This is a genomic window from Faecalicatena sp. (genome assembly GCF_058819085.1).
On sequence record NZ_JBZUUL010000002.1, the window covers coordinates 230,685 to 346,027 of the forward strand.

The 115,343-nt window shown below is 44.5% G+C and carries 98 protein-coding genes (2 of these 98 cut by a window edge); 22 read left to right on the forward strand and 76 right to left on the reverse strand.

Annotation, left to right across the window (positions count from 1 at the left end; all coding sequences use genetic code 11):
- The 4 genes from AC4OGX_RS01145 to AC4OGX_RS01160 form a co-directional block, all read right to left on the reverse strand.
- Positions 1–937 carry the start of an ATP-binding protein gene (locus AC4OGX_RS01145; protein WP_493327956.1) on the reverse strand. It extends 1,934 nt beyond the left edge of the window, so 937 of the gene's 2,871 nt are visible here — the first part of the coding sequence; the start codon lies at positions 935–937; its stop codon lies beyond the left edge, outside the window.
- A 197-nt stretch (positions 938–1,134) separates the two neighbouring features.
- Entirely contained in the window at positions 1,135–2,274 is a 1,140-nt protein-coding gene (locus AC4OGX_RS01150) for a DUF4179 domain-containing protein (RefSeq protein WP_493327957.1), read from the reverse strand.
- 11 nt (positions 2,275–2,285) lie between these two features.
- Positions 2,286–2,849, reverse strand: a complete 564-nt coding sequence (locus tag AC4OGX_RS01155; protein ID WP_493327958.1) for a sigma-70 family RNA polymerase sigma factor — start codon at positions 2,847–2,849, stop codon at positions 2,286–2,288.
- A gap of 219 nt (positions 2,850–3,068) precedes the next feature.
- The gene (locus AC4OGX_RS01160; RefSeq protein WP_493327959.1) at positions 3,069–3,281 is read right to left on the reverse strand and encodes a helix-turn-helix transcriptional regulator; all 213 of its coding nucleotides are present in this window, start codon (positions 3,279–3,281) and stop codon (positions 3,069–3,071) included.
- Between the two features lie 269 nt (positions 3,282–3,550).
- Between AC4OGX_RS01160 and ade the strand changes: the two genes are divergently transcribed.
- The 3 genes from ade to AC4OGX_RS01175 all read left to right on the forward strand — a co-directional run bounded on the left by ade (position 3,551) and on the right by AC4OGX_RS01175 (position 6,919).
- On the forward strand, positions 3,551–5,281 hold the full coding sequence (gene ade, locus AC4OGX_RS01165; protein ID WP_493328098.1) for an adenine deaminase: 1,731 nt from the start codon (positions 3,551–3,553) through the stop codon (positions 5,279–5,281).
- 231 nt (positions 5,282–5,512) lie between these two features.
- Complete coding sequence (locus AC4OGX_RS01170) at positions 5,513–6,070, forward strand: TetR/AcrR family transcriptional regulator (RefSeq protein ID WP_493327960.1); 558 nt, start codon at positions 5,513–5,515, stop codon at positions 6,068–6,070.
- Between the two features lie 183 nt (positions 6,071–6,253).
- Positions 6,254–6,919 (forward strand): hypothetical protein, encoded by a 666-nt coding sequence (locus AC4OGX_RS01175; RefSeq protein WP_493327961.1) that lies wholly within the window; start codon positions 6,254–6,256, stop codon positions 6,917–6,919.
- A gap of 82 nt (positions 6,920–7,001) precedes the next feature.
- Here the strand turns inward: AC4OGX_RS01175 and AC4OGX_RS01180 are convergent, their stop codons facing one another.
- The 7 genes from AC4OGX_RS01180 to AC4OGX_RS01210 form a co-directional block, all read right to left on the reverse strand.
- Positions 7,002–8,291: a diguanylate cyclase domain-containing protein gene (locus AC4OGX_RS01180; protein ID WP_493327962.1), complete on the reverse strand. Its 1,290-nt coding sequence runs from the start codon at positions 8,289–8,291 to the stop codon at positions 7,002–7,004.
- A 9-nt stretch (positions 8,292–8,300) separates the two neighbouring features.
- The gene (locus tag AC4OGX_RS01185; protein ID WP_493327963.1) at positions 8,301–8,837 is read right to left on the reverse strand and encodes a V4R domain-containing protein; all 537 of its coding nucleotides are present in this window, start codon (positions 8,835–8,837) and stop codon (positions 8,301–8,303) included.
- A gap of 414 nt (positions 8,838–9,251) precedes the next feature.
- Positions 9,252–10,745: an IMP dehydrogenase gene (locus AC4OGX_RS01190; RefSeq protein ID WP_493327964.1), complete on the reverse strand. Its 1,494-nt coding sequence runs from the start codon at positions 10,743–10,745 to the stop codon at positions 9,252–9,254.
- Between the two features lie 85 nt (positions 10,746–10,830).
- The gene (locus AC4OGX_RS01195) at positions 10,831–12,060 is read right to left on the reverse strand and encodes a dicarboxylate/amino acid:cation symporter (protein ID WP_493327965.1); all 1,230 of its coding nucleotides are present in this window, start codon (positions 12,058–12,060) and stop codon (positions 10,831–10,833) included.
- A 259-nt stretch (positions 12,061–12,319) separates the two neighbouring features.
- Entirely contained in the window at positions 12,320–14,062 is a 1,743-nt protein-coding gene (locus tag AC4OGX_RS01200; RefSeq protein WP_493327966.1) for an EAL domain-containing protein, read from the reverse strand.
- Positions 14,041–15,099, reverse strand: coding sequence for a cobalamin B12-binding domain-containing protein (locus AC4OGX_RS01205; protein WP_493327967.1), 1,059 nt, complete (start codon positions 15,097–15,099; stop codon positions 14,041–14,043). The genes AC4OGX_RS01200 and AC4OGX_RS01205 overlap by 22 nt, the downstream gene beginning before the upstream one ends.
- Before the next feature lie 85 nt (positions 15,100–15,184).
- Positions 15,185–16,156 (reverse strand): alpha-helical endospore appendage domain-containing protein, encoded by a 972-nt coding sequence (locus AC4OGX_RS01210; RefSeq protein WP_493327968.1) that lies wholly within the window; start codon positions 16,154–16,156, stop codon positions 15,185–15,187.
- A gap of 231 nt (positions 16,157–16,387) precedes the next feature.
- Between AC4OGX_RS01210 and AC4OGX_RS01215 the strand changes: the two genes are divergently transcribed.
- Together AC4OGX_RS01215 and AC4OGX_RS01220 are read left to right on the forward strand one after the other, a co-directional pair.
- Entirely contained in the window at positions 16,388–16,690 is a 303-nt protein-coding gene (locus AC4OGX_RS01215) for an alpha-helical endospore appendage domain-containing protein (RefSeq protein ID WP_493327969.1), read from the forward strand.
- A 3-nt stretch (positions 16,691–16,693) separates the two neighbouring features.
- On the forward strand, positions 16,694–18,781 hold the full coding sequence (locus AC4OGX_RS01220) for an alpha-helical endospore appendage domain-containing protein (RefSeq protein WP_493327970.1): 2,088 nt from the start codon (positions 16,694–16,696) through the stop codon (positions 18,779–18,781).
- 79 nt (positions 18,782–18,860) lie between these two features.
- Here the strand turns inward: AC4OGX_RS01220 and AC4OGX_RS01225 are convergent, their stop codons facing one another.
- On the reverse strand, positions 18,861–19,241 hold the full coding sequence (locus tag AC4OGX_RS01225; RefSeq protein ID WP_493327971.1) for an MmcQ/YjbR family DNA-binding protein: 381 nt from the start codon (positions 19,239–19,241) through the stop codon (positions 18,861–18,863).
- A 7-nt stretch (positions 19,242–19,248) separates the two neighbouring features.
- On the reverse strand, positions 19,249–19,506 hold the full coding sequence (locus AC4OGX_RS01230) for a TfoX/Sxy family protein (protein WP_493327972.1): 258 nt from the start codon (positions 19,504–19,506) through the stop codon (positions 19,249–19,251).
- A 585-nt stretch (positions 19,507–20,091) separates the two neighbouring features.
- Here AC4OGX_RS01230 and AC4OGX_RS01235 point away from each other — a divergent pair.
- Positions 20,092–22,002 (forward strand): sensor domain-containing diguanylate cyclase, encoded by a 1,911-nt coding sequence (locus tag AC4OGX_RS01235; protein ID WP_493327973.1) that lies wholly within the window; start codon positions 20,092–20,094, stop codon positions 22,000–22,002.
- On the opposite strand, the gene AC4OGX_RS01240 is transcribed toward AC4OGX_RS01235, so the two are convergent.
- The 14 genes from AC4OGX_RS01240 to AC4OGX_RS01305 all read right to left on the reverse strand — a co-directional run bounded on the left by AC4OGX_RS01240 (position 21,995) and on the right by AC4OGX_RS01305 (position 38,178).
- Positions 21,995–22,612, reverse strand: coding sequence for a flavodoxin family protein (locus AC4OGX_RS01240; RefSeq protein WP_493327974.1), 618 nt, complete (start codon positions 22,610–22,612; stop codon positions 21,995–21,997). The genes AC4OGX_RS01235 and AC4OGX_RS01240 overlap by 8 nt on opposite strands.
- Before the next feature lie 210 nt (positions 22,613–22,822).
- The gene (locus tag AC4OGX_RS01245) at positions 22,823–23,641 is read right to left on the reverse strand and encodes a MerR family transcriptional regulator (protein WP_493327975.1); all 819 of its coding nucleotides are present in this window, start codon (positions 23,639–23,641) and stop codon (positions 22,823–22,825) included.
- A gap of 80 nt (positions 23,642–23,721) precedes the next feature.
- A complete protein-coding gene (locus tag AC4OGX_RS01250) occupies positions 23,722–23,898 on the reverse strand; it encodes a hypothetical protein (RefSeq protein WP_493327976.1) in 177 nt (58 codons plus the stop codon).
- A 70-nt stretch (positions 23,899–23,968) separates the two neighbouring features.
- Positions 23,969–25,324: an ABC transporter substrate-binding protein gene (locus AC4OGX_RS01255; RefSeq protein WP_493327977.1), complete on the reverse strand. Its 1,356-nt coding sequence runs from the start codon at positions 25,322–25,324 to the stop codon at positions 23,969–23,971.
- On the reverse strand, positions 25,314–27,923 hold the full coding sequence (locus AC4OGX_RS01260; protein ID WP_493327978.1) for an ATP-binding protein: 2,610 nt from the start codon (positions 27,921–27,923) through the stop codon (positions 25,314–25,316). The genes AC4OGX_RS01255 and AC4OGX_RS01260 overlap by 11 nt, the downstream gene beginning before the upstream one ends.
- Positions 27,924–28,290: 367 nt before the next feature.
- Positions 28,291–28,650, reverse strand: coding sequence for a molecular chaperone Hsp90 (locus tag AC4OGX_RS01265; RefSeq protein WP_493327979.1), 360 nt, complete (start codon positions 28,648–28,650; stop codon positions 28,291–28,293).
- A 95-nt stretch (positions 28,651–28,745) separates the two neighbouring features.
- Complete coding sequence (locus tag AC4OGX_RS01270) at positions 28,746–30,281, reverse strand: amidase family protein (protein WP_493327980.1); 1,536 nt, start codon at positions 30,279–30,281, stop codon at positions 28,746–28,748.
- Positions 30,282–30,435: 154 nt separating this feature from the next.
- Entirely contained in the window at positions 30,436–31,671 is a 1,236-nt protein-coding gene (locus AC4OGX_RS01275; RefSeq protein ID WP_493327981.1) for an agmatine deiminase family protein, read from the reverse strand.
- Between the two features lie 224 nt (positions 31,672–31,895).
- Positions 31,896–32,069 carry a hypothetical protein gene (locus tag AC4OGX_RS01280; protein ID WP_493327982.1) on the reverse strand — a complete coding sequence of 58 codons (174 nt, stop codon included), beginning with the start codon at positions 32,067–32,069 and terminating at the stop codon, positions 31,896–31,898.
- A gap of 92 nt (positions 32,070–32,161) precedes the next feature.
- Positions 32,162–34,024 (reverse strand): glucose PTS transporter subunit IIA, encoded by a 1,863-nt coding sequence (locus tag AC4OGX_RS01285; protein WP_493327983.1) that lies wholly within the window; start codon positions 34,022–34,024, stop codon positions 32,162–32,164.
- A 32-nt stretch (positions 34,025–34,056) separates the two neighbouring features.
- Positions 34,057–35,586: a glycoside hydrolase family 1 protein gene (locus tag AC4OGX_RS01290; protein ID WP_493327984.1), complete on the reverse strand. Its 1,530-nt coding sequence runs from the start codon at positions 35,584–35,586 to the stop codon at positions 34,057–34,059.
- A 13-nt stretch (positions 35,587–35,599) separates the two neighbouring features.
- Positions 35,600–36,241: a dihydroxyacetone kinase family protein gene (locus AC4OGX_RS01295; RefSeq protein ID WP_493327985.1), complete on the reverse strand. Its 642-nt coding sequence runs from the start codon at positions 36,239–36,241 to the stop codon at positions 35,600–35,602.
- An 18-nt stretch (positions 36,242–36,259) separates the two neighbouring features.
- A complete protein-coding gene (locus AC4OGX_RS01300) occupies positions 36,260–37,252 on the reverse strand; it encodes a dihydroxyacetone kinase subunit DhaK (RefSeq protein WP_493327986.1) in 993 nt (330 codons plus the stop codon).
- 17 nt (positions 37,253–37,269) lie between these two features.
- A complete protein-coding gene (locus tag AC4OGX_RS01305) occupies positions 37,270–38,178 on the reverse strand; it encodes a dihydrodipicolinate synthase family protein (RefSeq protein WP_493327987.1) in 909 nt (302 codons plus the stop codon).
- Positions 38,179–38,402: 224 nt separating this feature from the next.
- Here AC4OGX_RS01305 and AC4OGX_RS01310 point away from each other — a divergent pair, with 224 nt between their 5' ends.
- Positions 38,403–40,358 (forward strand): PfkB family carbohydrate kinase, encoded by a 1,956-nt coding sequence (locus AC4OGX_RS01310; RefSeq protein ID WP_493327988.1) that lies wholly within the window; start codon positions 38,403–38,405, stop codon positions 40,356–40,358.
- Between the two features lie 158 nt (positions 40,359–40,516).
- On the opposite strand, the gene AC4OGX_RS01315 is transcribed toward AC4OGX_RS01310, so the two are convergent.
- The 9 genes from AC4OGX_RS01315 to AC4OGX_RS01355 all read right to left on the reverse strand — a co-directional run bounded on the left by AC4OGX_RS01315 (position 40,517) and on the right by AC4OGX_RS01355 (position 46,993).
- A complete protein-coding gene (locus AC4OGX_RS01315) occupies positions 40,517–41,644 on the reverse strand; it encodes a zinc-dependent alcohol dehydrogenase (RefSeq protein ID WP_493327989.1) in 1,128 nt (375 codons plus the stop codon).
- 81 nt (positions 41,645–41,725) lie between these two features.
- Positions 41,726–42,280 (reverse strand): DUF3795 domain-containing protein, encoded by a 555-nt coding sequence (locus tag AC4OGX_RS01320; protein WP_493327990.1) that lies wholly within the window; start codon positions 42,278–42,280, stop codon positions 41,726–41,728.
- A gap of 118 nt (positions 42,281–42,398) precedes the next feature.
- On the reverse strand, positions 42,399–43,790 hold the full coding sequence (gene ltrA, locus AC4OGX_RS01325; protein WP_493327991.1) for a group II intron reverse transcriptase/maturase: 1,392 nt from the start codon (positions 43,788–43,790) through the stop codon (positions 42,399–42,401).
- Entirely contained in the window at positions 43,771–43,968 is a 198-nt protein-coding gene (locus tag AC4OGX_RS01330; protein WP_493327992.1) for a hypothetical protein, read from the reverse strand. The genes ltrA and AC4OGX_RS01330 overlap by 20 nt, the downstream gene beginning before the upstream one ends.
- Before the next feature lie 189 nt (positions 43,969–44,157).
- Positions 44,158–44,316: a hypothetical protein gene (locus tag AC4OGX_RS01335; RefSeq protein ID WP_493327993.1), complete on the reverse strand. Its 159-nt coding sequence runs from the start codon at positions 44,314–44,316 to the stop codon at positions 44,158–44,160.
- Positions 44,300–45,061, reverse strand: coding sequence for an alpha/beta fold hydrolase (locus AC4OGX_RS01340; protein WP_493327994.1), 762 nt, complete (start codon positions 45,059–45,061; stop codon positions 44,300–44,302). Before AC4OGX_RS01340 ends, AC4OGX_RS01335 begins: the two co-directional genes overlap by 17 nt.
- Positions 45,062–45,345: 284 nt before the next feature.
- On the reverse strand, positions 45,346–45,801 hold the full coding sequence (locus AC4OGX_RS01345; RefSeq protein ID WP_493327995.1) for a GNAT family N-acetyltransferase: 456 nt from the start codon (positions 45,799–45,801) through the stop codon (positions 45,346–45,348).
- Positions 45,802–45,857: 56 nt separating this feature from the next.
- A complete protein-coding gene (locus tag AC4OGX_RS01350; protein WP_493327996.1) occupies positions 45,858–46,283 on the reverse strand; it encodes an iron chaperone in 426 nt (141 codons plus the stop codon).
- Positions 46,284–46,354: 71 nt separating this feature from the next.
- Entirely contained in the window at positions 46,355–46,993 is a 639-nt protein-coding gene (locus tag AC4OGX_RS01355; RefSeq protein ID WP_493327997.1) for a type 1 glutamine amidotransferase family protein, read from the reverse strand.
- A gap of 105 nt (positions 46,994–47,098) precedes the next feature.
- Here AC4OGX_RS01355 and AC4OGX_RS01360 point away from each other — a divergent pair, with 105 nt between their 5' ends.
- A complete protein-coding gene (locus AC4OGX_RS01360) occupies positions 47,099–48,031 on the forward strand; it encodes a helix-turn-helix transcriptional regulator (protein WP_493327998.1) in 933 nt (310 codons plus the stop codon).
- A 137-nt stretch (positions 48,032–48,168) separates the two neighbouring features.
- Here AC4OGX_RS01360 and AC4OGX_RS01365 read toward each other — a convergent pair whose 3' ends face one another.
- From AC4OGX_RS01365 to AC4OGX_RS01445, 17 genes are all read right to left on the reverse strand, one after another.
- Complete coding sequence (locus AC4OGX_RS01365; RefSeq protein ID WP_493327999.1) at positions 48,169–48,768, reverse strand: flavodoxin family protein; 600 nt, start codon at positions 48,766–48,768, stop codon at positions 48,169–48,171.
- Between the two features lie 53 nt (positions 48,769–48,821).
- The gene (locus AC4OGX_RS01370; RefSeq protein WP_493328000.1) at positions 48,822–49,298 is read right to left on the reverse strand and encodes a GNAT family N-acetyltransferase; all 477 of its coding nucleotides are present in this window, start codon (positions 49,296–49,298) and stop codon (positions 48,822–48,824) included.
- A gap of 103 nt (positions 49,299–49,401) precedes the next feature.
- A complete protein-coding gene (locus AC4OGX_RS01375; protein ID WP_493328001.1) occupies positions 49,402–50,397 on the reverse strand; it encodes a virulence RhuM family protein in 996 nt (331 codons plus the stop codon).
- 953 nt (positions 50,398–51,350) lie between these two features.
- Positions 51,351–52,121 carry a DUF5677 domain-containing protein gene (locus tag AC4OGX_RS01380; RefSeq protein WP_493328002.1) on the reverse strand — a complete coding sequence of 257 codons (771 nt, stop codon included), beginning with the start codon at positions 52,119–52,121 and terminating at the stop codon, positions 51,351–51,353.
- 192 nt (positions 52,122–52,313) lie between these two features.
- Entirely contained in the window at positions 52,314–52,958 is a 645-nt protein-coding gene (locus tag AC4OGX_RS01385) for a hypothetical protein (protein ID WP_493328003.1), read from the reverse strand.
- The gene (locus AC4OGX_RS01390) at positions 52,948–55,293 is read right to left on the reverse strand and encodes a hypothetical protein (RefSeq protein ID WP_493328004.1); all 2,346 of its coding nucleotides are present in this window, start codon (positions 55,291–55,293) and stop codon (positions 52,948–52,950) included. The genes AC4OGX_RS01385 and AC4OGX_RS01390 overlap by 11 nt, the downstream gene beginning before the upstream one ends.
- Positions 55,294–55,306: 13 nt before the next feature.
- Complete coding sequence (locus tag AC4OGX_RS01395) at positions 55,307–56,311, reverse strand: endonuclease/exonuclease/phosphatase family protein (RefSeq protein WP_493328005.1); 1,005 nt, start codon at positions 56,309–56,311, stop codon at positions 55,307–55,309.
- Between the two features lie 647 nt (positions 56,312–56,958).
- Positions 56,959–57,354 (reverse strand): HI0074 family nucleotidyltransferase substrate-binding subunit, encoded by a 396-nt coding sequence (locus AC4OGX_RS01400; RefSeq protein WP_493328006.1) that lies wholly within the window; start codon positions 57,352–57,354, stop codon positions 56,959–56,961.
- On the reverse strand, positions 57,341–59,035 hold the full coding sequence (rlmD, locus tag AC4OGX_RS01405; RefSeq protein ID WP_493328007.1) for a 23S rRNA (uracil(1939)-C(5))-methyltransferase RlmD: 1,695 nt from the start codon (positions 59,033–59,035) through the stop codon (positions 57,341–57,343). The genes AC4OGX_RS01400 and rlmD overlap by 14 nt, the downstream gene beginning before the upstream one ends.
- 172 nt (positions 59,036–59,207) lie before the next feature.
- Positions 59,208–59,447 (reverse strand): hypothetical protein, encoded by a 240-nt coding sequence (locus AC4OGX_RS01410; protein WP_216242767.1) that lies wholly within the window; start codon positions 59,445–59,447, stop codon positions 59,208–59,210.
- Positions 59,448–59,614: 167 nt separating this feature from the next.
- Positions 59,615–61,840, reverse strand: a complete 2,226-nt coding sequence (gene pcrA, locus AC4OGX_RS01415; protein ID WP_493328008.1) for a DNA helicase PcrA — start codon at positions 61,838–61,840, stop codon at positions 59,615–59,617.
- 184 nt (positions 61,841–62,024) lie between these two features.
- Positions 62,025–63,317 (reverse strand): ABC transporter substrate-binding protein, encoded by a 1,293-nt coding sequence (locus AC4OGX_RS01420; RefSeq protein ID WP_493328009.1) that lies wholly within the window; start codon positions 63,315–63,317, stop codon positions 62,025–62,027.
- On the reverse strand, positions 63,307–65,136 hold the full coding sequence (locus tag AC4OGX_RS01425) for a sensor histidine kinase (RefSeq protein ID WP_493328010.1): 1,830 nt from the start codon (positions 65,134–65,136) through the stop codon (positions 63,307–63,309). The genes AC4OGX_RS01420 and AC4OGX_RS01425 overlap by 11 nt, the downstream gene beginning before the upstream one ends.
- The gene (locus AC4OGX_RS01430; RefSeq protein WP_493328011.1) at positions 65,133–66,728 is read right to left on the reverse strand and encodes a response regulator transcription factor; all 1,596 of its coding nucleotides are present in this window, start codon (positions 66,726–66,728) and stop codon (positions 65,133–65,135) included. Before AC4OGX_RS01430 ends, AC4OGX_RS01425 begins: the two co-directional genes overlap by 4 nt.
- A gap of 159 nt (positions 66,729–66,887) precedes the next feature.
- The gene (locus tag AC4OGX_RS01435; RefSeq protein ID WP_493328012.1) at positions 66,888–68,258 is read right to left on the reverse strand and encodes a uracil-xanthine permease family protein; all 1,371 of its coding nucleotides are present in this window, start codon (positions 68,256–68,258) and stop codon (positions 66,888–66,890) included.
- A 26-nt stretch (positions 68,259–68,284) separates the two neighbouring features.
- The gene (locus AC4OGX_RS01440) at positions 68,285–68,584 is read right to left on the reverse strand and encodes a hypothetical protein (RefSeq protein ID WP_493328013.1); all 300 of its coding nucleotides are present in this window, start codon (positions 68,582–68,584) and stop codon (positions 68,285–68,287) included.
- A 117-nt stretch (positions 68,585–68,701) separates the two neighbouring features.
- Positions 68,702–69,334, reverse strand: coding sequence for a carbohydrate-binding family 9-like protein (locus AC4OGX_RS01445; protein WP_493328014.1), 633 nt, complete (start codon positions 69,332–69,334; stop codon positions 68,702–68,704).
- Positions 69,335–69,730: 396 nt separating this feature from the next.
- Here AC4OGX_RS01445 and AC4OGX_RS01450 point away from each other — a divergent pair, with 396 nt between their 5' ends.
- The 5 genes from AC4OGX_RS01450 (at position 69,731) to AC4OGX_RS01470 (ending at position 74,408) form a co-directional block, all read left to right on the forward strand.
- The gene (locus AC4OGX_RS01450) at positions 69,731–70,081 is read left to right on the forward strand and encodes an ArsR/SmtB family transcription factor (protein WP_493328015.1); all 351 of its coding nucleotides are present in this window, start codon (positions 69,731–69,733) and stop codon (positions 70,079–70,081) included.
- A 22-nt stretch (positions 70,082–70,103) separates the two neighbouring features.
- Positions 70,104–70,862 carry an EFR1 family ferrodoxin gene (locus AC4OGX_RS01455; RefSeq protein WP_493328016.1) on the forward strand — a complete coding sequence of 253 codons (759 nt, stop codon included), beginning with the start codon at positions 70,104–70,106 and terminating at the stop codon, positions 70,860–70,862.
- Positions 70,863–70,972: 110 nt separating this feature from the next.
- Positions 70,973–72,238, forward strand: a complete 1,266-nt coding sequence (locus AC4OGX_RS01460; RefSeq protein ID WP_493328017.1) for an ATP-binding protein — start codon at positions 70,973–70,975, stop codon at positions 72,236–72,238.
- Positions 72,239–72,241: 3 nt separating this feature from the next.
- Positions 72,242–73,150 (forward strand): DNA-binding domain-containing protein, encoded by a 909-nt coding sequence (locus AC4OGX_RS01465; RefSeq protein ID WP_493328018.1) that lies wholly within the window; start codon positions 72,242–72,244, stop codon positions 73,148–73,150.
- Between the two features lie 226 nt (positions 73,151–73,376).
- The gene (locus tag AC4OGX_RS01470) at positions 73,377–74,408 is read left to right on the forward strand and encodes a PTS sugar transporter subunit IIC (RefSeq protein WP_493328099.1); all 1,032 of its coding nucleotides are present in this window, start codon (positions 73,377–73,379) and stop codon (positions 74,406–74,408) included.
- A gap of 336 nt (positions 74,409–74,744) precedes the next feature.
- On the opposite strand, the gene AC4OGX_RS01475 is transcribed toward AC4OGX_RS01470, so the two are convergent.
- On the reverse strand, positions 74,745–76,124 hold the full coding sequence (locus AC4OGX_RS01475) for an MFS transporter (protein WP_493328019.1): 1,380 nt from the start codon (positions 76,122–76,124) through the stop codon (positions 74,745–74,747).
- Positions 76,125–76,352: 228 nt separating this feature from the next.
- On the opposite strand from AC4OGX_RS01475, the gene AC4OGX_RS01480 reads away from it, so the two are divergent.
- Together AC4OGX_RS01480 and AC4OGX_RS01485 are read left to right on the forward strand one after the other, a co-directional pair.
- Positions 76,353–77,567 carry an AraC family transcriptional regulator gene (locus tag AC4OGX_RS01480; protein ID WP_493328020.1) on the forward strand — a complete coding sequence of 405 codons (1,215 nt, stop codon included), beginning with the start codon at positions 76,353–76,355 and terminating at the stop codon, positions 77,565–77,567.
- Positions 77,568–77,791: 224 nt separating this feature from the next.
- A complete protein-coding gene (locus AC4OGX_RS01485) occupies positions 77,792–80,011 on the forward strand; it encodes a glycoside hydrolase family 2 protein (protein WP_493328021.1) in 2,220 nt (739 codons plus the stop codon).
- 97 nt (positions 80,012–80,108) lie between these two features.
- Here AC4OGX_RS01485 and AC4OGX_RS01490 read toward each other — a convergent pair whose 3' ends face one another.
- The 4 genes from AC4OGX_RS01490 to AC4OGX_RS01505 all read right to left on the reverse strand — a co-directional run bounded on the left by AC4OGX_RS01490 (position 80,109) and on the right by AC4OGX_RS01505 (position 86,014).
- Positions 80,109–82,259 carry an ATP-dependent helicase gene (locus AC4OGX_RS01490; protein WP_493328022.1) on the reverse strand — a complete coding sequence of 717 codons (2,151 nt, stop codon included), beginning with the start codon at positions 82,257–82,259 and terminating at the stop codon, positions 80,109–80,111.
- A 64-nt stretch (positions 82,260–82,323) separates the two neighbouring features.
- The gene (locus tag AC4OGX_RS01495) at positions 82,324–84,987 is read right to left on the reverse strand and encodes a DEAD/DEAH box helicase (RefSeq protein ID WP_493328023.1); all 2,664 of its coding nucleotides are present in this window, start codon (positions 84,985–84,987) and stop codon (positions 82,324–82,326) included.
- 209 nt (positions 84,988–85,196) lie between these two features.
- Positions 85,197–85,439 (reverse strand): hypothetical protein, encoded by a 243-nt coding sequence (locus tag AC4OGX_RS01500; protein WP_493328024.1) that lies wholly within the window; start codon positions 85,437–85,439, stop codon positions 85,197–85,199.
- Positions 85,440–85,603: 164 nt separating this feature from the next.
- Positions 85,604–86,014: an AAA family ATPase gene (locus AC4OGX_RS01505; RefSeq protein WP_493328025.1), complete on the reverse strand. Its 411-nt coding sequence runs from the start codon at positions 86,012–86,014 to the stop codon at positions 85,604–85,606.
- 23 nt (positions 86,015–86,037) lie between these two features.
- On the opposite strand from AC4OGX_RS01505, the gene AC4OGX_RS01510 reads away from it, so the two are divergent.
- Positions 86,038–86,502 (forward strand): 8-oxo-dGTP diphosphatase, encoded by a 465-nt coding sequence (locus AC4OGX_RS01510; RefSeq protein WP_493328026.1) that lies wholly within the window; start codon positions 86,038–86,040, stop codon positions 86,500–86,502.
- 202 nt (positions 86,503–86,704) lie between these two features.
- Here AC4OGX_RS01510 and AC4OGX_RS01515 read toward each other — a convergent pair whose 3' ends face one another.
- The 4 genes from AC4OGX_RS01515 to AC4OGX_RS01530 form a co-directional block, all read right to left on the reverse strand.
- Positions 86,705–87,448 carry an ABC transporter permease gene (locus tag AC4OGX_RS01515; protein ID WP_493328027.1) on the reverse strand — a complete coding sequence of 248 codons (744 nt, stop codon included), beginning with the start codon at positions 87,446–87,448 and terminating at the stop codon, positions 86,705–86,707.
- A gap of 2 nt (positions 87,449–87,450) precedes the next feature.
- On the reverse strand, positions 87,451–88,170 hold the full coding sequence (locus AC4OGX_RS01520; RefSeq protein WP_493328028.1) for an ABC transporter ATP-binding protein: 720 nt from the start codon (positions 88,168–88,170) through the stop codon (positions 87,451–87,453).
- A gap of 112 nt (positions 88,171–88,282) precedes the next feature.
- A complete protein-coding gene (locus AC4OGX_RS01525; protein ID WP_493328029.1) occupies positions 88,283–89,026 on the reverse strand; it encodes a MerR family transcriptional regulator in 744 nt (247 codons plus the stop codon).
- A gap of 101 nt (positions 89,027–89,127) precedes the next feature.
- Positions 89,128–90,939: a family 43 glycosylhydrolase gene (locus AC4OGX_RS01530; RefSeq protein ID WP_493328030.1), complete on the reverse strand. Its 1,812-nt coding sequence runs from the start codon at positions 90,937–90,939 to the stop codon at positions 89,128–89,130.
- Between the two features lie 198 nt (positions 90,940–91,137).
- On the opposite strand from AC4OGX_RS01530, the gene AC4OGX_RS01535 reads away from it, so the two are divergent.
- Complete coding sequence (locus AC4OGX_RS01535; RefSeq protein ID WP_493328031.1) at positions 91,138–91,404, forward strand: helix-turn-helix domain-containing protein; 267 nt, start codon at positions 91,138–91,140, stop codon at positions 91,402–91,404.
- Positions 91,405–91,414: 10 nt separating this feature from the next.
- On the opposite strand, the gene AC4OGX_RS01540 is transcribed toward AC4OGX_RS01535, so the two are convergent.
- The 7 genes from AC4OGX_RS01540 to AC4OGX_RS01570 form a co-directional block, all read right to left on the reverse strand.
- The gene (locus tag AC4OGX_RS01540; RefSeq protein ID WP_493328032.1) at positions 91,415–91,714 is read right to left on the reverse strand and encodes a hypothetical protein; all 300 of its coding nucleotides are present in this window, start codon (positions 91,712–91,714) and stop codon (positions 91,415–91,417) included.
- A gap of 105 nt (positions 91,715–91,819) precedes the next feature.
- Positions 91,820–92,854, reverse strand: coding sequence for an alpha/beta hydrolase (locus tag AC4OGX_RS01545; RefSeq protein WP_493328033.1), 1,035 nt, complete (start codon positions 92,852–92,854; stop codon positions 91,820–91,822).
- A gap of 59 nt (positions 92,855–92,913) precedes the next feature.
- Positions 92,914–94,515 (reverse strand): GH35 family beta-galactosidase, encoded by a 1,602-nt coding sequence (locus AC4OGX_RS01550; protein WP_493328034.1) that lies wholly within the window; start codon positions 94,513–94,515, stop codon positions 92,914–92,916.
- Between the two features lie 80 nt (positions 94,516–94,595).
- The gene (locus AC4OGX_RS01555) at positions 94,596–97,388 is read right to left on the reverse strand and encodes an alpha-L-rhamnosidase (protein ID WP_493328035.1); all 2,793 of its coding nucleotides are present in this window, start codon (positions 97,386–97,388) and stop codon (positions 94,596–94,598) included.
- 75 nt (positions 97,389–97,463) lie between these two features.
- Complete coding sequence (locus AC4OGX_RS01560; protein ID WP_493328036.1) at positions 97,464–100,199, reverse strand: beta-glucosidase; 2,736 nt, start codon at positions 100,197–100,199, stop codon at positions 97,464–97,466.
- 276 nt (positions 100,200–100,475) lie between these two features.
- Positions 100,476–101,864 carry an MFS transporter gene (locus tag AC4OGX_RS01565; RefSeq protein WP_493328037.1) on the reverse strand — a complete coding sequence of 463 codons (1,389 nt, stop codon included), beginning with the start codon at positions 101,862–101,864 and terminating at the stop codon, positions 100,476–100,478.
- 88 nt (positions 101,865–101,952) lie between these two features.
- Positions 101,953–104,307, reverse strand: a complete 2,355-nt coding sequence (locus tag AC4OGX_RS01570) for a glycoside hydrolase family 2 TIM barrel-domain containing protein (protein WP_493328038.1) — start codon at positions 104,305–104,307, stop codon at positions 101,953–101,955.
- Between the two features lie 211 nt (positions 104,308–104,518).
- Here AC4OGX_RS01570 and AC4OGX_RS01575 point away from each other — a divergent pair, with 211 nt between their 5' ends.
- On the forward strand, positions 104,519–105,595 hold the full coding sequence (locus AC4OGX_RS01575) for an AraC family transcriptional regulator (RefSeq protein ID WP_493328039.1): 1,077 nt from the start codon (positions 104,519–104,521) through the stop codon (positions 105,593–105,595).
- A 36-nt stretch (positions 105,596–105,631) separates the two neighbouring features.
- Here AC4OGX_RS01575 and AC4OGX_RS01580 read toward each other — a convergent pair whose 3' ends face one another.
- Positions 105,632–106,624 (reverse strand): alpha/beta hydrolase, encoded by a 993-nt coding sequence (locus AC4OGX_RS01580; protein WP_493328040.1) that lies wholly within the window; start codon positions 106,622–106,624, stop codon positions 105,632–105,634.
- Positions 106,625–107,000: 376 nt separating this feature from the next.
- Between AC4OGX_RS01580 and AC4OGX_RS01585 the strand changes: the two genes are divergently transcribed.
- Entirely contained in the window at positions 107,001–107,303 is a 303-nt protein-coding gene (locus AC4OGX_RS01585; RefSeq protein WP_493328041.1) for a hypothetical protein, read from the forward strand.
- A 37-nt stretch (positions 107,304–107,340) separates the two neighbouring features.
- On the opposite strand, the gene AC4OGX_RS01590 is transcribed toward AC4OGX_RS01585, so the two are convergent.
- Complete coding sequence (locus tag AC4OGX_RS01590; RefSeq protein WP_493328042.1) at positions 107,341–107,571, reverse strand: hypothetical protein; 231 nt, start codon at positions 107,569–107,571, stop codon at positions 107,341–107,343.
- Positions 107,572–108,039: 468 nt separating this feature from the next.
- On the opposite strand from AC4OGX_RS01590, the gene AC4OGX_RS01595 reads away from it, so the two are divergent.
- Entirely contained in the window at positions 108,040–108,651 is a 612-nt protein-coding gene (locus AC4OGX_RS01595; protein WP_493328043.1) for a DUF1836 domain-containing protein, read from the forward strand.
- A 32-nt stretch (positions 108,652–108,683) separates the two neighbouring features.
- Here the strand turns inward: AC4OGX_RS01595 and AC4OGX_RS01600 are convergent, their stop codons facing one another.
- Together AC4OGX_RS01600 and AC4OGX_RS01605 are read right to left on the reverse strand one after the other, a co-directional pair.
- Entirely contained in the window at positions 108,684–108,989 is a 306-nt protein-coding gene (locus AC4OGX_RS01600) for a YerC/YecD family TrpR-related protein (protein WP_493328044.1), read from the reverse strand.
- Between the two features lie 95 nt (positions 108,990–109,084).
- The gene (locus AC4OGX_RS01605; RefSeq protein WP_493328045.1) at positions 109,085–109,813 is read right to left on the reverse strand and encodes a phosphatase; all 729 of its coding nucleotides are present in this window, start codon (positions 109,811–109,813) and stop codon (positions 109,085–109,087) included.
- A 445-nt stretch (positions 109,814–110,258) separates the two neighbouring features.
- On the opposite strand from AC4OGX_RS01605, the gene AC4OGX_RS01610 reads away from it, so the two are divergent.
- Positions 110,259–111,755, forward strand: a complete 1,497-nt coding sequence (locus AC4OGX_RS01610) for a DUF3784 domain-containing protein (RefSeq protein WP_493328046.1) — start codon at positions 110,259–110,261, stop codon at positions 111,753–111,755.
- Positions 111,756–112,257: 502 nt separating this feature from the next.
- Here AC4OGX_RS01610 and AC4OGX_RS01615 read toward each other — a convergent pair.
- Positions 112,258–112,632 (reverse strand): PH domain-containing protein, encoded by a 375-nt coding sequence (locus AC4OGX_RS01615; protein ID WP_493328048.1) that lies wholly within the window; start codon positions 112,630–112,632, stop codon positions 112,258–112,260.
- A gap of 205 nt (positions 112,633–112,837) precedes the next feature.
- On the opposite strand from AC4OGX_RS01615, the gene AC4OGX_RS01620 reads away from it, so the two are divergent.
- Positions 112,838–113,890: an ABC transporter substrate-binding protein gene (locus AC4OGX_RS01620; protein ID WP_493328050.1), complete on the forward strand. Its 1,053-nt coding sequence runs from the start codon at positions 112,838–112,840 to the stop codon at positions 113,888–113,890.
- 116 nt (positions 113,891–114,006) lie between these two features.
- On the opposite strand, the gene AC4OGX_RS01625 is transcribed toward AC4OGX_RS01620, so the two are convergent.
- Positions 114,007–114,951 (reverse strand): AEC family transporter, encoded by a 945-nt coding sequence (locus AC4OGX_RS01625; protein WP_493328052.1) that lies wholly within the window; start codon positions 114,949–114,951, stop codon positions 114,007–114,009.
- A 302-nt stretch (positions 114,952–115,253) separates the two neighbouring features.
- A protein-coding gene (locus AC4OGX_RS01630; RefSeq protein WP_493328054.1) for a NifB/NifX family molybdenum-iron cluster-binding protein crosses the window boundary here: on the reverse strand, positions 115,254–115,343 show its final stretch. 315 nt of this gene lie beyond the right edge of the window; 90 of the gene's 405 nt are visible here — the last part of the coding sequence; its start codon lies beyond the right edge, outside the window; it ends in the stop codon at positions 115,254–115,256.

Below are 115,343 nucleotides of genomic sequence, written 5' to 3' on the forward strand. Positions count from 1 at the left end.
AATCATTTACACAGTAAAACGGATGCCAGTCCCTCACCATCGCAACCGCGATCTCCTTCTTCTCCCTTAAATACGCTTCCTCTTTCTCTGTCAGCTGAATGTCCGCATCTTTTACGTCCGGAAAATTCTCCTCATACTCTTTCTCCGCGAACTCCGGATCCGCATCCATGATCGCTTCCAACGCCTCATTCAGCTCTTTTAATATCCCCTGCTCAGAAACCTGGGTAACCAGATAATAAGGCTGCGCATCAAAAGATGTAACGATACGGAAGTCCTCTTCTTTGTCAGAATCATTTCCCATGAGCATATCTACTTCGCCGTCCCGCAGCTGCCGGTACAGATTCTCGGATTCTCCCATATCTTCATGACTGTAATATTTTATCGTACAGTCCAGGCTGTTCTTTTCCAGAAATTCCTTCAGATATGCAATCTTTGCTTTTGCCCGGTCATACACTCCGATCGTTTTTCCGTTCAGGCTTGTCAGCTCATAGCTCTTAATCTCCGAGTCCTCTACTCTGCACAGAATAACCCCGCGGCTGCTGCCGATCCTGTACTTCGGATATGCAAAATACTCTTCCAGTTCCGGGGAATAAAAGACCCCGCCCATCAGATCATACTCGCCGGCAATAAAATTATCCGTCATGGTCTCTGCATCCGCCTCGATGTAATCATACTTCCAGTCCGTATACTTTGCGATCTCATTTAGGAAATCCACCATCAGCCCTTTATGGTTTCCGTTTTCGTCTATCTCACTGATCCCCGGAGTCTCCGGGAAAGCAACCCGCAGTACCCTGCTGACCTTGTTCGAAGGATCCCCTTTCTGTTCTTTTGCCTCTGCCGTAATTTCCAAACAGGAAACCATCATGATGATGATCAGTATCGCAGAAAACAGCTGTGTGATTCCAGTTCTTTTCTTTTTTCCTTTATCCTGTCCCATTTTTCCTCCCGTGCGCCCTTCCTGACAATCTGGGATTCCCTTATTTTCCATGTTTCTACGGTTTTTCCCGAATATATTTATTATACATGAATCACACAGTATTTGCAATTTAATCAAGCTTATTCCACTCATAAAAAAGCAGACTAAAAAAGCAAAGGAGTCTGTACCCCTTTGCTTTTTTTACCACCGTTTTGAGCTTATTCCATAGAAAATGAAATCTCCGTGATCAGCGGAACCGACTCATTCTCCCCTATATCAGCATTCTTATCATACATCTTAAGGGTAAACTGGTCCGCATCTGTCTGGTCAAAAATCATATACTTGATCCAGCTTCCGTCCTCCTGTTCCACGATCCGGCTGCTCTCCCCATAGATCCGGTTACCCGCTGTATCCATCAGGACCTCTGCCGGATTCTTTACTGCCCACTCGGCCGGAACTGCCAGTGTTATATACATATTACTTGGAGTCTTCGTCACCTCTTCTACCACGAAACCGTCCTTCTCTGTCTGTGGCTTAGCCGTTGTATTATTGGATGTATCCATCCTGGCATCGAATGCAAGCTTCCAGGAACCGTCGATATTCTTAAATCCTGACACAGCCCCTGTTTCCACCATACCATCTTTCTGCCCGCAGACACCCCCGACATCCAGTAAGACAGACATCTTCTCAGGAAAAGTTCCCTTCGGCATGCTCATTGACTGGACTCTGATAAGCGCTGCATAGACATTGTCATCCATTTTATTGACTGTCATCGATGACGAAGGATATACCTCCTCACCGTCAATCGTAAGCGATGCTAAAAATGGGATAGGATCTCCTTCCCGGTAAGACAAAAGGGTGATCCGGTCCGCAGTATTCATCTCCTCATCCTCCGTCGTTAGAGACAGAGTAAAGTACAAGTCATACCCATCACAATATGCATCTGAGACCTTCATTGTGACCCCTTGATCCACTGCCACATTCGTAGGATCTTCTACCGGCTTGGAATGCTCTGCAATTTTATCATAAGCCGTTTTATCCTTATCAGGATATGGACTTTCATCCCTCTTCTCCTGAATCCTTTTAAATACATCTCCTAAAATAGGGATATCCTTAGCCAGTGCCGGATTCGCATAAAAGATCCCTGTCAGGGCAATCACCATACAGGCCGCTGCTGCCGCGATCCCGGCTTTCTGATAAAGCCTCTTTCTTTTTCTTCCTTGAAGCCGCTTCATCTTCACCTCTCCCCGCCTGATCTTGTCATATGCATCCTCTAAACTATCCTCCACTGCCTTGGGTATCTCTATCTCCTCCTGCAGCATTTTCTTTACTTCCTGATCATAGTCAGACCTTGCCATATTGCACCCTCCTATTCATATACAGAAGCCGGATTTTCCTTTAGATAAACCTTTTTAAAGCTAATCCGGCCACGCGCCAGCCTCGTTTTCACAGTGTTCTCGTTCATCTCCAAAATAGCGCCGATCTCCTTGATGCTGAACCCTTCCACATAGTATAGCAGAAGGATGGTCCTGTACTGGTCCTCCAGTTCATTTAACAGCCTTAAAAACTCCCGCCCAGACGTATCCACCTGCATCTCCTTAGATTCCAACTGTTCCTGCATAGGCACCACCTTTTTACGTTCCTTCAAGATCCGCTTACAATGATTGATCAGTATCCTGGTCAGCCACGTTTTAAAATACTTAGGCTCCCTGAGCCCCTTTAGATTTTCATAGCTGCTCAGCACTGTGTCCTGGATCGCATCTGCTACATCCGCATCGTTCTTTAACATACTGACGGCAACCTTATAAAGTGCCTGCTTCTGCTCTTCGATCAGTGCTATAAATGCATCCTGATCCCCAGCTTGTGCCTGCTTCACCAAATTCACCACCATCAAACTCCCCCTTACCTGCTGTCTGTCACTTCGTATTTCCATTCATAAACTGATTCATAGTATCCATGCTTTTCTCAATCGATTGATACCTATTAGATAGATCTTGTCCGTGAAAAGTTTCAAAAAAATAGGAACTTTGGTGACAGAGCCCAAACAACGCTTTTGACCCTGTCAACAAAATCCCTCATTAATGCCCTGCATCCATTCAAAACGGATCTTTAAAGTCCGCTTTGCTGCTTCCTCATAGCGGCGGCTGCTGTATCATCTGGCTTTCCGCCCCGCGATCTGGTCAAGTGTGACATTGAAAAGATCAGCTAATGTGATTAATTCGTAGATATCGGGTGTTCTTTTCCCGATCTCATAGTTTGATAATGTCTGCCGCTTCATGTTCAGTTGCTGTGCCAGCTGTTCCTGCGTCAGATTATGCTGTTTCCTGAGACCTCTGATATTTCTTCCAATTGTATTGCTTATCATGGTTTCCACTCCTCATTTTTTATTTATTGCTTCAAAAAGCAGGAATGGCAGATGTATTTTCCCCCTCTCCTTCATTCATCACATCTGCTTTGGAAAATATCATACAGTTTAATCTGATCAATATCAATAAATTGTTACATATTGCAACATTTTATTATTTTGTTCCATATGTCATACTAACTATTTTACCAAATAATTATAAGGAAAAACAAACAATCTTGTGGTAAAATGTAAATACTATACTTAGGGAGGTACTGTTCATGAGCAAGATGAGTCAGGAAAATTTAAAAAAACTGATCGATGTAGCAGCCGGAAGAACTCCAGCCGATACAGTCATCAAAAATTGTAAAGTAATCGATGTGTATAATGGGGGGATCATCGACGGAGACATCGCTTTGTGTGATGGATTGATCGCCGGGGTCGGAACCTACGAGGGGAAAGAAGTAGTCGATGCCAAAGGAAGATACGCTGCACCGGGATTTATCGACAGCCATATCCATATTGAATCCTCTTATGTAAGCCCGGAAGAGATCGGACGTCTCCTTGTACCCCACGGCGCTTCCACGATCATTGCAGATCCCCACGAGATCGTGAATGTCTGTGGAATACAGGGGCTTAACTACATGCTGGATGCATCTGAGGGTACGGCTCTGGATATCAAATATATGCTGCCCTCCTGTGTTCCGGCCACACCTTTTGAGAATTCCGGTGCCAATATCGATGCCAAGGCTATGGAGGAGCCTATCCGTGACGAACGTATCCTGGGACTGGGTGAATACATGAACTTCCCCGGCCTGATCGGCGCCGATAAAAGCGACCTTGCCAAGATCATGACCGCAAAAGATACCGGTAAGCTGATCGACGGACACAGCCCGGGAATCTCTGGCAATGATCTGAACGCCTACGCTGCCGCTTTAGTCCATACGGATCATGAGTGTTCTACCGTCGAAGAAATGCAGGACCGCATTTCCCGCGGGTTATATGTGCTCCTAAGAGAGGGGTCCGCATGCCACGACCTTCGCCCGCTGCTGAAAGGGCTGATACAAATGAACAGCAGACGCTGTCTGCTCTGCTCGGATGACCGCCAGCCAAAGACGATCCTGGAGCTGGGGCATCTTGACAATCACTTGAGTATCTGTGTTAAGGAGGGCGTGGATGCGATCACAGCCATCCGCATGGCAACCTTAAATGCAGCAGAATGTTTCCGCCTGTACGACCGCGGTGCTATTGCCCCCGGCCTTCGTGCGGATATTGTACTGCTTGATAACCTCAAAGACTTCAAGGTCTTAAAGGTTTGGATCGAAGGAAAGCTTGCCGCCCAGGACGGTAACTATCTGCTGCCGGTAGAAAAGTATGATAATACACCCGTAAAGGGCAGTTTCCATGTAAAAGATTTTTCTCAGGAAAAGCTCAAGCTCCATCTTAAGTCAGGTCACGTCCATGTAATCGACATCCTGCCTGGCGGTGTTGTGACCGGAAAAGGCATTGCTGATGTAGCGATTGATAAGACAGGTAACTTTGTCCGGGATCCAAATGTAGATATCGTAAAGGTTGCTGTGGTGGAGCGCCATCACGAAACCGGAAATGTAGCTTCTGCTCTGCTTCGGGGATATGGGATCAAAGAAGGCGCCGTGGCCCTCTCCGTTGCCCATGATTCCCACAATATCATTGTGGTCGGTGTAACCGATGAGGACATGGCATATGCCGTAGAAAAGCTCATCGACCAGAACGGCGGGATCGTGCTTGTAAGGGACGGCAGAGTCGTTGAGTCCATGCCAATGCCGCTGGGCGGTCTGATGAGTGACCAAAGCGGGGAATGGGTGGACAAAAAACTGAACCTGATCCACGATGCCGCTTTCAAAGAGCTGGGGATCAGCGGGGAGGTAGAACCGGTCATGACACTGTGCTTCATGTCACTGGCTGTGATCCCGGAACTAAAACTGACCGATATGGGATTATTTGATGTCACAAAGTTTGACTTCATCCCTATTGAAGCATGAGAATAGTAAAGCAGTCTCCTATAAGACGATTTTTCTGCTCCACTGCTAAAAAGGAAGGTCCGGCCGGACTTTCCTTTTTTCTTTTCTAATTCGATGAGGACGTCTTACAAATGAAATTCTTACAGATCAAATCCATAGAGATCAAATTCTTACAGATCAGAAGATTTTATATTGACAGAATGATGATATCAGTCTATAATGAACAGTGTTCAGATTAAGGAGGTACGTCATATGAATACTGTAGTCACTTCCCGCGAAGCGATCCTGGCAGAAAGCAGACGGCTTGTTATGGAAAAGGGGATCTCCGCTATCAATATGCGGACTGTGGCCGCCGCCTGTAACGTTGCGGTAGGATCCATTTATAATTACTTTCCATCCAAAGCGGATCTGATCAGCGCCACAGTAGAGGATGTCTGGACAGATATCTTTCATATGTCCGGGGAAGCTGAGGAATTTAAACATTTCACCGACTGCCTTGCCTGGATGTTTGAACGTATCCAGACAGGATGTATCAAATATCCCGGGTTCTTTACCCTGCACTCGGTCAGCTTTGCCGTGGATGATAAGGCAAAGGGCCGGCAGATGATGGAATCCTATTTCAGCCATATGAAGCAGAACCTGCTGCATGTACTGGCCTGTGACACCGCTGTCCGAGACGGGGCCTTTCATGATACTTTCACCCCAGCGCAGTTTGTCGATATGATCTTTACGCTTGCCACATCCATGTTATTGGAGGGTCAGGAAAGCTGTGAACCTCTTATGGAAATGGTAAAACGCTGTATTTATTAAATTTTCCTGCATAAGGCGGGAAAATTTTTTACGCGAAACTGAACGCAGTTCATTTAAAAACACTGTTTCATCTGCGGAGCCGCGGATCAACGTTCTATTTAGGTGGCAAATAATGAAAATACAAAAAACGTTTCATTCGGATACCAGTTTATCAAACAATTCTATTAAGAAAGGAAAACTATTATGCAGGCAATTATGGAAACTCTTTTTGACACCGTTTATCTGATCACTGTCATTACCGTAGGGGTACTGATGATCCGTAAAAATGGAGGCAGGAAACAATATCTCCTATTCGGGATCATGGCAGTCACTCTGGGGGCAGGTGATGCCTTTCATCTTGTTCCCCGTGCCTTTGCACTCTGCACGACAGGACTTGAAAATTATACCCAGGCCCTGGGCATCGGAAAGCTGATCACCTCTGTCACCATGACTATTTTTTATATTCTTCTCTACTATGTATGGAGGCTCCGCTACCAGATCCAGGGAAAAAATGGGCTTACGACAGCTGTCTATCTTCTGTCTGCTGCACGGGTCATCCTCTGTCTGTTCCCGCAGAATGCGTGGACCAGTGCAGATGCTCCTTTAAGCTGGGGGATCTACCGCAATATTCCCTTTGCAATGCTGGGAATCCTGGTGATCGTCCTGTTCTATCAGTCTGCCAGAAAGCATCATGACCGCTCCTTCCGCTTTATGTGGCTGACCATTGTACTTAGCTTTGCATTCTATATTCCGGTGGTCTTGTTTGCAGATACCATTCCGCTTTTAGGAATGCTCATGATCCCGAAGACCTGTGCCTATGTATGGACCGTTCTGATCGGATACTTTGATATGAGATCCGCACAACGATAGAAAGCACGCCTGCGCGAACTTTCTATTGTCATGAACAAACGAAGACGCGGCAGGGTCTGTCCCCGCCGCGTCCTTATAGCCGCTATCCCAGCTTATGATATTTCTTTTTATTGATCCTTTTACATTTATACATCTCTGTATCCGCCCGCTTGATGATCTCCTCGATCGTCTGCCCGCCGGACCAGTCCTTGATCTCGACCAGACCGTAACTAAAGCTTCTCGGATAAGGTTTGTCATTCTCCAGGATAAATTCATGCAGAAGTCCGTCCAATTTTTTCTCCACGGATTCCCGGTGGTTATTCGGCAGCACGATACAAAATTCGTCCCCGCCGATACGTGCAAAAACATCTGTGTTGCGGAAGGCGCTCTGTATCAGGCTGACAAAGCTGCGGATGTAGATATCGCCCTCTGTATGCCCGTATTTGTCATTGACAAGCTTTAAGCCGTCCAGATCCAGATAACAAAGCGTGACATTTATGTTCCCTTTTTGGAGCATCTCCATATACTCATTAAAGTATAACCTGTTACGGATTCCTGTTCCAGAATCATAATATGCCTTGCTGGTCAGCTTTTCGGCTTCCTCTTTCTCCTGTGTGATATCTACGACGATATGAGCAAAGGCATTGCGCCCGCGCCATTCGATCAAGAAGGTGGTCACCCTGAAAACGCCCTTCTCGTCATCCTCCATCTCCCATACCTTATACTGCTCACTGTCCTGCCAGTTCAGGATATTATTCAGGAAACTGAGCCGGTCCATACATCTAACACAGAAGTCTGAATTCACCTGATCATCCCGGTTACACTTTTCCCTCCTGTCCACAATAAGCCCGTTATCATCTCTTCGTTTATTGCAGTACACGATCTCCCTGCTCACTTCATCCACAACCAGGATCCATTCATTCCTCTTATGTGTCATCTCTACCAGGAGTTCATTATAACTCTCGATCACTTCTGCCCTCTTTTGGACCTTCTGTGCCTCCTTCTTCAAGAGGGATTCCCTTTCCCGAAGCTGGTCTGTCATGGTGTTAAAGGCCTCGGAAAACTCTCCCAGATAGGAAACATGCTGTGAATAATCCCCGGCAGCAACCTGTTTGGCCTGCCAGGTAAGATGATTCAGATTCGCATGCAGGTTCTTTAAATTTGAACACAGCATATTTTCCCTGGATGGATATACTCCTGAGAGATTCCCCCTGGAAAGCTCCGCAGAATAAGCCATCATCTCCTCCACCGCATGCTGCAGATAGGAAAGTCCCTGCCCCAGCTTTCGGTATGGTTCGTCGAGTTCTTCTATATTCAATTCTTCCACATCAGAATCATAGAGAATGCTCCGCAGATATTCAAAAAGCTTCTCACAATTATCTTTCTCCATCATAATGTTCCATCACTCCACAGGGGCTACACGGAACCTGCAAACTCTGTCTCCCGTTGCCCAGCAGTCAACTTCCACAGCCCTATACTCTCTTTTCATATAAGTAGACATAATTCCTGAAATAAATCCTTCATCATAATTACAGACCGTCTCACCAAGCAGCGGCAGGCCTGAGCAGTCCGCATCCTCAGACACCGTAAGCATGATCACACCGGTCTTTTGATCTAAGCTTTCGATCCGAAGCACGCCTATCTTTAACTCCTCCATTCGTGCCTGCAGATCTGCAATAAACTCATTGACCGTCATGGACATATCCAGCATCTGCTTCGCAAAGTAAACCCCTGCACGGTAACCGGCATTCCGAAAAACCTGTATCTGTTTTTCCTCACCGAGCTGCTCTGTCAGCTCTTCCCTCAGAGAATATTCCATCAATCGGTAAACGATGACAGGAAGCTCCTCTCCCAGATTCCCCCTGTCACCCGGATTAAAATTCATATACTCAGCTAAACTTAACTGCTTTTTATTCTCAAGAAATACATTCTCAGCCATCTTATTACTCCTCCTTATAAGCTGAAACTTGCCCACCAGTTCTTTTATATATCATGCATCGGCAGAATGTCTCTCTCTTATGGGTATCATCATACATACAGCCATCTGTCCGGCCAAGCTTCCTCAACCGCTTATGCATACTTATGATTCATTATAGCACGAATCCGTCTTTCGTGGAAGTGTCGTGTGATTTATATTCCGCTTTATTGTCTTTTTCTTCCACGATCTTCCTGTTTTTTCTACATATTCCATTATATGCTGGAGCGATTATTTTTCTTCTTTTTCTTTAGTAAAGAGTTTCGCAGGCGAAACTTGCGCCTGCAAAAAAATTCTGTCCGGCAGGTGGTCTGCTCTACAGAAACCTCCCTCCGGACAGAATGGGCTGTGCCAGAAACGACACGGTTTTTCTATTGATTAACGCTTGTCACGCAGCATGACGTCATGCGCGCCGCCCTCTACGATACTTGTAGAGGAGACCAGTGTGATCTTTGCTTTCTCCTGCAGTTCAGGGATCGTAAGTGCTCCGCAGTTGCACATCGTGGAGCGTACCTTGCTCAATGTCAGGCTTACATTATCCTTTAAGCTTCCGGCATAAGGTACAAAAGAGTCAACACCTTCCTCAAAGGAAAGCTTCTTGTCACCACCCATATCATAGCGCTGCCAGTTCCTTGCCCTTGCACTTCCTTCGCCCCAATATTCCTTCATATAACTGCCGTTGATGTTCACCCTCTTCGTCGGGCTTTCATCAAATCTTGCAAAATATCTTCCGAGCATGATGAAATCCGCTCCCATTGCAAGTGCCAGTGTAATATGATAGTCATGCACGATTCCTCCGTCAGAACAGATCGGCACATAGATCCCCGTCTCCTTATAATATTCATCACGGGCCTTTGCCACCTCGATCAGGGCAGTTGCCTGTCCCCTTCCGATCCCTTTTTGTTCACGGGTGATGCAGATGGCGCCTCCGCCGATCCCGACCTTTACAAAATCTGCTCCTGCTTCCGCCAGGAAACGGAATCCTTCCGCATCCACTACATTTCCTGCACCAACCTTCACACGATCACCGTAATTCTCTCTGATGTAGTCAATGGTCAGCTTCTGCCACTCTGAAAATCCTTCTGAACTATCGATACACAGGGCATCTGCTCCTGCTTCTACAAGGGCCGGCACCCTCTGTGCATAATCCCTCGTATTGATACCTGCTCCCACCATATAGCGCTTAGAGCTGTCGATCAATTCATTCTCATTCTTCTTATGGGTATCATAATCCTTACGGAAGACCAGATACACTAATTCCTGATTCTTATTCACAAGAGGCAGACAATTGATCTTATGCTCCCAGATGATATCATTGGCTTCCTTGAGTGTCGTATCTTCATCTGCATACACCAGGTTCTCAAGCTTAGTCATGAACTCTTTCACCCTGGTATCCATCCCCATCCTGCTCACCCGGTAATCCTTGTTCGTAACGATTCCAAGCAGCTTCCCGCTGGGGCTGCCGTCTTCTGTCACCGCGATCGTAGAATGTCCTGTCCTCTCCGTCAATGCCAGCACATCTTCCAGCGTCATCTCAGGTGAAACATTGGAATCACTCACTACAAAACCTGCACGGTAATGTTTTACTTTCCTCACCATCCCGGCCTGCTCTTCGATCGGCTGTGAGCCATAGATAAAGGACAGCCCGCCTTCCTGTGCCAGTGCGATCGCCAGCCGGTCATCCGAAACAGACTGCATGATCGCGGATACCATCGGAATATTAATGGATATCTCAGGCTCTTTCCCCTTCTCAAACTTTACCAGTGGAGTCTTAAGGCTTACGGAAGATGGGATACACTGTGCAGATGAGTACCCCGGGATCAAGAGATATTCACTAAAAGTCCTGGATGGTTCGTCAAAATAAAATGCCATGATATGCCTCCTAATTTTATTATTTTACTCATCATACCACAAATAGCACCTTCGTGAAAGCCCTCGTTTTTTCTCGTTCTCTCTTCTATTTTGTCGTTTTTGCTTCCTTCTTTGTCTCAAGTCTGCTGATGATAATGGAACATGCAGCGTCTCCGGTGATATTGACCGTTGTTCTTCCCATATCAAAGATACGGTCTACACCTGCAACCAGTGCGATTCCTTCTACAGGAAGACCGACGCTCTGAAGTACCATTGCCAGCATGACCATGCCTGCTCCCGGAACTCCCGCCGTACCAATGGATGCCAGGGTTGCAGTCAGTACGATCGTCACCATCTGCCCTAAGGTCAGGTCCACTCCATAGCAGGTCGCGATGAAAATAGCACATACTCCCTGATAAATTGCAGTTCCATCCATATTAATGGTAGCTCCCAGAGGAAGTACAAAGCTTGCCACGTCTCTTCTTGCCCCCAATTTTTCCGCACACTCCAGATTCAGCGGAAGGGTCCCTACAGAGGAAGCGCTGGAAAATGCCATGATCATCGCAGGAGCCATTCCCTTAAAGAACTGGATCGGGTTAACTCCGCCCATAGTCTTCACTGTTGTAGAATAAACAACCACTGCGTGAATGATGTATGCGATGTATGCCGCCAAAAGTACCATTGCCAGTGACCCCAATATCTCCGGCCCGTTCACCGCTACAACCGGGATGATCAGGCAGAACACACCATAAGGAGAGAGCTTTAAGATCATCGTCATAACTGCCATGCTGACGTCCGCCAGGCTGTTGATCCCTTTTGCCAGAGGTTTCCCCTTTTCCCCTGCAACAATGATGCCAAATCCGAAAAACAAAGCGATCACGATTACCTGAAGCATGGTCGCATCCACCATCGGCTGGATAAAGTTAGACGGGAAGATTCCCACCAGTGTATCCATAAAGCTGACGGAATCCGCTGCCTCGTATTCCAGCCCGCTTGTCTGAAGAACATGAAAGCTTCCTTTAAATATATTTGCCAGGATCAGACCGATCACAACTGCAAATGCTGTTGTACACATATAGTATACGACCGTTTTCCATCCGATCGATCCTACTTTCCTGATATCACTCATCGAAATGACCCCTGATATGATCGAGGTCAGCACGATGGGCACGACAATAAACTTGAGCAGGTTCAGGAAGATCGTTCCAAACGGCTTGATATAGCTCTCCGCCCACGCTGCCTTACCAGTGAACATAAAAATAAGCCCTACGATAATTCCCAGGGCCAGACCAATAAAGATCTGCATTGCCAGTGACATTTTCTTTTGTTTCTGCATAATTCCGTCCTCCAATTTATATATATTTTATATACAAATTATAAAATATATATAAATATATTGCAATCTTTATTTTATCTTTTGTCATGTTAGATAATTCACAATTCTGCCAGACAATTCACAAGCTTAATTTTAAAAGCATAATTTTTAAAAAAGGTACTGCCCAACAGCTATCATCGCTTGTTGGACAGTACCCTCTTTTATGTACACACTGTCAAAACTGATATACGCAGCCCGCTTCGCTGCTTCCCTGATAAGTTTAAAATTCTCCGCACGGTACAGGCCTGCCGAAAAAGTACCCCTGCGCATATCTGCATCCCATTGACTGCAATAGCTCAGCCTGATCTTCTTTTTCCACACCCTCTGCGATCACCTGCATCTGAAATTCTTCAGCCAGATTGATAACAAACTGCATGATCTGCTCTCTCTGCCTTGTATTTTCTCCGCACCTTAAGAACTCCAGATCCATTTTCAAAACATCTACCGGAAGCTCCGAAAGCGTGTTCAGGGAAGAATATCCTTTCCCAAAATCATCCATTTCAATAACAAAGCCCAGCTTCCTCAGCCTGCCGATGACATCAAGCATCTGCCTGGAATCTGCCGCATACGCCGATTCTGTGATCTCAAGATGCAGCTCCCCGGGGCTGATCCCATACTTTCTGACCATATCAGAAAGCTTCTGTACCATATCCTCATGATAGATATCTCTTCTTGATACATTGACCGAGATCGGGATACGCTCCCTTCCCGCATCCTTCCAGCTTCTGAGCAGCTCACAGGCCCGTTCCCACACAAAGAGGTCCATTGAATAAATGAAGCCGTTCCGCTCAAACACCGGGATGAAATCCCCGGGTGAGATCAGCCCAAATTCAGGATGTATCCAGCGCACCAGCACTTCCGCGCCGATCCTTTTTTCTGTTGAGATCTCTACTTTAGGCTGCAGATAAATATGAAAATCTCCCCGCCTCAGAGAATCCTCCATTGTATTCAGGATCTTCTGCTCAAAAAGCAGCTTTTCGCGAAGCGACTCATCATAAATTGCCAAATTCCTGCCAAATACCCCTTTGATGCTCTCCGATGCAAGATATGCACGGTCACACATGCCGGGAATCGATATCGTCCGGTCTTCTGCCTGGTATACTCCGATCTTAACCTCCAGCCTCATGGAAAGAGGATAATTCTCGATCAACGTTTCAATGTTACGGCTCAAGATCTGGTACACCATTTCCTCCCTGGGCACCAGTGCGAAAAACATATCCGCTCTTGCCCTTGTATATAAGGACGGTTCCCCCATCTGGCTGTCCAAAAGACATAGGGCCAGATCCGCCAGCAGGCGGTCTCCCGCTGCACGGCCAAAAACATCATTGACGATCTTGAAACGTTTTACATCCATGGCAATGATATCAAAATCCAGCTCCGGATTTGCTTTCATCACCTCCCCGGCTCTGTCATAAAATACGTTCTCCAGATAAAGATTGGTAAGAGGGTCCCGCTCCAGGATTTCTATGGTACATTTTGCCTTTCGCGCCTCCTCCAGCAGACCCTTTAGCTTCGCGTTGGCCTTAGCAAGCGCTCTCTGGTAATTGACCAGCTGATTATTCATCTTCTGGATCTCATAATATCCCTCTCCATATTCTTCCAGGTCTTTCAGCTGCGATTCCTCACACAGCTGAGTGCACCACTTAGTCCAGACTGCTTCCTGGCCTGGATCTTCCAGGCGGCAGATCAACAGCAGCAGACCGCCGCCGGCCTTCTTTACCGTTACCGCTGCACTCTCATGTCCGGTATTGCAAAGATCCAGGCTGTCTGATACAGTCTCCTGGCCTGCCTTTTCTAAAAGGCAGGCCAGCTTTTTAGGCTCCGCAAATACGCTGCCTGCATTCTGTCCTTTTTCCAGGAACCCTTCAGGTACACTTTCGACCACTCTTTCTACATTCCCATATCTGTCGCAAAAAGCAATACATCCAATCATCATCATTTTTACAATGTATGTTCTGCCCACGCTACAAGCTCTCTTGCATCACAGGTATATACATCTACACTCCAGTTTCTCCAGATTTCATTTGTGCTTTTAAATGCATTTCCTCCGACTGCGATCTTCACCTCTGGGTATCGTCTGCGGATCTCTTCTGTCATCTCCCGGCACTTAGGCAGATGCTGCGGCATGGTGACCGAAAGGGCTACAAGGTCCGGCTTTTGCTCTTCTATTGCGGACAGAAGTGCATCCGATGGCACTGCTGCCCCCAGGTAAACACTGTCCCAGCCGTTATACTCAAAGAGGTCCGCAACCATACGCGCCCCCAGCTCGTGTAATTCACTTCCTGCACAGGCCGCCAGCATCCTCTTTGGAACGCTTCTATCGTGCCCAAACACGATCGGAAACATCTGAGAGATCGCAAGCTGGGTCACAGAGGTACAGTAATGCTCCATATCCACAGTGATCACATGCTGGTGCCAGAGCTCACCGACCCTTCGCATTGCCTCTGTAATAATATCCACATATACAGAAGACAAGGAAATACCTCTATTGATACATTCCTGGATCAATGATACGGCCCCCTTCGTATCCGACCTTTTCAGAAGCTCCAGATACTGCTCGACCTCCTGCTCATATACGCTTTGTTCCTTCTGCTTTACGCTGCCCTCTGCAAGATATTCCTTTGTCAGGGCATCCGCGGCACTGTGAAGCAGCCCATCCAGCCTTGTCTTTTCCTCTGGTTTCATGAATCCCATGGCATCGTGTATGCTCTTAAAATGATCCGTCAGCATCTTGTATATCTGTTCCCTTGTCTTTTCTAATTTCAGCGGGCACAGTAGCTGGTAAATCCATCTTGCATATTCTTCAAAAATCTTAGGCTCCTCCAAAATATATGCGGTATAAAGATAGGTTACACAAAACTGAACTCCCTGATACAGATTCTCTTTGTCACAATTAGTCAGTGTGATGCCTTCATAAAAGTCGAGCTGGAATTGTCTGTCATAAATCTCCCTGGCCAGATGCTGGAATTTTGGTTCGTTTTCCATCATTAGTAAACTCATCACATTACTCCTTGTTTCTCAATATTAACATCTCTATTTTAACATATAAATAGCAAAAGACCAGTATTATCTTGCAGGGCTTACGTTATTTTTCTTCGCATTTATCTACATTAGAGTCGACGGCTGCCTCTAATTTTGCATAGAGAACCTGCTCCAGGAAAGTCACCTTCGTGATGGTCTTCTGAACAGACCTGTTGATTTCCAGCAGCTTACAGATATCATCCGTAAGCTCCACCGCCCTCTCAAGCTTTTTCGCTTCCGCATTCAGGATACGAGCCAGTGCACATTCTGACTTTGCGACGGACTCAATGATACTTAAGCATTCCCTGTCCTTACAGCAGCAGAGACTGCAGTCACAGAGTTCCTTCCTGCAGAAATCCAACACACATTTCAGAATGCAGGGATGGGAATGCTGATCCAGTGCCAATATGAAAAGAACAAGCTTTTCCTCCTTAATACAGCAGGTACGAAGGATCACGGCCCTGATCTTATAACAATCCGGGATCGTCAGACACTTTTCCAGCTCCTCTCTGCAGAATATCTTAAGAAACAGTCTCTGCCGGCATCTCTGGACAAGGATCAAAAGCGGAGGAATTGACAGTATACATACGTTGCTGTCCTTTTCCGTCCTTTGTACAGCCTGCGCTGTTTTTCCGTCCTTGGATATTTCTATGACACAGTTTTCATATGCCGCCAAAATCGTATTACTTTCGCATTGAAAACTTAAACTGCATATGCAGGAATCCACAGTGCAGCATTTGCATATATTCACTTCCCCGGTCTCCTCAAATTCCAGATCCAGTTTAAAGACCATATGGGACAGATGATCATCCGAGGCCCAGAAGCAGTACTCCACACTGTCATAACAAAGTGATGAATAGGGACGCTTCACCTGGCAGTGATCCAGATAGATAAAATCCCGGCTGAATCTACAGATCTTCAGCTCCGAAGGAAGCGTCAGGTAAAAAAACTGCCCGTCAAACGCCATTCCCTCGTATGGCCTGCGTGATTGTTCTGATAAACTGGTTACTGCAGCCAGTTCTAACATTTGTTCCATAAAAATTCCCTTTCTTTATTATTTTATATTTTTCTTATCCCAATCCATATCTGCGGCTTCCATCAGGACAGACGCAGCCGTATTTTCCGCTCTTTCTATTCACTATATGCTGCCCGGCAAATACGGACACCGCCCTTTCGTCCTAACCAAAAGGCTGTCCTTCGCATATGAATAATTATGGAGCTGACTGAAAGCTCTTTATCATAAACTCAAAAATCAGGAGGATCTATTATGGGTATGCCTATTATCACGCCTGGAAACACAACAGCAGACCAGGCTATAACGAACTTGATAGAATCCGTTGCAATGCAGGAAACCTCGCTTTCGCATATTTTGAACGCGGAAGGCGAAAAAATGGAATCCATTATTGATATGGAGGGAACATCGACTGATGAATTATTAAGAATGAATCATTCCGCAGAATTGATGGTCAGTGCAGTCACAAGACTGGAGCTGATCCTGCAGGGCAAGGTGGAGCTTTTTGTCCAATGCCCTTATGTATCACAAGCAGATCTAAATGGAAGGGAGGAGTAATCTATGGCAACAATATCAGGACGCGTTATATTCGACAGGGACAGAAGTGCATCTTTCTCCTCTGGTGACTCCGGGATCGCAGGGATCCCCGTTGTTTTACAAAATACAGCAACCAATGTAAGACTGACCGTTCTTACAGATGCCAGCGGCAATTATACGTTCCTCAATGTGCCGAACGGTGATTACCGGATCGTCGAATCCTTTGGAACCGCCGGCGGAGCTCCGACGCCAGGAAACTTTCAAAATGCTGCCGCCGGGAGTATCCCGCAGGGAATAAATCCCCCGGTCAGCGCAGTTACCAGTCCCCCGGCCGGAACTACCGATCTGGATGCGGTGACACCGAATACCCTTCTTGTTACGGTAACGGGGGAAGATCTGACCAATCAGAACTTTTACAACGGCCCGGTCATCTATACACCGATCGAGGCACTTCTGGATCAATGTGCCATCATATCCGGTGAAAATCTGATCGAGGCCGCAGATAACGGGACCTTCGGCTCTTTTCCGGCAGGAACTCCTGCCAATACCGGCGCCCCCACGGAGCCGTATCCCGATGTCACGCCTGACTTCACGTATGTACTCCCGAATCCCGCTGTTTTCGCACCATTTGGCGGGGAATATACAGTACAGAACATCATGAACAACTCCATGAGTTCAGAAATCGGTGCGTGGTGGCGCATCGCGGATCATACTGCCGGGAATGAAACCGGGCGCATGATGATCGTAAACGGATTTAATCCCGGCGCCGTCTTCTTCAGAGCCGTGGTAAATGTACAGCCGGATACCAACTACCTGTTTACCGCCTGGATCCTGAATCTGTTCAGAGTAACCGGATATCCTGATCCGGAACTAAGTGTCCGCATCCTGGATGAAAATAGCCAGGTCCTCTACAGTGCTCCGTTGGGCGTCCTGATCCCGCCGAACGTAAACGCTCCTGAGTGGAAACAGATCGGTACCGTCATCAATTCACAGGAAAACACAAGTCTCACCGTTGAATTTCTAAGTGAAGGACCTGAGGTGATCGGAAATGATTATGCCATCGATGATGTGGCATTCCAGGAAATCCTCATCCGTGAATTCACTCCCGTTAAAACATCCAGCGTTTCCTCCGTGAGTATCGGTGAGAATGTTGAGTATACCGTCACACTGACGAATACCTGTACGAATCCGCTGACCGATATAACTTTCAGAGATCTGGTCCCAGAAGGGCTGGACTTTGTCCCCGGCAGTGTAACCGTCAATGGGACCCAGATCCCGGCGGCAGACCCGAATGCAGGCTTTACGATCCCAAATATCCCGGGAGGGCAGACTGCCACAGTTACGTTCCTGGCCCTGGCCGAATCCGTACCTGCGCAGAATCCGACGCTGAACCAGGCCGTCGTCAACTACTCCTATACTCCGGTGGAAGGAGGGATCCCCGCCGAATTTGAGGTGGAATCAAATGAAGTGCCGGTTCTCGTCACCGGAACACTGGCAGATTTGTCCGTCACAAAAACGGGCAGCACCACCATACAGCAGGGCCAACGACTGACCTATACGCTCACAGTTACAAATGCCGGTCCTTCATCCGCGGAAAACGTCGTACTGACTGATACGCCCCCCGCAGTTCTTACTGAACCAGAATACTCCATCAATGGAGGGGGAACCTTCCTGCCCTGGACCGGAAGCTTAAGCCTGGGGACCCTGGACGAAGGGGAATCCAGAACCATCCTGATCCGCGGGACCGTGGGGTCTCAGGCGGAGGGACGCATTTCCAATACAGCGGTCGTTACTTCTTCCACACCCGACCCGAACCCGGATAATAACACTTCCACATTCGTAACAACTATACTCACACCAAGATGCCAGGCTCTTGTGGATCTGATCAACTCAGTTGCACTCCAGGAGGCAGCCCTTGCCCGCATCCTGAATGCAGAGGGTCTAAAGATGCAGAGCTTTATCAATATGGAGGGGATCACCAGCGGCGAACTGTTCGACCTGAACCGTTCCGTGACAGGTATGATCGGCTCCGTATCAAGACTGGAGATCGTACTCCAGGCAAAACTTCAGAATGTATCCTGTCAGCTGGAGGAATGTCTGGATAACATCTAAACGATAGAAAGCACGCTTGCGCAAACTTTCTATTGTCATGAATTTAAGGCAGGCGGCACCTGGGCGCCGCCTGCCTTACTTATTCCTGTTTCTTTTTCTTGTGTCTCTTAGACTGTGTCAATTCGTAGCTAAGGTCGATCAGGCCCTTTACCTCCCCGTCGGACACTGCCGGATCAAGAAGGATACTGATCCAGCTGTTTTTATTCATATGGTACGCCGGAAAGAAACCGTTCTTGGTCCGCAGGGAACCGATGAGGACCGGATCGCATTTTACATTGATCACATCGACTGTCTCATCTTTCGTCAGCCCCAGCTTATCCGCGCCTACCGAGAGTACGAGTGCATACCACTTTTTGTTGTCCGCATGACGCAGCACTGCATTTTGATCCATCCACGGGTAATCCGGCTCTGTGCCATATTTCTTCTTTACATAAGCAAATACTTCTTCTCTGTTCATCATTTTGTCCTTATCTCTTATGCCAATGATAAAATTCCTTTAATTGTGCTTTCCGCTCATCCGGCAGTAAGGTTTTCTTCATCCCCTGTATCGCTCCTTCCAAAGCCAGAAGCCTGTGAATACAGGCAGACTCATCGATTTCCTGAATTCTGAGCCAGGCCTGCTCTGCCCCCAGCTCCTTTAACTCATCATAAGTGCTGATTCCTGCCTCATTTAACTGTCTCTCCACTTCTTTACCGATATTCGGCAGCATTGATAATTCTCCCACACCGCACCTCCCCTGCTTTTTTGTAATTTTATTCTGCAAAATCCAGCCACTTTGAATATACTATAAATTATAGCATATTCAAAGTGTACATTCAAGGTGATCTCTAGTAATTATACATGTTTCTGAGTTTTTGCAATATGAGCTTTCATCCTGTGTTCCATTTTACATTCATATTTTTAAAAACAGCTTTTCAAAATCTTATCACTTCGTTTTTCTTTAAAATTTCATGGTTATCCATTTAAATCTCGTCCCTTCTTTATGTGTCTCATAAAATCTCCATAAAATTTGGATCTAATTCACATGGCATTTTTGATTACATATACTTTAATTATAATGCTCCTTTCTTTCTGATTTGTAAGGTTTACGAAAGCTTATTTGTATACATTACACAAAAAACGCTTTTCATACCAGCTGTTATTTGATAGAATGAAATAAAAACAGAATAATCCATTTGCGGGACGCCCTTTAGGTAGACCTTATTCTGCAGCTTATGCTGCGGACCCGCCCGCCAGGGCATGCATTATTCTGCAGCTTATGCTGCAGATCCGCACATCACATAATAGTAATCTTTTGGGGGGATTTTCAATGAAAAATAAAAATGACAAGCTTTTGAGAACAAATGTCTTGATCAGCATTATTCTGATCCTGGGGTTTGCTGCTACAGCCATATTCAGTTACCGAGCCAATTATCAAGTTTCTTTAAATAATATCGAACAAGTATCCTCTCTTTCTGCCGACGGGATTTATCACCAGCTGGCCTCCCTTTTTTCCAAACCTGTCAATATTTCTCTCACGATGGCTCATGACAGCCTTCTGATCGATCATATAAATAAGGAAAACAGTACTCTTAAGGATCAGGAATATATCGATACTGTTGCAAAATATCTGAAGGCTTACCAGAAGAAATATAACTTTGATTCTGTCTTCCTTGTCTCCACCGGGTCCGGACGCTACTACAACTTTAACGGGCTGGACCGCATCCTGGAAAGAGGAGATCCTGAGAACGATTGGTATTTCAATCTCCTTGACAGCGGGGAGGAATATTCTCTAAATGTCGATAATGATCAGGTGTACGGCGCCGAAAATGTCATCACCACCTTTGTAAACTGCAAGATCCAAGGGCCTGACGGCAGCATCATCGGTGTAGTCGGCGTCGGCATTCGGATGGATTATTTAAAGGAACTGCTTCAGGTATATGAAGATAAATTTAACGTCACGGTCAGCCTGGTCGATAAGAACGGAGATATCCAGGTATCCACGTCCTATACAGGGTATGAAAAAAAGAACTGGTTTACGGTTTATGACCAGGAGAGAATTAAATCAAAAGTCCTGGAATATAACGACGCTTCCAAGAATCTGGAATTATGGACAAAGGACTCTCAGAACGTAGACAAAAGTTACGTCGTAAGCCGATATATCCCCGAATTATCCTGGAACCTGATCGTGGAGCAGGATACCAGCCAGATGATCCATGATATGAGGATACGGCTTTATCAGTCCTTTTTTATCATATTGCTGGTCATTCTGATCGTATTGATCGTCATTACAACTGTCATACGCAATTTCAACGGACAGATCAGGAAGCTGGCTGATGAGCATCAGACTATGTTTAAAAAAGCAACCGAACAGCTTTACGACAGTATTTATGAGCTGAACCTGACTAAGAATTGTTATGTGGGTGAGCCTACTGAAAAGTATTTTTGCAGCATGGGGGGAGGGAAGCTGCCCTTTGACCAGGCACTGCGTGCCATTGCCAAAAGACATATCAAAGAGGAATTCCGTGATGGATATGTACAGACGTTTACACCGGAGAATGCCATCCGGGAGTTTGAGGCCGGCAACAACCATTTAAGTTATGATTTCATGATCTCCGAGGATGGGAGCAATTACCATTGGACGAGGGTGGAAACCTACCTGTTTTTCTCAAAGGAGGATCAATCCATCCATATGTTCTCCTACCGCAAAAATATAGACGCCGAAAAGAAGAAGGAACAGCAGGCTAGGCTGGATGGAATGACCGGCTTCTATACCAAGACAACTACGGAGCGCCTGATCCAGGAACAGCTTTTGAAACATCCTGATGATCTGTACGCATTTTTCATTTTTGATATCGATAATTTCAAACAGATAAACGATCAGTATGGTCACGCATTCGGAGATTACTGTATCACCAGCTTTGCCCATACTATACGCAGAAATTTCCGGGAAACCGATATTCTTGGAAGAATCGGCGGCGATGAATTTGCAGCCTTTATATCAGTTCCCTCGGAAAAATGGGTGAAAGAAAAAGCAAAGGAGCTATCGAAAGCTCTGGATATGCACTGTAACAAGGATAAGACACACTGTCATATCACTGCCAGTATCGGGGTCGCATTGTCCTCTGACACCTGCAGCGGCTTTGACTGTTTCTACCAATGTGCAGATAAAGCTCTATACCAGACAAAACAGCAAGGGAAAAATGGGTTTACCATCTATCATGAAAAAACACCTATCTGATGAAATTGGTCGGGGTCGTCTTCTCCTTCACAGGCAGTCCATAGGCTTCTTTTCCCAGCTGGATACTCTTGATGAGGAACGCCATATTTCTTGCCAGGGTGCGCATGGTCTGCAGTCCTTCGAAATCCTGGCCGGCCTCACCCGGAGTTCTTCCGTGAATGCTGTTCCAGTACTGGCTGGATGCCACCGGCATTCCTGCAATGGTAAAATACTTGTTCAGTTCATCAAAAGTGGCGGATAATCCGCCTCTTCTCGCTGCTACCACACTTGCTCCTACTTTCATGGTCTTATCAAAGTGTGTACTGTAAAACAGACGGTCAAGAAGTGCGACCAGTGTTGCATTCGCTGATGCATAATAGACTGGGCTGGCAGCTACCAGCCCGTCGCATTCCTCGAACTTCGGCGCGATCTCATTGACCGGGTCTTCAAACACACATCTGCCCTTTTCGCCGCAGGTATTGCAGGCAATGCAGCCTCTGATGGCTTGATTCCCCACATGGACGATCTCGGTCTCAATTCCTTCCTCTGCAAACACCTTCTCCATCTCCCGCAGTGCTGTATATGTATTGCCATTGCTGTGCGGGCTTCCGTTAAGCATTAATACCTTCATTTTAAACGCCTCCTAATCATATCGTGTTTCCATATAAACTTGTGTTTCTGTTGATAGGGTGAATACCACTTGTCTGTTCTCTGTCATATTCATGTATCATTTTACCACACGCTTCTGTCTTTTTCCATATTAAAGAGGCAGCTCACACATCAACGCTCATATAACAATAGGGCAGCTCAAAAGAGCTGCCCCGCCACACCTTAGATCTTCTTATTTTTTCTTCACCGGGAAGCATACTTCTGTCACCAGTTCTTCCGGATCAGATGTCTCATTCGGACTGACATGATAGATACAGAATGATTTTCCGTTGAAATCATATCCGTTTTCCACAACCCAGTTTGCCACTGCCTCATTTACCCTCGTGATCTGGTCATAACTGCCTTTATATGTGGCAGATGCAATATCGATCGGAGGAACCGTTTTAAACTTCACATGCTCCGTATCCTGATATTCCCCGACCACACTGATCTGGATCTCCACATCCGGGTCGTGCTCCTTATGTTCTTCGTCATGGAATACCGCCAGGCCATAACTCGGGGAGGCATGCTGAATCTTCTGCGGCCCTGCTTCCCGTGCCAGAGTTTCCCACAGCATTCCCTCACAGTCATATGCAGGGATCACCTGCCGTACACTTGCTACATATCTCTCAGGTATTGTCTTTAATGATACATTGTAATCCATAAAATTACCATCCTTCCTCAGCCATTTCAATGTGCTGTCAAGAAGTGTCAGCTTCTGCCGGGTTGCTTCTGCTTCTGTTTCCAGTTCCTTTTTCTTCACAAGCAGGAACTGCTCCATCTCTTTGGAATCCTCGTATTTGTTCAGGATCTCTCTGATCACAGAAAGTCCGAATCCCAAACTCTTTAAGGTCTGTATCCTGCCTGCCAGAGGAAGCTGGGCTTCGCCGTAATACCGATATCCGGTATCACCATCCACGCTGTCCGGATGAAGCAGGCCGATCTCGTCATAGTGCCTGAGCATACGAATACTGATTCTTGACAGTTTTGAAAAATCTCCTATTCTTAACATTAGTTCCACCTCACATATGTGTGTATTTCTGAGCTCAATTATAGTGTAGAGTATACCATAGTGTGAGAGTCAAGCCTATTTTAAATTTTTCTAACACTGCCTTCTGTGATCCCGTTTTCATTGAATGCATCGACACGCACATAGTATTCCTGTCCTTTTACCAGTGCCCCTATTCTCTGGGTGGTGCCAAAGATCATATAGCTGTGGTACAGTTTATCCGGGGCGTGTCCCCAGAGGATATTATATCCGACCGCCATAAAAAGAGACTGTAAAAATTCTACTCTTAGAATTTCTACAGTCTCTATCAACTTTTTTACTTGCCTGTTTTCATTTGCCTTCTACCGCCGCATTGCAGGCCGCATCGATATCCGCCGCCACTTCCTCCGGAGTCTTGTCTCCTGTCAAAAGATTCTGCATCTGAGGATAAAACACACTGCGGACATCTGTCCAGTTCGGCAGATTGCCTGTAAAGTTCACCAGCGTAGGTTCATTGGCCGCATAGGCATCGCTCATCACGATCTTATCCTTGTAGAGTTTTTGATAAGAGGTGCGTACCGGAACATTTGGAAGCGTTGCCTGCTGCAGCTCCTCATCATTGCACACGAATTGTACAAAGGCCTTCGCCGCTTTCACTTTTTCCTCATCGCCTTTATCAAAAACGCCGAAACCGCTCACAAAGGTTGTAGACATTCCCGTACCATTCACACTCGGGAAATTCACCTGGCGCGCATCCAGACCAGCTTTCTCAAAAACAGCCACATTGGCCGGATTCATCATACAGACTGCCAGCTGGTCATTCTGAAATAGTTCCATCATATCTGACAGCTCCAGATTCTCCGAAGCAGGAGGATACCAGCCACGTCCCACACCGTCCTGAATCCATTTCAGAGCTTTTATGCCTTCCGGAGTATTAACGCAGAACTTTCCATCCTCCGTGAAGAACGGACAGCCAAACGCCCGCAGCAACATCATAATATGAGTGTCTCCCTGATTATTCTTTGCATACATCATCATAGGAAACTTTGTTGGAGGCAGCTTCTCTTTCAATGTATCTAAGATCGTCGCCCACTCATCCAGTGACCAGTTTGCGATGGTTCCCTTCTCTGCAATATATTGATCCAGCCCAGCTTCCTGAAACAGCTTCGCATTATAAGCCATTGTATTAGGCAGATGATAAAACGGGATCATGTAGGTCTCTCCCTGATACATACCTTCTGACCAGATACGATCCGAGATATCATCACGCAGCTCCTCATCAATGATATCATCTAAAGGCACCATATAGCCGGAATGGATGTAACTACCCATGTTAAAGAATCCTTCAAAGAGTACATCCGGTGCTTCTTTTGTTCCGAGTTTTTCCTTGACCGCCTGTGCTTCATCAACATAGTCGAATCCCCGGACCTGATACTCTATCTCAGCCTCGGTATACTGTGCAGCAAACTTCTGCGCAGCATAATCGAGAAAATCTGTATAAGCCGAATTCTCCGCGTTCTCTCCTCCCAGTTTCCCGTAAAGAAGAGGCGGCGTGCTGATGATCAGTTCAACCTTTTCTTTTGATGTTTTCTTTGCATCCTTTTTGCCGTCTTCTCCCGATTGTGAACCACCTGCACAACCGCTGATCATTACGGTCATGATGAGTACTAATGCCAATAGTGAATAAAACTTCCTGCTACTTTTCATTCCTTTTGCCCTCCCATAATTCCTTTAAAATCCTCACCAGTTTTTCCATATCCAGCGGCTTTGAAATGTGTTCATCCATTCCCGCCTGTTTTACACTGTCAATGTCTTCCTGAAATGCATTGGCAGTGCAGGCAACGATCGTTACCTTTTTTGCATCAGGACGCTTAAGTGCCCTGATCCTGGAAGCTGCCGTACAGCCATCCATGACAGGCATCTGCATATCCATCAGAATTGCGTCTATCTCTCCTTCTTTCGAATGTTCAAACAGATCTACGGCCTCACTTCCATTCACGGCTACAAGAACCTCTGCTCCCATTTCCGTCAGCATAGCAATAAGAATCTCACGATTCAGTTCGTTGTCTTCTGCCACCAGAATCTTACGCCCGATCAAAGGCTCTTTTTCTTCCTGTACCGCTTCTATTTTCCGTATTCCGTTTTCATCCGGATAAAGAGCTCTTTGTACCAATTCTACTCTAAAAATACTGCCTCTTCCGATCTCAGAAGTGACCGAGATGGTTCCATTCATCATTTTGGCAAGCTCGTAAGAAATGGCAAGTCCCAGGCCTGTCCCGCCATGAAGCCTGGCAGTGTCTAATCGTTCCTGTTCAAACGGCATCCAGATACGCTCCTGGAAAGACTGACTCATACCGATCCCTGTATCCGAAACGGTAAATCTCGTCCGCACGTTATCCCCGTCTTCTTTCTCCTGCCAGATATGTAACTCTACCGCTCCCCCCTCATCCGTAAACTTCTGGGCATTTCCTAACAAGTTAATGAGAATCTGCTGGATCCGCACTTCATCCCCTTTGATAACCCATAAAGGCTGGTCCAGTTCTATCCTAAAACTGAGCCCTTTTCCCTTCATCTGGGAACGGAACATCGTCTCCATGTTGGTGCAGATCTCCCTCAGGCTCACTTCCCGCTCTTCCAGCATCATCTTATGACTCTCTATCTTAGACATATCCAGAATATCGCTGACCAGTGAGATCAAATACTTAGCAGTGGACTCTGCTTTTCCCAGATATTCATGATACTGTTCTTTATCATCCGGGTGTGCTTTCAGCATACCAATGCAGCCTACAATCCCATTTAGCGGGGTGCGCATCTCGTGGCTCATGTTGGAAAGAAACAGTGTCTTTGATCTGGCTGCATCCTGTGCCTGCATCATGGCAGCTTCCAGTTTTCTCTGATTTTCCTTCACCTGTGTGTAATCTGATATCACAATGATCAGGCAGGATTCTGACTTCCCGGTAATATCCGTCACCACATTATAGATTACCATATGCATCCATTTCTTCTCACCACTCTCCGGCATCGTCCATGCAAATTCCATCTCGACATGTTCGTGTTCCTCTTCACCCGGCAGATTCCTTTTATCTTTTATCTCCTGCACCTTCTCAAGCAGCAGCTCTCTGCTGTCATCATCCAAAAAGGACAGGTCGCTCTTCGTACCGATCTTGGGTGCTATTCCAAGAGTACGCACTGCATTCTCACTGATAAAATTCAAAACGCCCTTCTCAATGTCCTGTATCACAAAAACATCATCCGTGTGATTTGTCAGCAGATTAAACAGCCTTTCTCTATAAAATATTTCTTTGCTATTCTTCAAGATCATCGTGCGCTTATACGATATAAATGCAAAAATCAATACGATTGCTATGACTACACATAATATCGTCAAAAGAAATGCCGTCATCTTGAGGAAACTCATCGTCTGGCTTGAGGACACAGAATACGGCACTGTGACCACTACCATCCACTCCCCGTTTTCCAGAGGCTTAGCCGACATGATATAGGTCTCCCCGTCTAGTTTATACACGGTGTCAAACTTTTTCCCGGCAGATATTTTCTTCTCAATACTGTCATAATCGTCATTCCTGATGATCGTGCTTTTTTTTAATTCATCCAGTACATTTTCCAGCTCGATCCCCCGCTGGGTAATATCGGTAGTGATCACTACACCGTCCCGGCCAATGACCTTTGCCTGACCTTCATTGTTGAAAAATTCTAACTTCATGCTGTCTTTTACAGAATCTATGGAATATTTTCCCACCAGACCGATATAAGTGACTCCATCCACTGTCACGGGATCGATGGGGACTCCATACATAAGATTGCTGTAAAGGACAACAAATTCTTCTCTCTCCTTACTGCGCGTAACGAATCGTGTCCGATCCTCCATAAACTGACTGCCCCAGTCCTGCTTATTGATATCCTCGACCACATAATTGCCTCCATAGGACATGCCGTTCTCATCGATCAGCATTAAATCTTTGAACCCCGTTGCTTTTGTCTCCAGGTTCAGGAAATATTGTATATTCACAGCACTGTCATACCGTTCCAGCGCGAACTTCTTCCCCACTGTCTCCAGACGGTCCCACTGCTTCTCGATCTCCTGATCGACACTCTTCATATCGTGATCGGCAATCTCGCTCATATAAAACATGGTATTCGTTAAAAAGGCGTTCTCTAGCTGATGGACATAAGAATAAATCGCTGCTGCACAGGCAGCGATAAAAATAAAAGCTACTAACAGAACAATCGGCTTTCTGGTATGGACCTTGTCCTTCTTCAACTGCACATTGTGACTCTTCCCCATATCCGAACCCTCCACGTTAACCGCCACTTCTTCCTTAGTCCGAACCAGGTATAGAAACTTACACATGCAAAGGACTAATTGTAAATCTTTATCTTATAATCATACAGCAGTTTGCACATAATGTCAAAATGTATCGACAAGAAAATATGAATCAATATAGCGGCGGATGTGCCTGTATTTCTGCTTTTAGACACATTCAATCTCTACGTTTTTTCCCTGTGTCCGTGAGTAGAGAATATCTTGTTTTATCCTGCTTTTACCTCACATGGATTTGGTGGAAAAAATGCAAGTTACATAAATGAAAAATGCCAGTTATGATCTCCCTTTTCATAACTGGCATCTCTTCCTCATTCTACACAGAAACGCTCTATTTCAAAATATCTTCCTTCTTTTTAAGGATCTCCTCAACTGCTGCACAGGCCGGACAGTCACAGTACTTTGCACCTGCTGCCTTGATCTCCTTTGCATGGGCCGCCACCTGCTTTGCCTTCTCTTCTCCAAATACCTGAGCGCCTGCTTCTGATTCTGCAAAACCGATCAGCCCGTCAATCGGCATGATATCCTCTTCCAACTCTGCGATCAGATTCTTTGCCTGCTTCTCCTCTTGGTCCGTTCCAATGGCATCCAGCCAGTTCTGTGCCGCCTCTTTCGCATCCGCGCAGCAGGTCGCTGTATTCATCAGTTCCTTCACTTTCTGAACAACGTACTCTTTTGCATTCTCACTCATCTTTCTTATCCTCTCTTTTCGTAATATTTGGAAATTCAAGACAATTATCCCTACTTAAAATTGTACTATATCCTTATATTTTTGTAAAGAAAGGCTTACAAAGACATCCGTCCTTTTACATGAGCTTCAAAGCTATATCCCAGATTCAACAGCTTTTCTTCTTCACCGGGCTGAGTGACAAAAGTGACTCCCTGCGGCACGCCCTTCTTATCCTTTCCAAACGGCACCGCCAGCTCCGGATATCCCGCAGCCGCCGGAAGTGTGGAGCCTGAGCTGTTCAGGAACACGATCCCATCCAGACTTTTTGACTGAAAAAGATCACCCAATATCTGCTCTGCACTCTGAATGGAGCGTTCCATCTCGTCCGAATCTGTGTCCTGCGCTGCCTGTGCATCCTCCAGATAATCCTGTCCATATTTGATCCGGCGCTCCGGCTCCTTTTGATTGTACTTAAGCAGTTCATCCAACGTTTTTATAGGAAGACCATAGGTCCTGGCATACTCCTCAAACTCCTGTTTAAAGGAAAGCCTGATATTGTTGAAGATAATGACATCCTCTGAAGTTAAATCCACGTCGATGACATCTGCACCCAATTCCTCCAGCTTTGTCTTCATCCTGGAAAGCATCTCCCCGTCGTTATATTCATATCCTGCAACACCGATTCTTTTTCCGGTCAGGGCATCTTTTTGAAACTCCGTGGATATCCGGATACCGGATGCTGCCTGATAAGCTATGGCAGCATCTTTTACACTTTTAGCGACCGGCCCGGCTGTATCTACTTTCCTGAGCAGAGGAAATATCCCCTCACTGGAAATGTTTCCCCGGGTAGGTTTGAATCCAACCACGGAATTGGCAGATGCCGGGGCAACGATCGAGCCATCTGTTTCCGTCCCGATCGAAACCGGCACCAGGTCGGCTGTAACCGAAACTGCACTGCCGCTGCTTGAACCGGATGCCGATATCTTTAACGGAGAAAATGGATTCACCGTCTGTCCCTTTCTTCCGCTGTAACCGGCCGGCATCACGCCGGATAGATAATTCGCAAACTCTGACAGGTTATTTTTCCCTAATATAATGGCTCCGTCCGCCTTTAACTTCTCAACTAATTCGGCATCCTTTTCAGGGTAAAAGTCTGAAAATGCCTCGGCACCGGCACTGGTCGGCATATCCGCGGTATTTATATTATCTTTCAGCATGACGGGAATCCCGTAAATACCAGAAATATCCTCCTGCCCGTCAGGATATTGTGCATCCTTCTCCCTCGCCTCTTCCATAGCGTGTGCGTTTACGCAGATCACTGAATTGTAACCCTTTTCCTTCTGATCCAGTGTCTTGATTCGCTGCAGACAGATGGCAGTCAGTTCCTCATAGTTTAGTTTTCCCTCCTGCACATAGCTCTGGATCTCCTGAATGCTTTTCCCTGCTACATACGTCTCCTTTTCTGCCACAATGCGTTCTATATCCATCCCCTTAAGCTGCCCGTCGATCGTCCCGATCACCTCTTCCCTGCCGTATGAGATCCATTCTTCACCTGGAGGGGCCATTTTCTTTACATATAAAAGAATACCTGCTGCCAAAACTACACTGAATATTAAAATACTGCTTAAAATTACTTTTGCTTTTCTGCTCATAGAATCCTCCATTTTTGTCAAAAGACATATATGAGTACTTCTATTCAGTATATACTTTTTACATTGTTTCTAACCGTCATAAGAAAGGAGTGTCATAGAATTTTTTTTAATCAAAGTGGATATCCCACATTTATTTTGCTGCTTCCCGATGAGGTTAACCCGCAATATTCTTGGTAATACAATGAATCCCGCCGCCCAGTATATTTAAGGCCGTTGTATTAATCATAACCACTTTCCGGTCCGGAAAAATACTTTCTAAAACATTTTGAGCCTGCATATCTTTCGCTTTGATGGACTCAGGAAGCCCTTCTTTCCAGTATTTCTGCCCTAACACGACCCCATTGAGGATCAGAAAATTGCAATAACTTAATGCCGGCTGCATCCTGATCTCCCCTTCCGGAAAGTCTGAACCATCACTCATACTGCTGCCTGGCAAAACATCGTTTTTGAACATCTGCCAGCTCTCATATATATAGTCTCCCTGCCTTGCCGTGAAGTAGACCGGATCCGGAACCGGGATACGTTCGATACGAAATGGTTTTCCATCGCGGTCTGTCTCTTTTGACAATATCTCATATGCCCGATCCAGCCGTTCCTTTGTAATTCCCGCGGATGGCAGCCTTCGTGCTTCCTCAGCGGTAACCTCGGCCAGCAGGATCGTATTTTCTCCGACAAAACGGCACATCTCATCAATATGTCCATTTGCAGATAAGGAACGGTATACTGGTTTGCCATCAATGATATCAAGAGGGCCGTCAAAAATATCCTCATCCTCATAGGCAGGCTTCGGAAGCCATATCACCTTCTCCAGATGGAACAGACGCTTATACTCCTCCTCGATTTCATCTCTGGTATAAGAGGGATTTCTTTTTTGTACTTCGGTCTGCTCGATCGCCATACAGATTCCCGCGCCATTGAATTCCTTGTCTCCCCCTTCCGTGATCAGAGCGGATTCGATCACATCTGTACAGCCCAGCTCATAAGCCATACGCGATGCAAATTTTCTTGCCCGGATGGATACAGGATCGTCTGTATCCCGGCCCCCGTAGCAGTCAAAATTAAAATCAATCAGACGCTTATTCCCATGGTCGTCTGTCAGGATATCCGGGCCATAATCTCTGGCCCAGTAAAGCTCGTCTTCGAATTGTGTAAAATGTATCTTTTCGATATCAATACCGCCTCTTTGCAATACATTTTTACAGCGGGAAATTGAACCCTCGAGGCCACAGTTTACATAGACTTCTGCCTCCGGCATTATGTTTTTAATTACCTGTATGAATACCTCGTGAACATCGTATCCTGCCGCAGAATAAGGGACGTCTGCCCAGCAGAGTACAACTGCTTCCTGCTTTTCAAATTCTCCGGCATATCTGAAATTATCTTTTTTCATAAATATTTAGTCTCCATTTACCATACTGCTGTTTCTAAACTCTAAATATACTTTTTTCTACACTACTTTTAATTATAGTCATTTATCTGTGGAACCGCAACACACCACACTCACATCATCATAAAAGTTTTCTTTAGCATTTCATACAAAAATAAACACCCACGATTCCATTATAGCTGAACCTTGGATGTTTATTTTCTTAGTTTGGCTGCATTAAATGCCTCCTACACACCTTCCGACAAATATGCCATTTCTCTTTCTTCTTTTTTCTCACTCTTTACAATAAAGCTGTTCATTATATAGGTCAGTGCAGGCATTACAAAAATGATAAGAATGACTGTACATAGTGCTCCATATGCAATTACAGCGCATATCTGCACGATAATTTCCTGTATCATGATAAATCCAACTATCATGCAACAGCTGATCAAGATCAAGGAAGAGGTCATGATTGTTTTTATATATTGATTTAGATGCCGCTTATTTCACCTTATTCTACTTTCATAATCTTTTCTGCTTTACCACATTTACCTTCCTTTAGAAATTCGATGGAAGAATATTCATCTGTATTAGCCACTGCAATGACAGTTATATCTGAATACCCCGCAGCCCTAATTGCTTTATGGTCGACATGCATGAGCAGTTCACCGCATTTTACTGAATCTCCTTCTTTGACTTTTACTTCAAACCCCTGTCCATTCATTTTTACGGTATCGAGACCAACATGTATTAAAAGTTCGATTCCATCTGCACTTTTTAATCCAATTGCATGTTTTGTTGCTGCTATACTTTCTACGTTACCATCAAATGGAGCAAAAACTGCTGACTCTGCAGACTCAATTCCACAACATTTCCCTAAAACCCCCTCTCCGAATACAGGATCAGGAATTTTTTCCATCGGAATAATGGTACCTGCCAACGGAGCATAAACATAATTTTTTTCACATATAACCGGCTTTCCAACTTCCTCTGACAGATTCTTAAACTCTTTCTTGACTTTTGGTTCAATCCCTATCATCACTGTTGTTAGAAAAGATACCAAAATTGAAGCAGCAATCGCGGCACAAATCGCTATAGCAGTTTCCTGGAAAATTGGAATTGCAAGTATGCTGGAATACCCCATCACATATGCTTTTGCGCCAAAAATCCCTGCTATAAGTCCTCCGACAGCCCCGCCTGCACAGACACCAATCAACGGTTTTTTCAAAGTAATCGTGATACCGTAAATCGCAGGTTCTGTAACACCTGCAAAAATTGCACCAACACCACACGAAATTGCTTCTGATCTGAGATCGCGGTCTTTTGTCCTAAGAGCAACACCAAAACAAGCACCGCCTTCTGACATATTATGAAGAATTAACGCTGGACGGAAAAACGCATCATAGCCAGCCCCATCCAAAAATTGAAGCATAAACGGTCCAAAGAGTGAGTGCATTCCTGTCATTACCAAAAACGGCATAATTCCGGCAAGAACAGCTAATGCTACAGGTCCTATCGTATTTTGAAGGAAAACTAACGCCGCTACTATATAATTTCCGGCATAGGTGCCGATCGGTGCTAAAACCACAAAGGACAATGTTCCGCTTACTAATAGTGTTAAGGGGCCCACAAAAACACTTCTGAATATACCTGGAACGATTTTATTCCATAGCCTTTCAACATAAAATGTAACAAGACCGATCAACAGAGCTGGAAGTAACGTTCCACTATATGACTTTAATAAAACAGAGATACCAAAGAGTGTTACTTTTTCTCCTGCCTCAACTAAATTAACAAAATCCGGTACAACCAGCGCTCCTGCAACAGCCATCGCATAGATGGGAGTGCCTCCCAGTTTTTTTGCGGCACCATAGGCAATGAAAATTGGCATAAAATAAAATGGAGCATTTGATATAATACTCAACATCACATAAGTACTGCTTTCTGCAAACTGCGGAGCAATCAAAGTAGCAATCAGCAGAAATACCTTCATCATTCCCCCCGCAACCAGTGCAGGTATATTGGGATTGACAGACGCTGCAATAAATTCAATAACAGCTGCCCCTATTCCTTTTGGTTTCATTGATTTTTCTGTTGATTCAGAAATGGTTGTTTCTTCTTTAAAATGATATTCGGACACGATTGCATTATAAACCGGAAGCAGATTCTCCCCTAAAATTATCTGATACTGTCCTGTTGAAAATATTGCACCTTTTACTCCTGCCAAACTCTTAAGCTTATCGGTTTCAGCTGCATCTTTATCCTTCAAAATAAAACGCAGACGTGTCATACAATGTGTCACACTTATGATATTTTCCACACTCCCGACCAGGTTGACTATTTCTTCTGCCAATTTTGCCGCATCTATACCCATAACCTTTACCTCTCTTATATGTATTTTTATGATTAATATGGTGGATCAAATTCAACAACTTCTCTTGCTTCCTGTGTTAAATTCGCATAAGGTACTTCCTCATAAAGTTCCCGGTCAAGATTCGCACCTTTTGTCTGAAGAAATTCTTTCATCCAATAATAGCTCTTTTTAGGATATCTCTTTAAAGAGCCATTTCCCTTATCATCCATATCAACATAAATCCATCCATAACGTTTCTTCATCTCACCAGTTCCTAAACTTACCAGATCAATGCCGCCCCACATGGTATAACCCATGACCGGAATCCCGTCCAACTCTACCGCTTTACGTATCTCATTAAAATGATCTTTTAAATACTCAATACGGTAATCATCTTCAATATAGTTATTTTCATCAGGCTCATCAAGCATCCCCAAACCATTTTCTACTATAAACAATGGTTTCTGATAACGATCCCAATATTCATTCAGCACATAGCGCATTCCCATCGGATCAATACTCCAGCCCCATTGAGTCAACGCAAGATAGGGATTCGTATCAAATGCCAGCACATGCATATGTAACTTACTGTGCGGTGTACAAGTCGTACTACGGTACATACTAAAACTAATAAAATCAAGAGTTCCTTCCTTTAATACTTTAAAGTCATCCGGCTCAGTAATCAGCTCAACACCTTCCTCTTCAAAATACTTCCATTGCCAGGCAGGATATTCTCCCCGGCACATAACATCGATATAAAACAGTGTGCGGCGGTGAATACAAAGTTGAGCCCAGACATCTTCCGGCTTACAGGTACGCGGATAAACCGGACTGCTTGCGTACATAGTGCTGAATTGTGCTCCCGGCATCATTTCTTTTCCCATTTTGACCGCTTTTGCAGAGGCAATAAACATATTATGTGCACACTGATATGTAGCCGGTATAGAACTATCCGTAGTGCCGACATGACTATATCCGCTGAGGACATTAATTTCGTTAAAGGTCAGCCAGTACTTTACCTTGCTGCCAAGGCGTTCAAATAATGCTTTACACAGCTTAAGATAACAATCAATCGCGCCTCTCCACATCCATCCCTGATAATGTTCTGCAATATAGGCAGGAATTTCATCATGACAGATTGTAATCAACGGTTCCATGTTATATTTTCTACATTCATCAACAACAGCTTCATAAAAATCAAGTCCTTTTTGATTGGGCTCATCTTCTATTCCTGTAGGGAAAATTCTTCCCCAGCAAATAGAAAATCGCATACAATTAAGTCCCATATCTGCAAGCAGTTTGATATCCTCTTTGTAGTGATGATAAAAATCAACCGCTTGATGACTTGGATAATATTTACCAGGCTGTACTGCTCCAACGGCACCCTTCGGCATGCTTGTTCGCATAGGTGTTTCTCCCGTTGTACCATCTGGAAGCACATAAGTCATCATTCGGGGCGTTGTGGCCGTGCCGTCAGTACAATAATCTGCGGTAATCGGCCCCCGGCCATCCAGCCCAAATCCTCCTTCGTATTGAAAATCTGAAGATGCACTGCCCCATAAAAGATCCTGTGGAAATTTCATACTCTCTTCCCCCCTATTTTAATATATAATCAGCAATCCCCTGCAGCAACAGCTGGCCCGCAACTGCCCCCTGATCGGCTGTTCCCTTTGCTGCTTCTGCATGCACTGCCGCTTTTCCGTATTTAGGCTTCATCGTTTTTGTAGCCTCAACGCCTTTTTTGGCGCCTTCCAAAGCTGCACTGCACACATCTTCTAATGATGCACAAGGATTTGCTTTCAAAACAGCTTCTGCATCATCGGCAGCCTGTCCTATACTATCCAGAACTGTACGATCACCTCTATCACACTTTCCTCTTTTTATTATTCCTTTGCAGAAACCTTTCAAAAAAAGCGCAAGACCTTCTCCATCTATCCCATTTTTTCCTTCTAACTCTTTTCCCCCATATGATACTCCAGTTCCCATAAGCATCCCCATGGTAGATGGAACAATCTCCGTCATCTCAAGACCCGCTTTACGAATTTTCTTTGAAAACTCTCTTTCTTCCATATCTCTGATGATTCTTGGTAATGCACCAAATCCTTTCTTCATCGTAATACCCAGGTCACCATCTCCCATACGACTATCCATTTTACACAATTCGTCTGCATGGATGATAAACTGATTTGAAATAGCTTCGAATAAATCAGGCAGCTCCTTCATTGTTATTTGTTTCATTTCCTATCCCTCCTGATCCTAATATTGAGAATAAAATGGTGTATGAACCGGCATATCAAACCACTTTTTCAATTCTTCATCAACCTTGCAAATAGAAATTGATGCTCCTGCCATCTCCATACTTGTTGCATATTCTCCCACCCAGCTTCTATAAACTTTCACTCCTTTTTCATCCAAAATCCTTATCACACTTCTTGCTAAAATATACTGCTCATCAAGCGGCGTACTTCCCAGCCCATTAATTAAAATGGCTGTCTCTGCCCCTTTTTCACAAGGCATATCTTTTAAAATCGTTTCTACACATTCTTGTGCAATTTCATCTGCTGTTTTTACAGGTCCATTCCATATACCAGGTTCACCATGAATTCCCATCCCCATTGCCATTTCATTTTCACCAAGAGTAAAATTAGGCTCTCCCTTTTCCGGTATAATACAGGAGGTCAGCGCAAACCCGACAGTTCTTGTATTCTCTTTTGCTTTCTGTGCAGCCTCAAGAACCCCATCTAAATCTCGCATTTCCATTGCTGCAGCTCCAGCTGCTTTATACATAAAAAAGATTCCCGCGACTCCTCTTCTAACTGAAATATCCTGGTTGCTGTTAACGTCATCAGCTCCCACAATACTTCTGGTTTCAATGTCATCCATTTCACATCGTTCCGCAGCATCTTCAAAAACCATGATGTCTCCTGTATAATTTCCAAAAAGATAAAGTACTCCGGCGCCGCTTTCTACCTCTTTCGTTATTTGGTAAATCTGCTTTCCCGAGGGAGACTGAAACACATCGCCAACACCACAGCCATCCAGCATTCCAGCTCCTACATACCCTAAAAACAAAGGTAAATGTCCATTGCCGCCTCCTGTTACAATGGCTACTTTTCCTGGCACTTTATGCCTCGTACAATAACATCTCACATCTCCGTTGATAAATTTAACATCTTTACTATGTACAGCATAAATTCCTTCCAGCATTTCATTTGTGTAGTCTTGTGCTGCGTTCATTATCTTTTTCATATCCGTTCCTCCTTCCATCAATAAACACACTCTCTATACCGGAGCATATCCATTTTTTCTAAGACAGCGTTTTCTTCTTCCTCCGTAAGCTCCTCCAGCGGCTTTCTCATTCTCATGCTGGCAATAACTCCCTCCTTTTTCAGGATAGCTTTATAAACCGCAATATTTTTCCCTGTATCCATCATTACTGAATTTAGTATATTTGTCTTTCTTTGAATCTCCAGTGCTTTTTGATAGTCTTTCTTTTCTAAGCATTCCCACAATCTTTGATAATGTTCCGGAATACACATAGCATTTCCGGATACAGTCCCCTTGACGCCAATTGCAGAAGAGGCTGTCAGCAAATGATCCGGCCCTACCAATACATCAAATGCTCCCTGAAAGATTGTTGTCAACTCCTGAATGCGTGTCATATCCGGATAACTATATTTTACACCTATTACATTCGGGCATTGCTTGGCAACTTTCTCACATACCTGATAATTGATATCATTTACTGCATTCTGCTTAATTCCATAAAGATAGACTGGAAAATCAGATGGAACACTCTTAGCAACTTCAGTGAAATAGTCTGCCAAACCTGTATCACTAATAGAATAAAATACAGGAGTTACAACCCCTATTCCGTCCGCCCCTATCTCTACCGCGTGTTTTGCTAAGCAAAGGGTATCTTTCAAATTCCATGCACCAACATGAATAAATACCGGGACTCTTCCTCTGGCCTGCTGTACGACTGTTTCAGCAGCTAACTTCCGTTCTTCAACTGACAGATACATCATTTCACCGGTTGTGCCACAGGGATACAAACAATGTGCTCCTTTCTCTATACACCGGTCTGTCAGCCTCTTCAAAGACTCTACATCAATCTGATCATCCTCCGTTAACGGGGTGATCATTGGAATTACAATACCATATAATTTTTTCATGAAAACTCCTTTCGAAAATCATTTAATTTATTTTCTTTAACTTTATATGTATCATATCATTATCAATTATTCCTTTCAATTCTCGAAATACCTGAATTTTCATGTGCAAAATTACCTATTTTAATTAAGAAACAATGTTTCGTAATTAATTTCTTTCTATTGACCATATTATAAAACTCATGGCATAATAAGTGAAACAGAACAAAAAGGGAGTGAATTACGACATGACGATCAGAGAGATTGCAGAACTGGCAAATGTTTCTATTGCAACCGTTTCCAAAATTATAAACCACAAAGATCATGAAATCAGTGAACCTACCCGACAGAAGGTTTTAAAAATCATCCAGGAATACCAGTATACTCCTTATTCAAACCTAAAACTTGCCGAGGATTCCGGACATACCCATCTGCTTGCTCTAATAACTCACGGCAGTGCGTATACTTCTCAATTTATATTTCATGTAGAAAAGATCGTTTCACAGCTCGGTTACAGCTTAATTCTTTGTAATCTGACAGAACCACTATCAGACGATCTTAGAAAATACATGAGCATTCTCACTTCTAAAAGGGTGGATGGTATATTACTTGGGTTTAGTTCTCCTGCTCTTCTGGAAGAAGCCGCAGCACTAAATTATTCCGCTCTTCCGATGGCGGCTTTTACCTTAGAACCTTTTAGTGGCTGTGCATCTTTTATTCTTGATTACAGTCTATGTGCAGAGCTAAGTGTAATGGAATTAATTCATAATAAGCATACCAGAATTGCCTGCATTTTAGGAGAGCAGGAACCAGAAATAGAGGCTGCTGTTATAAAAGGTTACCAAAAAGCCATGGGGGCTTTATATCATTACGGATCAGACTTTTATATTGCGAAAAGGAAAGCACCAAAGGAGGCCTTTATAAATAAAATTCACAACTTTCTTCAGGCAAATGTCACTGCCTTTTTCTGCCAGACATTACAAGATGCAGATACTATTTATGATATTTTAAAGGACAGTAAATATTACATCCCTGCTAATATTTCTGTCATTTGTGGAGAACCTGCCTCCTACGGAAATCTTTTTACGCCAGCTCTGAGTACCTGCGCTCTTCCTCTCGGAGACATCATTTCTGCTGGTGTAGAATATATTGCTAACTCTATCCAGAACCACATGTCAACAAAGATCGTATCAAAAACATTTAAACCGGTCACTATTTCCGGTGGAAGTATTGCGCCTCCCATTTCATCAGGGAAACAAATCATGGTCATCGGGAATTGTAATACAGATATCAATCTCCGAACACACACTCTTCCTCAAGGGAAAGATTTGTTATTAACGAAAGATCCTATTATTCTTCCTGGGGGAAAAGCAACCGCACAAGCGATTGGCGCCGGGAAACTTGGCGGAACAGTGTACATCTTAGGATGTATTGGAAACGATGAAGAGGGAAACAACATCAAAAGCGCCCTTCGGCTTGCAAATGTCCATATTGATAATTTAATCTGTCATCCGAATCTCCCAACCGGAACCTCCTTCATTTTGGTACCTGATACAGGAGACAGCAGTATTATTGTTCATCCTGGCGCTAATGCAGCCTATCAGCCCTCTCACATTCGTGCTTCAAAACATTTATTTGAAACTTGCGACTATTGCTTATTATCAACTGAACTAAGTGAAGATGTAATTTCTTACACTATCAAAAACTGTGCGAAACATAATATTGAACTATTACTAAAACCATCTTCTATCGAATATTTTTCGGATGAACTGCTGTCTTATGTTGATTATCTGATCCCCAATCAGTATGAACTAGATAAAATAATGCCCGGTCCTCTCTCTTATCAGGAAAAGGCGGATATACTTCTTCAAAAAGGTTGTCGTAATGTAATTATTACATTTGGAAGAGAAGGATGCTATTTAAGAAATAAGGATTATGCTGTTTCTATTCCTGCTGCAAATTTCCGTTCCGTAGACTCTACTGGTGCAGCCAACTGCTTTATTGCCGCTTTAGTCATAGCTCTTAGTCAAAATGCACCTTTACTCTATGCCCTCTGTTATGCTACTTATGCGGCAGGGCTAAGCACTACGCAGCCTGGCGTTCAAAGTTCGTTTCCTGATAAGTATCAGATGGATTTATACTTAGACGATATAAAATCTCTATATCACTCGTTAAAAGAAAAAAACTGTTTAAATATACCTTAAAATCAGAAAAGGGAATGCTACTGTTACAGTACCTGCATTCCCTTTCCATTATTAATTTTTACGAAATACAGCTCAAAATTATGACATTTTCTTATATCCATGAGTTCCTTTAGATGTTCTAAAATATCTCCTGAGTATCGTGATCTATACAAATTTCATTATGGTTTTAAAACTACTTTAATGCAATTATCCTCTTTCTTATCAAAAATGCTGTAGGCATGGCTTCCTTCCTCCAAAGAAAGTGTATGGGTGATGATATCTGTCGCATCAAATTCCCCTTTTTGAATTTTCTCTAACATCAGGTCAACGTACCTGGTTGCAGGGCACTGTCCCATTCTCAAAGAGATATTCTTTGAGAAGAAGTTTCCAAGAGGAAAATTATTATACTTATTGCCATACACTCCAACTAACGCTACCGTACCGGTCTTTCTGATACACTGAGAGGCTGTTTCAATCGCTGATTTTGCTCCTCCCTGTAACTTGAGCGCAGTTTCGATTTTTTCTACAACCGAAGCTTTCCCATCCAGGCCGACGCAGTCAATTACACAATGGGCTCCTCCATGTGTAATTTCTTTGATATGCTCTCCTACCTGTTCGTATTCTTCAAAATTCAAGGTTTCCACGCCATAACCTCTTGCATGCTCCAGCCGATACCCTACCCGGTCGACCGCAATGATCCTGCCTGCTCCTTTTTGGATACACCACTTGATCGTCATCAAACCAATGGGGCCGCAGCCTAACACAACAACGGTATCTCCTGCTTTGACATTTGCAATTTCTGTTCCCCAATAAGAGGTAGGCAGAACATCTGTGACAAATAAAACCTGTTCATCCGTTAACCCCTCCGGTACCTTTTTCGGTCCTACATTGGCATACGGAACCCTGATATATTCAGCCTGCCCACCGGCGTAATTCCCATGATATTTACTGTAACCCAATAATCCCCCGGCTTCTCCATAATCATTGGAATTATCGCACTGGCTGTATTCTCCTCTGTCACAAAATTTGCAGTGCCCGCACGCAACGGGAAAAGGAATCACCACCCGGTCGCCTTTCTTTAGATTTTTAACTTCCTTTCCGACTTCTTCGACAATCCCCATCGTTTCATGGCCTAAAACATATCCGTCATACATGCCCTTTACCAAGCCGTGTACTAAATGTAAATCTGAACCACAGATAGCCGTGGAAGTAACTTTTACTATGACATCATCCTCTTTTTCAATCCTCGGATCTTCCACTTTTCTGCATTCAACCTTCTGCACTCCGTCATATACGATCGCTCTCATTGTAATACCTCCTGATGTTGTTTAGAGATATTATCTGTAGATCGTGCAAATCTATGACAATGTTTTTTATGTATAGAAAATTTATCTTGCTGGTTTTCTTCTCAATTTTAATATGATATTTTTCTGTCCGGCTGCCTCTTTTAATAATTCAGTCAAATAGGCAGCTTTGTCTTTTGCAGAAAGGTTTCTTTCCTGCTCTTGCCTTTTTATCTTCTCCATAGCTGTATGTAGATCATCCAGCTCCAGAAGGTTTACCGCAAGACAAAAGAACGTTTTCTTGCGATCGTCATTGTAATGATCGAGTAAATCTTTCAAGATTTCCGTCTTTTTCATCTGCTCTTTTCGATACATCTCCACACCAGCTGCCTTCATTTTTTCAAAATCCTTAAGCCTGTTTTGGTGCGTGATAAAGGAATCATATTCCTCCACTGCTTCATATCTCTCACAGGGAAAACCGCCGCACTGATAACAATATTCTATTTTCCCATGCTGCAGGCTGCACTTTGCAATCTTACAGGACTGATTTCCTTCTCCGCCGCCACAGCCGGGACAATATCCGTCCAAATGCATTGTACATAAGCCGCAGTTTAAACCACATAGAGAAAACAATAAATCTTTTCTACTAAACCCCTTCAATTCCCCATCACCTCCTACTAATCAAAGTATTCTTAATTCCACTTCTAATCGAGTAGGAGGCGGTGATTAACCGCCGTCCTCTCACACCACCGTGCGTACCGTTCGGTACACGGCGGTTTCAACAGTTGACGTGCACTGACTGATAAGCTGTGGCTAGGTCATAGAAGCCGCTGCTTATCAGTCTTTCTTTTGTTAATGCTCTGTTAACCGCTCCCATTCCCGAAACATACCAATGCTTTCTCCGACTATTCGCCGCTTGTTGTGCAAAATATTCGGGTATCCCAAGTTTTATCAAATTTCTTTTCTTGGTTTTCGGTTTCTTCCATTGTTTCCATATACACATTCGGATTCTATGGTATAGCCACGAATTAAGTTCGTCTATCCGATTCTTCATATCCGCAATCCCGTAATAATTCAGCCACCCCCGCATATACTCTTTTATCTTTGCTAATGCAGACCGTATACTCTGAACAGACCTTCGGGAACTAAGTTCTTTCAGTTTCGACTTCATTTTCTTCCATGACCTTCCATGAACACGGACATAGATGCCCTTTCCGTTCTTTCCCAGTGTAAAGCCAAGAAATTTAAAATTTCGGATTGCAAACACGCTCACTACACGGCTTTTCTCTTGGTTCACTTTTAATTTTAGCGTCCCTTCCAGATATTTCGTGCTTGTCTCCAGCAGCCTCTTTGCGGCTCTGTCGCTTTTCGCCAACAGCACAATATCGTCTACATAACGGACAAATATAACTCCACGCTTCTGATACTCCTGGTCAAACTCATTCAGATAGATGTTTGCCAGCAGGGGGGAAAGATTTCCTCCTTGCGGCGATCCTTCTTCTGTTTCCATGACTACTCCGTTTTCCATCACGCCACTCTTTAAGTACCTCTTAATCCACTGGATTACCCTTTCGTCCTTCACATTTCTGCGCAGGATATTCAGAAGTATCTCATGGTTCAGGGTGTCGAAGTATTTCGATAAGTCCAGTGCTACCGCATGGGTGTATCCCTGCTCCGCATACTTTTCCACCTTCTGAATGGCGTCCTTCGCACTTCTTCCCGGGCGATAACCGTAACTGTCCTCCGAGAACAACGGCTCGTAGACCGGTGTAAGGCGCTGTGTTATGGCTTGTTGGAAAATGCGGTCTTTTACGGTTGGAATACCAAGCTTTCGTATTCCACCGTCTGGCTTGGGAATCTCTACTCGTCTTACCGGGTCGGGGGTGTATTTTCCCCTTCTGATTCTCTCGATAAGTTCTTTCTGGTTTTCCCTCAGGTATGCGCCTATTTCCTCCACGGTAATCCCGTCGATTCCTGGCGCTCCCTTGTTTGCCTTTACTCTCTTAAAAGCTCTGTTGAGGTTGCCCTTATCCAGTATCTCCTCCAGGAGTTCCGGCTGTGCACTGTCCCTTTCCTTCCATATCCGGCGGAAAGAACGGTGCGCTCTCACATACCCTTCACGTTCCGCGCTATCTCTTTGCGAGCAGCTGTCATTGTTTTCTGTACCCAATGTTCTTTCCTCCTTTCCCGGTTGTACTTAAGGCTCCTATTGATTCGGTCCTTCGCCTCTCGGCTACTATGACCTCGGCTGACTTCTGTACGTTCTGCATTACCTCACGGTAATGGTTATCCCTTTCAGGACATTCCGTACAGACCTCCCCGGGTACCACACGTTTCTTTCTCTCCATACATCTGCCACATTTACCATACATGATCCCGTGCAGTTATCGGGCTTCGACTTGTCAAGCAGCCTTACCCTCATGCATAGCCTGATGTGATTTCTGTTCGTCAGACCAGAGATTTGCCCACGGGTTAGTATGTTCCCCGCATCCAGCTTCCTTCACATTCCACCTCACGATGGACACCCTTGCCTTCGGCTATATCCTTCCCACTGCCGGGCGGATTCCGGACTTACACCGGTTAGAAACGTGCGCCGCCGGGCGCACTTGAAAAAGCATGGACAGCCGCTTGTCCATCAGCTTCCTGCCCATGCTTTGTGCTATATTGGATTCTGTCAATCTATCTCTGATATCCACAATTCAAAAAATCCCGGATCACTTCTGCTGCCTGCTCTCCATTGGAAGCAATTGCCGGATGAAAACCTGATTCAAATACACAGACTCTTGCTCCGGTTAATCCTGCGATTATTTCATATTCTGTCAGAAAATCTTTCCGCACCATCTCATCCCCTCTGCTTCCCATAAGAAGCATGGGATTTTTTAACTGCTCCAGGGGTTTCCAGAATAACGGCCTCTTTTCCTTGGCACAGCGAAGAAGGACTTCGGTATTCATATCCACTATCTTTTCCCAGTCTTCTCCCTGACACCATTCATAAAATCCCGCCGCCATTTCATCCTGTTTTGCTGTATTTCGTTCCTTTACCAGATTTTCTCCAAAATCCTCTGCCAGCGTTCTGCCGTCAAAGCTGTCCGCAACGATCCGTCCAACCAGATCCGGCCGTTCCAAAGCCACATTAACTGCCACCCAGGCGCCTCCGCTGGTTCCCACAAGATCTACCTTTCCATACTGTAAATGTTCCAGCAGGGCAATGGTCTGCCTCGCTTCTTCCTGCCATAGATCCACCGGAAATTTCTCGACTCTGTCCGATTTTCCATTTCCCAGGAAGTCTATCAGAATCACCTTGAAATGATCTATATATAACGGTACAAGAAATTCAAACATTTTCGATGATGCGGTATCACCGTGGAGAAATAAAACTGGTTTTCCTGATCCCTGTTCTGAATAATAAATTTTCTTTGACTGATAAATAAAATATGACATGTCCTGCCTCCTAATCGAATCTTAACTTCATCTGCATTCTGATCAGCAGGGCTTGTCAAACACGTAAGCCCTGCTTAGTGTTTTAACATCCAGATACCCATAGATTTCAACCTCCGTTCTATTTTCTAGTTACAGTATAACATGAACATTTGCATATGACATCTGTTTTTCGGCTATTGCTGCCTTTCACGGCGCCCTCCGGCTTAAAAGCAGCCAACCACCAAGCTAGGTAAAAAACACAGCATACTACGAGTAATATGTTGCCTTGAACAAGAAATCTTAATTCAGACTTCATTTACCTTTTCCATCACATAATTAGTAAGAAAAATCCCCTGCCGCTCTACCTGCTGTTCTTTTACAACCTTGTAGCCTCTTTTTTCAAAAAAGGGCTTTGCTGTAATAGAAGCATGAGTAATAATATTCTCCTGTACTGCCTGCTCCAGGTGATCACAGATTGCTGTCCCAATCCCTCTCCCCTGATATTCTGCATGGACAAATAAATGGTCGAGATATCCTGTTTTGTCTATGTCCCCAAAGCCTGTGATCATGTCGTTATCGACTGCAACGACACTATAATGTTCCTGAAACATCCTGTTCCATTTATCCAAATCCACCTGTCCTGTTGCCCATACTTCTAATTGCTCTTTTGTGTAGTCTTTTGCATTGATTGTATGGACCGTATTGTAAAATAACTCTGCTAATTTCCTGCAGTCTGATGATTGATATTCTCTGATTATCACTTTTCTTCTCACTCCTGATTCTAAGTTGTATTATTATGTCCCTTGCAGTTTGAAAATCATGAGTGATTTCCCGTTTCATAACACCAGACAGCAATGTCCGCAATCAGTTCCAGGGGCAAAGGTTCTTTGTATGGAATTTGAATCGTTCCTTTACTTGTTTTATATGGTCTGAGTCTTTCCGCAAATTCAATCACGGCCTCTTCTCCTGCATATAATCCAATATGTTTCTTATTTGCGGCAAAATGTATGATGTTATGCCCTTTCCAAAAAGTAGGCATACTCCATGAAATACGCTCCTCTGCTTCTGGAATCGCATTATATATCGCTTTGCGCACCTCTGACAGGTATGGCTGAATTTCCTCCGATTGTGCCTCAATATATTGTCCGATTGTCTTTGGTGCATCTCCACAATAATGGGACTGATTCTGCTTTTTAAATTTTCTTCCACATTTCGGGCAGACCCACATTTCAACTGTCTCCATGTCAAATACTCCCTTTTTTCTTTATTTTACCACATCAACCAATGCTTTACTAACCGAAAAATAGCAAGTTATCAGTTTTCCTTGCTGGCCGGCAAAGTCTGCATGAGAGCGAAGAAATGTTTCGGCTCCCCCGTACTAAAATAATCATACCACGATTCCAGTGTATCTGATTGAAATACGTCTAAGTATTCAATAATTTGTTTCGCCCACAGCAAAGCCCCAGTGGAGCCTGCAGTAATCAGGTCGTTATCCGCTACTGATGGCTTGTCTATATAAAAACTTTGCCCCTTATAACAGGGAGAAACCATTTCAAGAAATCCTGGTCCATTGCTGGTATGTGAACGTTTATCTAACAGCCCAAAATCGGCAAGGGCTGCGGTCGCCCCACAAATTGCACATACAACAGCCCCTAAAGATAGAAATTCACTTGCTTTTTCGATGACAGCACTATGCATTGGATCATTCCATGTTTCTGCACCCGGCAGGATTAACACACTTGTTTTACTTATAACAATATCATCAATTGTAAAATCGGGTACGATCGTAAACCCACTCATTGTTTTGACTGGTTCTTTAGAATGACTTACCGTTTTGAGTGAGATAGGCTGCGCACCCTTTTTGAAAAACCGGCCAGAATTTAACTCCGCGGTAACATATCCCAGCTCCCAGTCGGCTAAAGTATTAAGAACATAAACATAGATTGTACACATAAGTTTCCTCCATTTTCACTGTTTTATTGATTTGTATTCGTTTTTATTGTACTATGTGATTGTTGACAACAATATGGCAACAATCAAAATAAATGGGGGAATTACATGAAAATAGACAGGCTTGTTAGTATTATTATGATACTGCTTGATCAAAAGCGGATAAGCGCACAAGAATTGGCCGATATGTTTGAAGTTTCCCCCCGTACGATTTATCGTGACATAGACGCTATCAACATGGCGGGGATTCCTATTCGTTCAACATCAGGAGTAGGCGGCGGCTTTGAAGTTATGCCGGAATACAAGGTTGATAAAAAAGTGTTTTCGGCTAACGACCTTTCTGCACTTTTAATGGGGCTTTCCAGTCTTTCCAACATGATACGAGGAGATGAACTGATACATGCTCTTGCGAAAGTCAAGAGCTTTATCCCCGCCGACAGAGCGAAAGACATTGAGCTTAAAGTAAATCAAATATGGATAGATTTAAGTCCGTGGACGGGTAACAGAAACACACAGCCATATTTAGAAATGATCAAAGAAGGCTTACAGGAAAACAAACTGCTGTCCTTTGAATATGTCGCTCACCACGGAAATAGAACAAAACGAATCGTCGAGCCATATCAGCTTGTATTGAAAGGCAGTCATTGGTACCTGCAGGCGTATTGCCGCAAAAGAAATGATTTCCGACTATTCAGATTATCCCGCATGTCAAACCTGCAAATGCAAGAAGAGATTTTCACACCACGGGATTATCAAAAACCGCAGTTGGATTTTGATGACATTTTGACATCTATGCAGACAAAAATAAAACTCCGTATTCATAAATCCGTGATGGATAGAGTGCTTGATTTTTGCTCTTATGAAGATTTTTCACCAGATGATGATGGGTATTATATTGTTGATTTTCCTTTCGTAGAGAATGAATATCACTACGATATTCTTTTAGGTTTTGGAGATAAGTGCGAGTGCTTAGAGCCGGTGCAGATTCGAGAAAAAATGAAACGCAGAATACAGGATATGGCGGCTTTATATGGAAGTTGATGTGCCAAGTAAGAGAAATGCTGTTTTCTTAGATATTCTATAAGGTTATACCCAAAAAACTCCCAGAGCGTTTTATTTCTCTGAGAGCACTATGGCCGTAAAACAGCCTCGCGGCAGGGACTAAAATATATCGGGAATCATGAAACATTTTCCCCCGCGTATATACGCCTGCCAAATTCAAACGCTTGCTGCAGATACTCTGTATTGGAGATTTGCGGCTTACCATTTGTATCACCGCAGCCTGCTGCGAGAAGCATTCCTTTATCATGAAATCCTATGTAATTCACCAAAGTAAAATTGTAGTAGGAAACAGCCTGTTCAAAAGTCCAGAAGTAGCTATCTGCCGATGTCATCAACAAAGCGCAGTCCTTCACCGGATATTTTTCATACCTGCCCAGCGGCGGGTTATCATCTTCCTCAGCGATACAATAAAATCGTTCAATAAATGCTTTCAATTTTGCCGAAATAGTCCAGAAATACAGTGGCGATGCAAAAACAATCAAATCAGCCGCCTTTATTTTAGGTACAAGTTCGTTAAAACTATCCTTTTGTACACATGGTTTCCCATAACGGCATGCATTGCAGCCAATGCATCCATTCACCTGGTATTTTTGTAACGAAATCAGTTCTACTTTGTGCCCGGCCTCATCTGCCCCTTTTTTAAAGGCATTGGCAAGCTGTGCTGTGTTACCATTTGACCTTCCGCCACCTAGTACGATTAGTATATTTTTTGACATTGTTGTCTCCTTTCAAAATCCGCTGCTCCCTTTTCTTCCTGTCCAAAATATCTTCATTGCAAATGACATACCATGATATACTCTTCATCATTTTCATCAACAATTTCAAACCCTGCTTTCTTATACAGATTGACCGCATAATTCGCCTTTTGTACTGCAAGCGAAGTTTGTTTATATCCTCTTTGTTTTAATACGTGCAGCATTTCTTTCATTAAAGCAGTGCCTATCCCTAAGCCCCGGTATTCTTTAAACAATGAGATAGCAAGCGAAGGAGTTTCATCATTGATATGTCCGTAATCATCCATAATACGAGCCCAGACAGCGCCAACTACCTTTGATCCAACTTCCGCCACCAACCCTGCATCATCTTTTTTCTTCCCAAAATCCGTTAAGTATATCTGCAATTCAGGCTGTTCAATGATTGATTCCGGCGGAGTGGCCATACCTTCCGGTACAAATATAGCTTCATATAAAAAAATTTCGAGTAGAGGATACTCTTCTCGCAATATTTCTCTGATTATGTATTCCATGGGATCTCCTGTTTATTAAAATAATATTTAACTTACCAGAGTTAAAAATTTTTCTTTCATCACATTCGTCCCTCTAACCTCGTATGTAAAACTTATTTCCTTTCTATTTCGTATCAGTCTTTTGCTCCAACAGTTTGATTGAATCCAGATAATCCTGTTCCACCTCACTGAGCGTTTTAGACTTATATTTCCGATATTCTCCCGTCGCTTTATCGACAGCCTGCTTATGAGTAAAGCTTCCATTTCCAATCAACATTTGCTCACCACTCATTGTAAGAATACGATCCAGATGTTCTGCCCAATCCTTCATTGTCATCACCTGTTCCCGTTCTGCCTGGCGCTCCGCAAAATCCAGATAACCGGACACAAGTTGTCCCATTGCCCGAAGCTCTTTTTCATCTAGATAATTTTTCGCAACAACCGCTTCTTTCAAGGTTGGCTGATTCCCAGCAAACGTGGTAAGTCCCATAAATTCTTTTTCTGCATCAGCTCGATTGAAAATCACCTCCGCCGCTGTCTGTCCATGAATGGCATAATGAATTTTATTTTGAACCTTCTTAAAAAACTGGATAGAGATTTCTGCTTTTGGATCATAGTCAATGCTTGTAGCATAAATTTCTAAAATCTGACGATAAAACACTTTTTCGGATGCCCGAATATCACGAATCCGTTCCAACAGTTCCTTGAAATAACCGCCTCCACCCAGATTTTTCAAGCGTTCATCATCAAGAGCAAATCCTTTTCTCATATATTCCTTTAAAATTCCGGTTGCCCAAATACGGAACTGAGTGCCCCGTTTGGACTTTACACGATAGCCAACTGAAATAATTACATCAAGGTTATAAAATTCTACTGGCTTATCCGATTTTGCAATGTGCAAAATTTGCACATTGCTTTCTCTGGGAAGCTCACCTTCTTCAAAAACATTTTTTATATGCTTTGAAATAACAGAGCGATCTCGCTGAAATAATTCTGCCATCTGCGCCTTTGACAGCCATACCGTATCACCGTCAAAAGTTGCCTCGATCTTTGCCAATCCATCCTCTGTCGTGTAAATAATCATATCTGATTTTTTACCTTGTTCATCTCTACTGTTCATATCGCTCATCTCCACACACAATTTTTCACAAATCTTATCATTCTAAAATACTTTAACGCTTCTTTAAATACCTTATGCTTATTCGGCAGGCATTTTCTTCATTTGTCACTTTTTCTATGCAGAAGTTAAATCCGCTCCCGTTTCTCCCTGTCATCCATTTTATCATAGTTTTCATCAAAGGACAGCAGAATCTTATAAATCGTCTCTAACTAAAGATTCCTATTCTGCTATCCCCCTTCTCCTTCTCATAGCTTTTCTCTCTTCTTATATCTTCGTCGCATCCACAGCAACGCCTATATTTTTTCGTTTTATATTTTTAATTATTATGATAAAATTTTATATCTTTTGATGTTACATCAACTGTGGATTGAAATATTAGCTTAATCGCTTTGTATACAAAAAGGCTGACACTTTTATATGATTAAAAATCACATAAAATGCCAGCTCTTTGTATTTCTATATTCAATTATTTACTCCACACATCTCTCACAATATACAATACATCGTCTTTTTTATTCATTTTACCACCTACGCTTTACTAACCGGAAAAAAGCAAGAATCTCAGTTGTTACTGTCAAGTAATCGTTGGCAACTTTCTTTTTGTTTTATCTTTTTTGTTTAAGTAGCTTTTATTCTGGTACACTTCGGTACCTTGACGACATTTTTTTGAGCAACATCACAACTCTGCATGATGTTGCGTTGAGTGAACCCAAAACTAGTCAGCCTTAGGATCTTACGATACTTGGTCATAATTGTGACCTCCTTATAATGAATTTGCATCATGGATGCATAACATCATTATAAGATTTATAGAAACCGATTCCTTGACCGGAATCATGCTTTCTCATAAGACGGAACTTTGATTTCCAAACGCCGGAATACTCACGCTTTGATTCTGTGTGAAACCTGATACTTCTTAATCTCTTTATACAAAAGAATGATTATATTGTCAATCACACATTGCTTTGAATTTCCCACTCTTTCATTGCATTCCAAAATATCTGTTTTTTCTGCCAATAAGATTGATCTGCTTTATCACCTAATAACTCCTCAAAACTTCTTTGAAGATATAACACAAAATTTGTTATCAAGTGGATATATGATTCCACAAAAGTAAACCGATAAACTTTATTAACAGCATTTACTCCATGCGAGAAATCGCATAGCCACCGATAATCATTATATATACTTTTATCAATATATTCACATAAATCAAAAAACGTTGGCCTCTTTTTATTTATTATATCAGAAGTCCAACCATAGGCAGCTTTCAAATCACACTCATCGGATATGCCGCTTTCATGATATAACTCGTTAAAATCAATCTGAAACTGTTCATTATCAGCAACTTTCCCGTTCGATTTTCTCAGAAGATTACTAGTAGATATCATGGAGTACAAAAACCATTTCTGCCATACTCTTTCTTCTTCATATCTTTTAATAAAACATGCACATACATAATTTTCTACAATACATCTCTGCATCATCGCAAAAGATATAAAATTTCCTATTCGAGCACTATTATAAGCTTCTTTTGCATACATTACGATATTCTGAGCCCATATTATGCAGCACCCTTCATAAGAATCAAAATTACCGCCTACCTTCGGAAGACTTGTCTCAATAGATACTATTAGCTCATATACCAATTTAAGCAACTTTTTCTCTTCATAAACCAATTCTAAATTTGCTTCTTCACAGAAAAAATCTTCATCCGTCAGCATATATTTTTCATTTCACCTCCTGCAACCACATCATCCCGCAATTTCCATTGCTATTGGATATTTGTAATGCTTCACTTATGGATCCCACCCTTTTCTATTCCTTCAAATAAATTTTCTCTTCTATATCTTTGAACGCAGAATGAATAATAACAGGAAGAACTGCCATTATAGGATACTGTTTTAGGCATCCCGCTACCTTTTTAAGCATTCATGAATCTTATATAATTCATCATTTTCCGGTAAATCTTCAAGTACTATTTCAAACTCCTTTAAAAGTGACATATATTCCGTTTTATTCCCTGTTTGTGTTTTAGCACCATTAATAAATTCATATGCCCTTTCTTTTAAATCCTCCTTCGCTTCTTCTTTGGTAACCAACTCATTATGTGGATTCTCATTTACATTACTCTTAATGTTACAATCTTCTTTTGGCGTTTTATCCTTCAAGTAGTGTTCTTTATAAAAATGATCAACGCACAGCCAGCCTATAGATTCTGTAATTACGGCTGCTGTAATTGCATTACTTGCATTACCAATCCCTGGTACCCATCCCCATACAGTTTGTGCTACACCTCTACCAACAAAATTACCGATAAAACCGCCTAATAAGCCTTTTGCTATACCCTTAGTAATTTCTTGCTCAAACACTTTTCCCAACGAAATAATCATAATTCTCTGTATTGGCGTAATCACTGCATTATCTGCTAGCGGAATCTGTGCTAATCCCGCACCGACACCGATAGCGGACACATTTGCTGTATGAATAACCGCATGACATGCTTTCTGTTCTGCTGATGACAAAGCATACTTTGATTTAGTGATTTTTTTATTTGCCAAAATAGCCATCTCCTTGATTTTTCCTTTCACAAATCATCCCCAAATCCTTAATTAGCTTGTATAATCTGGCCATATTAATATTCTTATTGCTATATTCATCTGGCCAGCCTATCAATAGAACTTCTCCTCTTTTTCTAGTGGCTGTATAATCGACATTATTATAACTATGTAACAGTTTGATTTTATTTTTATAGATGAGTAAAAGACCCTCGCTGGTCAAAACAAGATCACAATCTTTCTTGGTTTTATCATCGATAATTCCTAATGCTTTTTCCTTCAATCCTCCAGCATCTAATTTTGAATTTTCAAAGTATAAATCAAATTCATCACTTCCAGGAATCAAAATATTCACTTCACTACTAATCCCTTGTGACAATTCTGATGCAGCCTGTTTTACTATATTTTTCATTTCCGAAATGTAATATTTTCGTTCGTTTTCGTTAACTCCATCCAAGCCAAATATGTCATAACTTAAATATGCTTTCACTTCCTTTGCCCGCTTTTCATCTGAACTTCTGCTACCACTTAGTGATATATCATGCTTTTGGCAAAACTCTGCTAAATTGTATTCGGCCCTTTCCACGCTCTCCATTGAAGTCATACTATCGATTGCATTCATAATAGTCTCTTTTAAATCAGTTAACAATGTGCCCATAAATTCCTTAAAACTCATCTCATTCCGCATAGTAATATAATCCGCTATGGTAAAACTATTCGAATCCATATTCTCTTGTATTCTCTTCAATATTGGACGCTTTTGAATAATATTAGCTCTTACGGATACAGTGAGAGCATCATGATTTTCAGCTTTCTTCCAAAGTTCTAAATCATCACAAGCATCCATGACTTCGTTTAAAATATCTATATACTTAAACCTAAATCCGACTGATGCAAGTTCATGAACGAATTCATTACATTTTGTTGAATCCAGCAGAATTCTCTTAAAATCCGCTTCCCTTCTCATAATAGCCTGTTCGGAATAAGAAAAATAATCATCATAGTCTGAATAACCATAAGGTGCTGGCATAACTGAGTTAAATTTAATCGTATATTTGCGTGATAATTCATTGATGGCAGCACGATAATCCATCTGCAACTTTATCTTCTGATCAACCAAATATTCCAATTGAAGTCTGGAATCGTCTTCTATTCTATCCGGCATAGGAAATAAGTAGTCTGCATTACTCTCGCCAATTCTTAATTGCAAAGTCTTGTAATCAAATTTTGCCGTCTTACTATTTCCTGTCAAATATTGACTCACATAAATTCTACTCAATAATTTTGCATTTGTAATTGTGTTATAATCCTCGTTTACTAATTGTTTTAGCAATTCAGCTGCCTCGTTTGTGTTTCCAATCTTCAGGTATGCAATCGCACATAATTCCTTTACATCCAGAGAATTACCGGACATATCTACTGCAATATGAATCAATTCATCAATCTTTGGTTTGTTATCCGGATTTTCTTCTAACAGCAATAAATCAACATACTCTAAAGCAAATGAAGATGTCATTTGATCCTCTCTTAAGATGTTAAATTTATTGAGATTAGCATATTTCTGAAAGTGCATTTTTGCTTTTCGCCTATATTCTTCTCTCTCCCACTCCTCTAATGGTAATTCATCATTCTCAGCAATGTAACAAGCGGTATGCCCAAAGAAATACCAAAACGGTGGAAATGCTTCAAATTTACTTTGTATCGCCTCCAGCCTAACATATTTTCTTAATTCATCCTGATCCATTAAAATTTCATTATACTGTTTTATCTGTCTTTCTGTTAGTCTTAAGCGATCATCAAAATTATATTCTTCAGCAAGTTCCCACGCAGTCGTAAAAAGCTCTCTTCTAAGTGCATTGAACTGTTCTATAGCGGTTATCCTTAGTTCTAAGGCTTCTTTTTCTTTCTCATTTAACGCATTGTTTTTTTCTTTTCGGTAATTCATATATCCGATTCCAACCTGACTGGCCAATGAATAAGCAATAGCAGCTGGTCCTCCTGCAACAATCACATTGAGATTAGGAATGGCTGACCAAATTGCATTTTTCATCCTTTGTTGATATTTCTTTTCTATTTCTGACTTTCTGATTTCCTGTATTCTGAAAAAAGTTATTGTATTAAGCAATTCTACCAGAATATTTTTCAGTGCATCTGCCTTTGGCATCTTTTCTAAATTTAGATTATTTAAAATCGCATCATATTCCTGCTCCAATATGTATACATCATTATAATCAATAATTTGGGATACTGAGACAGTACACATATTTAATGCATATACTGCTCTTAATACGCTTTGATCCATCTCATCGATATCTTCTTTTTCCATTATATTATCCATCTTTCTTCCTCCCTTAAACGTCTATTTCTATAATTATTGGTAAATGATCTGATACTTCTTTCCGATAAGTATAATATTTTGAATTTTCATCCTTAATATGCTGTTCAACCGCATTGATAGTATGAACGCTTCCAGGTACAATTTGATCTCTGACTCTACTATCATACGAAAAATGATCGTAATTGTTTGCAAATCCATCTTCATTGCTTTTTAAAGTTGAGAGTTCATCCTGAACAGTATAAATAGTACAATAGGAATCATTATTATTAGTGATCATCCTTCCTGATGTGTCAAAACATGCTACAGACGGCATATAGGCTTTTTTCGCCGGACTTGTTCTTAAATTCAAATTATAATCTCCCAAGATTATGGTGTATGGAGAAGTACAGTTTATGTCCTTATAATATTCACTAATTCTTGGATATATCTGACCTGCTAGTATTTGAAATTCATGATTTCTCATTTCAATAGCTCCACAATCCAGATCAATATCTAAACTATCTGCATTTGGTTTCCCATATACAATATGTGTTGTAATAAGTCGAATTTCTGCAGGCCGGCCTTTGACAATAAATCTTCCATAACACGGGTCTCGCATTAATCTAATCAATCCTGAACTGCTGTCAGTTTTGTAATTTCTCCATATTCTAGGAAATACTTTACTTCCTTTATCATTTAACGGCAATTCAAACTTAGTTGTATTCCACAAAAAAGCATAACCTTCTCCTCTGGAATCTCCTCCTAAAAAAGGATAATTCTTTGCGCTAGTTTCGGGATCTCTCCAGCAAATGCCCCAATCTTTACCCAAACGACTTTTTAGCGAATAATCATATGCTTTTGCCTGTCCAGAAACACTTTTTGAATTTATCCCCGTCAGTATTTTTCCTTCACTTAATACTTCCTGCATTGCAACAATATCTAACTCGTTTTCTAATATAATAGCCGCAATTCTATCCAAATCGCGCCCAGTTGCCAAAGAAAGATTCTTAACATTAAACGAACCTACTTTAAATGACATTATCATCCCTCCAATACTTCAATATTTGCTCCTTGACTTTTCATCCAATACATGCAAATACTTGATATGCTCAATACGATATATAGTGTGGAAGGCGTCATTAATCACATCAAACCCCTTCCAAACATCGTCATTATCAATAATTGTTACATATCCTTCAATGATCATTCACCTCTAACAGAAAAAAAGCACTGCCACTATTGGCAATGCAATCAATATATAACTGGCTACCATTTTACAAATCCCATAGCTTCGTGTCATATAAATTATTGTATTCTTTTAAGCAAAGTTTGTCAAATACCAGTTGTATATTTTTTCTGTTTTTCTCCTCATTATCTGCAACTTTTTATAATCTTTTCACAATTAATTGTAAGTTTATTACCATTTACATCTGCCATTATAACTGCATTTGTTTCTTGCTCATATCTATAAAAGTTATATTTTATATTCCCCTCATTGCTTATTTACCAGCCATCTGTTTTTCCTGCTAATCTCTTGCAAATAACCAACTTAATATTTCCGTTATCTTGCTAATCTTCTGTAGTCTTTCATAATATACAACTGGATTTCAGGTGAAATCCAAGTTGCAAAAGACATGGCAATATCACTTTGCGAACTTCTAACAAGTATAATCTGAGTTTCCTATACTACTCCCCCAGCCAATTCCCCCGAATCTCTTCTTCCAGCGTCATAAACATCCCGTAATACTTCTTACGCACATCTCTCACAATATCTAGTGCAACCCCCTTATTATAAGCTTGTGCCACATTATTCCTGCTTGCCAGCGCATCCAGCCACAGTTTTTCATCCTTTATCATCCCTGCTTTATAAGCTGTTTTCAAAACCTTTCGCGGAGACCCCGTCGCACTTTCATCGAATCCGTTTGCCTCTAAGACTTCCTTCATGGCTTTCCATGACTGTTCAAAACAGATCTCATATAAAGCAGTCAGCCCTGTCAGCACAACATTACTATATGGTTCATCATATTCATAAATATCTTTCAGATTTTTCAAAGCAAGGCAGAAATTATCAAACTTCTTCATAAAGAATCCTCCCCTCATCCTGAATTATCTTCCTCAATTCGTCTTGTACAGTTTTATCCATATTTACCACGTCATATTCTAAAAGGGTGCTCGTTTCCTCATCTACGGCACTTGAAAATCCGGCTATATCTCCACCTGATACAGCCAGATCGATATCGCTTGTCCTTTTGAAATCGCCTCTGGCTCTTGACCCAAATAAAACGACTTTGTTGAGCTTGTATTTTAGGGCGAGGCTTCGAATTTCATTCAAAACAACCTCGCTAATCCCCGTATCCTCTAATGTCTGTTTTCTCACTTTGAGCTTCCTGCTCCCATTTTGAACTTTTTGAAGGAGGCATACCGTCTCCACATGCACCGTCTCACAAAACTGATCCACCGCCACGCATTTCACGACTTCATACCCTCTCCCCTGTATCATCTCCAGATCTCTCGCCAGGCTTGTCACCTTACATGAAATATAAACGATCTTATCCACCTGATAATCCAGGATCTTAGGCAGTGCCTTCGGGTGGATCCCGTCTCTTGGCGGATCAAGCACGATCACATCCGGCTTCTCTTCTATCTCATCCAGCACTTTAAACACATCCCCCGCAATAAACCTGCAGTTATGAAGGCCGTTCCTCGCAGCATTCACTTTGGCCGCCTCAACAGCCTCCTCAATGATCTCGACCCCGATCACCTGCTTTGCCACCGGAGCCAGCACCTGCGCGATCGTACCGGTCCCGCTGAAAAGATCGAACACCGTCATATCTTTAATGTCCCCGATATACTCCCGAACCGTGCGGTATAGCACCTCAGCACCTCTGGAATTCGGCTGAAAAAAGGAAAACGGCGTAATTTTAAATTCCATCCCCAGGATCTTCTCATAGAAGTAATCCTGACCATATAAAATCTTCGTCTCATCACTCTGCACCACATCTGAAAGAGAATCATTCAATATATGAAGGATCCCCACGATCTTCCCATCCAATTTAAGACTCAAAAGCTCCTCCACAAGTCCCTTCAGATCATGCTCTTCCTGGGTCGTTGTCACTAAGTTTACCAGGATCTCCCCGGTCGTATCCCCGCGTCTTAACAGCAGATGGCGCAGATATCCCTCATGCTGCATTTTTTTATAGTACCCCACACCGCGGGATCTAAAATATTCCAGCACACACAGCAGGATCTTGTTCATATCAGGATGCACCAACCTGCAGTCTCCGGCTGTCAGCACATCATAAGTACTTCCTTTCTTATGAAGTCCCAGTGAGAGCGGCCCATCCTTATACTCGTCCCCAAAGGAAAACTCCATCTTGTTCCGGTACTCAAATTCCTTCGGACTCGCCTTAATCCCCTGAAAATCATATTCTGTTTCTGCCGCAGCATCCAGAATCTCTTTCACCTGTCCGGCCTTCATCTTTAGCTGCTCCTCATAAGGCATCGTCTGATACATACAGCCGCCGCAGGCAGGAAAAATACTGCAGACCGGCTCTCTTTTTTCAAGCTCAGACTTCTCCAGCACCTCCAGAAGCCGTCCTTCCGCATTTCCTCTTTTAAACTTATTCACCACAAAACGGATCTTCTGCCCGGGAATCCCATTCTTTACTGTTACATACCGCTCTTCCTCCGGTATCCATACCAGACCTTTATTTGGAAATTCCACCTTTTCGATCGTGCCTTCAAAAACCTGTCCTTTTTTCATCTCTACCTCCAACTGCTCACATCTATTCTATATCATGACTCACGGTTCAAAAGGAATTTTGCCCCCTGATACCTGCGGATCGTTACACACGTCCCGGTATCGTATCATAAAAATAGACAGGGTGCGCAAGCTTCCACATCCTGTCCATTATTCGTTTCCTTCATGCGGTTGTCTATACCTGATCTTCCTCGCTGAAATAATCATCAAAATCATCATCGAAATCTTCTTCAAAATCTTCCAGGTAATCTGGTGTGAAGAAACGGTATACTGCATATGCAATACCAGCTACTGCTGCCACTGCTCCAACGATTGCCAGAACCCAGAGTACTGTATTTTTCTGCTTTTCGTCTTCCTTCTTACGCAGTAATTCATTCAGTTTTGTCTCAGCGATTAATTCCTCTACTTTGCTCATATTATCCACGTCCTTTCCCCATCTTGTCAAAACAGGTTCATTTTTAGTTATTATATCACTATCATTTTCAGATTACTACTCATTTATGCCAAATTTTCTTTAAATCTTAAACAAACTTAAGCCCCTGATCCAGGTTCAGCCACAAAACTGCCTGCAAAGCTTCGTGTTTACACTTTTTGTAAACGTGCAAAAGAGGCAAACATTTTCTTTACTCCTGCAGCATCGAACTGCACGGTCACCTCATAGTCACGTCCGCCCTCTGTGATGTCGGTCACAAGTCCTTCCCCGAACTTCATATGCTTCACTCTGTCACCGATCGTATAATCCAGTCCCTTTTCCTTTGTCACAGTAAACTGCTTTGCCGTTTTTCCTGTGGAAAATGCTTTCTGCTTAAACACCTGCTTCGCCTGGAAATAAGCGTTCTGGGTCGGCATCTCAGTCTCTTCCGCAAAAGCGGTTCCTGCCTCCATCAGCTCTGCAGGGATCTCTTTCAGGAACCGGGACATTTTATTGTACTGAGTCTCCCCGCGGATCATACGCCTTCTGGCACAGCTGACTGTCAGGTCTTTTTCTGCACGTGTGATCCCCACATAACAAAGGCGCCGTTCCTCCTCCAGATCCTCGTTATCATCGGAGGTGATGGTCATATAACTTGGAAACAGACCGTCCTCCATTCCTGCCAGATAGACATGGGGGAATTCCAGTCCCTTTGCACTGTGAAGTGTCATCAGGATCACATAATCCTGTTCCTCATCCAGACTGTCGATATCTGCTACCAGAGCAACCTCCTCCAAGAATCCACTCAGGGTCGGTTTTTCATCCTGATCTGCACAGGTTTCCTCATAGGCTGCGATCTTACTGATCAGCTCTTCAATATTTTCAATCCTTGCCTGCGCATCTTCCTTATCATCAGCCTCCAGATCTTCCACATAACCTGTCTTCTCGATAATTTCCTTCATCAGATCAGAAAGGCTTTCCTTCCCGGCCACGCCCTTGAAATATTCGATCAGCGCCACAAAGGAGTCCAGCTTTGCCGCGCTCCTTCCAATATTCGGGATCAGATCCAGCCCTTTGAGTGCTTCGTAAAAGCCGATTTCTCTTTCCAGGGCAGATTCCTGCACCCGGTTGATCGTTGTCAGGCCGATTCCTCTTTTCGGGACATTAATGATACGGCGCACTGCCAGATCATCTTTCCCATTATCAATCGTCTTCAAATATGCCAGCAGATCCTTGATCTCGCGGCGTGCATAGAAATTGATGCCGCCCACGATCTTGTATGGGATATTTCCGGCTACAAACCGTTCCTCAAACAAACGGGACTGCGCATTGGTCCGATACAGGATCGCATGTTCATTATATGCTGCGCCGTCATTTACGTGCTTTATGATATCCTCCGCAATAAAATCAGCCTCGTCGTATGCGGTATCAAACTGGCGGAATTGAATCTTTTCGCCCTCGCCGTTATCCGTCCACAGAGACTTCTCCTTACGGCCCACATTATTACTGATCACAGCATTTGCCGCATTCAAAATATTACTCGTTGAGCGGTAATTTTGTTCCAGCTTAATGACCCTTGCATCATGGAATTCCTTCTCAAAATTCAGGATATTCTTGATATTCGCTCCCCGAAACTTGTAGATCGACTGGTCATCATCACCAACTACACATAGATTCTTATATTTTCCTGCTAAAAGACTGACAAACTTAAACTGTACCGTGTTCGTATCCTGGTACTCGTCCACCATGATATAGCGGAAACGTTCCTGATAATATTCCAGCACATCCGGCTGCGTCTGCAGAAGCTGGACCGTCTTCACGAGCAGATCATCAAAATCCAGTGCGTTATTGGCCCGAAGCTGCTTTTCATACTCCATGTAAACCTTCGCGATCTTCTGTTTTCCATAATCCCCCGCCGCGTTCAATTCATACTCCTGCGGTGTGATCAGTTCATCTTTTGCAGAGGAAATGGCACTTAACAGATTCCTCTCCTTATAAACCTTGGTATCGATATCGATCAGCTTACACACATCCTTCATCAGCGTTTTCTGATCATCCGCGTCATAGATTGTAAAATTGTGATCATATCCCAGCCTGTCGATATGCCTTCTTAAAATGCGGACACAGGTGGAATGAAAGGTACTCACCCAGATGCTCTCAGAGCCGAAACCGACCAGATTGTCCACACGTTCCCGCATCTCTCCTGCCGCCTTATTGGTAAATGTGATGGCCAGGATGTTCCAGGGATTTACCCCCTTTTCTTCTATTAAATATGCGATTCTATGGGTCAGAACCCTTGTTTTCCCGGATCCCGCCCCTGCCAGTATCAAAAGTGGGCCGTCCGTATGAAAAACCGCCTCTCTCTGCTGTTCATTCAAAGTATTATAAATGCTCATATGTATCTCCTGTCTGCTCTGCACAAAACTTCATTTTACCCATTGGACCTATTCTGTCCGTCTCACCTTAGTGATTATAATATAAAACAGCCTTCCTGTCACGCAAAAAAGAACACCTTATATACTTCTCCTTTAGTTTCCCTCTCTTGCCTGGTAAGCGGTGCAGATCGTTGCTCCCTCTTCTTTACTTCTTCGCCCGAATCTGTTCAAGCCTCTCATCCATCGCTTTTAGGAGAGTTTCCGCGTCCATATCCCCCTCCAGATACCCGGGCAGATTTTCCGTAAAGAAATCATTCTGGATCTCCTGCTCCCACTTCATTTGATAATTGGGCATTACCGCAGCATTCTTCTTGACAGCATCGATATAGGCATTCTCTACCGCACTCAAATCTTCCTGGCTCATCAGCCTTTCTGTCTTTTCCAAGTCCTGCTGCACTCTAAATGCCAGAAGCTTGGCCGCCCCATCCGTGACCTTTGCATCATATCCCACTGTCATCGCCCATGCACTCATGCGCGGGGAATTCATCAGGATATTTCCAGGAAACGGAGAAAATTGCAATTTTTCCTTCACATTATCCGGTAATTCTTCTATCATCCAGTATCCGTTAGCAAAAATTGCAGCTTTTCCGTCACAAAATCGTTCTTCTGCTTCATCGTAATCGATTTCCACGGCATCGTCAAAGGTATACTCATACAACCGGTCCAGCATAGCCATCATTTCCTCCATCTCCGGATTCTGGTAACTGTCAGGAAAATCCTTATTTAAAAATTCCTTTCCCGCCGGCGTACCGTAAATGTAACTGGTCGCAAAAAGCATCGGCACCCAATAGCTGCCAGATCCATGCAGGGATATCGGCACGGTCCCTATTTTCTGAAGTGCATCCAGACACTCCCAGAATTCTTCCCAGGTCTCGGGAAAACGATCGTATCCTGCCAGCCTGAGAAGCTCTTTGTTATAAATAATGCCTGCGTAGGACTTCACCTCACTTCCCAGCGGTGCCAGATAGATCTCCCCGGACTCCTCTGTACAGTCTTTTAAGATCTCTGGCTTGACCGCAGCCTTCCACTCTGGAATCGCATCCATATACGGTCTTAAATTGACCAGCCTTTTATTTTCCACAAGCAGCCGGTAAAAATCATAGTCAAAACCGGCATCCGTAATAATGACCGGCATTTCATCCAGTACGTTCCACTGTTTTAGCTTCTCCCTGTATCCGCTCGCACTTTCCGTCAGCCACTCTACTTCTGCCTCGTACTCTCCTTTGTACTGCTCATTAAATCCTGCTGCAATCTCCTGGTTTTCACTCAGGTTTGTTGCCGGATTGATGAGAAAAGTGACGGGTATGGATGTAATCTTTTCCTTTTCTTCCACCTCTTTCTGCGGTGTGCTGCTGCATGCAGTAAACAGACACGCGGTTACTAAGAGCATGCCAAGAACGCTGCTCCCCCTTTTGATCCCTGTCTTTCTATCCTTCATCTTTAATATGATCTCCTGTCTGCACAAGTCCATTTTCCAGTTCTTCCAATTTGATCTTGAGCACGCAGCCGGTTACCTCTGTGCCAGCCTCATAACAGAAACTGATCTGATCGTTGTAGCGCAGGCGAAGTCGTTTCACAACGTTACAGATTCCAAAGCCGCCCTGCCGCCTCTGGATCAGCCGGTCCATCTCTTCCATGGATACCTGCTCCATCTGGTTTAATCTAACCAGCGCCTCCTGCTCAATGACAGTACCATTATTCTTCACGGAAAAGCAGAGATATCCCTCCTCCTGATACGCCCTGATCCATATCATCCCATCTGAATAAATATCCCGGAATCCGTGCTTGATACAGTTCTCCACGATCGGCTGCAGGATCATTTTCGTCACAAGAAGATGCTCTACCCCTGCCTCCGCATCGATTTCATACTGGAAAAGGTCTGCATTCCGAATCTTCTGAATCTCCAGATAAGAGCTTACATGTTCCAGCTCCTGGCTGACCTCAATGCTTTCCCTGCCGTTGCTTAAGTTGATCCGCAGAAACTTAGACAATGACTGCGTCATCTTCATGATGGTTTCTTCCTTCTGGATTCTTGCCAGCATATAGATCGTATCCAGCGTATTATATAAAAAATGCGGACGTATCTGATAGAGCATCGTCTGCATCTCACTGTCCTTGAGCTCCTTTTCCTTGTGCATCACGTCATTCATAAGACTTTTGACCTTTGCAGTCATCTTATTGTACGCCTGCCCGATCAGATCCAGCTCCGTGTTCGTATCCAATGAAACCTTATCCTCCAGCTTACTGTCATCAAATGACCGCATCGTAGAGCTTAAATACTGGATCGGCCTGGTCAGCCTGTCTGTAAATGCCGCGACACCCAGAATCGTCAATACATACATAAACCCAAAGATCAGCCCCATGACAATCCGGATCTCCCTGATGATCTGATTCGTAATACTTCCCGGTGCATAGGTGACCACGGTAAACTGTGTCTTCTCATCTGTCTTACCGCTCAAGATCCCATGCCTGAGGTCATTCGAGATTAAGATCTGTGCTTCTTCCTGCTCCTCTTCCCGCTCCTCCCGGGGACCGGTCACCTGTTCCAGTTCCTGCTGCCATCCCTCCGCCATACTCTCAGGAAGCTTCTTGAAACAGACCTCCTGATTCGGATTCACGATAAAATAGGCCAGCTCCTCATTTTCCGCACTCTCGCGCACTGCCTCCATGACCTTATCATTGAGCTTTAGAATCAAGACTCCCGCATCATGCACAGAGTTCATCTCGTGGATGTAGCGCACCGCAAAAAAGCTCATCTCGTTCGTTCCAAAGATCACATCCCTGGTCCAGAGAATCTTTGTTTTCGAATACTCTTCACCCAGACTTTTATATATAGTGCTTCTTTTAAATTTTTCCATATCCAGACGGACATCCCTCTGCGAATAAAGGTTTCCCTTATTATCGATCACCACATAGGAATCCAGAAAACTCTTATTATAATAAGAAAGAGTCTTCTCCAGCATTTCCCGGTCTGCCGGGGTGATCGGCTGGTTCGTCAAGGTCTTCTGCACATAATCGTTGGTGATAAAATCCGCTGTCAGTGCATTCAACTCTTCATAAATACTTCCAAAAGCTCCTAATACTTTATCATTCAGATAGGAGTACTGCTCCGTCAAAAATTCCCTTGTATTATCTTTTACGACCTTATCAATTCCCAGATACGTCAGGAAAAAAATGATCCCGAAAATCAGGGAAATGGTGAAAACTGCTTTCTTTTTGATTCCGAAGAAATATTTCCTGTACCTGCCAGATCTCATGTTTCCAGGCTCCTTTTATATTCACTGGGAAGGATTCCCGTATACTGCTTAAATACCTGTGAAAAATAGGAGGGGTTGGGGATTCCCACCTGCACACAGATATTTGCAATGCTCTCCTTGTCCTCCAGAAGCATTTCCTTCGCCTTTTCCATCCGCATATTCTGGACATACCGCTTAAATGGCATCTTCATCACATTCTTGAAAATCCTGCCGAAATAAACCTGATTCAGATACACGTGCTCCGACACACTTCCGATGGACAGATTTTCATCCTGAAGATTCTCCCTGATATACTCCAATGCCACAGGGATGTAATCCTGAAAATACTGCTCCGTCGAGCTTTCCTCCATACTGCTGCGGAGCTCGATGATATGTAAAAACAGCTGGTATAGTATACTGACCCCCTTCGGCGGCATCACCGTATCCACAGCATCATAAAAGTTGCAAAAGCTCTGCTTCATCTCCTCACTCAGTCCATAAGAATCTTCCATAGAAAATTCCACGCGGACGGCAAGTCTGCGCAGATATACACGCACCGCATTTTCCTCCTTTGGAAGGATATAAACAAACTTTTCATAGGCACGCTTCATCTGTCCGCTGTCATTTTTCCTGAGAGCCCCCAGGATCTGCGTCTCCACATCCAGGGAATATTGGTTCTTTGTCTTAAGCGGAACCTTTCCCTCCATAGAAAGAAGCCCGGCTCCGGCCTCTGCTGCCACCTCAAACAAATGCACTGACTGTACATAGGCATCCTTAAGCCCCTCCAGTCCCGTCTCACTGTTCGAAAGAGTTGAGATCATATCCCCTTTTAACTCTGTCCGCAGGTCTGTCAGAATGATTTTCAGCGGCTCCACCCTGCCGTTCTCACCCAGATCCACGATATAGCAGGTCGCTCCCTCCTGTGTCTTCTTGGTCCAGACCTGGTACTTCTCCTTGAGCCTCTTATAAAGGCTCGTATCCAGGACATACTGCTTCATATCAAATTCCTTCTGGTTTACCACACGCTGAACAATATCGATCCCCGCCGTGATCACGGCAAATGAATGCTCCATCTCCTTTTCCCTGGACAGACTGACGAAAAACTCCGAAAGTTCCTGAATATCCATGGCATCGTCCAGATACTTCCCAACCATCTGATTCAGGAAATTATCCTTATCCTCCAGAAGTACTTTTTCCCAAAGTGAATAATTCTTCTCTTTAAACTTCTTCTCCGTACACATCTCGTAGATTTCAGACATGGTACGTTTTAGTTCATCCTCATCAATGGGCTTCACCAGATATGACAGCGCCCCGTTCTGGCATGCCTTCTGTGCATATTCAAAGTCGCGGTATGCACTGATCACGACAAAGTTGGTCTTCATATCCATAGCCTTCACCTTCTCGATCAGTCTTAACCCGTCCATCTTCTTCATCCGCACATCCGTCAGGACCACATCCGGATCTTTCATCGGAATATCCTTAAGTGCCTCTTCCCCGTCGCGCGCCCAGCCAACCACTTCAAAGCCCATGCGCTCCCAGTCATATGTCTCTAAAAGTCCCTTTAAAATAATCGGTTCATCATCCACTAAATATAAAGTAAGCAGTTCCATCATATCCGCCCCCCTTCTGTCAATACATCTTCTACGACATTTTGTGAATCATGCATAACCATCATGATTCACCATTATAACAGAGATTCGGAAATTTAGGAACTGCCTTGGAAACCCTACGGGCATATATTTATTGGTATAAGCCGCCGGCTTATAAATTCATCATTTACTTTCCTGCTTGTTCTCCTTCGCTTTCGGCAGGATAAGATTTAACAGTATCGCTACACAGGTGGCTACTACTACCGGAGACTTACCGAAAATAGTCGTTGTCCAGTCCGGAAATGATGCGAGTGCATTAGCTGCCTGGGTAACCCCCATTCCCAATGCTACGGAAAGTCCAACGATAGATGTGTTTCGATAGTTCATCTCTTCTGTCATGATTAATTTTATACCTGTCATTGCGATTGATGCAAATACACTAATTGTCGCACCGCCCAGTACACACTGGGGAATCGTTGTAAGAATAGCGGAGAACTTCGGAATGACTCCTGCTATTAAAAGCATTACTGCTGCAAGTCCAAGAACAACGCGGCTGATGACCTTTGTTGTTACAACGATACCAACGTTCTGGCTGTATGTAGCTGTCGGCAGACCGCCTAAGAGTGCACCGATTATGTTCGAAATACCATATCCTACGATTCCGCCCTGTAATTCTTTATCCTCAGGCATACGGTCCATTGACCCGGTTGTTGTTGCAGAAAAGTCTCCGATGGCCTGGATCGAATTGATCGCAAACAGAAGTCCGATCGCAATGCAGGAAGAAGGATCAAATACTACACCAAAATGAAGAGGCGTAGGCAGTTGAAAATACCCCGCTGCCGCAATACCACTGAAATCAACTAACCCCATACATAATGCTGCCACATATCCAACCAGCACTCCGATTAAGATAGATGCTAACTTAAAGATTCCTTTTGCAAAATGATTCAAACCGGTTACAACAACCAATGTTAAAATAGCAACCGTCCAGTTCTGCCATGACCCAAAGCCAAGCTTGCCAACTTCCTTGGCGAGCGGTTTTCCTGCCCCGCCTGCCATGTAGTTCACTGCTGTAGGGTATAAGGACAGTCCGATCGTAAAGACTACGGTGCCGGCAATCAACGGCGGAAAGAGCTTCCTGATTTTTTTGATACTAAATCCAACGATAATAGCAACTACTCCCCCCACGATCTGTGCCCCGAGAATCATCGGTATTCCTAATCCGCTCTCATCTCCTGCGATGGCCTGCATACTTGGAACATAAGCAAAACTAACTCCCATGATCACAGGCAGCGCTGCTCCAACTTTGAAACCGTCCTTCTTCCCTATCGGAAACAACTGCAGCAGTGTGGCCAAACCTGAAATAACTAAAGCCGCCTGTATCAAGAATACTTTGTCTGCATTATCCAGTCCTGCTGCTCCTGATACGATAATTGCCGGTGTAACAATTCCTACGATTGCAGCTACCACATGCTGCAGTGCCAGTGGAAATACCTGATTAAGGCCCGGTTTTCCATAAAAATTAAATAACGCTTCCTGATTTGTCTGTTTCATGATTATCCCCCTGATCTTCATAAATTTTATGTGCTGTCTCTAAAGAAGTATAAAAGAACGCTTCCCCTTTCCTCCATATATTTACTGTCAGATAACATGTAGATTCTCCTAATATTCTGTCTACCGTCTTCTACTATTCTTTTAGAAACCCACAAAAAAAGAGACAGCAATATAGCGCTGTTTAAATCAAAAACAGCAAACCATATAGCTCTCTCAAGCTTCTTTACTATAACACTATTTTTGTGCAAAGTCAACAATTTCTCCTGAATTTTTTTTAGGTTTTCCGTTATTACCTCAAAAATTTTTAGGTTTTCCAAAACTGTCATTTTACTAAATACAGCTCTTTCGAAAACCAGAATAAAATAACGGAGAACCCCCGCATTTCCAGGGTTCCCTCCGTCAAAGAGGAAATTCACACTCCCCTTTACTGTTTCCTCATAACTTTACTTCCACCGCGGCAGGCTCACGATCTCCGCCTCAGCAAAAAATTCCGGCAGATGAAAGCTGGGAATGCTTGTCAAAATCGGTGAATAAGAAACATAATGTTCGATCTTGGCCGTCTCAGATATCTTATAAAAGTTGCATGTAAAGTAGCTGCCTTCTCCCAGATCCAACGGCCCGTAGATCTTCTCCAGTATCCAGATGGGAACCCGCAGATCAACACTCCACTGCTTCTCTTCTATCTGCGCTTTGCATTCGAATGCTTTGTGATCGTCTCCAAGCAGATATGTACGGTAAGTCCTCATTTCTCCATACGCCGCCAGTAATGTCCCGTTCGCATTTGCCTCCAGAGACAGGTAGTTCTCCTTTGCGCCTCTCCCTAAAGGCGGCTCAAACATCAGAAATGCCTCCATCGCACTGTCCTTATAGACAGGATCATTTGCATTCGTATAGGTCCGAAGCGGATCAGATTCCTCACATACCATCTTAAGATAGAATCCATCTTCTGGTACAAACCCTATATAACCATAAGTCTTCGGAAATTTTTCTGTTCCCCACAACGCATGATCTACATAAAACGGTTTTAATGTTGTCAGTTCCTCTTTTGATTTGATGATCGCAACTTCCAGTTCCATAAACTGTGCCTCCTCCCAAACTATTTTAGGAGTATCCCCCCAAATATTATATACCTTGAATGCGCAGCTTATGCTGCGTATCCGCCCGAAGGGCATGTGTTACGGAATGCCCTTTGGGTATACTTTAGATACGCAGCTTATGCTGCGTACCCGCCCGAAGGGCATGTGTTACGGAATGCCCTTTGAATATAGTTTTAATTTATCAGATAATTCAAAGGTTTGCAATTCAATTTCTAAAACTAACCAAAAATCCTCAAAGATATGGTAAGGATTTTCTTTACCAATATTGCGCGGATCTCCTGTGTCCAGTATAATGGTTAACAAATCTTAACAAAAGGAGATTTGAAATATGAAACGTCACCAGAGAATAAGCAACATATTTAGAGAGGTTTAAATATGGCAGATGAATGTAAAGAAATGTTACAAAGTATCGTAAACGGATTTCAGGATTGCCGGAATGCATTTACTGCAATCGGTGATGAAACCAGGCAGTTGATACTGCTTGTGCTTTTAGAAAGCAATCTCTCGGGGATCCGTGTTGGAGAAATTGCACAAAAGGCGCATCTTACAAGACCTACAGTTTCTCACCATCTGCAGATTCTAAAAGAGGCTGGGATCGTCGCAATGCGCAAAGAGGGGACAAAAAATTATTATTATTTGAGTGTGGATGAGACACAGTGGAAAGAAATCACTCATTTAATCAATCTCATTTATAAAAGTATCCAGCATATCAGTACTCATCCCTAAAACATGACCGGAGGTAAAATCAATGATCTTATATTTTTCAGGCACAGGAAACAGTGAATATGCAGCAAAAAGGATCGGCAGAGAATTAGATGACAAGGTCCTAAATTTAGTGGAGAAAATACGCAGCCGCGATTTTTCAGAAATGCACTCGGGAAATGCGTGGATCATCGTCACCCCTGCCTATGCATGGAGAATCCCGCGTATCGTCCGGGAGTGGCTTTTGAATACCACACTTACCGGAAACAAGAATATTTATTTTGTGATGACCTGCGGCGGAAGCATCGGAAATGCAGGCAGATACCTGGAAAAGCTTTGCAGGACAAAAAAATGGAACTACATGGGATGTAAAGAGGTTCTCATGCCGGAAAACTACATCGCAATGTATTCTGCCCCGACACAGGAGGAAGCCCTGGAGATCATCCACCAGGCAGACAGTGTCCTGGATGAAACCGCTCTCACGATAAAGAACCGCAAGAAATTCCCCCAGCCTGCCCTGACTATTAAGGACAGGATAGACAGCGGCATTATAAACACTGCCTTTTATCCGTTGTTTGTACACGCGAAAAAATTCTATACTACAGATGCCTGTATATCCTGTGGAAAATGTGTCCATGTCTGTCCCCTGGACAACATTCAACTGAAAAATAGCAGGCCTCTCTGGGGGGAAAACTGCACCCATTGTATGGCCTGTATCTGCCGCTGTCCCAGTGAAGCGATCGAATATGGAAAACACAGCCGGGGTCTGACACGGTACGTCTGTCCTGCCGGGGACGAAGGTTAATTGCAGGCTTGTCCCTGCTATTTTTTCATGCTAAAATTGTAATAGATCTTATTTTTGACAGAGGTTACCACCAGTCTGCATGATTGGACGGACCGAAAGGAGAACATATAATGCAGGAAAAGCGTCATCCCGTGGTTGTCATGTACACAATCATAATTATTTTGGCAGCACAAGTAAACATGAATCTTTTCATTAGCAACTTTAAAATTTCTATAGGTATTATTATGTTTTCTGTTTTTGTCCTGCTTAATGGGAAGTTTCCTATTATTCCTGTCACATTACTGTCTGCGGCCGGAGTCTATATTTCCCGTGTTGCCGTGTACTGGTTTAATCAGGGATCACTTGGGACTGCTGTCCTGGACTGTTTCCCAGAGATGGTATTTTATCTGGCTTACGGGCTCCTGTTCTTTCTATACTGCAGGAAGCACGATTACAACTGGGGAGGTTTCCATATTCCCCCACTTTTTCTCTTTGACTATTTATCGAATCTGATAGAACTGATCCTGCGATTAGGTCTTGGGGCCTTTACCTGGAAGAACCAGCTCAGTATTCTTCTGGTAGCGGTTTTTCGTACGGCGTCTATCTGGTGTATTTACCTGGTGCTGCGTTATTATAAATTTGGTCTTTTGCACCGGGAACATGCACAGCGCTACCAGCGCCTGCTTCTTCTCATCTCAAAGCTCAACGGGGAGGTCCTTTGGATGAAGAAGAATACAAAACTGATCGAAGACACGATGAATACATCTTATCATCTGTACAGACAGATACTAGAAGAGCTTCCTGAAAGTGAATTATCCCGGCAGGCACTGTCCGTGGCAAAGGATATCCACGAGATAAAAAAGGAATATGTGCTGATCCTGCGCGGACTGTCTGAGGCACTTGACCTAAATCTCAATGAGGAGGGAATGCACTTAAAAGATATTTTCTCTGTGCTGGAAAACAGCCTGAATACGCCTCCCACGCCAGGTGGACGCACTCTTTCCCTGGAGATATCAGTGGAAGAAAATCTTTACACAGAAGACCATTATTTCCTGATGTCCATTTTCCGCAACCTGATCACAAACGCAATGGAAGCCTCTGAAAACGAGACCGTTCATGTAAAGATCACACAGACCTCCAGCGATTCTGACTGGCTGTTTACGGTCACAGACGATGGCCCGGGCATCCCTCATGAAGATTTAGAAGATATCTTCCAGCCCGGTTTTTCCACTAAGATCAATTATGATACCGGGGAGATCAACCGCGGACTGGGACTGAATCTGGTCCAGGATATGATCAAAAACCAATGGTGCGGACAGATATCCGCATCCTCCCATCCGGGTGAAACTGTCTTTTCTATTAAAATACCTAAGACACAGCTGAAAGGAGCAAACTAAAACATGAACCTTTATATCGTAGATGATGACCGTAATGTGCAGAACATACTCAAAATGATCATCCGTGACCGAAACCTAGGGACACTTTGCGGTACTGCCTCCAACGGAGCAGATGCTCTGGAGGATATGCCTTATACAAAGCCGGATATCGTGATCGTAGATCTTCTTATGCCGGAAATGGATGGAATCACCTTTGTAAAAAAAGCCCGCACACTCTGGCCGGACACCGCTTTTATCATGCTTTCTCAGGTCGCATCTAAGGATATGATCGCAAATGCCTACGAAAGCGGGATCGAATTCTATATTCAGAAGCCTATCAACAGCGTAGAGGTGGAGAGGGTGATAAGAAGGGTGGAACAGTCTATGATCGACCGCTCCACTCTCAGACAGGTGCAGAATATTTTCTTAAGCCAAAATGCCGGAACTGCCAATCCCGGCATATCACCTGTGAATGGAGCTTTTAAGGCTGGCTCCTCTTCTCCCTCTTCCCGCCTGCCTATAGATCCTGTTTCCAAACCGCACACTGTCCGTCTGCGAAGTATTTTACAGAAGCTTGGGATCTCCGGGGAGAGGGGCAGCCGGGACATCATACAGCTTGTAGAATATCTGATCGAACATCAGACACGGTTAAGTGATGCCACACTCGGAGAGCTCTGCAGCAAGTTCAGCGATAATCCTAAATCCATGGAACAGCGTATCCGCAGAGCTGCCAGCATGGGCATGGTGAACCTTGCCAATCTGGGATTGGAGGACTACTCCAATGACATTTTCACAACCTACGCAAACACCCTCTACAATTTTGAACAGGTGCGCAGGGAAATGGACTTTATCCGGGGGAAAAGTACCAGACACGGCAATGTAAAAATCAAAAGCTTTTTGAATGCCCTTGTTCTTACTTGCACAGAATCTTAACTATACATAATCGGTAAAGTGGGTACTTAAAATCCGCTCTGTTTCTTCCTTGAGAAGGTCAAATACCGCCCGTCTGTTATGTATTTTGCATAATAAAAGACGGGCGTTTTTGTATCATTTGTAGATCTTTCAGAAACTTCTGTTACTTTTTGTAATTTCCCGAAACCACTTCGTTAAATTTTAAACAGTTGATAAAATATGAATGGTACATAAGGAGGATTACATGCTGACAATCATTTCTGGAGTTGGACTTTTGTTACTGACACTTGCGGGATTTTCCCTTTTCAGCCTCAAAATGCCCAAAGGGCAGGCTGCCATGTCTGGTATGGCAAACGCTGCGATTGCCACTTTTTTAGTGGAAGCCATACACCGCTATATTACCGGTGACCTGTTAAAGCTTGAATTCTTTCAGGAAGTAGGGGTCACGTCAGGAAGTCTCGGCGGAGTTGCCGCTGCAATCACCGTTCCGATCAGTATGGGCGCGAACCCGGTATTTGCTGTTGTGGCCGGTGTGGCCGTAGGCGGATACGGAATTCTGCCTGGTTTTATTGCCGGATATATCGTTGGTCTGATCGGACCTGTTCTTGAAAAGAAACTTCCGGAGGGGCTTAATATCATCGCGGGTGCATTGATCATCGCACCTGCCGCACGTATGATCGCCCTGCTCGTAGACCCGGTTGTTAATTCTACACTGGTACGCATTGGACAGACTATCTCTGCTGCTGCAGAACAGTCACCGCTCGTGATGGGACTTCTGCTCGGCGGTATTATGAAAATGATCTGTACTTCCCCATTAAGCTCCATGGCGCTTACCGCCATGCTCGGACTGAACGGACTCGCAATGGGAATTGCTGCGATTGCATGTGTAGGCGGTTCTTTTACAAACGGACTGATCTTTAGCCGTCTCAAGCTTGGGGATAAGAGTAATGTCATCGCTGTGATGCTGGAGCCTCTGACCCAGGCGCACATTATTACGGCCCATCCGATTCCGATCTACTGTTCCAACTTCTTCGGCGGAGGGCTTGCCGGTATGGCTGCTGCTGCACTTGGTATCATCAATAATGCTCCTGGTACAGCTTCTCCGATCCCCGGATTGTTGGCCCCCTTTGCCTTCAATCCTCCGGTCAATGTGCTGATCGCACTTGTGCTGGCTGCATTGGGCGGAAGCCTCGCAGGATTTGTGGGTGCTGCCGTTTTCAAGAAAAGATTCGGAAAAGAAGAAGTGGTACAGATTCCCGAGGATGTTGTGCCGGAGTAGGATAGTTCTTAAAACCCGAAACAGACTGCAGAGCGCTTTCGCTCATGAATTTAACGAAAAACGGATTCTCCATATCCGTTTACTACCTATAAACCCTTTCTTCATAGAAAAAGTGTCATCACAGTATTGAATGTGTGGTGACACTTTTTTATTTTTATAGTCATTTTTTCATGTCTTTTAATTATTGAATCATTCATAAAAGCTCCTCCATTTTAGAAAAGGAGACAATCCTCAACTGTCTCCTTTTCCACTGCTATTTGTCTGTTTTAAATTATTTAATGTTTTTTTATCTGTGATTAAAATGTTTTCTATTATTTCATCTGTACTTACATCGACCTAATTCTGTACCCCTGCCGCTTCTTTTCTTGCCTTGATCTCGGCCTCCATCTTTGGAATCTCTTTCCCAAGTTTACTCAGCATGATAGACAGGATAACGATCAATACGGTACAAATTCCCGGAAGAATAGAATACAGGCTTCTGATCATCAGCATGGCACTGTCCGGCTGTGCAGCACTTCCTGTTGTCGAGGAAATGAAACCGGATGCCCCAAGCAGGATTCCGCACATACCGGCTCCGATCCCGCCGCCTACCTTGCTGGTAAATCCTGAAACAACACCGCTGGAACCTTCCATTCTCGGAAGCCCCATATACTCGTTATAAGTTGCAAGCTGCATGATAACCAATGCGCCTAAGTACCCCAAAGGCAGGTTTAAAAGCGTTGTGAGCAGGACACCCACAATAACAACCGGAAAGCTTGCATTTCCAAAAAATACGATCACATATCCTACTGCAGCGATTACTGAGAAAAGTACAAAAAGCTTCGCAACACTCATCTTCCTCATCATTGCCGGAAAGATAAACATGACCGGAAGAAGCACAACAGAAAGGATGCTTACGATTCCGAACTTGGAGATGTCTCCGATAATATAGGTAAAATAGTATGTACCCGCACCCAGGCTTACTGCGATCTGATATAATCCCATGATTCCTGCAAAGATCCAGCAGTATTTATTTTTCTTTAACATGGTCAGAATTTCTTTAAAATGTACCCGCTCACTGTTTCCCGCATCAATGGACGGGTCCTCCTTTAGAAAAACAAATCTTAGAATACCGATCACTGCCAGCGGAACCGCATAGATCAGGATCAGCTCTCTCCATCCTGTCGGGCTGGATGCCAGCCTTGCCATCAGCATCGGAAATGTCACGGACACTACCATACCGCCTAACATGCTGACAATCCCACCATAGGATGAAACCTTCGTGATAACACGCTGGTTATTTGAAAATGCACGGATCATGTATGGAGTCTGATTTGCATTCAGCAGTGTATTAAAGATGCTGAATACTGCCGTGTACATCACAAATACCCAGACCGCCTTCACAACGCCGCTCCACGCAGGTGACGCAAAGAACAGAAGTACCGTACACAGCCATTCCCCAAGAATCGCGAATTCGTAGGGCCTTGCCTTTCCCCATTTTGTCTTTGTGTTATCTACCAGGAATCCGGCAAATAAGTCTGTCACTCCGTCAAATACCTTACTGGCCATTAACAGTGTTCCGACCAGCGCTGCATTCATTCCCAAGGTATCTGTACAGTAGATCGTCAGATATCCGAGGATGATCGTATTCACTGCTGCCAGAGAAACATCCCTTGATTTCCATGCAAAAAATTTACCCACCGGAAGTCTGTCCGGATTTTTTTCTTTTTTACCCATTTAAGGTAACCTCCTTCGTATTCCTTTTGATATATTCATTTTATTTTACTTTTCAATTCTCCGCGTCCGAAAATATGCTTTTATGAACAATAATTAGCTTTCATTTACTCCCAAAGCGACTTTTTTATCTTTATAGCGAATTTATATACATTTCACACCATATTTTTATCGCCCTGCTTAGGACTTTGTATTATACTATATATAAAATATATTGAAACGGAGGGCATTATGCTGGTCGATAACAAACTAAACTTTTTCAGGGAACTTGTTTCCTGCAATTATCCACTTTATTTCTGGGTATACGATTCGAATCTCGTCTTAGAAAGCAGCTGCTGCCCGGAAGAAAAGGCTATGGATGGCATCTTTTCTCTCAGTGGCTGCAAGGAATATCTGAAAGAATATACACAGACATCCAGCCTGCCCATTATTTTAAGTGATCCACTCGGTCTGATGTGGGCTGCTTCCTTCGAAGTAGACAATGACCAAATCAGTAAAATCCATGTGCTGGGACCTGCGTTCATCAACCAGAACTCCCTGCCGCATATAGAACAGGAATTGAACGCGCATCAGATGTCTGTTGCGATGAAAAAACAGATGATGAGACAATTAGAGCAGCTCCCCTTGATTTCCAGTGTTACTTTTTATCAGTATGTACTGATGTTTCACTACTGTATCCGCGGTGAAAAGCTCACGATCGGAGACCTTCAGCATCAAATGCGGGGGACTAATGAGCACCCTGCCAAACAAAAACCGGAGGCAGATGACGATTCCCACCTGGGTGTACGCAATATAGAAAGTAAACTGCTGCAAATGGTTGAGCAGGGAAACCTGAATTATAAGGAAATCCTTGCACAGGCTGCCACTACAAGCCCCGGTGTCCGCACCAACATTGGGAATCCGATTCAGCAGGGTAAGTATTCCTCTGTCACGTTCACTGCCCTATGCAGCAGGGCCGCGATTGCCGGAGGCCTGCCTGCCCCCACTGCATATTCACTGAATGATCTGTATACCCAGGCGGCTGACAGCTGTAAAACCTTGGGAGAGATCGCTTCGCTGAACGCTCTCATGTATGAAGACTTCATTTACCGGGTACACAAATGCAGGCAGAATCCAGAGGTCTCGGTCCCTATCCAGACATGCTGCGATTATATCAACATGCATATCACAGAAAAAATCGATATCCAGAAGCTGGCGGACATGGCCGGATATACCGATTACTATCTAACAAGAAAATTCAAAAAAGAGACCGGCGTCAGTATCAACAGCTTTATTAAATCGGCTAAAATAGAATATGCCAAGACACTGCTCTCCACCTCCTCTGAAAGTATTCAGACGATCAGCGAACAGCTTAATTTCTGTTCCAGAAGCTATTTTGCAGACACTTTCCAGAAAGAGACCGGGATGTCTCCCAGTGAATACCGGGTGAAAAATAGATCCATATAAATTGGAGTCTCCCTCCAGGCGTACATTATTCTGCCTTAATAGTCATTTTTTTGTCTTCCATCCATTTTTCATCTAATTTTTTAACATATTCCCCATTTTTTGTACGGGTCATTTGCTTATTCCCATTTATAATGAATTTAACAAAATCAGAGTGATCGAAAAGATGATCCGGGTATCTGTCCCCGGCTTTACTCTGAATTTGGAAGAATAGGAGGAAATGTACAATGAGAAAGATCCAAACTCTGAATGAACATTGGAAATTTGTGAAATATGCCGCTGACGCGGCCGATGCCATATCCGTTTCCGGAGAAGATGTGAACCTGCCCCATACATGGAATGCCATTGACGGACAGGATGGCGGCAATGACTATTACCGCGGGAAATGTTATTATGTAAAGGAATTAAAAAGGCCGGAAACTTCTGATGGGGAAGAAGTATACCTGGAATTCAGGGGCGTCAGCTCTTCTGCCGAGGTGTTTGTCAATGGCAGGCTGGTCTGCCGGCATGACGGAGGATATTCTACCTTCCGTGTCAATATCACCCCTGAGTTGAAAGAAGAAAATACCATCATTGTATCCGCTGACAATTCGCCAAACGATACGGTCTACCCCCAGCGGGCAGACTTTACGTTCTACGGCGGGATCTACCGGGATGTCTGCCTGATCACAGTTCCTTCATCCCATTTTGATCTGGACTGGCACGGCGCTCCGGGAATCAAGGTAACCCCAAAGATCGAGGATGACCACGCCACCGTCCTTGTTGAGACTTATATTTCAGGAACCGCAGATACAGTACGCATCACAATAGACGGAGCCGAAACCAGGGAATGCCCGATCCAGGATCAAAAGGGGATTCTGTATATGGATATCCCAGGCGTCCGCCTCTGGAACGGCAGAAAAGACCCGTATCTCTATACTGCCACAGCACAATTACTCGTAAATGGTACCGTGACTGATGAGATCAGTACCAGATTCGGATGCCGGACCTTTTCCTTTGACCCGGAAAAAGGATTCTTCTTAAATGGGCAGAGTTACCCGCTTCGCGGTGTCTCCCGGCATCAGGACCGGCGCAGCACCGGAAATGCACTGACACCTGAGATGCACCGGGAGGACATGGAGCTGATCGCAGAGATGGGTGCCAATACGATCCGCCTTGCGCATTATCAGCATGACCAGTATTTCTATGATCTGTGTGATGAATGCGGTATGATCGTGTGGGCAGAGATTCCGTATATTACAGAACATATGCCAAACGCAAGGGCCAATACCATTTCCCAGATGACCGAACTGATCGCGCAGAATTACAACCATCCTTCTATTATCTGCTGGGGGCTCTCCAATGAGATCACAGTCAGCGGAAAGAGCGATGATCTTGTAGAAAATCACCGGATCCTCAATGACCTTGCGCACCGCATGGACACCACCCGGCCCACAGCCATGGCACATGCTTTCCTTTTGGATATGGATGATGACCTGGTCACACTGCCCGATATCTGTTCCTATAACCTGTACTATGGCTGGTATTTAGGATCACTTTCCGACAATGACGATTGGTTTGACGAATACCATAAAAAACATCCCCAGCAGATCATTGGTCTGTCCGAATACGGTGCCGATGCCTGTCCGAAATTCCAGACCGAACAGCCAGAACAAGGGGATTATACCGAAGCCTACCAGTGCATTTATCATGAACATCTGCTTAACATGTTTGAAGAACGCCCTTATATCTGGGCGACACACTGCTGGAACATGTTTGACTTTGCGGCAGACGGAAGGGATGAAGGCGGGGAGCATGGGATCAATCAGAAGGGACTTGTTACCTTTGACCGCCGTCATAAAAAGGATGCCTTCTATCTGTACAAGGCTTACCTGTCTGACGAACCCTTTGTCCACATCTGCGGAAGAAATTATGTGAACCGCTGCTGGGAGAACACTCAGATCAAGGTATATTCCAATCTCCCGGAAGTTTCCTTATACGATAACGGCATGCTTCTGGAAACCAAGAAAGGAAACCGTATCTTTGAATTCACACTTTCACTGTCCGGTAACCACGAGATCACAGCCAGATCCGGGGAGCACAGTGACCGCATCACGATCTGCAAAGTCACTGCTCCCGATGAGTCCTATATCCTGGAGGGCCGCGCGGTGAAAAACTGGTTCGATGAACCGGGAATGGAGATCCGGGAAGGCTATTATTCCATCAAAGACTCCATGGGTGATATCAAAAAATCACCTGCAGGAGCCGCACTGCTCCAACGGATGATGGAAGCAGCGACTGCTTCAAGAGGTGATGTCGCTAAAAATGTACAGCCCAACGCCCAGATGCAGAAGATGATGGACCGGCTGTCCGTGGAGGCGCTGATCAAGCAGGCTGGCGGTGCGATTACCACCGAAATGGCCGTGCAGCTGAATCAGGCCCTGAGCCAGATCAAAAAACCAGATTAAAAGACTAAGGAAAAGCCGCACATTGTTCAGTTGATGATACCAAGATGAACCAAACAATGTGCGGCTTAAAATTCACAATTCTTCTATTCAAAGATTGTTATGATGTCAAGATCTCTATCTCACCAAACGCCTTTAAAAATTCCTTTTTTCCGTATCCGTCAAATTCTACGATGGCTGTCATCTCATTTTCCTCCACAAGAATCCCGACCCCATATTTCGGATGCCTTGCTTTTCTGACCACCTTTTCCTCCACTGTTTTATCCTGTTCCTGACGCACCGCTTTTCTGAGCTGTTGGAGATTGGCCTGCCTTTCCTCCTGGGTTTTCATTCCCTCCCAGTCCAGCAGATGCTTTGGCAGCATATTTAGATATCTGCCCGGCCCGCCATTGACACGGGGCTGTCCCGGATTCGTATAGTAGGATAATTCCAGCTGTTCTCCTGCCCGGGTCATTCCCACAAAGAGGAGCCTTCGTTCCTCTTCCTCCTGCTCGAAGCTTTGCCCGGTGAGCGGAATCAGACCATCATTGACTCCAATGATAAACACATGGGAAAATTCCAGGCCCTTCGAAGCATGAAGCGTCATCAGCCGTACCTTGTCCTTTCCTGGATTTTCCTCCTCTTTTAAAATCTGTATTCCATAAAGAGCAGAGGAGCATAAAAACTGCGCCGTTCCCTGTGCGATACATTTCTTATTCTCACGGCTGTAAACCTCCAGCCTCTTACAAAGCCCCAGCACTAATCCCCTGTCCCGGACATAGGAGGCAGCATTCGGACGCAGATAATCATCCAGGGCAAAATATTCGTAGATCCCGATCCCATCGTAAACTGGCGCTTCCATCGCGTTCACTTCACATTCGTCCGGGTTTCCCCCTAAAGTCTCCCCTCCTGCTGACATGGAGGCTGCTGACATGGGCTCTGCTGACATCCGTTCTGCTGAAAATGCCTGAGCGAATTCCAGCATCCTGTCATAAATCAGCGATTCCCCTCTCTTCGGCTCTGCGAGAAAACCCTTCAGCCGCTTTTTTTCCATTCTCTCCCCATAAACCGGGTGTGACAGGACAGCCTCCAGGGCAAATCTGTCATTCTGATTGCAGGCAAAGGTCAGCACCTTTACAAACCAGTCCAGCACCGGAATATCCCGCAGTGTCTTTTTCAGCGATACGGTAAAAGGAATCCCTTCCTTTTCAAACACCTTTTTAAGGACCTCCGATTGGTTCTGGAGACGATAGAACACGGCGATCTCCCCGTACTCCACGCCTTCCCGGTGCAGTGTCCGGATCTTCTCTGCCAGATACTGTGCCTCCAAAAAGGCATCATAGTGATTCCTTACAAGGATCAGGCTTCCCCCTTCTTTCTTACCTGTCACCGTATTCCCATATTGAAGAAACTTTCCTGCCGCCTCCAGAATATTCCCGCTGGAACGGTAGTTCACAGGAAGGGACAGTTCCTTTGCTTCAAACTTATGCTTCAGATAATAAAACATCGTCTCCACACTGCCCCTCCAGCTGTAGATCAGCTGATTGGGGTCGCCTACGGCAAACAACCTGGTATTCTTTCCCTTGAGGGCCGTGATGAATTCAATCTGCTGTTTATCACTGTCCTGCACCTCATCCACGATGATCCAGGCCGGCTTCGCATGCGCCCCTTCCCGGTCTAACAATTCTGTACTGACCTCGATCAGATCGGAAAATGCCATCTTATCCTGCCGTTTTTTCTCCTCCCGCAGACGTTCAAAGAGCACAAACAGATCGTCCTGATACCTGCTCTCTTGTTTCCCCTGCCGGAAGGCAGTATATTCCTGTTCCAGCCGTTTCTTCAGTCGGTTCTTGTACTTGATCTTTAACTTTCCCACCCTGGCAAGACGCAGCGCAAGCTCCGTCTCCTCGTCCGGCTCCATGATCATGAAATTCTTCGTCCATCCCATGCTCTCTATATCCAGACGGGTCCGCAGGAAATTCATCGCCACACTGTGAAATGTCCCGAATCCGGCCAGTTCTTCCTCTGTAAGCTCCGGCTCCACTGCCAGCAGACGTTCCTTGATTTCTCCCGCCGCCTTATTCGTAAAGGTCAGCACCGTCATATCCCGGATTGGCACCTTAATCTTTACATGCAGATACAGGATCTTAGCGATCAGCACCGTGGTCTTTCCGCTTCCTACATTCGCATTGACTACGCAGGCCGGGCTCTCATCCAGCACAGCCGCTCTCTGGTATTCATTTAACCGTTCCCATTGTTCCTCATAATTCATGTCCCAGTCTCCTTTCAAATACACCTCGGCGTATTTGCAGCGAAGCGAAAAGTTTTAGCTCATCTTAAGATAAAACATCCTGATACCGCCTGCGCAGTCTTGCCCGGGTCTTCTCTGTCATCCCTTCATCCGCCCGGGATACCACTTCCAGCCTCATATCCCCCGGACATACTGCATGATAGCGCAGGATATTTTCAATACTTTTTAAATTCTCCGGCTCCATGATCCACTGCTCATAAAAAGGGCTCTCCACCGTCAGGATCAATCTGTGACTCTCCACTTCCACAGCCTTAACTGTTTTTAAGAATGCACCGCCGCTCTCTCCATTTCGTTCCACAGCCTCACAGAATTCTTTCCAGTCCTTAGAGAGTTTGAAAAATGAAAACTGCTTCTGCACGGACGGCTTTGAAATCTCTTCCATCTGTTTCACAGACTCGGGTGCCTCAGATTCCCTCAGCAGATTCTCAAGCCCCCAGAGCACCATCTTTTTATCCAGGGTATAATCCCCGACACAGGCCGGACATCCATCCTCACAGGGACAGTTTTTCACCATGCGGATGGCATTCTCCAGAATTTTCGGCACCAGGTCATAGATTTTCTCCGAATATCCCAGCCCGCCCACATATTTATCATAGATAAACAGAGAAACAGCCTCCTCGTCCCTCTCATCCGGGATCAAAGCATTGGAAGAAACGATCACATCAATATCGTCACGGGCAGCCATGGTGACCATCATCGCCGCATTCTTTACGGCATTGGCAATCCCTTCAAAATGGTTATTCCTCACATATTCGCCGGACCGGTTCCTCTGTAACAGACGGCGGTATGCACACACCACATTTTCCGGGATCAGAAGCCAGGTACTCTCCGTATCGTAGTCCTTCTTTAGTGGCAGTGACAGGCTCACATACCCGAGATTCTGATGATTATGGAACTGCAGCTTCTTATACATGGAGACAACTTCATTGACATTAATATCTCCAAACCGGATATATGTACGTTCGTAAGGCTCCTCCTGAAACACCTGCAGGATCCTTGTCTCTTCTGTCCCTGCAGGAACCGTGTAGTAATTCCCATCAAACGGAATGCCTCTGGCCGTCCTGCTTTTCAGATCCAGGCTCAACACCTCATAGGAAGTCCCCTCATGCATATACACCGCTCCCGGATATAATTCATGATATGCCTGAGTTTCGTCCATCTCCGTGATCTCCCGGCCATCCGAATCCAGGATCAGCTTGAATCTGGTCTGATCCATATTCCTTAAACTGTAATCGCCCGCCGGAAATGCCGGCCCCGCCCAGGCAAACTTCCCTCCCAGGCTCTTGACCTCTTGTGCTTTTAAAAGAACCGGAATCACCTCTCCAAGCGCCGGAAAAAGAGCAATATCATCCATGGTCAGGGGCATCTCTGCCGCCGCGGCACGGATGTGGGAAAGCTGGATCAGCAGGTTATCCCGGTCCACGATGGCATTCTCACTCTCCCGGGTAAAAAGCCAGTCCGGATCTATGGCAATATACTGGTCAAAAGGCAGATTCTCCAGGATTAGATAATTAACGCACGCCTCCTGTCCCCGGCCCGCCCTTCCCGTCTGCTGCCAGAAGGAGGCTCTTGTCCCCGGATATCCAACGATCACCGTGGTATCAAGGCTTCCGATATCAATTCCCAGCTCCAGGGCATTGGTAGAAACCAGCCCCAGCAGTTCCCCGGTGATCATCTTACGCTCGATCTCTTTTCGCTCCAGAGGCGTGTAACCGCCCCGGTATCCGGCAATCCTCCTGCTATCGCCCCGGGATAAAAATCCGGCCGAATCCAGCTTATCCCTGGATTCCTTTAAGATAACCTCCACATTCCTCCTGGACTTTCCAAATGCAATAAAATGGTGCTTCCCCTCCACAAGCTGCGGGAGTAATTCCGATGCCACAGATGCAGAGGAATACCGTCCATATTCCTTATCGTTCGCGCCCTTGATCACAGGCGGCTGTATGATCCTGTATTCCTTCTCCGGTGACGGAGAACCGTCCCGGGAGATCAAAGTAAAGGTCCCTCCGCAGATATTTTCCGCCAGTTCCACCGGATTGGCAATCGTAGCAGAACTGCACAAGAACTGCGGTGCAGCCTGATAATAGCGGCACACCCGTTGAAGCCTGCGGAAAATATTCGCCAGATGGGAGCCAAATGCTCCGCGGTAACTGTGCAGTTCATCAATGACTACATACTTCAGATTGGTAAAAATAAAGTCGAAACCATAATTACTGTGATTCGGAAGAAATGCCCCATTTAGCATCTCTGGATTAGTCAGAATGATATTCGCACTTTTCCGGATCCTGCTCCTCTCAGAAGGCGGAGTGTCCCCGTCATATACCCCCGCAGATACCCTTCCCTCTCCAAAGTACTCAAGCCATGGCTTAAGCGCACGTAGCTGATCGCTGGCAAGCGCCTTGGTCGGATAGATAAATATAGCTCTGGTCAGCTGATCCTCAAGAACAGCCTCAAGGACAGGAAGAAGAAAACTCAAGGTCTTACCGCTGGCTGTAGAAGTCGTGATCACGACATTCTCCTTTTTCTGCGCTGCCTCAAACATCTCTGCCTGGTGACAGTACAACTGCCCTATCCCGCTGTGCTCAAGACATGCTCTGATCTCTCTATGTAAAGCCGCAGGGAAAGGGGCATACTGCGCTTCCCGCTTCGGCAGCTTTTCTGTATGAATGACTAGGTCATGTAATTCCATATCTGACACTTCCCCTTTTTATATCTTGATAGATGAATGGTTGTTTTATACCAAACTGGTGTTCTGTCTATTATAGCAAACTACATATATAATGTAAATGAATTTAGAAAAAAGAGTTCTGCAGGCAAAAATCGCTGTATCATTTCTGGTTTCAGCAATGATACAGCGATCCTTAATCTTAAATACGTCATTCTCGGTACATTTCTATTTTACAAAAATGTTCTTTTGTCTTTTATTGTTTCCTTCTGTCCCCATATTGCATGCAATGTTTTCTTTGACATTTCAAGCGCCTTTGAGACTTCTCCCCACTCCGATGTCTGTACTACATTCACATATTCATCCATAATCTCATGATTTTGAATAAAAGCCTGTCCGTTATCAGAATCATATCCCAGGTACCCCAAATGGATCAGTAATGTCAGAACATCATGTTTTGTGGAAAACGTCGACATATCATTCGTGAAGCTCCCAACATTTACATCGACTTACTCACCAGACATCATCAAAATATCGTCTCTAAGCCCCTCAAAATTCATGTCAATATAGACTTTAAGTGCCTCATATGTCTCTGTCTGGTTCCAATAATCCGCATATTCCCTGAACTGAATGCTGCTGACTACTGATCCTGCTTATACTCTCTAAGGACACAGTCCCACTCATCAATAATCATCACAAAAGGATGCCCTGTATCTTCATAAACATCCTGCATACTTTGAATTAAATCCTCCGACTCGAAGTAATCAACATCCGGATAGGTACGCATCAGATCCCGGACAACAAGTCTGCTCAGCCTTTCCAGCATAGCTTTCACCGCATGTGTCCTGCTTAAAAATTCCTGCATATTCAGGGCAATAACATCATATTGGTTCAGATTGCTTTCGAAACCACTGTCTTCCATGATCGTCAGCCCCCGGAATAGCTCTCTTGTATTCTTATGAGCTAAAACGCAGGGATTCACAACATTGCTTCCGGTTAAATATTTTCTTGAACATTCACTCTGGATCCTGTACCATATCCCTATAATCATTTCTCAGAAAGGAAATAAATCACATGCCAGATAATCACCACAAAATAGAAAAGGTCAACTTCATGAATATGTGTATGATACAAGATTCTGACGGAAATGTTCTAGCACTGGATAAGGTAAATGATCAGTATACCGGAACCACTTTTCCCGGTGGGCACGTGGAAGAAGGTGAGACTTTCACGGATTCTATGATCCGTGAGGTAAAGGAGGAGACCGGACTCACCATTTCCGATCCCATTTTAACCGGCGTTTACCACTGGTTTAAGACCGATGTACGAAATCTCGTTTTCCTTTACCGCGCAGACACTTATGAGGGAACGCTGAAAAGTTCTGAGGAAGGAAATGTCTATTGGATATCAAAGCGGGAATTCCTCAGAAAAGATCTGGCTCCGGGGATGGTGGCGGTTCTCAAGATCATGGATGACAAAACCATGTCCGAGTGCTATATGGAGATCGTAGAGGGAAAGCTCATTGAAAAACTACAATAACGGGTAGTAAATATAAATCTCCTATACTATAGATACAATAAATTGAATTGCAAAGGTCGGAAAGGCTCCCGACACACTCGAAAGAGTACCTGAGATGATGGATACGCCGCCCATCTTGTGATTCAATTTAACATCAAAAGGTACTTCCAACCGGAAGTACCTTTTGATGTTATTTCTAAATACCTAACTTCTCATCTTTCCCTTATTCCCATTTAAAGAACTTAATCGTAATACCAGCGCATACAACTGTGGTCACCCCCATCACAATGACCGACAGATACACATTTGTGACCGGTACCCCCAGAAAAGCCGCTTTCATAAGCTGTATTCCCTGTGTCAAAGGGAAATAACTGATGATCTTCTGCATGATTTCCGGCATCACCTCGAACGGAAGTGTTGCGCCGGAAAAGAGTAACATCGGAAAATACAGGATACAGGCAATCACACTTGCACTTTTTGTATTTTTTGCAATTCCGCCCACCAGCATCCCGATACTTAAGGTGGAGGTCATCGTTAACAGCCAGCTCCCCAAAAATGCGGCAAAGGAGCCATGTATTTTCACCTTCCAAAACAGCGTTGCCGCTAAACTCAAAATGAGTATGGATAAGATGCAGTAGATCACGTAGATCAGAAATTCAACCGCAAGCAGCATGACCGGGCTGATAGGCGTTACCTTAAAGCGTTTCAGGATTTTTCTCTCCCGATATTCAGATATGACAAGCGGCAGCCCCATCAGTCCTCCGGCACAGATTGAAATCGTACTAAGTGCACCAAATGACTGTTCCAAAAAGGTATACTCCGCATGCTCAAAGGCAGGCTTTGTGCCATAGATGAATCCCAGAATAACCAGCACAACCAGCGGCATGATCACGGCAAAAATAACCATGTTCATATTTCTGACATTCAATCTCCATTCGTTTTTCAGCAGTGTAATAAATGTTTTCATTCCTATTCAACCTCCTCACCGGAAAGCATCAGATATGCATCCTCGAATTTTGTACAGCCGCATTGTTCCTTTGCCTGTTCTACAGTTCCATAAAATACCACTTCCCCTTTCCGCAAAATACAGATTTCATCACAGAGAGCTTCTACCTCATCCATAAAATGAGAGGTTAACAGGATGGTGATCCCTTTTTCTTTTAATTCAGATAAGATCTTCCATACTTCCCTGCGTGCTTTTGCATCCAGTCCGGTCGTCAATTCATCCAAAAATACAAGCCTGGGATTGGGGATTAGAGCCAATACGATAAAAAGACGCTGACGTTCCCCTCCTGATAAGCTTTTTACAGCACAGTTTTCTTTATCACCGATTCCAAACTGACTTAAGAGTACTCTCCAGTCGGCTGGATTTTTGTAAAGACATTGTGTCTCTTCGCATAATTCGCAGACTTTGATCTCCGGCTGATAATCGCATTCCTGAAACTGAACACCAACCTCCTGAAAAAGACGTCTCCTGTCTTTCTTTGGATCACAGCCTAAGATCGATATACTCCCTCTGTCCGCTTTTCTGGTCCCCAGCATACACTCGATCGTGGTGCTCTTTCCCGCACCATTGGCACCCAGTAGTCCGTATACTGTGCCGCTTTTTACGGAAAGACTGACATTGCTGACTGCAGTCAGCCCTCCATAAGATTTTGACAGATGTTCCAATTTGATGATTTCCTTCATTTTCTACCTCCTTTTGTTTTACAGGACAAAGCGGGCAGGCCCACTTCAACTCCTTATCCCCTCCCTCATAAAAAATACCACCAATAAAAACATTGGTGGTAAGATGGAGGGTTTAAGAAAATAGGATTCTCATCTCCTCTAGCATATTCAAGATCCGGCGTGCATTTTCCTCTGCCTCAGATAACGATATGATCAGCCTGTCACATACAGAAATAATATCCTCAGACTGCCTTGGTGTATTCAAAACCGCCTCCATATCCACATCTCTATTCTCCGATAACTGCCCAAGCAGCCGCAGGATTGATTCCAGTGAATAGTTTGCGCACCGCAGGGAGCGGATGATCTTCAGCCGCCTGATATCACTGTCTGTATAGATACGGTAGCCGTTCTCTCTTCTTTTTACCGTTAGAAGGCCGTTCATTTCCCAATTCCTCAATGTATCCATGGAGATCCCAAGATAAGAGGAGGCCTCCTTCCGCTTCATAGTGAGGCTGCTTTTTTCTTCCGTATCCGATAAGATCTGCTTTACAATCCGGATCGCTTCCCTGGCATTTTTTCTTTCCTTACTAAGCTGATGCAAATATTCTTCTGTGAGAGAAACTGCCTTTTCAAAATCCCCTCTGGCAGAGACCTTTACCATCTCTACGATTTTCTTACGCAGGCCGTTCTGTAAAACTTCAATCTGAAATGCAGTCCGGGCCAGCTTGATCTGCCGGATATGGAAATCTGTAAAAATTCGATACCCGTTTTCCCGGCGTTCTGGCTTCGGAATGAATCCCAGCTCTTCATACAGACGCACCGTATTAGGGTGTATCCCTGCTATCGCGGCGACCTCCGCGGTCTTATAAGTTTTCATTGATCATAACCCTCCATTTATTCTCCATTCTTATCATGTAATATACACTCGTCCAAAAGTCTGGTGTTATAGTGGAGGGTTTTATGATAACATAACTTTATCTAGCGGACAACAAGCTTCTTCACGACCCCTTCTGTGATCCCGGCCTCATTAAAGGCATCTACTCTCACATAGTATTCCTGCCCTTTCACAAGCGCTCCGATCCTCTGCTCTTCTTTTCCGAAGATCATGTAACTGTGGTATAATTTATCCTCAGCATGTCCCCAAAGAATATTGTATCCCATGGCTCCATTTTTAGAAATGGTGACATCCATATCGATATCGCTGATCCTTTGTGCCGTGAATTCAGGAACCCCGGGCTTTTCTCCGTTTCCGATCCCAAATACACGAAGCCCGGATATGCATGGTTTCTGGTCATATGGGATCTTTAGAATGATCAGCCTGAGATACCTGACATCCACTCCTTCTTCTTTTACAACCAGATCGTGGGGCAGATTTGTGTCCGCCTCTGATTTATCTTCCAGCACGAAGTATTCCTCTCCATCCCTGGATCCGGTCAGAACCCATCTTGTCACCATATCCGCCTCTTCTATATATCTGGGCTGCATCAGCTCCTCATTCATCTTACCCGGAAGAGGAACATCGATCTTATCATCTGCAAAATTAATCTGCACGGCATGGACATCATACACATCCCCCAGATCCATCTCGATCCACTGTCCGGGTTCTGCCGAATCTGCACGCCACCATGTCCTGACATTCTCGTCTGCCGCAAACTCTGGCCCCTTTCCTTCCTCTGCGGAAGAACAGGTTACTTCTTTCCCATAACTTAACAGATACCAGTCCGGATCTCTCCACGGATCCATCTTTCCCGCCTCCACATTCAGCGGCCAGTCGCCGTATCTCTGATTGCAGAACAGCTCTCCGTCTGCGTCAAATCCGGCCGGCCAGACTCCTACGCGGCGCTCAAATGTATGATTCATACTGATCCGCATGGTAGAAGTATGCCAAAGGTTCTGATGCGTATCCCACATAGTAGATCCATGCCCTGCTCCCGGAATGAATCCGCCCGGCTTATAGGAATACGGATTGTTCGCCGCCAGGGTAAATGGTCCCAAAGGGCTGTCCCCTATGTAAACGCCGTCCGCATAGACATTATACTGCGCCCCCGGGCACGCATACTGGAGATAGTATTTCCCTTCATATTTATCCATCCAGGCTCCTTCAATATAAGGATTGTTACTTAAATATCCTTTCGCCATGGCAACCATTTCCGGAGACATCTCCTCTTCCTTCATACCGCTCGCTGCGATCATTCCCTTGAATTTCAACTCGATCTCTTCCTCGGTGACCGGAGGGGTGCTGTGATCTTCTCCGATCCGCTCATACCCTTTTTCTGCCGGTGCCCCGAAGATCAGCTCCTTCTTCTCCCCGACCGGATGCATCGTCACAGGATCCAGCTCCACGCCCCAGATCGGAGTCACATTCGCACATCCCCAGTAAAAATAGACTCTTTTGTCATCATCGATAAACAGGTTTGGATCCCAGAAATCGAACGTTCCCTCGATCTCCTCATATGGCCCGTTTAAGATATCCTTTGTCCGGTAGAAATTACAATTAGCTCCGCGTTTTGAAGCGCTGAAATACACATACTCTCCCATCACACGAACATCCGGCGCATAATCATAAAGCGGCAGATTCTCCGGAAGACGGTGATTTTTCCAGGTGACCATGTCATCTGATACCCACACACCCAGTGTCATGGATGCAAAAATATAGTACTTTCCCTGAAAACAGATCATGGATGGGTCGGCAGCTTCCCTTGCGATCTCAAGACCCTCTCCTTTTCCATTCATAGCTTTATTGAATTGATATCGGTAATCAACATTTACCGGGTTGCAAAAATATTTCATCAAACTGTCCTCCTTGTTTTATTTCATAATCTCTTTATATCCAATCCTGAATAAATTTCTTTGCTCGGTTTCAAACTATTTCCTAAATTCTACTAATTGCCCGCTCCAAGGGATGTATACATCCCCAACCATCTTTCCAAACTTGATTATAATAGGAACACATTTACCTGATTTCCATAGCAGAAAGGAGTCCTTTACATGAAACTAAAACAGGATATCATCGGTATTGGACATAATTTAAAACGGCTCCGCGAAGGTATGGGACTCAGTCAAGCCCAGTTTACCCGCTTACTACAATTAAATGGTGTTTCCATTTCGTGTGACGTATATAAGAAAATGGAACAAAACCGTTATAACATCCGCATCTATGAATTAATGGTCATGAAGCAGCTGTTTGATGTAAACTATGATGAGTTTTTCCGGGATCTGTCTTTAGACGGCATAACCAGCGATGTAGATTCATAATATTCGTTTTCTATATCACCTCATCCGTCATTTTTCCCTCCAGACTCAATTTATCACTACATCTGCATAACCAGTAAATCTGCAATTCTATAATATGGCTGTTCATTAAAGATTCCATCACTTCTGATGCATATTCATGAGTGATGCTTTTTTTATCCATCCAACAAAGATCTTCCCAATATTTAGGATGATCCTCCGCCCATTTAACCAGATTCTCACGTCTTTTATTTTCATAAACTTCACTTAACATTCTAACGACTTTACATAGCGGATGCTGATCCATTTCCTTTTTTATATCTTCATAATCCATATCCTGAATTTCTCCTTTGGGGATTTATTTATCCCTAATTATACAGAAACCTTACTGCATAATCAATAGCGTTACAGGATATATAAATCCCCAAGGAGTCTCATTTTAAATATTCGGAATCTTCCCAAGCTGTTCATTCAGCCTGTTCATCACATCCTCCGGCACATTTCCATAGCTTAATGCATCTCTGAGCTTCATCTTCTTCACCATCTCAAACATATTTCCCGATGTGAATCCCTCCTGATCCTGCCCGGCTCCCATCGAGGTGCCTCTCTCAAGGATAGGCATAAGTACTGCCTTGGCCTCCGGATTTCCCATCAGCCGGCCGATCGTGCAGTCCACTGACATAAATGCCTCATGGTCTGATGTTACATGTGCCTTGCAGACAGGCTCCGTCATTCCATCCATACCGAATTCGCCCAGTACGTCTTTCAGCCAGCCGATGCTGTCTTCTACCCAGTCAGGCACTCTCACGCAGATTTCTGTGTCTTTATACTGCACAGAGGTGTCACAGGTAGAAAAACCGTGAGGTCCGTATGCGTAGATGTGGCTTTCGAATGAAATGTCATACTTTATCAATGCCTGCATGAAGTCAACCGTGTTCGCAATAGGCACCACATTATCTGTCCTTGTGGCAAATAAAAAGCAAGGGCATGTATCCTGATCTACCGCCTCTATAGCACTCGGAGCGCTCGTATTGCAGCCTTTGACATCTTCCCCTGCAACAGCATACCCTAAGATAGCCGCAGCCGGACGGTTCTTCGCCATCGTTGCCGCACATGCAGCCAGATGTCCTCCTGCTGAGAACCCAATGATTGCCACTTTATCAGGATACAGACTCCAATCCTTAGCTTTTGACTGGATCAGTTCCATGGCCTGTTCATAATCGTTCAGAGGGTTCGGCCATACGGCATCCGCTTTTATGGAATATCTCAGGATAAATACCTGATAGCCGGCCTTTAAGTACGGCATTGCCACCGGGTCCGCCTCACGGTCGGAGCACATCTGATAGCCGCCACCCGGAAGTACGAGGATTGCCGGACGCCTGGTTACATAGCGGAACTCGCCTCCCACTTCCTGTAAATATGCCGTCAGAGTCACATTTCTTTCTTCATTCAATACCAGCTTTTCTACACGCATACGCTGCCTCCTTTTATCTTTTTACACTATTATACAGCCTTTTTCTAATGGTAGGCAAACTAATGATAAGCAAACAATTTCATTTTCAAAAGTGCAGGCTTCTCATAGCACATGGCAGCGACCTCATCACCATTCAGCCTGCGTTTCATCTTCCATACACCGTCTTCAAATTTTCCTTCCTCCAGCTTTAAAATATCCAGATACGGGTTCTTAGGATCTGTTGAAAAAGGAACCATTGCCACACCATTCAGCAGAAGGTAAAAGGTATCTTCTGATTCTTTCAAAATCAGTGCAGCCCCCATTTTTAACTGCATCATCCGGGACTCGGTCACGATGCGGAAACCAAATTTGTCAAACAGCAGACTTTTTTCCCCATCCACTTCGCTGCATACGGCCTTAAGGTCGCAGGTTCCATATTTTGCCCCGAGCAGCGGCATCATCTCTTTGAGTGTATTGGAATACCATGCATACTGCTCCACATCCTGCGGCGTTGCAAGAGCCGGGTCCGTGGTATCTGCGCCGAACAGGTACATGCTCTGGGCAGAAAAAGGTTCACCAAGTTCTTCAAAGCCGAATGGAGAATAACACATCGCATGATGATGGCCTACTACATACACCTGCCTTGCCCCGCAGTACCCGTGAGTTGCCGTTTCCGGTATAAACATCGGATTTCCCAGCTTTCGGTACTCCTCACACACTTCTATAAAATTCTGTGTGTAAATATCCGGGGCATAGATGTCAATATTCGGCGCACAGTATTTCCAAACCTCCATCATACGGGCCACCGGACCTCCGCTCGGATATTTTCCCGGGGCCTCGCCTTTGTCCAGCCAGCAGTTGACTGACATCGGCAGTGGATAAACTGCTTTCCCCGCCCCTGCCACATAGTTTACATAGCTCGCAATGTGATACGCACTGAATATTTCCTCTGCCGCATCTGTAAACACTTCGCTCCAGTTTCCTGACGCCGTGCCCTTTAATACAGCTTCACGGACATCCTCTTTCATCGTGTCCGTATGATTTCTCATGTACTCTGCGAAGTCCTGGGGAACCTGACTTTCAAATGCAGCATCTGCCTCATCGGAATGCTCTCTGGCAGCCCCCATGACTCCGGTCTCATTTTCCACCTGCACCATGACCACAGTATGAGTTTCCCCGTCTGCTTCCCTGATGTGCTCCATCAGCTCCCGGAATGCCTTGGCGTCTGCTTCCTTTGTCGCCTCACACATATAAGAGAGGGAGGTATAAGACATTCCATAGAACTCTTTTAAGTTCACAAATTTTTTCCCTTTTTCTACTTCCGCCCTGCGGAAACGCTCCAGATCCGTCTTCACCCACTCCGGCGCATAATAGCACTGGGCATTCTTCCATGCTCCGAACCAGAGAAATCCGATCTTTTTCCCTTTTCTTTCTGCCTGCCGGATCAATCCGTCCACCAGACTAAAGTCAAATCTTCCCTCTTCCGGCTCAACCATTTCCCATGTAACAGGCATCAGAAGGCTGTTCATTCCCAATGTCTCAGCTTTCTCCCATACCTGCTCCATATACTCCACAGACGATGAATTGGAGTTATGGACTTCTCCTGAAATCATAATAAATGGTTTTTCATCCACCATTAAAATCTTCGTTCCATTTCGCTCTTCAATATGCGGTATCTTCATACTGCGCCTCCTTTTTTCATACAATTTATACACAATCAGACACGGCAGCACTCTTTGGCAGTGTTCCGTGTCTGTTTTCTCTATTCCCCAATCTTTGCCAGTGCCTCATCCAGCCCGTCCAGCATAGCCGCCATCTGCGGATTCCCATATCTCTCTGTGATCTGCCTGAGGGACATGCTCTTCATATTCCCCGGCATCTGTGCGATTCCGGGCGAAACCTGTGTTAACACGGCCGCCGCTTCCGGATTCGCCATCAATTCCTGAACCGGCATATAACTGTTCAGAATCTTTCTAAGGCTCTCACTCGTCTGATATATCACCTCATAATCTCCTGCCTCAAGATAGCAGATTCCATCCTCCACACGGGCAAACATCGGATTTTCACGATCCTCAAATGTCTCCGGCACTGCCTTGTAAAGTCTTAGCCTGGCTGTAGCGCCAAACGGTATGCTCACCTTTATCTTCACCTGGTTGGCATCAGTCACTTCCCATGCACTCTTGTAAACTCCTGCCGGAGAATCATATTCGGCCGCCGCAGATTTCAATTTCCAATTCGGCACAGGTGTAAGCAGGGCTTCGCGAAAGCCCGGATGCTCCTGCACCGGATTCAGTCCTGCCACATGCCGGAAGATCCACTCTACAATGGAGCCGTAAGAATAATGGTTCAGGCTGTTCATACCGGTGCTTGAGATGCTTCCATCCTCCTCCACACTGTTCCAGCGCTCCCAGATCGTCGTGGCTCCGAGTTTAATCTCATGCAGCCATCCCGGATATTCCTCGTTCAGAAGAAGCCTGTATGCCAGGTCCTCCATCCCTTGATCCGAAAGTACATTGCAAAGAAGCGGGGTCCCGGTAAATCCGGTCTGCAGCTTATAGTCATGGTCCTTAAAATTCTGTCTGAGCATCGAGCGTACCATCTCCGGATTTTTGCTGAGGCCGTGGAGCAGAGTCAGAATATATCCTGTCTGGGTATTGACACAGCACCGTCCGGTTGAGCTGTAATATTCTTCCACGGTGTCATGAAAGATCTGTTCCGCTAACTGTCTGTACTCCTTCTCGTCCTTCCCGTATCCCAGAAGCGCCGCAGTATCCGCTAAGATCCGCGCACTGTTTCCGTAGTAAATGCTGGCGATAAAGCCGTCATCCGTACCGCCCTTGACCTCATCTGTGCCGCCTTTCGGGTTATCCAGCGCAAGCCAGTCCCCATAGTGGAAATGTCTCCGCCATCCAAAGTCATCTCCATCCGCTTTCCGAATGAATTCCACCCAGGACTTCATACTTTCATATTGCTCTTCTAAGATTGAAAGATCTCCGTAGAACTGATAGAGCGTCCACGGGATAATGCAGGCCGCATCTCCCCATACACTGGAGCCCTTCCCTGCATGTCCCACAGACGGAACCACATCCGGCACCATGCCGCCAAGCACCTTCTGCTCCTGTGCACAATCATACAGGTATTTTGCGTAAAAGGCATAGCTTTCCTCCAGGAAGGAAGCCGTTGCGCAGAATACCTGGGTATCTCCGGTCCATCCCATCCGCTCGTCTCTCTGGGGACAGTCTGTCGGGACATCGAGGAAATTACTTTTCAGCCCCCATCTGGTATTCGATATGAGCTTGTTCACCAGTGCATTCCCGGTTTCCAGCGTCCCGGCTTTTGTCAGCTCACTGTACAGCGCAAGCCCGGTAAAATCTTCTTTCCTTAGATCCGGGATTCCTTCCACCAGCACATAACGGTATCCGTAATATGTAAAATGGGGAATCAGATCTTTTTCCCTTCCATCAGAGATATAACAGTATTCTGCCTTTGCCGTCCGAAGATTATCGCGGTAAAAGTTCCCGTTCTGCAGGATTTCTCCAAACTTAAGATGCACCTTTTCCCCTCGCGGCAGATTGACATGGAGCTTAAAGATGCCGGCAAAATTCTGTCCCAGATCCAGGACCGTCTCTCCTGCCGGAGTCTTGATCAGTTCCACCGGGGTGATCTCCTCGCGGATCTGAACAGGAGTACTCATTCTCTCCGTCAGTTTCCCCTTCGGCGGATCTGGATCCAGAAGCGCGGGATTCGGCTGAATCTCTTCCAGCGTATCGTCTGCATGCTCCCCATCATAAATATTAGAAAAGGTCAGGCTGCTCCTCTTTACTTCCCAGCTCTCGTCCGTTCCTATGACCTCTGTACTTCCATCCTCATAGGTAATGTGAACTTCCGCTATCAGCTTCCAGTCCTTCCCAAAGAATCCCTCAGCATTTCTTGCATTGAATCCGAAACGCCCCTTCCACCAGCCGTTCCCCAGAAGGACCTCAAGGCTGCCGCCCTGATTGATCTCCTCCGTAATATCGTATGTCTGGTACTGAATCCACGTATTGTAATCATTGCTGTACGGAGCCAGATATTCTGCCCCGATACGCTGACCGTTTAAATAGGCCTCATAAAGCCCCAGACCACAGATGTAAAGCCTTGCAGCTTCTGCTCTGCCTTTTGGATCCAGTTCCTTTGTAAAGACGGGATGCCTTGGCTTACCGCTGTCACAGGTGATCCATTTTCCGGACCATACCTCTTCCCGCTTGGCGGTCTCAAACCAGTTTACATCGCTGTCCGCCTCTTCTCCGGCATCACTTTTTACGGAAACCTGCCAGTAATAGCGGGTTCTCGGCTCTAGTTTAAGATCTACACGGCTCGCCAGACTGTCTAGGCTTTCAGACCAGCCGGAGTCATATATAATCTGCTCCATCTCTCCATCCAGAGCTGCCCGGATGCGGGCTGACTTTTGTTTTTTTCCTTTTGCTTCTATGACCTTCCATGAAAATACGGTACGATTCATACGATACCCCATGGGATTTTTCAAATGATTGATTCTGCAGTCCGTAACTCTCACGAATCGATTCCTCCTGTTCTTTCATCACTGTTTTTTCGGCGCAGTCTCTTTCACGCCGTTTTTCATCTCTATCGTTCAGTCCTGCCCGTTCCGCCTTAGCACCACCTCTAAAATATGCTGTACATTGCTTCTGAGCCTCGCCTCTTCAATCTGTCCGTTTTTGACTCCCTCGATGATCGGACGAACGTATGTATCATCTGTCGTCCCCGGCGTCATCCAGCAGTTTCCTGCCCCCACTGCCGCTGCAACATCTGCCGTGTCATAGGAATTCCAGTCTGTCATCACGAATCCGTCGAACCCAAACTCCTTCCGAAAGATTCCCTGGAGCAGTTCTTCATCTTCCGCGGTATAACAGCCGTTACATGCATTATAAGCAGTCATGATGGAGTCCGGTTTGTGGACAGAAATCGCATATTCAAAGACTTTCAGATAGATCTCTCTTAATGCACGTTCTGTGATAAAGCTGTGGTTGCGCTTTCTGGATGCCTCGCAGTTATTAGCGATGACATGCTTCATGCTGCTTGAAACACCATTCTCTTCCAGACCTTTACTCTGATGTCCTGCCATGATCCCTGCCAGATAAGGATCCTCACTGAAATATTCCGGGTGTCTTCCGTTCAGCGGATTCCTGTGGATGTTCATGGCCGGGGCCAGGATCATGCTGATGCCATTCTCCTTTGCCTCCTCGGCGATCACCCGTCCTGCCTCATATGGGATCTCCACATTCCAGGTCGCACAGATCGTATTGCTGCATGGCATTCCAATATTCGGGCGGTTGACATTCACCCCGTTGTTGCCGTCAGCCACTGCATAACGCGGCAGGTTCCGCCCTTCCAGACGGTAGATTCTTCCGGCCTCACCCGTTTCATGCATGCCCCACCCGTGGGAGGCACAGACGCTGAAACGTGCCAGCTCCCCGATACTCAGTTCTTCTGCCAGCCAGGCCGCAGAATTCTTTGTTTTCTTTGGACGATCCTCTTTCGTCAGATCACTCTCCGTATAGTGTCTTCTCTCTGCTTTTGGTGTCAGCTCCTGATATTCTTTCTTGATCCCGGATCGTAAACCGGCAGGGAACGCCGGATTTTTCTTACTGAGCACCTCCATCTGAACAGGAAGCTTCATCAGATTTTCTGACTGGAAAATCACTTTTTCCTCTTCCAGAGAATATACACCGCAGTTTTCCACACTGTTTACACAATTCCCTGAATAGAATGTATAAACCCCCGGTTCCAGGATCCAGCATGCCCTCTTTGTATCAAAGGATGCCAGATTCTTCTTCGGTATTTCAATCTCCAATTCCTGCGTTTCGCCAGGCTCCAGGCATCTTGTCTTAGCAAAACCGACCAGCCTTTTATCCGGCTGTTCCAGCTTCCCTTCCGGAATCTGCACATAGATCTGAACGACCTCTTTTCCTGCACGGTCTCCCACATTTGTCACCGCAGCCTTTACCCTGTCCTCTTCATAACGCGCTGTGATAGAAAAGTCTGTATAGGACAGTCCGAATCCAAAGGGGTATGCCACTGGTTTTTTGAAGGTTTCGAAATACCGGTACCCTACATAGAGGCCTTCCTCATAAAAGGTATCTACAAAGTAAGGACTGTCTGCCGATAATGCCCCTTCCCCGTCCTTTGGCAGGTAAAAATTCGCACTCGACGGGATATCAAAATAGTCCAGACTCCACGTATCCGGCAGTTTACCTGATGGATTGATACGTCCGTCCAGGATTTCCACCAGTGCCTTTCCTCCCAGCATTCCCGGGAAACCGCACCACAGAACCGCTTTCACATCATACTTCTTTGTCCAGCGAAGATCCATGGGATAGCCGGAGTTGATCACTGCCACCACCTGGCTGCACCTGGAAGTCATCTCTTTGATCTTCTCTTCCTCTTCGTCTGTGAGATAAAATTCCCCTTTCACTGCATTATTGTCATAGTTTTCCCCGGAGGCACGGCTGATCACAACGATTCCGGTATCTGCCTGATCCTTTACCCGGAAATCTGAGCATTCCTCCAATGCACGTTTCAGGTTCATGTAATAGCGGGGATTGATTTTACCTGCACCAACCGCTGCTAACCGAAACTGATCTGTGCCTTCCACCTCGATCTCACAATCCGACGCAAGAGGAAGCACATCTCCCTCATTTTTCAAAAGTACGATGCCTTCCTCTGCGGCCTGTAATGCAGCCGCATCATGCTTCGCGTATGCCGGATCAATCTCCGGTTTCGGAAGTGTCTTTACTGTAATATCCTGCGGCTTCATCTGATTGCCGTCTGTATCCATAAATCCCTCAAGATGCAGGGTATACTCACTGCCATACTCTGTGCAGACCGTACGCACAGGAATGCCAAACATCTGGATCCCGCCTGCCACATCTATCTTTTTGATCAGTCCCTTAGGAAGTTCTCTTCCTTCACAGGTAACGTTTCCATAGACCGATTCATCCATTTCCTTGGTAAAACGGACCACAAGACAGCCGGAAAATCCATGATCCAGCATGTACATCTTCCCGTCCACATCATCAATATCATACACAAATTCTTCCGATTCATTGATCCGCGGAGGTATCTTTTTTGGATCCTGTACTTCGACAGATATCTCCCTTCCATTGGCCAGATCTAACAATGCCTGAAACAGATCCCTCTTATCCGGCATATTATCCATTAACGTGCCGATGGGGGCCGCATTGATGTAATTCATCATCGGGGAATCTGCCATCCCCGGAGCCATCCTCTCCAAAAATTCCCGGGCCGTTGGTTCCGTTAGAATTTCCTTTATCGTAGAGCTCTGTGCTGTATATTTTCCCTGTGACATTTTCATAACCTCCCTGTTTTTCTTCTTTACTTATTTGCAGTAAAGCGCGCGTCATTCTCCATATGAGGGATACATCCGCGCGCTTTGGCTGTCATTGTCCACTTTCTTTGAACTTAAACAGTAATCTTTTACTGCCTGTATATTTATTTTAATACATTTTAAAAATATGTCTGTCTATTTTTTCGTTTTTCCGTACACATTTTAGCCATTATTTTTCTGGCTTTGTTTCCCAAAGTTTCTTCCATTCATTCCTTGCTTTTTCCGGCTCAGCATTTATTAAGCATTCTGAACTGCCTTAAGCGCCTTTGCACGTTTCTCTTCCAGTGCAGCAGTAATTTCCTGTCCCTTCTTATCTAACGGCTGCATTTTGATGGCAAAGAATCCCATCAGAAGTACGCAGATCATAGGTGCGATGCTGTACAGCGCGCGGATCGCCAGGATCGCACCGTCGCTCTGTACGGCAGCTGCTCCGGCATATCCTGCCACTCCCAGCAGTAAGCCTGTAATTCCTGATCCGATTCCCGCGCCCACCTTGCTCAGTGCTCCTGCCACAACACCTACGGAGCTGTCCATTCTTGGCAGACCGATAAATTCGTTATAATCTGCTAACTGCATGATGATATTTGCCTGCAGGTAAGCTACCGGAAACTGTCCAATTCCCATCAGGATCGTCCCTGCAACCAGCATCGGCATGTTTGCCTTTGCCAGGAAGAGGATCAGATATCCCACTGCACCGATTCCTGCACCGATCATGATCATCTGGGATGCCGAGAATTTCTTCATCAATGCAGGAAATACAAACATAACCGGAAGTGTCACTACCCCAAGCATCGTGATCACACCCATCAGCTTGATATCTCCCACAACATAGGTGAAATAATAGGATGCAGCACCGAACCCGGTAGTCACTGTATAAGTACCTACCATTCCTGCAAACAGCCAAACATACTTATTTTTGCGCATACAGGTAACGATATCTCTGACTTTTACTTTGGATTCCCCTGCTGCCAGGTCGATCTTCGGATTTTCCTTCACCAGAATAAAACGGAACATTCCAATCACCATCAGCGGCAGTGCATAGATCGTGATCAATGTTCTCCAGCCCTGCGGGCTTGTTGCCATTTTTCCCATTAATACAGGAAAGCTGACAGATACAACCATCGCCAGGATCATGATCACGATTCCTCCGAGAGCCCCTACCTTTGCGATCTTCTGTGGATTGTCATCAAAGGCACGGATCATATACGGAGTCTGTGCGGAAAACAGTAAGGTGGAGAATACGGAAAATACCATCGTATACATCACGAATACCCAGATACATTTGACAACCGTGCTCCAGCCCTGGGGCGTATAAAATAACAGCATGGTACAAACCCAGACTCCTATGATACAGAACTCATAGGGCCTGCCTTTTCCCCATTTGGTGCGGGTATTGTCAACAATATAGCATGCTATAAAATCAGAGACACCGTCAAACACCTTGCTGACCATCATTAAGGTTCCTACCACTCCTGCCGACAATCCCAGTGTATCTGTACAGAAGATCATCAGATACCCCATAACAATGGTAATACACGCCAGAGACGCCCCTCTGCTCTGCCATCCCATAAATTTTACCACACCGATCTTGTTCGGATTCGGGGCTTTTACTTTCTTTTCCTTCATGTAAAACTTCCTCTCTTTCCCTGTATTGCTTGTTGTATTTGCTCCTTATTTATGTATTTTCTATTTCTTTCGCTGCCTTTCCCGCTCTTTATGAAATAATCGGTATCTCCTTTTTATATACCGCTTCCTTATCATGAATGGTAACGGTCACCGTGCCTTCTTTTCCCGCCCGCAGTACAGCCTGTGCGTAACCATAATATGTATGGTAAGAGCCTGCTGCATAGGATTCCTCTGTCCGGGGAGCGGCACTGCCGAATCCAAGCAATTCTCCTCCCCTGACCTCTGCCGTAAGCAGATGGTCGGCATTGCTCTCGACAATCCCGTTTTCATCTGTCCGCCGGATAGAAAGATACACAATCTCTCCCGGCGCTGCTGTCTCTTTTTCCGGAACGATCCGGATTCCCGCCTTTCCCTTAGCAGAGACAAGGGTATCTCTCCCAAGCTCTTTTCCTGAGGCATCATAGGCCACGGCTGTCAATTTCCCCGGCATATACTTTGTGCGAAAAACAGCCCGGAAGTCTTTCACTGCCTTTGTTCCAAGCTTTTTGTCATTTAAGAACAGTTCCACCTTTGCCGCATCATAATACACCTCTACCACTGCCCGGTTTCCCTCACAGCCTTTCCAGGACCAGCTTGGAATAGCATTGGTGCCTCTCCACGCCGACTTTGCCGGACGTTTTCCCGGATGGTTAACAGGCTGTACTGCAAGGACAGGATGCTTTAGATGCTTCCATACGGCCTGTGCCCGGAACAATTCTCCGTTTGGATTCCCGAGAATGTCGATAGCCCCCATCTCAGCCAGGATCCACGGGTAAGGCTTTTCAAATCCTGCAGCGTCAGACGTATATCCCCACGCGCCGCTTCCGGCCTCCCCCAGATAATCCCAGGAGGTCCACATGAAATCACCGATCAGATATGGATACTTTTCTACCATCCTCCAGTTCTTCACGATCTCCTTTGGAAATGTCTCACTGCCGAAGATCACTCTGTCTGGATGGCACTTTGCCTCCAGCGGGTACCTCCCGGATGCATAGTTATAGCCTGCAATGTCCAGTTCATCCAGCGCAGGGCTGGTCAGCAGATCCACTTTCCTGGAATTCCCGGCTTTATTCATGCCGGATCCGACCATGGAGGTGATGATGTTAAACATCATGGAACTATTCATCTGCTGCTCTGACTTTTTATCCCGTCCTCCGTCTTCCTTGTAGATCCCCTTCCCCTCTGCTGCCTTTGCCATGATCATCAGATTAAATCCTCCTGTGACCGGACGGCTGCAATCCAGTTCGTGCAGATATTCCACCATTTCCCTGGTGAGGGACAGCCCCTTCTTTGTCGCCGGTTCAGATACCTCGTTTCCGATGGAATACATGATCACTGAGGGGTGGTTATAATCCTTTTCTACCATGGATTTCAGGTCAAAACGGTACCCTTTCGTAAAATCAGAGGCATAGTCGAATTTATTCTTGTGTGAGAACCACATATCCCATGTCTCGTCCATCATATACATGCCGTAATAATCACAGGCTTTCAGCATCTCGATGGCGCAGGGATTATGGGAACTGCGAATGGCATTATACCCGCTTTCCTTTAGGATCCTCACACGGCGCCATTCGGATTCGGCAAATGACTTTGCACCCAGGATCCCGTTGTCATGGTGAACGCACCCGCCTTTTAACAGTGTTTCTTCTCCATTAATGAAAAGTCCCTGACTGCTGTATTCAATCACCCGGATTCCAAAGTTTTCCACCACCTGGTCTTTGATCTCGCCGCCATCCTTCAAGGTGACACGACACTGGTACAGGTTCGGCTCCTTGGCGCTCCAAAGCTTCGCGTCCGGAATCTGGATCTCGACATCCTCCCCCTTCGCCTCTGCTGCTATCTTCCCGCCATACAGGATCTCTGCTTCCACATCGCCGCCGGTATGCTCTGTCTGTACCCGGATCTTCGCCGGAGCATAGGAAAGAGTCTGTATCTTCACGCCCTGCCATTTGATGTGCTGTTTTTTCCCGATCAGAAGACGGACCGGCCGATAGATTCCGCTTCCCGTATACCACCTGGAATTCGGCATTTTATCGTTTTCTACGATCACCGTAAGCAAGTTTTCCTCTCCGTATAACAGCCCCTCCAGCGAGACCAGAAAAGCGGAATATCCATAGGAACAGCCTCCGGCCGGATTCCCATTAAGAAGGACCGTACTCTTTTGATAGGCCCCCTCAAAATAAACCTGCACGATGCCATCCTTCCATTCCTTTGGCGCCATGAATCTCTTTTCATAACGGTATACTCCGCCGCCGAAGCAGGCACAGGCACCGCCGGATGGATTGTCTGCCCTCCTGCCCTCGAAAAGCATGGCATCATGGGGGAGCGTTACGGCCTTTTGTATACCGCCGCCCTCTTTCGAGAACAGCCACCCTTCGTTAAAATCCTCGACTTTCACTCTCATTCCTCCCTTGTTTTATCTCTGTATCATTTTTTATTCTCACTGTTTTTCCTGCAGGAAAAAGAATCCTGTCTTATCTCTTACTTGCACCTGATCGTACAATTTGTTAAGATATACCTTAATAATAAGCATTTTCACGCCTTCTAACAATGCTTATACCCTACCTGTCGAATTCATACCTGTATCATTTTTTTACTTTTCATGAGGTATCTATATGAAAGAAGAGATTTTAAAACTACTTTTTGAACATTTTCAGTTCCCCACTACCTATTGGAAGAAACAATCTTATATCTCTTACGGTTCCATCAACAGCCGTGAGATGATCCTCCCACAAAAGGCTGCCGGGGATTATAGCATCTATACTCTGTCCTCCCCGTTTCAGTTGTACCTGCTGGACTATGACCTTGACTTTTCTGTCCATACGATCCTGGACCTGAACAACTGGACGTTTGCATACACCGAAAACGCACCACACGTGATCAGCGGGCTTCATAAACATCATTATTTTGAATTCACCTATCTTCTGGACGGTCAACTGGACTATTTGATAGAAGGAAAACACCGGCGTTATCATCCGGGAGATGCCTGCATTATCAACCAGAATGTCCGTCATGTGGAGGGACATCAATCTGGATTTACATGCCTATTTCTAAGCTTTACAAGAGATTTTCTGGAAGAACTGCATCTGGAATCAATTTCTGATATGAAGCATGAGCTTTTTGATTTTTTTACACGGAATCAGACAGACTCCGAGCAGATTGATTACATTGATTTTACCCCTATCACGACCGGGCTGGAAAAACATGCCGTGAACATCACAGATATCTTCTCCACCATTATCCGGGAATTGCTGAACCGGACACCTGGCTGCCGGGATATCATAAACGGATTGGTAAAACGACTGTTTTACTATCTTCAAAATCCTTCACTGTATACCAGCTCTAATGTACGGTTCCAGACCCTTTCAGGCCAGAGCCTCTTTGAGAGGACATTGAACTATGTCAATACCAATAAACGGAAAACCTCTCTCGCTGAGATCAGCCAGGCGCTCAATTATAATGGAAATTATATTAACCGGGTCTTTTTGGAGCACACCGGACAGACCCTGCCTGACTATATCCGCAGCATCTGCCTGAACGAGGCCGCGGTTCTTCTGCTCAACACAGAGCTAAGCACCGCCAGGATCATCCATCAGCTCGGATTTGAAAACAGAACCGCTTTTTACAACCAATTTAAAAAGAAATACGGTGTTACGCCGCAGCAGTACCGGGAGTCTGCAAAAGGGACATAGCAAAGGGGTCTGACCCCTTTGCTATGTCCCTTCTTTTCAATCCTCTTTTTCCTTCCCACCCTCTGCCGTGTCCTGTAAAAACTCCGATACAGCCTTCTGATATCTCTTCCGATCCTTTAAATAACTCTCGCAGTGCTCCGCACCTTCCACCAGCAGCAGCTTCTTTTCTGCTGTACAGGCCTCATAATTTTGAACGCTCATCTCGTATGGCACGAAGGTATCCGCAGTTCCATGGATCAATAAAACAGGCACCCGGCAGTGCTCCATAGCTTTCAGGGTACTGTATTCCTTCAGACCATACCCTGCCCGCCTTTTGAATACCCAGTTTAATTCATCCATGAGCGGATGCTTTGGCAGCTTAAAGTTCGTATATCCGAACCGATAGACCATCTCATACGGCGAGGTAAAGCCGCAGTCCGCGATCACGCCTTTTACCTCCCCGGGAAGCTCATCTCCCGCGGCCATCAGCACGGTTGCCGCCCCCATCGATACTCCATATAGATATACCGGCAGCCTGCGCTCATTCTTTTCTTCCAGCCATCTAAGCCATGCATGGCAGTCCCACCGTTCCAGGACACCAAAGCCCATATACTTCCCTTCACTCTCCCCCTGAGCCCGCTGTTCTATCAATAGAAGACTTGCGCCTTCCTCATACATCCACCGTAAGCAGGCGCCAAAGTCATGCTTCCAGGAGCCCCGCCATCCATGGAACATTACGACGATCCTCCCGGCGTCCTCTGCTTCCAGATAATATCCGGCCAGTAACAGGCCGTCCCTGCTTCTTAACTGTACCCTCTGGCAATTCATCCCCTGGATCCACTGTGTTCCCTCGCTGCGCTTTCTTTGTACCTGTTCTTCCCACAATTCCTTTTCTGTCTTCCCCTGTTCCCCCTTCTTTTTCTCCTTCTTCCTAAAAAAGACAGAATCTCGTTTTGCCGCCATATTAAAAAATGCACCTACGGCCAGTCCATCCAACACCGCCAGCGTTCCCAGTGCCCAAAGGATTCTTTTCCTGACTTTATTTTTCATATCCCACACCTGCCTGTTCACGATATATGCCCGTCCACCTCTCCCGGCAGACGGCCCCCCGATCCATCCATGTCCAGATACCCCTGATATCATGGCACTTCATAATTTATTCCAGATAAGTTAACAATTCATTCAAAAATACATCACACTTTTTACACAACTAAATTTTATACTATAATTGTTCAAAAGATAAGAACACTTTTTCATAAACTTTTTCCCCCTTTGAGTCACACATGTTGTGGCTCTTTCCTTTTGCCCTTTTGATATGTTTATTATAGTACGCTGCAAACAGGCACGTCAATGATACAAAACAACTCCTTAAAACTTGTAACTGCAATAGGACCATGATATAATCTCCTCAAAAAGGAGGCCACAGATGATCGATAAGAAACTGATTCCCGTAGGCGGTTTAAAAAGAGAGCCTTTCTCCGGCTGCCACGGTGGTATGCGCTATTATTTCCAGGTAGATGAAAGTAAGGAAACCTTTACCGTAACCGTTTTTCCCGAACCCTGGTCCTTTGATAAGACAGCGGAGGAAAATAAGCAGCACAGCTCTTTTCCGATGTCAGATGAAGGGATGGATTCTGCGGTTGAATGGCTTTATGAAATGTACGAGAAAAGGAAAGACTACTGGCAGGATTCTCTGAAAAACAGTATGCATATCGTATATAATGAATGAAGGAAGCATCTGAACAGCATCAGATGCTTCCTTCATTCTACTCATCAAATTCTAAGATCACGCTCTTTCCCATCAGACTTGATTGGATATCCACTACAGTCCCGCGCGTAGACTTAAGACGTTCACGGTTCGGATAATTCCCGCTCATGGCAATGGCGTGCTCGATCGTATAATAGTAAGAACTGGGAAGTTTCCCTTCTATTACATTCACTTCCTGCCCGATCTCGACCAGTCCTTCCCTATCCATTGTAAACTCCATTCTTCTCATCTGGCATCACTCCTTATCACCCATTCTGCCTGCTGTTTTTCCGGCTGTCCTTTATTTTACATCTGGCATCGGATTTTGGCAATAGTACCTTCTATTTCTAAAATTTTCATAAGATTCTTTTTTATAAACTTTTAGTACTTACTTTATAAATTTTTCCATTTTTTGTCACACTACATTCACAATTCATTGATATCCTAAATACATGAAAAACAGAAGACGATGGCTGCACTTGCAGCAGGCATCTGTGGCCATTGGACTTCGCCTAATATAAACAATTACTTTATTTAGATAGATAATTTTCCCCCCTTCTCTGAGCTGCTGCATGTACCATATGCGCAGCTCTTTTCCTTTTCCTGATTTTAAGAGCCGCACTGCTTTTCTTCTAATTTTCTGAATTTTCCGATTTCTTCAAAGAGTACTTGCCATCTAGTTTTGAATACTATATAATAAGGATATTGAGGTGATATTATGACAATTAATACGAATGATATGCTGAACAGCATCTTAGAAAGTGTCTCCCGCATTGATTATATCCATCCGGGTGATATTCCCAATATAGATTTGTATATGGACCAGGTGACTACCTTTATGGATGCCCAGCTTGCTTCAACGAAGCGTTACAAAGAGGACAAGATTCTGACGAAGACGATGATCAATAATTACGCCAAGAATAATCTTCTCCCCCCTCCTGTAAAAAAGAAATACACAAAAGAGCATGTCCTGGTACTGATCTTTATCTACTATTTTAAAAATATTCTTTCTATCAAGGATATTGAGACACTGCTTCGCCCTCTCACTGAAAAGTACTTCAACTCCGGCGATACGTTAGAGATGACACAGCTTTACGAAGAAGTCTGTGCCATGGAAAAAGAGCAGATCCAGCCTCTCCAGGAAGAGATCAAGACTGCATATGCCAGAGCAGAAGCCTCTTTTGAAGATACAGATACAGAAGATAAAGATTATCTCAAGCTTTTTTCATTTATCTGCAGTTTAAGCTTTGATGTATATGTAAAGAAGCTCCTGATCGAAAAGATCATAGATGAGCTGCCTGATCCGGGGAAAAAGACACCCAAAAAGTAACTCATGAAAAAGATATAAAAAAAGAGAGATGCCTACGCGTCTCTCTTTTCGTTACTGCTCAATCTTTCAAATACCATATCGTACCCGTCATTTCCATAATTCAGTGAGCGGTTAACGCGGCTGATCGTTGCTGTGGAAGCTCCTGTCTTCTCTGCGATCTCCAGATAAGTCTTCTGTTCCCTTAACATCTTAGCGACCTCAAACCGCTGGGAGAGTGATAATAGTTCATTGATGGTACAGATATCCTCAAAAAAAGTATAGCACTCTTCTTTGTTTTCCAGACTTAATATGGCGTTAAACAGATAGTCTACCGCCTCTGTTCTTATCTTTTTACTCATACTACCGATCTCCTTTATCAGTCAAATGACTACTGTTACATTTTAGCACACTAAACTTTTAAAGTCTACCTTTTTATACAGATTTTGTCCAACACTCATTTCTCTGCCTGATACCGGTTCAGAAATGGTTTCAATTTTTCAAAATCAGTGGTCATGATCAATTCCTCTGGAAAATCACAGTAACGAAGAATTTCCTCCACATTTCCAAAGTTTCCGGCATCCGCATCCACATGTGCGTCACTGCCTGTTGTGATTGGGACCTTGTATTTTTTACATAATTCCAGGATAGCAATAGAATTCTCCCTGGTTCCCTGACGGAAGCTCTGAGGGCGCAGAGAGGAATTATTTAACTCCAGCAGTGTTCCTGTCTCCCTGGCCGCCTTTACAACTGCCTCATAATCAACCGGGAACCGGCCGTCATCCGGATGTCCGATGATATTGACATAGGGCTTCTTCATGACCTCTATATATGCCTGCGTATTTTCTTCTATCGTGTGGCCAAATCCATAACATGGCGGATGGATGCTGGCAATGATAATGTCCAGATCTTTGCAGACCTTTTCCGGCAGATCTAATGTCCCGTCCGGATCCATGATGTTAAGTTCCGCGCCAAAAAGCATCTGGATGCCGCACATTTCCCTCGGCACAACATCCAGATTCTGGAAGTAGAATATCTGGCATGTGCCCGGCATCTTCGGTGCATGTTCAGTCAAAGCCAGCGCCTTCAATCCCTTAGAAGCGCCTGCTGCTGCCATCTCCCGGATCGTACTGTAAGCATGTCCGCTTGCGGTTGTATGTGCGTGTGTATCAACTTCAAACTTCATAATCATCCCTCTTTCTTTTACGTTCGCTTCCTAGTATATCATAAATTTACCAGAATACTATCGTTATCTTTGCAGATACTATTGTTGAGGTGAAAATTATGCTTAATAATAAACAAAATGAAAAGATTATTGATGATTATGATTACCTGTCCAATGCGGCATCGGCTAGAGATTGTACGGGTCTGATCCCCTCTCTCCCAATGACAGACGAAGAACTAATAGCTTATAATGACCTGTACCAGTATCAGCCGCCTGTAATCAGATCTAAAACATCTTCGCATGCCAATTCTACCGAATAATTCGCCTTGCGGGTATAGTATCTCCCGAAAAAACACCGCCATTCACATAATATGGCGGTGTTTTCGACTTAATACATCAAGATATTGCATTTTTCCTTGTCCTTATACTAACAAAATGCTATAATAAAGGCGTTGTTAATCTACCAATGAAAGAGAGGAATGCATACATGAGATGCCCGAAATGTGGAAAAGATGTAGAATTACAAAAGAAACAAGTAGGCGTTGACGAGAGCGGAAAACCTATCTTTAACGAATACGCGATCTGCAGAGACTGCAAAAAGCAATGGAATCTTGATAAGCAAAGAGAAAAAAAAGCGGCGAATGCCAATGCTTCTAATCATACACAAATACCAGAAGGACCGACGGTTAAGAAGACCCCTGCTGCCGATGGTACAAAAACAGCCGTTCCAAAGAAAAAGCCAGGTTCTATCACCCCTGCTGCACCTGATGCAAAGGCTGCTGCAGGAAAGACAGCGCCATCTTCCAAGGCTGATGCCCCTGCAAAAAAAGCTCCGGCCAGCGTAAAATCAGGTGCTCCTGTGAAAAAAAGCCCTGCAGAGCCAAAACCGGATGCCCCGGTAAAAAAGGCTCCGGCACAAGGAAACTTAGCAGCGAAAAAACCGGCTGCCGACGCAAAAGCTGCCGGAAAAAGAGTGCCGGCTGATGCCAGAGCAGAAGCCGGCGTAAGGAAGGCCCCAGCAGACGGCAGACCAGTGCCCCCCGTGAAAAGGCCTGCGGATGCCAATCAACCTGGTGCTCCTGTGAAAAAAGCTGCTCCCGCCGGGAAGAAAAGCCCTGCCGGAAAGCCTGCACCAGGTGCAAAGTCTTCCCCATCTGTAAAACCAGCTTCTCCTGTCAAGAAGTCCACCCCTGATGGATCGACTGCTCCAGTCCCGAAGATGGCATCAGACGGAAAGCCCCCGGTTAAGAAAAAACCGGTTCCTTCGGATACAGGTTCTAACAGACCAGTTGAGGCTGCGAAGGAGCAGCGTTACGGCAATATTCCACCTGAAAAGGTACGTGCAAAAAGGGAGAAAGCTGTCAAAGCAAGCTATGAGGACATGCTTGCCGCAGATTCCGACAGGAAACCAGTTAAACGGAAAAAGCCGGCTTCCACGGAAGAGACAGCTCCAAAAAGAAAACCTGCTGCTTCTGCACCTGCCCGCAAAAAAACTGCACCTCAGCCTATGATAGAAGTTGAGCAGGAGATAGAAGAACCGAAGCCGAAATTCCGCGGATTTAAAATCATATTGGGTATTTTATCAATCGCTGCATTTGCATTTTTTGCATACAAGGGGTTCCTCGCAGGACTCAATAATATCTCTGCTGGAACAAAAGCAACTACAGGAACCATCTATATCGTACTGGCACTCTGTATGCTGATCTCCGGGCTGCTGCTATTGATCATGCAGAAGAAACGTACTATTTTCGCATTCCTGCTGCCCATGCTCCTCTATATCGGCGGCGCGGTATTTGCATTCCTGAAACGCGGAGAAGATAAGTTCCTTTTATACGGAGCTATCGTCGGTGCTGCAATGGCAGTCATTTTCCTGATCCTCACTTTTGCTTCCAGAGGCGGAGACGAGGAGGATGATTTCGAAGACGATTATGATGATCCCTTTGAGGATGACTATGATGATTGATCATCGTTTCCCGTAATCTTTTCATTGCTGGTCCGGGATTTTATTTCTATAACATAAAGGCTGTCACAAAATGATACTTTTCAATAGGTTAGGGATCTGACGCATGATGCAGATCCCTATCTCCTATCGAATTTTCATTCTGTGACAGCCTCTTTTTATGACACTTAGTGTCAGAGAATACAATCGCCCGGATCCATCTGAACCCGGGCTTGAATGTGGTGGGAAAGGGACTAAATGGTTTGAGGAGATTAGTCCCAATCTCCTTACATATATTAACATATTTCATACTATAAATGCAACGCAATGTGTCGATTTTTCACGGGAAAATACGTTTTTTTCGATTTTCTTATGTGTTTCTTGTATGATTATGTAGGTTACGGCTATCTAGCCTCAATTTTATGTAACCAGTTACGATGCAGCTTTCAGAAGTGTATGCAGTTAAACTGGAGGGAATATGGCTCTCCATCCCCTCCACAATTTTTGAAACATCGATTTTCATTTACTACAAAATGAATGTACTGATAATCTGTCCGATTCTAACGATATCACTTGCACCGGAAAACTCGAATTTTACTTTTCCCAGTCCGCTAAAATACATTTCCAACTCACTGTCCATATCCAGGACACCGGAAGTTTCTACAGAATAAGCACTGACTTTTGAATATGGAAGAGATGTAAAGTCTTTCTTCTTACCTGTCATCCCCTGGACATTGACTGCGATTACCCTTTTCGTGGTAAATACACAGTAATCACGCATAGCCTTGTATGCACTGATGACCTGTTCTCCATTGATCAGTAAAGGCTGTACATCCCCCATTACCATATTCGGGTCAATTTGTTTCATCTTCACATAAGCACTGTTTGTAAAGTCGATCATAATTAGCTCCTCTCTTTCTTTTGCATCTTTTATGTAATACCAAAATACTGTATATGTATATTTTACAATAAAAGTTGGTTTTATTGCAATCTGAAATCAAAAATGTAATTATCAATATCATCTTTCAATTCATTTTCTCTAATGAACCATTTATTTACTTTCCCATATATTATAAGTGATAGGTTTATGTTACTGGAGGAGATTTATGAAAAAGCGTATCATTGCTCTGCTTCTTTCAACTGCCATGGTCCTTACCGCACTAAGTGCCTGCAGCTCTAAGGATGCCGGAAAAGAGGCCTCTGCTGATGCAGCCTCTAAAACCCAGGAAAAGGAAACAGTAAAGGAACTCAAAGATGTGACACTGAATGAGGTGGCACATTCCATATTTTATGCGCCTATGTATGTGGCTGTTGAGGAAGGATATTTTGAAGACGAGGGGATCAAACTCGATCTCGTCTGCGGTTTTGGGGCCGATAAGACTATGACCGCCGTACTTTCCGGGGAAGCCGATATCGGCTTCATGGGCTCTGAAGCCTCTATTTATACCTATAATGAAGGCGCAAATGACTATGTCGTCAACTTCGCACAGTTAACTCAGCGGGCTGGAAATTTCCTTGTTGCACGGGAAGAAATGAAGGATTTTTCATGGGATGCACTGAGAAACAGTAATGTACTTGGGGGAAGAAAAGGCGGGATGCCGGAAATGGTCTTCGAGTATATCCTGAAACAGAATGGAATTGATCCGTCAAAAGATCTGGAAATTAATCAGAGTATTGACTTTGGTTCCACTGCTGCGGCTTTCGCGGAAGGAAAAGGGGATTATACAGTTGAATTCGAACCCGGTGCCACTTCCCTTGAATCAGAAGGAAAAGGATATGTCGTTGCTTCCCTTGGTGAGGACAGCGGATATGTCCCTTACACAGCCTACAGCGCAAAGCAAAGCTACATCGAGAAAAATCCGGAAATCATCCAGGGCTTCGTCAATGCTCTTCAGAAAGGGATGGACTTTGTGCAGGCCCATACACCGGAAGAGATCGCAAAAATAATTGAACCCCAGTTTCCTGAAACAGATTTAGAAACTATCACCACGATCGTTACCAGATACTATGACCAGGACACCTGGAAAGATAATCTGGTATTCGAAGAGGATAGCTTCAATTTATTACAGGATATCCTGGAAAGTGCGGGCGAACTCGAGCAGCGCGCACCTTATGCGGATCTCGTGACGACCGAATTTGCAGAAAAAGCAGCAAAATAGAGATTTGACAGGCACATATTGAAAAACGGAACAAAGCAGATAGCTTGTCGGCGAAAAATAATCAGCTATCTGCTTTGTATCTTGGGGATATTCCCCTTTTCCGGTGATCCTAACGTCTACAGCATTTCAAGACTTTTCAGCAGATACAGCCATCCCGTCAGCGAAAATGCGCTAAACAGAGTCGTCAGCATAACTACACTGGATGTCAGAACCCCTTCGTGTTTCATATTTCTCGCCATAACAAAGCAGCTCACTGTTGTCGCAGACCCGAGCATGACCAAAATAGCCATCAGTTCTTCTCTGCGAAATCCCATTTTTACCGCCAGCGGAAGAAATAATGCACAGTACCCTATCAGCTTCATGAAAGCAGCCAGAACTGCCGGACGTACCTTTGAAAATGCTTTCTTAACATCGAACGCTGCTCCCATTGCAATGAGCCCCATGGGTGTTGCAACTGCGGCAACACTTGTCACCGTTTTTTCTACGATAGGAACCATTGGAATTTTCAAAACTGACCATAGAATTCCTGCACCAATTCCAATAATGATGGGATTTTTTATGATCCCCTTCAGAGTACTTTTCAGCATCTTTTTATCTGGCTTTTTCTCTTCCGGTCCAAAAAGTGACAGCACAACGACCGCCATAACATTATAGATCGGCACACTTCCAATAATCATAAGCGGGGCCATTTTAGCAGTGCCGTATACATTCTGTATGACCGCGATCCCCAGCAGGGCTGCACTGCTTCTGTAGGATGCCTGGATGAATTCCCCTTTTATAGTCTTATCCTTCCAGACCAAAGACAGGGCTGCGGCAATCACAATACTTACAATCGTTACCAGCGCGCAAAACAGAACGAATCTCCCATCCCACACCTCACTAAAATCAACTGTTGCCAGATCATGAAATACAAGCACCGGCAAAGGAATCAGAAATACGAATTTGTTCATTTTAGAAGCAAATTCATCATCTATCCAACCTATCTTTTTCAAAAAAAGTCCCAGGATCATTAACAAAAACACCGGGACAGTCGCATTTAAACTAAATATTAAATTCTCCATATGGCCTGTTCTCTCTTCTCGATGATAACTTACATTTTAAAACTTTTTCTTACCGCAGAGCTTATTATCTGCGTTTTCACTTCTTATATCTTTTATATTATAGGGGGAAACAAGCCTTTTTGCAACATCATGCCTCCCTTCTGCTCAAAATCCTCCTGTGATAAGATGTAACTTTTTATTTTTAGATCGTTTTACTTATCTCACTTCACGATAAAAAAACTCCACAGACCTCAGATACTATCCAAAGCCGCAGAGTTTTCTTTCTGTCCTCTATAACTTCTAACCGCTGACCTTCTAAGGCCCTAGTTACCGGCACATCCGTGTTTGTCTTCACCACAGGAATGACTTCCGCAGTCATGCCCCTCTCCGTGATGATGGTGGCTGCACATGGT

Coding starts and splice junctions, on each gene's coding strand:
- AC4OGX_RS01150 (WP_493327957.1), bottom strand. CDS start 2,274: ATGGCAAGGTCTGACTATGATCAGGAAGTAAAGAAAATGCTGCAGGAG.
- AC4OGX_RS01155 (WP_493327958.1), bottom strand. CDS start 2,849: ATGGAAATACGAAGTGACAGACAGCAGGTAAGGGGGAGTTTGATGGTG.
- AC4OGX_RS01160 (WP_493327959.1), bottom strand. CDS start 3,281: ATGATAAGCAATACAATTGGAAGAAATATCAGAGGTCTCAGGAAACAG.
- ade (WP_493328098.1), top strand. CDS start 3,551: ATGAGTCAGGAAAATTTAAAAAAACTGATCGATGTAGCAGCCGGAAGA.
- AC4OGX_RS01170 (WP_493327960.1), top strand. CDS start 5,513: ATGAATACTGTAGTCACTTCCCGCGAAGCGATCCTGGCAGAAAGCAGA.
- AC4OGX_RS01175 (WP_493327961.1), top strand. CDS start 6,254: ATGCAGGCAATTATGGAAACTCTTTTTGACACCGTTTATCTGATCACT.
- AC4OGX_RS01180 (WP_493327962.1), bottom strand. CDS start 8,291: ATGATGGAGAAAGATAATTGTGAGAAGCTTTTTGAATATCTGCGGAGC.
- AC4OGX_RS01185 (WP_493327963.1), bottom strand. CDS start 8,837: ATGGCTGAGAATGTATTTCTTGAGAATAAAAAGCAGTTAAGTTTAGCT.
- AC4OGX_RS01190 (WP_493327964.1), bottom strand. CDS start 10,745: ATGGCATTTTATTTTGACGAACCATCCAGGACTTTTAGTGAATATCTC.
- AC4OGX_RS01195 (WP_493327965.1), bottom strand. CDS start 12,060: ATGCAGAAACAAAAGAAAATGTCACTGGCAATGCAGATCTTTATTGGT.
- AC4OGX_RS01205 (WP_493327967.1), bottom strand. CDS start 15,099: ATGAGTTTACTAATGATGGAAAACGAACCAAAATTCCAGCATCTGGCC.
- AC4OGX_RS01210 (WP_493327968.1), bottom strand. CDS start 16,156: ATGGAACAAATGTTAGAACTGGCTGCAGTAACCAGTTTATCAGAACAA.
- AC4OGX_RS01215 (WP_493327969.1), top strand. CDS start 16,388: ATGGGTATGCCTATTATCACGCCTGGAAACACAACAGCAGACCAGGCT.
- AC4OGX_RS01220 (WP_493327970.1), top strand. CDS start 16,694: ATGGCAACAATATCAGGACGCGTTATATTCGACAGGGACAGAAGTGCA.
- AC4OGX_RS01225 (WP_493327971.1), bottom strand. CDS start 19,241: ATGATGAACAGAGAAGAAGTATTTGCTTATGTAAAGAAGAAATATGGC.
- AC4OGX_RS01235 (WP_493327973.1), top strand. CDS start 20,092: ATGAAAAATAAAAATGACAAGCTTTTGAGAACAAATGTCTTGATCAGC.
- AC4OGX_RS01240 (WP_493327974.1), bottom strand. CDS start 22,612: ATGAAGGTATTAATGCTTAACGGAAGCCCGCACAGCAATGGCAATACA.
- AC4OGX_RS01245 (WP_493327975.1), bottom strand. CDS start 23,641: ATGTTAAGAATAGGAGATTTTTCAAAACTGTCAAGAATCAGTATTCGT.
- AC4OGX_RS01250 (WP_493327976.1), bottom strand. CDS start 23,898: ATGGCGGTCGGATATAATATCCTCTGGGGACACGCCCCGGATAAACTG.
- AC4OGX_RS01255 (WP_493327977.1), bottom strand. CDS start 25,324: ATGAAAAGTAGCAGGAAGTTTTATTCACTATTGGCATTAGTACTCATC.
- AC4OGX_RS01260 (WP_493327978.1), bottom strand. CDS start 27,923: ATGGGGAAGAGTCACAATGTGCAGTTGAAGAAGGACAAGGTCCATACC.
- AC4OGX_RS01265 (WP_493327979.1), bottom strand. CDS start 28,650: ATGAGTGAGAATGCAAAAGAGTACGTTGTTCAGAAAGTGAAGGAACTG.
- AC4OGX_RS01270 (WP_493327980.1), bottom strand. CDS start 30,281: ATGAGCAGAAAAGCAAAAGTAATTTTAAGCAGTATTTTAATATTCAGT.
- AC4OGX_RS01275 (WP_493327981.1), bottom strand. CDS start 31,671: ATGAAAAAAGATAATTTCAGATATGCCGGAGAATTTGAAAAGCAGGAA.
- AC4OGX_RS01280 (WP_493327982.1), bottom strand. CDS start 32,069: ATGATACAGGAAATTATCGTGCAGATATGCGCTGTAATTGCATATGGA.
- AC4OGX_RS01285 (WP_493327983.1), bottom strand. CDS start 34,024: ATGGGTATAGATGCGGCAAAATTGGCAGAAGAAATAGTCAACCTGGTC.
- AC4OGX_RS01290 (WP_493327984.1), bottom strand. CDS start 35,586: ATGAAATTTCCACAGGATCTTTTATGGGGCAGTGCATCTTCAGATTTT.
- AC4OGX_RS01295 (WP_493327985.1), bottom strand. CDS start 36,241: ATGAAACAAATAACAATGAAGGAGCTGCCTGATTTATTCGAAGCTATT.
- AC4OGX_RS01300 (WP_493327986.1), bottom strand. CDS start 37,252: ATGAAAAAGATAATGAACGCAGCACAAGACTACACAAATGAAATGCTG.
- AC4OGX_RS01305 (WP_493327987.1), bottom strand. CDS start 38,178: ATGAAAAAATTATATGGTATTGTAATTCCAATGATCACCCCGTTAACG.
- AC4OGX_RS01310 (WP_493327988.1), top strand. CDS start 38,403: ATGACGATCAGAGAGATTGCAGAACTGGCAAATGTTTCTATTGCAACC.
- AC4OGX_RS01315 (WP_493327989.1), bottom strand. CDS start 41,644: ATGAGAGCGATCGTATATGACGGAGTGCAGAAGGTTGAATGCAGAAAA.
- AC4OGX_RS01330 (WP_493327992.1), bottom strand. CDS start 43,968: ATGGAGAGAAAGAAACGTGTGGTACCCGGGGAGGTCTGTACGGAATGT.
- AC4OGX_RS01340 (WP_493327994.1), bottom strand. CDS start 45,061: ATGTCATATTTTATTTATCAGTCAAAGAAAATTTATTATTCAGAACAG.
- AC4OGX_RS01350 (WP_493327996.1), bottom strand. CDS start 46,283: ATGGAGACAGTTGAAATGTGGGTCTGCCCGAAATGTGGAAGAAAATTT.
- AC4OGX_RS01355 (WP_493327997.1), bottom strand. CDS start 46,993: ATGTGTACAATCTATGTTTATGTTCTTAATACTTTAGCCGACTGGGAG.
- AC4OGX_RS01360 (WP_493327998.1), top strand. CDS start 47,099: ATGAAAATAGACAGGCTTGTTAGTATTATTATGATACTGCTTGATCAA.
- AC4OGX_RS01365 (WP_493327999.1), bottom strand. CDS start 48,768: ATGTCAAAAAATATACTAATCGTACTAGGTGGCGGAAGGTCAAATGGT.
- AC4OGX_RS01370 (WP_493328000.1), bottom strand. CDS start 49,298: ATGGAATACATAATCAGAGAAATATTGCGAGAAGAGTATCCTCTACTC.
- AC4OGX_RS01375 (WP_493328001.1), bottom strand. CDS start 50,397: ATGAACAGTAGAGATGAACAAGGTAAAAAATCAGATATGATTATTTAC.
- AC4OGX_RS01380 (WP_493328002.1), bottom strand. CDS start 52,121: ATGCTGACGGATGAAGATTTTTTCTGTGAAGAAGCAAATTTAGAATTG.
- AC4OGX_RS01390 (WP_493328004.1), bottom strand. CDS start 55,293: ATGGATAATATAATGGAAAAAGAAGATATCGATGAGATGGATCAAAGC.
- AC4OGX_RS01395 (WP_493328005.1), bottom strand. CDS start 56,311: ATGTCATTTAAAGTAGGTTCGTTTAATGTTAAGAATCTTTCTTTGGCA.
- AC4OGX_RS01400 (WP_493328006.1), bottom strand. CDS start 57,354: ATGAAGAAGTTTGATAATTTCTGCCTTGCTTTGAAAAATCTGAAAGAT.
- rlmD (WP_493328007.1), bottom strand. CDS start 59,035: ATGAAAAAAGGACAGGTTTTTGAAGGCACGATCGAAAAGGTGGAATTT.
- AC4OGX_RS01410 (WP_216242767.1), bottom strand. CDS start 59,447: ATGAGCAAAGTAGAGGAATTAATCGCTGAGACAAAACTGAATGAATTA.
- pcrA (WP_493328008.1), bottom strand. CDS start 61,840: ATGAGCATTTATAATACTTTGAATGAACAGCAGAGAGAGGCGGTTTTT.
- AC4OGX_RS01420 (WP_493328009.1), bottom strand. CDS start 63,317: ATGAAGGATAGAAAGACAGGGATCAAAAGGGGGAGCAGCGTTCTTGGC.
- AC4OGX_RS01425 (WP_493328010.1), bottom strand. CDS start 65,136: ATGAGATCTGGCAGGTACAGGAAATATTTCTTCGGAATCAAAAAGAAA.
- AC4OGX_RS01430 (WP_493328011.1), bottom strand. CDS start 66,728: ATGATGGAACTGCTTACTTTATATTTAGTGGATGATGAACCGATTATT.
- AC4OGX_RS01435 (WP_493328012.1), bottom strand. CDS start 68,258: ATGAAACAGACAAATCAGGAAGCGTTATTTAATTTTTATGGAAAACCG.
- AC4OGX_RS01440 (WP_493328013.1), bottom strand. CDS start 68,584: ATGACAGTTTTGGAAAACCTAAAAATTTTTGAGGTAATAACGGAAAAC.
- AC4OGX_RS01445 (WP_493328014.1), bottom strand. CDS start 69,334: ATGGAACTGGAAGTTGCGATCATCAAATCAAAAGAGGAACTGACAACA.
- AC4OGX_RS01450 (WP_493328015.1), top strand. CDS start 69,731: ATGGCAGATGAATGTAAAGAAATGTTACAAAGTATCGTAAACGGATTT.
- AC4OGX_RS01455 (WP_493328016.1), top strand. CDS start 70,104: ATGATCTTATATTTTTCAGGCACAGGAAACAGTGAATATGCAGCAAAA.
- AC4OGX_RS01460 (WP_493328017.1), top strand. CDS start 70,973: ATGCAGGAAAAGCGTCATCCCGTGGTTGTCATGTACACAATCATAATT.
- AC4OGX_RS01465 (WP_493328018.1), top strand. CDS start 72,242: ATGAACCTTTATATCGTAGATGATGACCGTAATGTGCAGAACATACTC.
- AC4OGX_RS01475 (WP_493328019.1), bottom strand. CDS start 76,124: ATGGGTAAAAAAGAAAAAAATCCGGACAGACTTCCGGTGGGTAAATTT.
- AC4OGX_RS01480 (WP_493328020.1), top strand. CDS start 76,353: ATGCTGGTCGATAACAAACTAAACTTTTTCAGGGAACTTGTTTCCTGC.
- AC4OGX_RS01485 (WP_493328021.1), top strand. CDS start 77,792: ATGAGAAAGATCCAAACTCTGAATGAACATTGGAAATTTGTGAAATAT.
- AC4OGX_RS01490 (WP_493328022.1), bottom strand. CDS start 82,259: ATGAATTATGAGGAACAATGGGAACGGTTAAATGAATACCAGAGAGCG.
- AC4OGX_RS01495 (WP_493328023.1), bottom strand. CDS start 84,987: ATGGAATTACATGACCTAGTCATTCATACAGAAAAGCTGCCGAAGCGG.
- AC4OGX_RS01500 (WP_493328024.1), bottom strand. CDS start 85,439: ATGTCGACGTTTTCCACAAAACATGATGTTCTGACATTACTGATCCAT.
- AC4OGX_RS01505 (WP_493328025.1), bottom strand. CDS start 86,014: ATGATTATAGGGATATGGTACAGGATCCAGAGTGAATGTTCAAGAAAA.
- AC4OGX_RS01510 (WP_493328026.1), top strand. CDS start 86,038: ATGCCAGATAATCACCACAAAATAGAAAAGGTCAACTTCATGAATATG.
- AC4OGX_RS01515 (WP_493328027.1), bottom strand. CDS start 87,448: ATGAAAACATTTATTACACTGCTGAAAAACGAATGGAGATTGAATGTC.
- AC4OGX_RS01520 (WP_493328028.1), bottom strand. CDS start 88,170: ATGAAGGAAATCATCAAATTGGAACATCTGTCAAAATCTTATGGAGGG.
- AC4OGX_RS01525 (WP_493328029.1), bottom strand. CDS start 89,026: ATGAAAACTTATAAGACCGCGGAGGTCGCCGCGATAGCAGGGATACAC.
- AC4OGX_RS01530 (WP_493328030.1), bottom strand. CDS start 90,939: ATGAAATATTTTTGCAACCCGGTAAATGTTGATTACCGATATCAATTC.
- AC4OGX_RS01535 (WP_493328031.1), top strand. CDS start 91,138: ATGAAACTAAAACAGGATATCATCGGTATTGGACATAATTTAAAACGG.
- AC4OGX_RS01540 (WP_493328032.1), bottom strand. CDS start 91,714: ATGGATTATGAAGATATAAAAAAGGAAATGGATCAGCATCCGCTATGT.
- AC4OGX_RS01545 (WP_493328033.1), bottom strand. CDS start 92,854: ATGCGTGTAGAAAAGCTGGTATTGAATGAAGAAAGAAATGTGACTCTG.
- AC4OGX_RS01550 (WP_493328034.1), bottom strand. CDS start 94,515: ATGAAGATACCGCATATTGAAGAGCGAAATGGAACGAAGATTTTAATG.
- AC4OGX_RS01560 (WP_493328036.1), bottom strand. CDS start 100,199: ATGTCACAGGGAAAATATACAGCACAGAGCTCTACGATAAAGGAAATT.
- AC4OGX_RS01565 (WP_493328037.1), bottom strand. CDS start 101,864: ATGAAGGAAAAGAAAGTAAAAGCCCCGAATCCGAACAAGATCGGTGTG.
- AC4OGX_RS01570 (WP_493328038.1), bottom strand. CDS start 104,307: ATGAGAGTGAAAGTCGAGGATTTTAACGAAGGGTGGCTGTTCTCGAAA.
- AC4OGX_RS01575 (WP_493328039.1), top strand. CDS start 104,519: ATGAAAGAAGAGATTTTAAAACTACTTTTTGAACATTTTCAGTTCCCC.
- AC4OGX_RS01580 (WP_493328040.1), bottom strand. CDS start 106,624: ATGAAAAATAAAGTCAGGAAAAGAATCCTTTGGGCACTGGGAACGCTG.
- AC4OGX_RS01585 (WP_493328041.1), top strand. CDS start 107,001: ATGATCGATAAGAAACTGATTCCCGTAGGCGGTTTAAAAAGAGAGCCT.
- AC4OGX_RS01590 (WP_493328042.1), bottom strand. CDS start 107,571: ATGAGAAGAATGGAGTTTACAATGGATAGGGAAGGACTGGTCGAGATC.
- AC4OGX_RS01595 (WP_493328043.1), top strand. CDS start 108,040: ATGACAATTAATACGAATGATATGCTGAACAGCATCTTAGAAAGTGTC.
- AC4OGX_RS01600 (WP_493328044.1), bottom strand. CDS start 108,989: ATGAGTAAAAAGATAAGAACAGAGGCGGTAGACTATCTGTTTAACGCC.
- AC4OGX_RS01605 (WP_493328045.1), bottom strand. CDS start 109,813: ATGAAGTTTGAAGTTGATACACACGCACATACAACCGCAAGCGGACAT.
- AC4OGX_RS01610 (WP_493328046.1), top strand. CDS start 110,259: ATGAAAGAGAGGAATGCATACATGAGATGCCCGAAATGTGGAAAAGAT.
- AC4OGX_RS01615 (WP_493328048.1), bottom strand. CDS start 112,632: ATGATCGACTTTACAAACAGTGCTTATGTGAAGATGAAACAAATTGAC.
- AC4OGX_RS01620 (WP_493328050.1), top strand. CDS start 112,838: ATGAAAAAGCGTATCATTGCTCTGCTTCTTTCAACTGCCATGGTCCTT.
- AC4OGX_RS01625 (WP_493328052.1), bottom strand. CDS start 114,951: ATGGAGAATTTAATATTTAGTTTAAATGCGACTGTCCCGGTGTTTTTG.